98 protein-coding genes and 7 pseudogenes (1 of these 105 cut by a window edge) are annotated in these 115,343 nt (G+C 65.2%); 72 read left to right on the top strand and 33 right to left on the bottom strand.

What is annotated here, in order from left to right; genetic code table 11:
• On the bottom strand, positions 1-198 hold the 5' end (the start) of the coding sequence (locus EET10_RS32330; RefSeq protein WP_425461709.1) for a hypothetical protein. The gene continues 309 nt to the left of window position 1, outside the view; 198 of the gene's 507 nt are visible here — the first part of the coding sequence; it begins with the start codon at positions 196-198; the stop codon falls past the left edge of the window.
• Positions 199-997: 799 nt separating this feature from the next.
• Here EET10_RS32330 and EET10_RS15990 point away from each other — a divergent pair.
• The 16 genes from EET10_RS15990 (at position 998) to EET10_RS15920 (ending at position 15,287) form a co-directional block, all read left to right on the top strand.
• On the top strand, positions 998-2,572 hold the full coding sequence (locus EET10_RS15990; RefSeq protein WP_051490831.1) for a putative alpha/beta hydrolase: 1,575 nt from the start codon (positions 998-1,000) through the stop codon (positions 2,570-2,572).
• Between the two features lie 21 nt (positions 2,573-2,593).
• Positions 2,594-2,902: a hypothetical protein gene (locus EET10_RS15985; RefSeq protein ID WP_036407799.1), complete on the top strand. Its 309-nt coding sequence runs from the start codon at positions 2,594-2,596 to the stop codon at positions 2,900-2,902.
• Position 2,903: 1 nt separating this feature from the next.
• Positions 2,904-3,167, top strand: coding sequence for a hypothetical protein (locus EET10_RS15980; RefSeq protein WP_051490830.1), 264 nt, complete (start codon positions 2,904-2,906; stop codon positions 3,165-3,167).
• A gap of 170 nt (positions 3,168-3,337) precedes the next feature.
• Positions 3,338-3,925 (top strand): hypothetical protein, encoded by a 588-nt coding sequence (locus tag EET10_RS15975; protein WP_036407797.1) that lies wholly within the window; start codon positions 3,338-3,340, stop codon positions 3,923-3,925.
• Positions 3,925-4,761, top strand: coding sequence for a hypothetical protein (locus tag EET10_RS15970; protein WP_244601967.1), 837 nt, complete (start codon positions 3,925-3,927; stop codon positions 4,759-4,761). Before EET10_RS15975 ends, EET10_RS15970 begins: the two co-directional genes overlap by 1 nt.
• A complete protein-coding gene (locus EET10_RS30900; protein ID WP_244601966.1) occupies positions 4,734-5,669 on the top strand; it encodes a hypothetical protein in 936 nt (311 codons plus the stop codon). The genes EET10_RS15970 and EET10_RS30900 overlap by 28 nt, the downstream gene beginning before the upstream one ends.
• A 578-nt stretch (positions 5,670-6,247) precedes the next feature.
• Positions 6,248-8,674, top strand: a complete 2,427-nt coding sequence (locus EET10_RS15960) for a hypothetical protein (RefSeq protein WP_246013734.1) — start codon at positions 6,248-6,250, stop codon at positions 8,672-8,674.
• Between the two features lie 12 nt (positions 8,675-8,686).
• A complete protein-coding gene (locus tag EET10_RS15955; protein WP_036407791.1) occupies positions 8,687-8,950 on the top strand; it encodes a hypothetical protein in 264 nt (87 codons plus the stop codon).
• 193 nt (positions 8,951-9,143) lie between these two features.
• Complete coding sequence (locus tag EET10_RS15950) at positions 9,144-9,488, top strand: hypothetical protein (RefSeq protein WP_036407790.1); 345 nt, start codon at positions 9,144-9,146, stop codon at positions 9,486-9,488.
• Positions 9,472-10,071, top strand: coding sequence for a hypothetical protein (locus EET10_RS29215; RefSeq protein WP_136624739.1), 600 nt, complete (start codon positions 9,472-9,474; stop codon positions 10,069-10,071). Before EET10_RS15950 ends, EET10_RS29215 begins: the two co-directional genes overlap by 17 nt.
• A 358-nt stretch (positions 10,072-10,429) precedes the next feature.
• A complete protein-coding gene (locus EET10_RS31680; RefSeq protein ID WP_342774150.1) occupies positions 10,430-10,792 on the top strand; it encodes an Imm61 family immunity protein in 363 nt (120 codons plus the stop codon).
• Positions 10,680-11,036: an Imm61 family immunity protein gene (locus tag EET10_RS31675; RefSeq protein WP_281280110.1), complete on the top strand. Its 357-nt coding sequence runs from the start codon at positions 10,680-10,682 to the stop codon at positions 11,034-11,036. The genes EET10_RS31680 and EET10_RS31675 overlap by 113 nt, the downstream gene beginning before the upstream one ends.
• Before the next feature lie 565 nt (positions 11,037-11,601).
• Positions 11,602-11,967: a hypothetical protein gene (locus tag EET10_RS29210; protein WP_136624738.1), complete on the top strand. Its 366-nt coding sequence runs from the start codon at positions 11,602-11,604 to the stop codon at positions 11,965-11,967.
• 75 nt (positions 11,968-12,042) lie between these two features.
• The gene (locus EET10_RS15930) at positions 12,043-12,567 is read left to right on the top strand and encodes an Imm61 family immunity protein (protein WP_122502299.1); all 525 of its coding nucleotides are present in this window, start codon (positions 12,043-12,045) and stop codon (positions 12,565-12,567) included.
• Positions 12,568-13,002: 435 nt separating this feature from the next.
• Entirely contained in the window at positions 13,003-13,539 is a 537-nt protein-coding gene (locus EET10_RS15925) for a TNT antitoxin family protein (RefSeq protein WP_122502298.1), read from the top strand.
• A gap of 233 nt (positions 13,540-13,772) precedes the next feature.
• Positions 13,773-15,287, top strand: a complete 1,515-nt coding sequence (locus EET10_RS15920) for a phosphoinositide-specific phospholipase C-related protein (protein ID WP_122502297.1) — start codon at positions 13,773-13,775, stop codon at positions 15,285-15,287.
• Here EET10_RS15920 and EET10_RS15915 read toward each other — a convergent pair.
• Entirely contained in the window at positions 15,226-15,642 is a 417-nt protein-coding gene (locus EET10_RS15915; RefSeq protein ID WP_174719695.1) for a F420-dependent biliverdin reductase, read from the bottom strand. The two genes, EET10_RS15920 and EET10_RS15915, sit on opposite strands and share 62 nt — an antisense overlap.
• A gap of 29 nt (positions 15,643-15,671) precedes the next feature.
• Here EET10_RS15915 and dprE2 point away from each other — a divergent pair, with 29 nt between their 5' ends.
• From dprE2 to EET10_RS15895, 4 genes are read left to right on the top strand one after another with little or no spacing between them, the layout of a single operon-like run.
• Complete coding sequence (dprE2, locus tag EET10_RS15910; protein ID WP_122502296.1) at positions 15,672-16,421, top strand: decaprenylphospho-beta-D-erythro-pentofuranosid-2-ulose 2-reductase; 750 nt, start codon at positions 15,672-15,674, stop codon at positions 16,419-16,421.
• A complete protein-coding gene (gene cbiE, locus EET10_RS15905; RefSeq protein WP_122502809.1) occupies positions 16,418-17,617 on the top strand; it encodes a precorrin-6y C5,15-methyltransferase (decarboxylating) subunit CbiE in 1,200 nt (399 codons plus the stop codon). Before dprE2 ends, cbiE begins: the two co-directional genes overlap by 4 nt.
• Positions 17,614-18,363, top strand: a complete 750-nt coding sequence (gene cobM / locus EET10_RS15900; RefSeq protein ID WP_122502808.1) for a precorrin-4 C(11)-methyltransferase — start codon at positions 17,614-17,616, stop codon at positions 18,361-18,363. The genes cbiE and cobM overlap by 4 nt, the downstream gene beginning before the upstream one ends.
• On the top strand, positions 18,360-19,088 hold the full coding sequence (locus tag EET10_RS15895; protein ID WP_036405468.1) for a cobalt-precorrin-6A reductase: 729 nt from the start codon (positions 18,360-18,362) through the stop codon (positions 19,086-19,088). Before cobM ends, EET10_RS15895 begins: the two co-directional genes overlap by 4 nt.
• Here EET10_RS15895 and sigC read toward each other — a convergent pair.
• Complete coding sequence (sigC, locus tag EET10_RS30890) at positions 19,085-19,639, bottom strand: RNA polymerase sigma factor SigC (protein ID WP_244601965.1); 555 nt, start codon at positions 19,637-19,639, stop codon at positions 19,085-19,087. The genes EET10_RS15895 and sigC overlap by 4 nt on opposite strands.
• A gap of 150 nt (positions 19,640-19,789) precedes the next feature.
• Positions 19,790-20,422 (bottom strand): annotated as a pseudogene (locus EET10_RS30885) (DUF2275 domain-containing protein); the annotation flags it as partial.
• A gap of 107 nt (positions 20,423-20,529) precedes the next feature.
• Here EET10_RS30885 and bla point away from each other — a divergent pair.
• From bla to EET10_RS15875, 3 genes are all read left to right on the top strand, one after another.
• A complete protein-coding gene (gene bla, locus EET10_RS15885) occupies positions 20,530-21,456 on the top strand; it encodes a class A beta-lactamase (protein WP_051490661.1) in 927 nt (308 codons plus the stop codon).
• 295 nt (positions 21,457-21,751) lie between these two features.
• Complete coding sequence (locus EET10_RS15880; RefSeq protein WP_036405466.1) at positions 21,752-22,183, top strand: MmpS family transport accessory protein; 432 nt, start codon at positions 21,752-21,754, stop codon at positions 22,181-22,183.
• Positions 22,180-25,131, top strand: coding sequence for an MMPL/RND family transporter (locus EET10_RS15875; protein ID WP_122502295.1), 2,952 nt, complete (start codon positions 22,180-22,182; stop codon positions 25,129-25,131). The genes EET10_RS15880 and EET10_RS15875 overlap by 4 nt, the downstream gene beginning before the upstream one ends.
• 106 nt (positions 25,132-25,237) lie before the next feature.
• Here EET10_RS15875 and EET10_RS15870 read toward each other — a convergent pair whose 3' ends face one another.
• From EET10_RS15870 to cobG, 3 genes are read right to left on the bottom strand one after another with little or no spacing between them, the layout of a single operon-like run.
• Entirely contained in the window at positions 25,238-26,710 is a 1,473-nt protein-coding gene (locus EET10_RS15870; protein WP_122502294.1) for a precorrin-2 C(20)-methyltransferase, read from the bottom strand.
• Positions 26,707-27,333, bottom strand: a complete 627-nt coding sequence (locus EET10_RS15865; RefSeq protein WP_036405462.1) for a precorrin-8X methylmutase — start codon at positions 27,331-27,333, stop codon at positions 26,707-26,709. The genes EET10_RS15870 and EET10_RS15865 overlap by 4 nt, the downstream gene beginning before the upstream one ends.
• A 4-nt stretch (positions 27,334-27,337) precedes the next feature.
• The gene (cobG, locus tag EET10_RS15860) at positions 27,338-28,444 is read right to left on the bottom strand and encodes a precorrin-3B synthase (RefSeq protein ID WP_122502293.1); all 1,107 of its coding nucleotides are present in this window, start codon (positions 28,442-28,444) and stop codon (positions 27,338-27,340) included.
• Between the two features lie 146 nt (positions 28,445-28,590).
• Between cobG and EET10_RS15855 the strand changes: the two genes are divergently transcribed.
• Both EET10_RS15855 and EET10_RS15850 read left to right on the top strand, forming a co-directional pair.
• Positions 28,591-29,262, top strand: a complete 672-nt coding sequence (locus EET10_RS15855; RefSeq protein WP_122502292.1) for an alpha/beta hydrolase family protein — start codon at positions 28,591-28,593, stop codon at positions 29,260-29,262.
• Positions 29,263-29,411: 149 nt separating this feature from the next.
• Positions 29,412-30,869, top strand: coding sequence for a flavin-containing monooxygenase (locus tag EET10_RS15850; protein WP_036405534.1), 1,458 nt, complete (start codon positions 29,412-29,414; stop codon positions 30,867-30,869).
• Between the two features lie 75 nt (positions 30,870-30,944).
• Here the strand turns inward: EET10_RS15850 and EET10_RS31670 are convergent.
• Positions 30,945-31,494: pseudogene (locus tag EET10_RS31670) on the bottom strand (PE family protein); the annotation flags it as partial.
• A 632-nt stretch (positions 31,495-32,126) separates the two neighbouring features.
• On the opposite strand from EET10_RS31670, the gene cobN reads away from it, so the two are divergent.
• The 5 genes and pseudogenes from cobN to EET10_RS32320 all read left to right on the top strand — a co-directional run bounded on the left by cobN (position 32,127) and on the right by EET10_RS32320 (position 38,044).
• Positions 32,127-35,723, top strand: coding sequence for a cobaltochelatase subunit CobN (gene cobN / locus EET10_RS15835; RefSeq protein WP_122502807.1), 3,597 nt, complete (start codon positions 32,127-32,129; stop codon positions 35,721-35,723).
• 35 nt (positions 35,724-35,758) lie between these two features.
• Entirely contained in the window at positions 35,759-36,160 is a 402-nt protein-coding gene (locus EET10_RS15830) for a hypothetical protein (protein ID WP_063466448.1), read from the top strand.
• Between the two features lie 93 nt (positions 36,161-36,253).
• Entirely contained in the window at positions 36,254-36,652 is a 399-nt protein-coding gene (locus tag EET10_RS15825) for a PPOX class F420-dependent oxidoreductase (protein ID WP_063466449.1), read from the top strand.
• Positions 36,653-36,688: 36 nt separating this feature from the next.
• A pseudogene (locus EET10_RS32325) lies at positions 36,689-37,247 on the top strand (PPE family protein); the annotation flags it as partial.
• A 41-nt stretch (positions 37,248-37,288) separates the two neighbouring features.
• The gene (locus tag EET10_RS32320) at positions 37,289-38,044 is read left to right on the top strand and encodes a PPW family C-terminal domain-containing PPE protein (protein ID WP_136622956.1); all 756 of its coding nucleotides are present in this window, start codon (positions 37,289-37,291) and stop codon (positions 38,042-38,044) included.
• Between the two features lie 279 nt (positions 38,045-38,323).
• Here the strand turns inward: EET10_RS32320 and EET10_RS15810 are convergent, their stop codons facing one another.
• Positions 38,324-39,025 (bottom strand): dienelactone hydrolase family protein, encoded by a 702-nt coding sequence (locus EET10_RS15810; RefSeq protein ID WP_063466450.1) that lies wholly within the window; start codon positions 39,023-39,025, stop codon positions 38,324-38,326.
• A 72-nt stretch (positions 39,026-39,097) separates the two neighbouring features.
• Between EET10_RS15810 and EET10_RS15805 the strand changes: the two genes are divergently transcribed.
• From EET10_RS15805 to lnt, 3 genes and pseudogenes are all read left to right on the top strand, one after another.
• A complete protein-coding gene (locus EET10_RS15805) occupies positions 39,098-39,628 on the top strand; it encodes an FxsA family protein (protein ID WP_036405450.1) in 531 nt (176 codons plus the stop codon).
• A 51-nt stretch (positions 39,629-39,679) separates the two neighbouring features.
• Positions 39,680-41,284 carry an amidohydrolase gene (locus tag EET10_RS15800; RefSeq protein WP_036405449.1) on the top strand — a complete coding sequence of 535 codons (1,605 nt, stop codon included), beginning with the start codon at positions 39,680-39,682 and terminating at the stop codon, positions 41,282-41,284.
• 178 nt (positions 41,285-41,462) lie between these two features.
• Positions 41,463-44,123, top strand: a pseudogene (gene lnt, locus EET10_RS15795) (apolipoprotein N-acyltransferase).
• Here the strand turns inward: lnt and rbpA are convergent.
• Positions 44,080-44,415: an RNA polymerase-binding protein RbpA gene (rbpA, locus tag EET10_RS15785; protein ID WP_023364597.1), complete on the bottom strand. Its 336-nt coding sequence runs from the start codon at positions 44,413-44,415 to the stop codon at positions 44,080-44,082. The pseudogene lnt and the gene rbpA overlap by 44 nt on opposite strands.
• A 178-nt stretch (positions 44,416-44,593) precedes the next feature.
• Here rbpA and EET10_RS30250 point away from each other — a divergent pair, with 178 nt between their 5' ends.
• From EET10_RS30250 to EET10_RS15760, 5 genes and pseudogenes are all read left to right on the top strand, one after another.
• A complete protein-coding gene (locus EET10_RS30250; RefSeq protein WP_081260313.1) occupies positions 44,594-44,965 on the top strand; it encodes a hypothetical protein in 372 nt (123 codons plus the stop codon).
• 351 nt (positions 44,966-45,316) lie between these two features.
• Complete coding sequence (locus EET10_RS15775) at positions 45,317-57,763, top strand: type I polyketide synthase (RefSeq protein ID WP_122502290.1); 12,447 nt, start codon at positions 45,317-45,319, stop codon at positions 57,761-57,763.
• Between the two features lie 43 nt (positions 57,764-57,806).
• A complete protein-coding gene (locus tag EET10_RS15770) occupies positions 57,807-60,431 on the top strand; it encodes a sugar epimerase family protein (protein ID WP_122502289.1) in 2,625 nt (874 codons plus the stop codon).
• A gap of 74 nt (positions 60,432-60,505) precedes the next feature.
• Complete coding sequence (locus EET10_RS15765; RefSeq protein WP_063466455.1) at positions 60,506-61,861, top strand: HNH endonuclease signature motif containing protein; 1,356 nt, start codon at positions 60,506-60,508, stop codon at positions 61,859-61,861.
• A gap of 108 nt (positions 61,862-61,969) precedes the next feature.
• Positions 61,970-62,897: pseudogene (locus EET10_RS15760) on the top strand (IS5 family transposase).
• Here the strand turns inward: EET10_RS15760 and merB are convergent.
• The 4 genes from merB to EET10_RS15740 all read right to left on the bottom strand — a co-directional run bounded on the left by merB (position 62,894) and on the right by EET10_RS15740 (position 65,134).
• Positions 62,894-63,553 (bottom strand): alkylmercury lyase family protein, encoded by a 660-nt coding sequence (gene merB, locus EET10_RS15755; protein WP_063466456.1) that lies wholly within the window; start codon positions 63,551-63,553, stop codon positions 62,894-62,896. The pseudogene EET10_RS15760 and the gene merB sit on opposite strands and share 4 nt — an antisense overlap.
• On the bottom strand, positions 63,553-63,825 hold the full coding sequence (locus EET10_RS15750; RefSeq protein ID WP_036405531.1) for a hypothetical protein: 273 nt from the start codon (positions 63,823-63,825) through the stop codon (positions 63,553-63,555). The genes merB and EET10_RS15750 overlap by 1 nt, the downstream gene beginning before the upstream one ends.
• Before the next feature lie 6 nt (positions 63,826-63,831).
• Positions 63,832-64,251, bottom strand: a complete 420-nt coding sequence (locus EET10_RS15745; protein ID WP_036405443.1) for a MerR family transcriptional regulator — start codon at positions 64,249-64,251, stop codon at positions 63,832-63,834.
• 181 nt (positions 64,252-64,432) lie between these two features.
• Complete coding sequence (locus tag EET10_RS15740) at positions 64,433-65,134, bottom strand: hypothetical protein (RefSeq protein WP_063466457.1); 702 nt, start codon at positions 65,132-65,134, stop codon at positions 64,433-64,435.
• A gap of 78 nt (positions 65,135-65,212) precedes the next feature.
• On the opposite strand from EET10_RS15740, the gene EET10_RS15735 reads away from it, so the two are divergent.
• The 3 genes from EET10_RS15735 to EET10_RS15725 are packed head-to-tail and all read left to right on the top strand — an operon-like array spanning position 65,213 to position 69,233.
• Positions 65,213-66,718 carry a carboxylesterase/lipase family protein gene (locus tag EET10_RS15735; RefSeq protein WP_036405440.1) on the top strand — a complete coding sequence of 502 codons (1,506 nt, stop codon included), beginning with the start codon at positions 65,213-65,215 and terminating at the stop codon, positions 66,716-66,718.
• A gap of 5 nt (positions 66,719-66,723) precedes the next feature.
• A complete protein-coding gene (locus EET10_RS15730) occupies positions 66,724-68,709 on the top strand; it encodes a DUF7064 domain-containing protein (RefSeq protein ID WP_122502805.1) in 1,986 nt (661 codons plus the stop codon).
• Positions 68,710-68,726: 17 nt separating this feature from the next.
• Positions 68,727-69,233, top strand: coding sequence for a gluconokinase (locus EET10_RS15725; protein ID WP_122502806.1), 507 nt, complete (start codon positions 68,727-68,729; stop codon positions 69,231-69,233).
• Here EET10_RS15725 and EET10_RS15720 read toward each other — a convergent pair.
• Positions 69,202-70,050, bottom strand: a complete 849-nt coding sequence (locus EET10_RS15720) for a DoxX family protein (RefSeq protein ID WP_036405439.1) — start codon at positions 70,048-70,050, stop codon at positions 69,202-69,204. The genes EET10_RS15725 and EET10_RS15720 overlap by 32 nt on opposite strands.
• Before the next feature lie 92 nt (positions 70,051-70,142).
• Here EET10_RS15720 and pncA point away from each other — a divergent pair, with 92 nt between their 5' ends.
• Positions 70,143-70,703, top strand: coding sequence for a pyrazinamidase PncA (gene pncA / locus EET10_RS15715; RefSeq protein ID WP_063466482.1), 561 nt, complete (start codon positions 70,143-70,145; stop codon positions 70,701-70,703).
• A complete protein-coding gene (locus EET10_RS15710; protein WP_036405437.1) occupies positions 70,703-71,500 on the top strand; it encodes a ketosteroid isomerase family protein in 798 nt (265 codons plus the stop codon). Before pncA ends, EET10_RS15710 begins: the two co-directional genes overlap by 1 nt.
• 20 nt (positions 71,501-71,520) lie before the next feature.
• Here EET10_RS15710 and EET10_RS15705 read toward each other — a convergent pair whose 3' ends face one another.
• The gene (locus EET10_RS15705) at positions 71,521-72,150 is read right to left on the bottom strand and encodes a TetR/AcrR family transcriptional regulator (protein WP_168990981.1); all 630 of its coding nucleotides are present in this window, start codon (positions 72,148-72,150) and stop codon (positions 71,521-71,523) included.
• Positions 72,151-72,312: 162 nt separating this feature from the next.
• On the opposite strand from EET10_RS15705, the gene EET10_RS15700 reads away from it, so the two are divergent.
• From EET10_RS15700 to EET10_RS15670, 7 genes are all read left to right on the top strand, one after another.
• The gene (locus EET10_RS15700; protein WP_168990980.1) at positions 72,313-73,419 is read left to right on the top strand and encodes a ferredoxin--NADP reductase; all 1,107 of its coding nucleotides are present in this window, start codon (positions 72,313-72,315) and stop codon (positions 73,417-73,419) included.
• 16 nt (positions 73,420-73,435) lie between these two features.
• Positions 73,436-74,695: a ferritin-like domain-containing protein gene (locus tag EET10_RS15695; protein ID WP_036405434.1), complete on the top strand. Its 1,260-nt coding sequence runs from the start codon at positions 73,436-73,438 to the stop codon at positions 74,693-74,695.
• 151 nt (positions 74,696-74,846) lie between these two features.
• On the top strand, positions 74,847-76,163 hold the full coding sequence (locus EET10_RS15690; protein WP_036405433.1) for an ABC transporter substrate-binding protein: 1,317 nt from the start codon (positions 74,847-74,849) through the stop codon (positions 76,161-76,163).
• Positions 76,164-76,168: 5 nt separating this feature from the next.
• Positions 76,169-77,110, top strand: a complete 942-nt coding sequence (locus EET10_RS15685; RefSeq protein ID WP_244601964.1) for a carbohydrate ABC transporter permease — start codon at positions 76,169-76,171, stop codon at positions 77,108-77,110.
• On the top strand, positions 77,097-77,939 hold the full coding sequence (locus EET10_RS15680; protein WP_036405430.1) for a carbohydrate ABC transporter permease: 843 nt from the start codon (positions 77,097-77,099) through the stop codon (positions 77,937-77,939). Before EET10_RS15685 ends, EET10_RS15680 begins: the two co-directional genes overlap by 14 nt.
• A 4-nt stretch (positions 77,940-77,943) precedes the next feature.
• A complete protein-coding gene (locus EET10_RS15675) occupies positions 77,944-79,014 on the top strand; it encodes an ABC transporter ATP-binding protein (protein ID WP_036405428.1) in 1,071 nt (356 codons plus the stop codon).
• Between the two features lie 44 nt (positions 79,015-79,058).
• Entirely contained in the window at positions 79,059-80,033 is a 975-nt protein-coding gene (locus tag EET10_RS15670; RefSeq protein WP_099188413.1) for a patatin-like phospholipase family protein, read from the top strand.
• A 91-nt stretch (positions 80,034-80,124) separates the two neighbouring features.
• Here EET10_RS15670 and EET10_RS15665 read toward each other — a convergent pair.
• The 3 genes and pseudogenes from EET10_RS15665 to EET10_RS15655 form a co-directional block, all read right to left on the bottom strand.
• Positions 80,125-80,742 (bottom strand): annotated as a pseudogene (locus EET10_RS15665) (ISAzo13 family transposase); the annotation flags it as partial.
• Between the two features lie 60 nt (positions 80,743-80,802).
• Positions 80,803-81,195 (bottom strand): hypothetical protein, encoded by a 393-nt coding sequence (locus EET10_RS31980; RefSeq protein WP_081260319.1) that lies wholly within the window; start codon positions 81,193-81,195, stop codon positions 80,803-80,805.
• 225 nt (positions 81,196-81,420) lie between these two features.
• Positions 81,421-81,597: pseudogene (locus EET10_RS15655) on the bottom strand (ArsR/SmtB family transcription factor); the annotation flags it as partial.
• A 108-nt stretch (positions 81,598-81,705) separates the two neighbouring features.
• On the opposite strand from EET10_RS15655, the gene EET10_RS15650 reads away from it, so the two are divergent.
• The 8 genes from EET10_RS15650 (at position 81,706) to EET10_RS15615 (ending at position 87,159) form a co-directional block, all read left to right on the top strand.
• Positions 81,706-82,542, top strand: a complete 837-nt coding sequence (locus EET10_RS15650; RefSeq protein ID WP_036405425.1) for a DUF3097 domain-containing protein — start codon at positions 81,706-81,708, stop codon at positions 82,540-82,542.
• 173 nt (positions 82,543-82,715) lie between these two features.
• Positions 82,716-83,240: an OsmC family protein gene (locus tag EET10_RS15645; RefSeq protein ID WP_063466460.1), complete on the top strand. Its 525-nt coding sequence runs from the start codon at positions 82,716-82,718 to the stop codon at positions 83,238-83,240.
• A 10-nt stretch (positions 83,241-83,250) separates the two neighbouring features.
• Positions 83,251-83,727: a cyanase gene (gene cynS / locus EET10_RS15640; protein WP_036405424.1), complete on the top strand. Its 477-nt coding sequence runs from the start codon at positions 83,251-83,253 to the stop codon at positions 83,725-83,727.
• Positions 83,724-84,791 carry an acyl-CoA dehydrogenase family protein gene (locus EET10_RS15635; protein WP_063466461.1) on the top strand — a complete coding sequence of 356 codons (1,068 nt, stop codon included), beginning with the start codon at positions 83,724-83,726 and terminating at the stop codon, positions 84,789-84,791. Before cynS ends, EET10_RS15635 begins: the two co-directional genes overlap by 4 nt.
• Positions 84,792-84,810: 19 nt before the next feature.
• On the top strand, positions 84,811-85,425 hold the full coding sequence (locus EET10_RS15630; RefSeq protein ID WP_122502287.1) for an RNA polymerase sigma factor: 615 nt from the start codon (positions 84,811-84,813) through the stop codon (positions 85,423-85,425).
• A complete protein-coding gene (locus EET10_RS15625; RefSeq protein ID WP_036405419.1) occupies positions 85,422-85,688 on the top strand; it encodes a hypothetical protein in 267 nt (88 codons plus the stop codon). Before EET10_RS15630 ends, EET10_RS15625 begins: the two co-directional genes overlap by 4 nt.
• An 83-nt stretch (positions 85,689-85,771) precedes the next feature.
• A complete protein-coding gene (locus EET10_RS15620) occupies positions 85,772-86,245 on the top strand; it encodes a flavin reductase family protein (protein ID WP_063466483.1) in 474 nt (157 codons plus the stop codon).
• A gap of 38 nt (positions 86,246-86,283) precedes the next feature.
• Entirely contained in the window at positions 86,284-87,159 is an 876-nt protein-coding gene (locus tag EET10_RS15615; RefSeq protein ID WP_051490656.1) for a formate/nitrite transporter family protein, read from the top strand.
• Positions 87,160-87,170: 11 nt separating this feature from the next.
• On the opposite strand, the gene EET10_RS15610 is transcribed toward EET10_RS15615, so the two are convergent.
• Positions 87,171-87,428, bottom strand: a complete 258-nt coding sequence (locus EET10_RS15610) for a cold-shock protein (protein ID WP_174719694.1) — start codon at positions 87,426-87,428, stop codon at positions 87,171-87,173.
• A gap of 286 nt (positions 87,429-87,714) precedes the next feature.
• Here EET10_RS15610 and EET10_RS15605 point away from each other — a divergent pair, with 286 nt between their 5' ends.
• Together EET10_RS15605 and EET10_RS15600 are read left to right on the top strand one after the other, a co-directional pair.
• A complete protein-coding gene (locus EET10_RS15605) occupies positions 87,715-88,599 on the top strand; it encodes a universal stress protein (RefSeq protein WP_036405520.1) in 885 nt (294 codons plus the stop codon).
• A gap of 235 nt (positions 88,600-88,834) precedes the next feature.
• On the top strand, positions 88,835-89,722 hold the full coding sequence (locus EET10_RS15600; protein ID WP_063466462.1) for a universal stress protein: 888 nt from the start codon (positions 88,835-88,837) through the stop codon (positions 89,720-89,722).
• Here the strand turns inward: EET10_RS15600 and folE are convergent.
• On the bottom strand, positions 89,719-90,453 hold the full coding sequence (gene folE / locus EET10_RS15595; RefSeq protein WP_244601963.1) for a GTP cyclohydrolase I: 735 nt from the start codon (positions 90,451-90,453) through the stop codon (positions 89,719-89,721). The two genes, EET10_RS15600 and folE, sit on opposite strands and share 4 nt — an antisense overlap.
• 568 nt (positions 90,454-91,021) lie before the next feature.
• The gene (locus tag EET10_RS15590; RefSeq protein ID WP_036405518.1) at positions 91,022-91,471 is read right to left on the bottom strand and encodes an Hsp20/alpha crystallin family protein; all 450 of its coding nucleotides are present in this window, start codon (positions 91,469-91,471) and stop codon (positions 91,022-91,024) included.
• 146 nt (positions 91,472-91,617) lie between these two features.
• Here EET10_RS15590 and EET10_RS15585 point away from each other — a divergent pair, with 146 nt between their 5' ends.
• The 4 genes from EET10_RS15585 to EET10_RS15570 all read left to right on the top strand — a co-directional run bounded on the left by EET10_RS15585 (position 91,618) and on the right by EET10_RS15570 (position 94,089).
• Positions 91,618-92,004 (top strand): MerR family transcriptional regulator, encoded by a 387-nt coding sequence (locus EET10_RS15585; protein WP_036405415.1) that lies wholly within the window; start codon positions 91,618-91,620, stop codon positions 92,002-92,004.
• A 133-nt stretch (positions 92,005-92,137) separates the two neighbouring features.
• The gene (locus EET10_RS15580) at positions 92,138-92,806 is read left to right on the top strand and encodes a UdgX family uracil-DNA binding protein (RefSeq protein ID WP_036405414.1); all 669 of its coding nucleotides are present in this window, start codon (positions 92,138-92,140) and stop codon (positions 92,804-92,806) included.
• Positions 92,807-92,983: 177 nt separating this feature from the next.
• Complete coding sequence (locus EET10_RS15575; RefSeq protein WP_036405413.1) at positions 92,984-93,367, top strand: hypothetical protein; 384 nt, start codon at positions 92,984-92,986, stop codon at positions 93,365-93,367.
• Between the two features lie 8 nt (positions 93,368-93,375).
• Positions 93,376-94,089, top strand: a complete 714-nt coding sequence (locus EET10_RS15570; RefSeq protein WP_051490654.1) for an HAD family hydrolase — start codon at positions 93,376-93,378, stop codon at positions 94,087-94,089.
• A gap of 68 nt (positions 94,090-94,157) precedes the next feature.
• Here the strand turns inward: EET10_RS15570 and mbp1 are convergent, their stop codons facing one another.
• Both mbp1 and EET10_RS15560 read right to left on the bottom strand, forming a co-directional pair.
• The gene (mbp1, locus tag EET10_RS15565; protein ID WP_036405412.1) at positions 94,158-94,391 is read right to left on the bottom strand and encodes a microaggregate-binding protein 1; all 234 of its coding nucleotides are present in this window, start codon (positions 94,389-94,391) and stop codon (positions 94,158-94,160) included.
• Positions 94,392-94,795: 404 nt separating this feature from the next.
• Positions 94,796-96,598, bottom strand: coding sequence for a thiamine pyrophosphate-requiring protein (locus EET10_RS15560; RefSeq protein WP_063466465.1), 1,803 nt, complete (start codon positions 96,596-96,598; stop codon positions 94,796-94,798).
• A gap of 341 nt (positions 96,599-96,939) precedes the next feature.
• Here EET10_RS15560 and EET10_RS15555 point away from each other — a divergent pair, with 341 nt between their 5' ends.
• Positions 96,940-97,608 (top strand): TetR/AcrR family transcriptional regulator, encoded by a 669-nt coding sequence (locus EET10_RS15555; protein ID WP_122502286.1) that lies wholly within the window; start codon positions 96,940-96,942, stop codon positions 97,606-97,608.
• 478 nt (positions 97,609-98,086) lie between these two features.
• Here EET10_RS15555 and EET10_RS15545 read toward each other — a convergent pair whose 3' ends face one another.
• The 4 genes from EET10_RS15545 to EET10_RS15530 form a co-directional block, all read right to left on the bottom strand.
• Positions 98,087-98,998 carry a universal stress protein gene (locus EET10_RS15545; RefSeq protein WP_036405411.1) on the bottom strand — a complete coding sequence of 304 codons (912 nt, stop codon included), beginning with the start codon at positions 98,996-98,998 and terminating at the stop codon, positions 98,087-98,089.
• Between the two features lie 130 nt (positions 98,999-99,128).
• On the bottom strand, positions 99,129-100,457 hold the full coding sequence (locus EET10_RS15540) for an acyltransferase family protein (RefSeq protein ID WP_036405410.1): 1,329 nt from the start codon (positions 100,455-100,457) through the stop codon (positions 99,129-99,131).
• Between the two features lie 112 nt (positions 100,458-100,569).
• Positions 100,570-101,331 carry an acyl-[acyl-carrier-protein] thioesterase gene (locus EET10_RS15535; RefSeq protein ID WP_036405514.1) on the bottom strand — a complete coding sequence of 254 codons (762 nt, stop codon included), beginning with the start codon at positions 101,329-101,331 and terminating at the stop codon, positions 100,570-100,572.
• Positions 101,318-102,775: an NAD(P)-binding protein gene (locus tag EET10_RS15530; protein ID WP_063466467.1), complete on the bottom strand. Its 1,458-nt coding sequence runs from the start codon at positions 102,773-102,775 to the stop codon at positions 101,318-101,320. Before EET10_RS15530 ends, EET10_RS15535 begins: the two co-directional genes overlap by 14 nt.
• A gap of 349 nt (positions 102,776-103,124) precedes the next feature.
• Here EET10_RS15530 and EET10_RS15525 point away from each other — a divergent pair, with 349 nt between their 5' ends.
• Positions 103,125-103,994 carry an alpha/beta hydrolase fold domain-containing protein gene (locus tag EET10_RS15525; RefSeq protein ID WP_063466468.1) on the top strand — a complete coding sequence of 290 codons (870 nt, stop codon included), beginning with the start codon at positions 103,125-103,127 and terminating at the stop codon, positions 103,992-103,994.
• A gap of 122 nt (positions 103,995-104,116) precedes the next feature.
• On the opposite strand, the gene EET10_RS15520 is transcribed toward EET10_RS15525, so the two are convergent.
• Together EET10_RS15520 and EET10_RS15515 are read right to left on the bottom strand one after the other, a co-directional pair.
• Positions 104,117-104,728: a TetR/AcrR family transcriptional regulator gene (locus tag EET10_RS15520; RefSeq protein ID WP_063466469.1), complete on the bottom strand. Its 612-nt coding sequence runs from the start codon at positions 104,726-104,728 to the stop codon at positions 104,117-104,119.
• 309 nt (positions 104,729-105,037) lie between these two features.
• Complete coding sequence (locus EET10_RS15515) at positions 105,038-106,828, bottom strand: PPE family protein (protein WP_122502284.1); 1,791 nt, start codon at positions 106,826-106,828, stop codon at positions 105,038-105,040.
• A 461-nt stretch (positions 106,829-107,289) separates the two neighbouring features.
• Here EET10_RS15515 and EET10_RS15510 point away from each other — a divergent pair, with 461 nt between their 5' ends.
• From EET10_RS15510 to EET10_RS15485, 6 genes are all read left to right on the top strand, one after another.
• Positions 107,290-107,667, top strand: coding sequence for a nuclear transport factor 2 family protein (locus EET10_RS15510; protein WP_063466471.1), 378 nt, complete (start codon positions 107,290-107,292; stop codon positions 107,665-107,667).
• Between the two features lie 361 nt (positions 107,668-108,028).
• Complete coding sequence (locus tag EET10_RS15505) at positions 108,029-108,799, top strand: HAD family hydrolase (protein ID WP_244601961.1); 771 nt, start codon at positions 108,029-108,031, stop codon at positions 108,797-108,799.
• A gap of 172 nt (positions 108,800-108,971) precedes the next feature.
• A complete protein-coding gene (locus tag EET10_RS15500; protein WP_063466475.1) occupies positions 108,972-109,199 on the top strand; it encodes a ribbon-helix-helix protein, CopG family in 228 nt (75 codons plus the stop codon).
• Positions 109,196-109,498 carry a hypothetical protein gene (locus EET10_RS15495; protein WP_036405407.1) on the top strand — a complete coding sequence of 101 codons (303 nt, stop codon included), beginning with the start codon at positions 109,196-109,198 and terminating at the stop codon, positions 109,496-109,498. Before EET10_RS15500 ends, EET10_RS15495 begins: the two co-directional genes overlap by 4 nt.
• A gap of 451 nt (positions 109,499-109,949) precedes the next feature.
• Complete coding sequence (locus tag EET10_RS30245) at positions 109,950-110,267, top strand: hypothetical protein (protein WP_136622955.1); 318 nt, start codon at positions 109,950-109,952, stop codon at positions 110,265-110,267.
• A 58-nt stretch (positions 110,268-110,325) separates the two neighbouring features.
• Entirely contained in the window at positions 110,326-111,153 is an 828-nt protein-coding gene (locus EET10_RS15485; RefSeq protein WP_036405405.1) for an SDR family NAD(P)-dependent oxidoreductase, read from the top strand.
• 882 nt (positions 111,154-112,035) lie between these two features.
• Here the strand turns inward: EET10_RS15485 and EET10_RS15480 are convergent.
• The 3 genes from EET10_RS15480 to EET10_RS15470 form a co-directional block, all read right to left on the bottom strand.
• The gene (locus tag EET10_RS15480; protein ID WP_122502283.1) at positions 112,036-112,809 is read right to left on the bottom strand and encodes an ATP-binding protein; all 774 of its coding nucleotides are present in this window, start codon (positions 112,807-112,809) and stop codon (positions 112,036-112,038) included.
• Positions 112,806-114,323 (bottom strand): IS21 family transposase, encoded by a 1,518-nt coding sequence (istA, locus tag EET10_RS15475; RefSeq protein WP_122502282.1) that lies wholly within the window; start codon positions 114,321-114,323, stop codon positions 112,806-112,808. Before istA ends, EET10_RS15480 begins: the two co-directional genes overlap by 4 nt.
• 222 nt (positions 114,324-114,545) lie before the next feature.
• On the bottom strand, positions 114,546-114,974 hold the full coding sequence (locus EET10_RS15470) for a cellulose-binding domain-containing protein (RefSeq protein WP_036405404.1): 429 nt from the start codon (positions 114,972-114,974) through the stop codon (positions 114,546-114,548).
• Between the last annotated feature and the right edge of the window lie 369 nt (positions 114,975-115,343).

The raw sequence follows: 115,343 nt of genomic DNA, 5'->3' as shown, positions 1-115,343 counted from the left end.
ATGTGTATCTATCTGGACCGAACGCGCCGCCAGCTTGTACACCTCACACAACTTCTGGTGCGCGGCGGCGACTTCAGCGGCTGTGGAGGTCGGCGGGGCGGACGTTGCCGGGCGTGCCGTTGTTCCGCTCGTAGTAGGGCGAGTCAATGCCACGATCAAGGCCGCCGCGCCCAGCGTAATGGCGATGGCCAAGCCCACAGCGTGCCAAACGCGTGAGCCTGTCCCGGGCTGTCTGGGGTGGGTTTGCGTCCATTGGCCCGTCGTGGGCGGGAGGGTCGTCACCTGAGTGACGTTATTCCTGCTGCTGCCTGCGCGCACTCCAGCGCCTACCGGATCGCGGCGACATCGAGGACAGCCAGGGCCGCCAAAACATCGCCGGATGGGCGAGACGGACAAGCTCCCTACGTGGGTTCTCAGGCGTGAATGGCGACACCCCCTGCAGTAGGGCAGAATTCGCGCGTGGCTCCCTCGGCGGTTCATCTCGATGCGATGTTCACCGCCGGTAGCCCGGCAGCTGCTGAAGGAGTCGCTACCGTGGTCGGCGCCACACGGTAGAGCCACTAAGTTTGTCACCGAATTGGATAACCCGGCGACACCATGCTGTGGCGAAATAGTGAATTGACCCGCGATTCGGCTGCCGATACCTTGTCGTCCGACTCATACCGATCGCGACGACAACGCGCGAGCGCTGCGTCCGAAGGAGACTGTGGCGTTATCGATCTCGACGACGGCAAGGAGTGACGATGTGCACGACGGAAGCGCAGGAAGAGGCCTCAAGGCGGTGCCGATCAATCGTTGTGGAGCCCCTCGAGGCTGGGGATTTCTCGCCATACCGCTGGGCCATGACTTCGCTCCGCGCGGTCAGCTCGCCACAGGCGCAAAAGGTAAGCGGGTCGCGAGCCTCTCACGAGCCTTCTGTTCTCGGAACCCGGCGACTGTACGCCACAGGACTGACACGACGCAATGAGCACAGCGTAGCGAGACGTCAAGCGGTGCAATGCAACTGCGTCATATAAGCATCCCGCGGCTGATCGTCGAGGTCGGCGGCGATCCGTGGGCGATCAACCAGAGTCTGCAGGCTGGACGTCCGGCGCGGATATCTGAGCTGGCCCAGGCCTTCCACAATGCTGGCCGATGCACCGCCGAGGCCTGCGCTGCATTCGACGATGCTCTTCGCCGATTTGAGGCGTCCTGGAACCGGGAGAACGGTGATCATCCGATCAACGACTCTGTCGAAGTTCAGCGCGTGGCGAACTCCCTGGGACTTCAGGCCGCGCAACTGCCCAAGATCGGTTTGGACTTGGCGAACATCGCAGCCGCGCTGGCCGAGGCACAACGGTTGGCGGGGAAGCAGATTGCTGCCTTGGAGGCCCAGCTGCAAGAGATCGACAACGAACTGGGCGATGCGCTGGAAATCGAGAACAACGTCAGCCTTACAGCGGCCGACAAGTCCGCAGTCGATGCTCTCATTTCCACTCTCGAAGATGACGCCATCACAGACACCAAAGTCGCTCTACAAAAGCTGACATCCATCCGTTCTGGCTACTCAGATGACTTGCAAAGCTCGCTGAGCACTTTGAACAACGATGGCTGCGACCCGACGATGATCGAGGCTTTCGACGCGCCAGCAACGCCAACCAAGGGCGGACCAGAAGCCGACCGACGCCAGAACGAAATCGCCGCTTTTGCAAAGATTTTCGGTAGGCCACCGACCTCCGCGGCAGACTGGCAAACGGCGGCGGCGCTCGATCCGCATAGTTATGACCCGAAGAACGGCGGCGTGCCCCCGAACATCGTGGTTGGACGCATCAAGCCGGTGCCCGGACAAGGTGTGGTGCGGACTAACCTTTTCATTCCTGGTCGCGCTGTTTGGGCTCCGCAACTCGACTGGCAGCCGATTCACGACAATCTCGGCGACAACCGTGGCTTTTCATCTACCGCGGGGCCGGAGGCATCGCGGGTGTCAATCTATGTCGACTATGAGAACGGCATCATCGTCGCGCGCCAGAACCCGTCAGTTGACGCAAAAACGGGCCAGATCCGGGCGGGAACGCCGACAATCTCAGCCGTCCAGAAGAGCGACGGTGGTGTTTTGGTGAAATATAGTGCTGCCGACCCGTTTTCACCCGGCGGGGAAGGCTTAGCCAAGGCGACGTCGTTCGATGTGAATGGCACGATCGCCATCCAGCCGACGCCCGGTGGTCCCCATGTTGGTGGCACCGTGACGAACTTCCCGGCGATCGAGATCTACAACGATCGGTCGGGGTCGACGACGGCACCGCTCGTGCAGTCATGGCCCCTCGTAGTTGACAACGCATTGGGGCCTGCTGCTGGTCTCTGGTGGCACAGATCAATTGGTGACCAAGTGCTGGAACTGCGATTCAACGATCAGTACCCTGCCTTGACGGTCCCATCCCACCCGCAACCCGGACACGGGCCCGCGCCGGTGCCCATCGGTCCGCCGCTTGTTGCTACGCCCCCGGGCACATACCCTCTCGGGCCCGTCGACCATCCGCCGGAAATCGGCCTGCATGATCCGGTTGTTATGCTGCCACCACTATTGCCGAGATAGAAAAGGGTCCCGACAGTTTATATGAAAGAGCCGATCGACTGGATACGTGCCACATTTACCGGAGCAATCGCTGGCGGATTTCTGTGGGCTATCATGCTGAAAGCTATATCTATCGCGACGCACGAACATTTTGCTGCAGGAGATTTTTATAGATTTGTCTCTTGGGTGTCCCTCATCCTTATCGTTACGGGCGTGGCCCTGTACTTCGGCGCTAAGGGTGCCGCATGGCGCGGCACTGCAATCGGAATCATTCTCGCGCCGCTGACAGGGTGGTCGATCCTGCTCTTCGTCAACCTCCTCTTAGGCTTCCCCTCTTGGAGGATGCACTGATATGACCGCGTCCTCTGGCTATGAAAGCCCGTTCGACTATGCCCGAAATCGGCCCGTCCCCCTCCTTGCGGGCATGTTTGTTGGCATCTTGTCGACGCTGCTTACTTTCGGATTCTTCTGGTTTTTTGCACCCATATTTCCTCTTTTTCTTTGCGGACTCACGATGGCCTTCAAACGCACAAAGGCATTTTCGGTGGGCGCATTTGCGGCATTTTTCGGCGTCTTTACGTTTGTGGGTCTATTCGCGATCCTGTATTTTATTTAAAATTCGAATTGGGTACCTATCGAACGAATAATGGCGCGTCACGGCACATCGGGGCCAGGGTACAAATCTCCTTCGCAGTTAGTATTTCGGTCCAGCGTCACGCCAACGGATGCTGGCCTGAGCCAGAAGAGGAGCCGTCGTTCATGTACAGGAACCACCCTCACCGGAAGGTGACGCTGCGCCGCAGCAGGGTCAACGACATCCTTGGCCAAGTGAACCCGAACTTGGTCCGCGATACGGCCTATGGGCTGGGGTCGTACGTCAAAAACATCGCCGGGACATCGGAGGATTGCTGGGATTCAGCTGACCGCTTGACGACTTCGCCGAAAGCATGTGTGGCGCACCCCCGGTGCGGGGTCGGCCGCATCGCCGGCCCTACGATCGGCATCCTGGGCCACAACCTGGAAAACGCCATCCTTGGACCAACACCGACTGCGCCGACCGAAAATCCGATACAGCCCATGTCTTTGGGTATGGCCGACCAAGAGATCCTCAACGCCATGCTCGGAACAGGACACACAGTCGCCGGACTGCCGCCCGGTTACATCGTCTATGACCACGACCACCCCAATGGTCGAATCGCGACGCCGGAAGAACTGGGTGTTACGGCCGGTCAATACAACAGCGTGATTGGTCCCGCTTTGTCGCAGTCGCTGGAACCCAGGCCGCCCAGCGAGCGCTTCTCCCCGGATGTGGGGTTGGTCAGCCGCTACGACGATATTGTTGGTGTTCCGCACCCCGATCAGGGCAGGAAGTGATGCGAATCCGTCCCGAGTTGCGAACAATCGCAGCGTTGTTGACAGTTGGTGTGCTGTTGGTCGGCGGATGCGGTTCGGGTGGGCGCTCGGCTCAAGGTTCGACCAGTACGTCTGCGGCGCCGCCGGCGGGCTGGCCTGCGGCGCTGGACAATTTCACCATGGTGTGGACGGCTGAACCCGGTATCGACGTGACCGCGTGGCCTGCGGTGGTGGTGCGCGCCTACACCGAGTCGTTCACGCTGGCCTCCGCCATGCGCGATGACAAGTATCTGTATCCGGGATTTCGGCAGTCGGTTGATCCCAACAGGTCCATCGACGATCCGATCGGCACACAGTTTTTGTGGCCACAGACCGACGGTCGGCCGGACCCGCCGTGGTTGGGCACGCAGCAGGACCATATCTTGGCTGTGACAACCTCTGGTCGTGACGTCACAGTCATTGTCTGCGAATACATGTTCGGCGCTGCCGAACAATCTGACCAAGGATGGGTCCGCCCGCATGTTGCAAGGCCGTCCCCGTATACAGGTATCGCGGCGATGCGGATCACCATGACCGCTCCTGCCAAGCCGGGGCCGCCGCTGCCCGCCCAGCAGGGGCCGGCGCGCGCGCCGTCGGTCGATGTTTTCGTCGGTTGGCGGATCACCAGCCACCAGGGCGGGTATTTCGCCCGATCTGGAATCGGGTCGGAGTGGCCGGATGTTGTCGAAAACGAAGATACCTGTGTCGCGAAGGCACCCCCCCACCGCGACTTGGTACCCGGGCAGGAATATGTCCGGTCGTTCTTCCCGACCCTGCCGGCGTCTCCTGGTTGGCCCTCGCCAAGCGCGAACGCATGAGAAAGGCAAGCGCCGCAGCGTTATTGGTAGCGGCGTCGATCATCCTGACCGTGTGCTTGGCACCCGTCGGGTGTGGGTCGAATGTCGGCGAGAAGGCTTCGGGCACAACGTCGTCGAGTGCTAAGTCCTCTGCATCATTTGCCCCGCCCCCGCCGTCGATCAACGCGCCGACCTTGACGTCGGGACCGGTGACTGCGCTGCAACCGGGCTCGCCAATTATGGTTGGTGACGAAGCCGCCACCGTCGTGTGCAAAGCCGGTTTTTATATCGACTACCCCGACGCGAGCCATGGCGGGCAGCGGCTGCCCGGCTTCATTACTGCCGCGCAATGCGCGAAAGGTGCTGCGGATGGACCGGTGTCGGTGATGAAGGCAGGCGCCACTGGTCAAGCGCCGAGCCGAATCAAGGTCGGAAACATTACCTACGTCGCGCCCGGCGATGTACAACCAGCGGTTGCCGACGAGCCTTGGACGATCCCGACTTCGCCCCTCGCGGTGTTCAGTTCCGGTCAATCAGACTGGGCGATTCCTGTGGACGTCAAGATCAACGACCAGATGCCGACAGGCGCAACCGTTCAAGCGACACAGCCAGTTGAACAGCGCAAGGCGCCTGCGAAGTGGAGCAACGTCGACGGAGTCGTCGTAACGGGGCACGTACTCGACCCGGCTTCCACGCCCGAACTGAAGAACCTGCCCGCTGGCGTGGCTCGCGTCGTGGTGGCTGCAGACGACACCACCAAGCCCATCGAACAGTGGGTGCTCGGCTCTCCGGTCACAGTTGACCTCGGTGGCGCTGTCTACAACCTCGGCGTGATCACCGTTGTAGATGAGACAAGGCACTGGATCGTGGTCGACCTCATCAATCCGCTTCTCGTCCAACAAGATGCGCGCCTGATCACGACAATGTAAGCGCCTGATAGTTCCGGTTCTCCATCCACGGGTCAGTTCTTCGCTGACAACGCGGCCGCACCGTGAAAACGGTTATGGCTCTGTGTAATTCAGGGCATGTTGGCGCGTTGGTGGGTGTGCCGCTGTGGAGCAGCCTGCGCCAGCCCGACCGCGGAAGCCGTACACGCCCGCAGCAGCAATTTCGGCGGCGAACCGGTGAGTTGTCAGCAGCACCGCGTCGGACGCCGCACGGCACTCAGTTCACCGCCTTACGACTCACGGCGATCAAGACGTGACACTGTTGGGGCGGTGGTGAATTGACCGGCATGGCACCTTTCGATAATCCCGCGCGACGATGGTCGATGACTTTGCTACAGCCCAGGCCGCAGGCCAGGACGCGATCGGCCGCTACATGACGTCCGGTGGGCCAGTGCTGGTTCGCGCTGGGTGAACCACGCCGAAATCCCCCGGACGTCGAAGGCGGGTGAATGGCGACAACCCTTGCCATAGGGCAAAATCCCGGCGTGGCTCCGTTGGCGGTTGATCCCGAGGCGATGTTCGTCGCGGGCAGCTCGGTGGCCGCTGTGGGTGAGGCCCTCGTGGCCGCGTTGGGCGCGCTGACGGCAGGTTTCGGAGCCAACACTGGTCAGGATGCGGCCGGCGACATGTTCGGGTTGGCGTATCAGGAGGCGGCGAAGTCGCTGGTAAAGGCTGCCGCGGCGGCGATCAACGCGTGCCGTCATAACGGCGCCAGGATTCAACTGTCCGCGACGAATTATTCCAGGGCTGAAGCGGCGTCCACGTTGGGTGGTGGCCGTGGTGTGTTGCCGGCGCCGCACGATCCGGAGCAGTTTTCGGCTCCTGGTCCACCGGGCACATTGGGTGCAGGTCCACCTCCGCCGATGCTGTGGCGGGTCGTGGAGCTGTTTGTCGGTGATTTGTGGCCCAACGGGGATGTCGCGGGATTGCATGCGGCCGCGGGGTGTTGGCGGGGTTTTGCTGCGGCGCTCGGCGGTGCGGAGCAGGGGCTCAACGGTCCGAAGGCGGTGATCGCCGGACAAGAGATTCCAGAAGGTCCTCTGATCCAGCCGGTCTTGTCCGAGGTGGACGCCACAATGGCAAGCCTGGGCAAGCAGTGTGAACAGTTGGCCGCCACCCTCGACAATTTCGCCGACGAGGTGGCCCACGCGCAAAACGCCATTCGAGACCTCTTGCACCGGTTGGGGTCGGCGTCAGGGTTGTGGCATGAGGTGGTGTCGATTTTCGACGGCGATGGGCTGCAAGAGGTCAAAGAGATCGCCGAGGACATCAAGGCCGTGCTGCACAACCTTGGTCGTGAAGCGCAGGCCAAGGAGCAGGCGATGCAGCGCGGAATGGGGGTCGCTGACGGTTTGGTGCGCGGGATGGAGCGTTATGTGCGCGGTGAGCTCACGCATTTTCTGGGTACCGAAGTCGGCAATCCGCTGGCAACGGTGTTCGATTTCTTCACCAACGTCACCGAGGGTGTCTACAAGGCGGCATTCTCAACGGTCGTCGAGATGGACCAGCTCAGTCCACGACACTTTCTCACCGATCCCAAGGGTGCGGCGGCCGCTTGGGAGGGGCTGGATGTGACGGCGGTGCGTTCCCTTCCGGCATACGCACTGCTGGACCCGGACGGTGCCGCGCAGACCTGGAAAGGATTGCTGCGCCTCGAGGATTGGAGCAGGGACCGGCCGGGATTGGGGTTGGGAGAGAACCTCTTTGACCTTGGGACGTCTTTCCTCAAGGTTGGCGAGGCCCGGCGTTTCGGCATGGGCGAGCGTGCTGCGGAGGGAGGCGTCGCCGGGGAAGAAGGTGGCGGCGGTACGCGTGTCGGAGCGCCAGGTGGTGGCGGGCAGTTGGGTGAAATCACCCACTCCGGTGAGGCGCTGACTACCCAGCTGGAGGGTCTCGGCGGCGATCTGCCCAAGGCCGATCCGAAGACGAGCGGCGAACCCGCAGCTTTGCCGACAGGAGAGTCACCGCGGCCACCGGTTGAGGCTCCGCGTCCTGCGGATTCCGCGCCCAGCACGGCCCCGGCCGAGTCTCGCTCTGCCCCAACGGGATCGTCGACCTCGCAGCCGGCTCCGGGTCGGCCGGTCGGTCCTTCGGAGCCGATAGCCTCGCCGGGGCCGGGCCCGCATGCTGCGCCTGCTGTTCCGGAGGGGCAACTGACGTCGGGGGGAGCGCAGGTAGTTGATGTCATGTCGCCTCGGGTGCCGGTTTCACCCGGTGGATCTCCCGTAAAGCCGGCACCCTCCGCTGCACATTCCGTTGTCACGCCGACGCCCTCGCCCGCAGCGGAATTCACGGTCCCGGCCGGTCGTCCGGTTGATCTCACCGGGGCGCATGGTGGGGAAGGCGTCGCACCGGGTGGGCATCCGTCCGAACCGCCGCCGACGCATGGTGTTGCGCATGGCCACGGTCCGGCCACCAATGGGTACTCACCCGGGCCAGCACGCGACGACACGCCGCATGGTCCCGGCGCAACCCCGGGTTCAAATGGGGACGACGCGTCGTGGGGAGAATTGAGCGCCGAGCACCGCGATGAAATCACAGCGATGCCGAAGGGCACTCGACCTGACCCGTCGGAATACCTGTCGCCGGAATACATTGAGAGTCAGCTTGAGAAATTCGACGAGGGCGCCACTCGGTTCATGCCCAAAAGCAACCTCATCAAGTACGGAATTGCCCAGCGAGACGGCACGTCATTCGTAATGCCCAAGAACGAAGCTGATGCAATGATTGAAGCATCACGAGGTGACCTGCGCGCAATGGAGAATGAACTTGGCCTGCCGCAGGGCTTTCTCGATTCGAATACAATCGTCCGAATCGATATAGCGGATCCCAAGGCGTTCAATCTGCGGATTCCGTCTGGTAATGAAGCGGGCGCCAACGAGCAATGGATTCCCGGAGGGCGCCTGCCTAACGGTGCGGCTGAGGCGGTTGTAGACAGTGGCGACATACCGCCGGACGACTATACTGTGACAAACGTCTTTGAGTAGAAAAGAGATACGGTGAAATTCGACGACACCTATTTTTCGCGAGATGACAGGTATTCAATCGGTATCGAAACATCGTCGGGCCGTTACTATGCGTCGATACCGGTAAGTAACGGAATTGTCGACTATGAGGAATATTACGAGCTGACGCAGGACCAATATCGTGAGTTCTTGCGCGACAGGAGAGCGGCAATTGAATTCATCGAAGCTTGTCGTCGCCGTGAACACGACGACCTGCTCCTGCAGAAGCCGGGCACGAACCGAGGCACGCCCGTGTAGCCTAGCTATGGCGCATGATCCGCGCGTTGAATCGATCCGAGTCATGAAACTCGCAGCCCAGTAACCTCACGGATATTTGAATAATGCCAATATCGCGGGTCAAGAAGCGGACCCGCTTACCGGCTAGAGCGGTGTCGACTTACCAGCGACTTTGCGCACATAGCTCGGTAAAATTGACGGTAGCATCTTTCATATGCACGCGCATTCGATTCGTGAACTTTATGAGTTCGCGCCGGAGGAGACGCTGACTACATCTTCTAAGGCGGATCTGCTAATCAAGCAGGGTGCTCTAAATGAAGCGGAGTATATTGATATGGGCGATTTTCCCATCCCTAAGGGCGCGGGCTGGGTGGTACTTCACGGTCCCGCCAAATTCGCGTTTGGGCAATCGGGGGGAGGAGAGCGGTGGGTACTCATCGACCGAGATTCCGACGTCGTTGTGTCGATCGAAGACCGCGTTGATGCCCGAACGCTGAACCCAATTAGACAGGAATCAGCTACAATTATGTATAACGAAGCGCGTGAAACTGCACTATAGAGGAACGGCTGTGCTAAACATAAATGACAACTCGGGTGTCATCGAATTACTGGACCGATACGAGAAGTGGAGGCGTATTTTTAGCTATTCCGGAAAGGCGCCCCCAGACATTCCGGCCAGCGAAGGTGGGCGTCTTTACTTCCGTCGTAGCTACCCTCATCCTGATTGGTCGGCCTACATGCTTGAGAGGAACCCGGATGACGATTATTGCGTACTGCATGCGTCCACTGAAAGACGTCAAACTGCTATCGAATCTTCGGAAGGAAGATTTTCCCGCATCCAAGATGCGGGCAAATTTATCATCTATAAGACAGTGACTTCATTAATGATTTCATGCTGGACGGATCCGCTGAGTTGGAAATGGTACGGCGCGGGTCTTGATCCGCGGGTTGACGCCCAGATCGAAAGTGACCGGGTGGTCAAGTATGTCCTTCGGAGCGACCCGGATGCATATTGCATCATGTCGCTCGGCGATATGCCGTATAGCCACATCCTGCCCCTTTCCTACGATGACTTGGACGCTCTACTTCTTGAAGACTTTCCGGAGAGCGTCACATCGCAACTTGCGGCGGAATCCCGCTGAAGGATCCCTGTCGGTGGTTACGGCCGGAAGCAAGCTGCCGAGCCTGGCCTGCGCTGGGGCCTGACAAGAGCGCACTAAGGATGCCACTGGCTAATCTTTCTCCTAATGGCGGTGCCGCACCCGGAATAGGGGTGGCCTATACCGACCTGTCGTGTTACTTGAGAGATTATGGTTCCTAGACTCGACCGCATCCGCAATGATAACGGCACATACTCGGCTATCATAGTTGGAGTATCGAGGTCTCGGAGGTCGCGCCGGGAGTTGCTCTACCGGGTGGATTGATACAGATCCGAGTATTCGATGATGATGGCGTAGTACGACGTGCAACGGAACTGGCCAAAATAGGAGTATTGCGCGAATGATAAACGGTGTGGATCTGACGTCGGATTTACAGGCGTGGTGTCGACGGGCTCGCTTAGACATGGTCCAGGGGTCGCAAACCAAAGATGGCCGGACAGTAATTTGGGGCAATGCCGGCGAGGTGCGATACTATATCTACAATATCGAAGGTTGGTATGTGATTACGTGTTCAGATCGCATGGGTCCGGAGGCCTATGACTTCGCAGCAACGTCGATGCACGTTATAGAAAGGTACCTCTATGGAGTCTTTGGAGGATCAGTTAGGAATAGTGCGGGGCTTCCGTACATACGTGCACCATTCTCCCGCAAAGAATTGCGGCCGGGATATAGCATTGGAAAAACAGAATTTTTGTGGACGTAAACGGCATACCCTCATTAATGACACAGGAAAGGTCGTCGCAGTTGCGGCGGTGGACAGAGTGGTCGAATTATCGCACCATTTGGATGCAACTATGGAAGCCATTAAGCATTCTTATCTTGCCATTGACGGCAAGCCGCTCTTTACTCTAAGGCCCGAAACCATGAAGCAACTGACAACGGATACTATTAATCCGAATCAATATGATGCGGACTCAACTCAGTGGCGCCGTCGAGTTGCCTATTGATAGCCGCAGCCCCACAGGTTTGATACGAAAACATGAGTGCAGCACCACAATTGACTCGCAAACGGAAATTTAGGATATCTGTCAGGCGACGCCATCTGAGGCTGTCGTCATACACGGTTGAGGTACTCTGCTAGCAATGCGCGGGAGGCGCACATCGCGTGCTATTATTGCAGTTTGTCAAAACACGCCATGAGGACAGAAAATATTTCGCCATATTGGTGATTTGCGAACGGCCAGAGTTTGGAAGCGATAGCCGATCAAAGGTTGAACCGTAGCGGCGCCATTGTCTAGTAATAGGGAGTTACATGGAAGTTCCAGCTGATGGAGAAGGCTCTCCGGACACCGCCAGCCTACAGGAGCTGGCCAGTCGTTATGAACTGTGGCGGAGTCGTTGGGTTTCCGCAACCGGTCAGGAATCGTCAAGGGGTGCGGCCGAATTGTCGGATGGGACCCTATGGTTTCGGGATGGGTACCCATACCCTGACTGGTTCGCTCAAGCGATCGAACATTCTGATATTTGGCTATCTGGTCTTGAATGTGACCACAGAGCGAAGGAAATCTCCACATGGGACTTGTAAATGCGGTTTTCTCGTGCCTTGAAGACGCGGGAAAATATGTACTCGCATTCGTTGGTGACATGCTGCGCCTGGAACGTGGCCTTGAGCCGCTGTACCGTCGATGGCGGCAGTGCGGAATAGGCAGTGCTTTGGAAAGAAGCCATGCAGACCAGCGGGTAGTTGACTTCATTGCGGACCATAATGATGTTTCGCGCGATGTGATAAGAAAATTCACGCACAAGTATTCGGTTCAACGACACCCGAACCGCTGCGCGCACCTCTCTAGTTCAGACGAGCCGATGAGTCGAGTACTCACGATGTCATATGACGAGCTTGACAGCATGCTCATCTATGGTCTTTCCGGCATAAAATAATGCTGTGGTAGGCCGTTTCTGTCCGCATTTCGCCAGCTGTATCGATTACGATAGCTGTCAAGGAGTATTGAGGTAATGACAGCCCCGGTGGACCTCTCGCTCGACCTGTATAACTGGATTCGGTCAGCGGGTTTGGATATGACTCAGGGCTCACAGACGGACGATGGCCGTACGGTTATTTGGAATAAAGGTGGTGAAGTACGTTACTTTGTGAGCTATGCCGATGGCTATTCTACAATGACGTCATCTAATCGTATGGCGCCGGAGCGTTTTCATCTCAGTAGCTCGACGATGCCCATACTTGAAAAGTACCTATACGGTCGTTTCGGGAACTCGATCCGAAAGCAGAACGGTTTAGGCTGGGTCCGCAAGCCGTGTGCTATTGATGAACTCCAGCAAGCGTATACTATCGGTAAAGTAACTTTTTATGGTCGCGAACGTGATGCGTTAATTGATGAATCCGGAGCTGTGCTTGCAATCGGCGAGATAGATCGGTTGGTTGAATTGTCGCATTATCTAGACGCTCCGGTCTCCGCGATAAAGGATTCGTTCTTCAATCCGCTGGGCAAGCCACTATTTTCGCCATTGGGGGAGCGGTAGACGTCGTAGTTTAACGCTTTATTGCTGATCGAGATGAGGTCGCGGGGGGCCATGTGTGCCAGTGCTCAGCCCAGAAGCCGGGTACGGTGAGGGCTGTTTCCGACGCAGACGGAAGCCAAGTTTTACGGCAGGCAATTCGACCGGATTGGGAACGTTCCGACGCAGACGGAAGCCAAGTTTTACGGCAGGCAATTCGACCGGATTGGGAACGTGGACGGGCAGTATCTGACGATCATGGTAGACGGCGCGCCGGCATCCTGGGAGGCGCGAGCACTGCACGTCAATAACTTACGTGAGCCGTATAACGCATATGAATTCGATCATCTCCCTGCCGGCTGGCATGTCGAAGGGCTAGGAGTCGATACAGGTCCGGATATTCGACAGCGAAGGTAGGGCGCTCAGCGTGGAAGAACTACTTGACCTTGGTATATTGCGATGAACACGCACATAGAAATCCCGGCAAGGCTCGAGGAATGGGGAAATATTGCTGGATATACCCTGACTCCTGGATCCCGCAGTGAAGATGGACGCGCAATATTCTGGGCATCGTTGGGTGAAATTCGACTCTTTATTGGCTGGAATGACCGCGGCTGGTTTGTCGTCAAGGACTCTGACCGCATGGGTCCGGAACACTTCATCTTGGCTGCCCCGTCGATGGATACTATTGAAAAGTACTTTTTTGGCAGATTCTGTCAGGCTATTAGACGGAAGCGTGAATTGCCGCGTTTAAGAATTCCGGTCTTGAGGGAGCAGCTAGCCCCTAACTTCCATATCGATATCCGGGACTTTGAAGGGGTTGATCGGCTGACTTTGATCTCTTCCGATGGTGCCGCGGTCGCTGTTAGCAGTTCTGATTCAGTGACTGGTACGGCGGAACTTGTCAAATTGTCATTCTTTTTGAATGTGTCAATTGATGAGATCGTCGCATCCTGCTTGGATCAGAATGGAAAGCCGTTGTTTCGGGAACGATAGCCGAGCACTAGCTTGAGTTCTGCTGCCCCTGCGTGGTCATCGTGGTCTTGGACAGGGGCGAAATGAAATTAGGCAGGGTTGGTGCTTGTCGGCAGCACCGGGTATTTCCGTCAAGCAGGCGCATTACCCAGCAGGTGCTCGACTTGTTCACGAACCCCCACCCCCAAACCGCAATTACAACACCTCGACAACATCCCTAGAAATCCGCAGGCCGCCGTGCCAAAGTAGCCCGCATGCCCGGCACCCGATGGCTGCACAGAGCGGTCGTCGTTGGCGTCACCAGCCTGGCGGTCATCACGGCCGCGCCGGTAACCGCCGACCCCTCGGAGCAAATCTCGCCCACCGCACCCTGTGACGCCATCAGCCCCATCGCGATCCCGTGCGTGGCGCTCAACAAGTTCGCCGACGCCGTCGCCGCGGAATGTCGCCGCGTCGGCATCGCGGACACACACTGCGCACTCCCGCTGGCCCATAAAGTGACCCAGGCGGCGCGCGACGCCTATCTGCAGTCATGGGTGCACCGTACGGCGCAATTCCAGTACGCCCTGGCGGACCCATTGCCGATCAGTCAAGCTCAGTGGCTGGGCACCCACAATTCGTTCAACAGCCTCAGCGACTCGTTCACGCTCTCACACGCCGACTCGAATCAGCAGCTGTCGCTGGCCCAGCAGTTGGACATCGACGTCCGTGGCCTCGAACTCGACTTGCATTACCTCCCCAGGCTGGAGCTTCTGGGTAAGCGGGAAGTCACGGTCTGCCACGGGCTCGCACCCAACAACGGCAACCTGGGCTGCACCAACGAGCCGCCGTTGACCGCAGTGCTTCCACAGATCAAAAACTGGCTCAACACACCTGGGCACACCGACGAAGTCATCCTGCTCTACCTCGAAGACGAACTGCAGGACGCAACGGCATACTCATCGGCACTGGACACACTCGAAGACACCCTCCGCCGTCCGGACGGACAAAGCTTGATCTACCACCCCGACCCGGCCGGCCGCGCCACCAACGGCTGTGTCCCGCTGCCGCTGCAGACGTCACGCAATGACGTCCGCGCCGCGGGCGCGCAAGTCGTGCTCGTCAGTTCCTGCATACCGAACTGGTCGGCCGACGTCTTCACCTGGAAGGGCCCGGAGGTGGAGAGCGGCTCGACGTCGGGCTACCAGCCGTACCCCACCTGCGACGCCACCTATGGCAGCGAGGTGTACGCCACAAAGCTCGTCCGCTACTACGAGGACTCCACGTTGGTGTCGGCCCTGACCAAGCCAACCCGCCCACCCGCGGACCCGGCGGCGCTGACACCGTCGAAGGTGCAGGCGATGACCGACTGCGGTGTCAACCTGTTCGGCTTCGACCAGTTGCTCCCCGAAGATGGGCGCATCCAGGCCACGTTGTGGAGCTGGGCCCCCGACGAGCCGCGCACGACCGCCGGAAGCTGCACCCTCCAAGCGCCCACCGGCCGCTGGGTGGCCGCGCCGTGCGACGCCCCGCACCCCGCGGCCTGCCGCAACGCCGCGGGCACCTGGACGCTGACGCCAAATCGGGTGAGCTTCGACCAGGCGCCGTTAGCCTGTGCGGCCGTCAATGCCGACTTCGCCCTCCCGCGAACCGGAAACCAGAACGCCCAGGTGCATGCCGCAGCCGCGCCCGCCGGCGGCGCCTGGCTGCGCTACCCGCTCGCCGCGGCTACCCCACCCGGTCAAGCAAGGACGACGACCCCAGCACCCGCTCCACAAGAACTTCGATGACCACCCGCCGCGGATTGGCCCGCGGGGTCCGGTAGCGCTGGGCGTAGCGCAATTCGGCGTCTCGCACAGCGTCGATGTCCCGGTTGACCGAGGCCTTGCCTTCCAGCGACAGCCAGCGGGCGCCGTCCACCTGACTCAACACCGCGATGCCGCCGCGTTCGGCATTGACGGCCTTCTGAGAACCGCCGGTGGTGATCACGCGAGCAATATGCGTGGTGGGATCGAACGTGAAACCCACGGCCACCACGTGCGGCGAATTGTCGGCCCGCAGCGTGGTCAGCATGGCCAGATGGCGTTCGGTGAGAAACGCCATCGCGTCGTCGGTGAGCCGTGTCGTGGTCTTCGCCATCGCCACCCACGCTAGCGCAGGTGATAATCGCAGCCGTGAACGACACGGGCGCAGCTCCGGTGGTAATTTTCGGCGGCCGCAGCGAGATCGGCATCGAACTCGCGCGCCGCCTGGCTCCCGGCGCTCCGGTGATATTGGCCGCCAGAGACGCCGACCGGCTCACCGAGCACGTCGCCGCCATCAAGGCGGCCGGGGCAACAGCCGTCCACACCAGGGAATTCGACGCCGACGACCTGGCCACGCACGGCCCGCTGATCGCCGCGATCACCGACGAGCACGGACCCATCGGCGTCGCGGTGCTGGCCTTCGGCATCCTGGGGGAGCAGGCCCGGGCCGAAACCGACGCCGAGCATGCGATCGCCATTGTGCACACCGATTACGTCGCCCAGGTCAGCCTGCTCACCCAGCTGGCCGCCACGATGCGACCGGCCGGCAAGGGATCGCTGGTGGTGTTCTCCTCGGTGGCCGGGGTGCGAGTGCGTCGGGCCAACTATGTCTACGGGTCGGCCAAGGCGGGCTTGGACGGCTTTGCCAGCGGTTTGGCCGACGCGCTGCACGGCAGCGGCGTACGGTTGCTGATCGTGCGGCCGGGGTTCGTGATCGGACGCATGACGGCGGGCATGACGCCCGCGCCGCTGGCCAGCACCCCGGCGCAAGTGGCCGAGGCCACCGCACGTGCCCTGGCCAAGGGCCGGCGCATCGTCTGGGTCCCGTGGGCGTTGCGCCCGATGTTCTTCGCCATGAGGCTGCTGCCGCAGTTCGTGTGGCGCCGGATGCCGCGATGATCATCGTTGTCGGCATCGGCGCCGACGGCATGCCCGGCCTCTCGAACGCCGCAAGACAAGAATTGCAAAGGGCCACAATTATTTACGGTTCACAGCGGCAGCTCGACCTGCTCGACGGCACGGTCACCACTGCCAGACGCGAATGGCCGTCACCGATGCTGCCGGCCCTGCAGGGCCTGCCGGCCGATAGACCGGACATTCATGTCGTAGCCAGCGGCGACCCGCTGCTGCACGGCATCGGCGGCACCCTGATCCGGTTGTTCGGCACCGCCAGGGTCACCGTGTTGCCGCACGTGTCGGCGGTGACACTGGCATGCGCCCGAATGGGCTGGAACGTCCACGAAACCGAGGTGATCAGCCTGGTCACCGCACCGCCGCACACCGCGATACGCCGCGGCGGTCGGGCGATTGTCCTTTCGAAAGACCGAACCACCCCCAAGGCGCTGGCCATGCTGCTCAACGAAAACGGCCGTGGCGACTCGGAATTCAGCGTGCTCGAACAGCTCGACGGGCCACATGAACGCCGCCGCCACGGCTCCGCGCGACGGTGGGCCACCGAAACCGGAAGCGACACAGATGATCTCAACGTGATCGCCATCCGCTACCTTCCCGACGAGCGCGCCTCATCATTGCCCGACGACGCGTTCGCCCACGACGGTCAGATCACCAAACACGGCATCCGGGCGGTTACCCTGGCCGCACTCGCGCCCCGGCCGGGACAGCGGTTATGGGACGTCGGCGCGGGCTCGGGCAGCATCGCCGTCGAGTGGTGCCGCAGCGCGCCGGGCTGCACCGCGGTGGCGTTCGAACGCGACGAACGGCGCCGGCGCAACATCGAGCAGAACGCCACCGCCTTCGGCGTCGACATCGACGTGCGTGCCGAAGCGCCCGACCAGTTCGAGGGCGCGACGAAACCGGCGGCCATTTTCATCGGTGGCGGCCTGACCCAGCCCGGCGTCCTGGACGCCTGCCTGGCCAACCTGCCGGCCAACGGCCACCTGGTGGCCAACGCGGTCACCGTCGAGTCGGAATCCCTACTGGTGCAGGCATATTCGCAATACGGCGGCGAGCTCCGACGCTTCCAGCACTACCACGGCGAGCCGCTGGGCGGCTTTACCGGCTGGCACCCGCAGCGGCCGGTGACGCAATGGACGGTGACCAAGGTGACCAAGGTGACCAAGGTGACCAAGCCGTGACGGTCTACTTCATCGGAGCCGGACCGGGTGCCGCGGATCTGATCACCGTCCGCGGTCAGCGTCTCCTCGAACGCTGCCCGGTGTGTCTGTACGCGGGCTCCATCATGCCGAAAGACCTGCTCGCGCACTGCCCGCCGGACGCGAAGATTGTCGACACCGGGCCGCTGACGCTCGAACAGATCGTGGCCGAACTCGCCGCCGCCGACGCGGCCGGCCACGACGTGGCCCGGCTGCACTCGGGTGATCCGTCGCTGTACAGCGCGCTCGCCGAACAATGCCGCCGCCTGGACGCGCTGGGCATCGGCTACGAAATCGTGCCGGGGGTACCGGCTTTCGCGGCTGCCGCCGCCGCTCTGAAACGTGAGCTCACCGTCCCGGGAGTGGCCCAGACGGTGACGCTGAGCCGAATCGCGACCCTGTCCACACCGATGCCGCCCGGCGAAGACCTGGCCACCCTGGCCAAGTCCGGCGCCACCCTGGTCTTACACCTGGCCGCCGCGCAGATCGACGCCATCGTTCCGCAGCTGCTATCCGGCGGCTACCGCCCCGAAACGCCCACCGCCGTCGTCGCTTTCGCAAGCTGGTCACAGCAGTGTGTGCTGCGCGGCACGCTGGCCGGCATCGCCGCACAGATGCACGACGCGGGCATCACCAAAACCGCCGTCATCATCGTCGGCGACGTGCTGGCCGCTGACGGCTTCACCGACAGCTACCTGTACTCGACCGCACGCCGGGAGGCGCATTGACGCGACTGCTACTGCTCGGCGGCACCGCCGAGGGACGCGCGCTGGCCGCAAGCCTGCACCCGCACGTCGACATCGTCAGCTCGCTCGCCGGCCGGGTGCCCGACCCCGCGTTGCCGGTCGGCCCGGTGCGAATCGGCGGGTTCGGTGGCGTCGACGGCCTGCGGCGCTGGCTGGTTGACGAACACATCGACGCCGTGGTCGATGCCACCCACCCGTTCGCGGCGACCATCACCGCGCACGCCGCGCAGGTCTGCGGTGAACTCAACAAGCCCTATCTGATGCTGGCCCGGCCGCCGTGGGATCCGGGCGACGCGATCGTCGTAGCGTCGGATACCCAGGCTGCCGAAGCCGTTGAACACCAACACTTTCAGCGTGTCTTCCTGACCACGGGCCGCTCGGGTGTCAAGGCATTCGCCGAAAGTGCCGCGTGGTTTTTGATCCGCGCGGTCACCGCACCCGACGACACCGTGTTGCCGCGTCGTCACCAGGTGGTGCTGTCCCGCGGCCCATATCGTTACGACGCTGAAGTCCAGCTCCTTGGACAACATCACATCGACGCGCTGGTCACCAAGAACAGCGGCGGCGACATGACCAGGGCCAAGCTGGATGCCGCTGCGGCACTTGACATTCCGGTAGTGATGGTGGCGCGCCCACCGCTTCCCGCAGGCATCGCGACCGTCGGCACCGTGGCGGAAGCCGCCGCCTGGGTCGCCGGACTGAACTAACCGGTCAGTTCGTCGCGTTCGGTATCGGCCAGCAGCGCATCGCGCGCCCGAGCGACTCGGGACCGGATGGTGCCGACCGGGCAGCCGCACACCGCCGCGGCATCGGCATAGGACAACCCGAGCAACTGCGTGAGCAACAGCGCCTCTCGCTGGTCGGCGGTGAGTTGGGCGATCATCGTGGTCACTTCGACGAGCTCCTCGAAACCGCGAGCGTGAGCGTGGCCGTCGAGCAGACGCTCGGGATCGGCGCCGGGTGCGCTCCGGGGCCGTGACCGCAGATAGCGGATGTGATCGGCGACCACACGCCGTGCGATCGAAAGCAACCAGGTGCGGGCGCTGGAGCGCCCAGAGAACCGGTGAATGGCGCCGATCGCGCGCAGGAAGGTTTCCTGGGTCAGATCATCGGCGCTGCCCGCATCCGACAGGTAGGTCACGAACCGCCACACATCTTGCTGCGTGGCTTTGATGAACGCCTCAAGCGCGCGCGCGTTGCCGGTGGCAGCCGCCAAGGCCAGTTCGGTGACGGCCTCGTCGTCGGTTGCCGCGGTCATGGGCATCCACCTTAAACGGCATCGCTCGCCGTGCGTACGACCGGCTGTCGTAGAACGGTTCATCGGCCGCAGATGCCCGTGGCGCCGACCGTGAGCGACAGCCGGTGGCCTCACAGCTGGCGCAAACTCGGCCTCGGTCGGCTGTGACGTCCGGGCCCCGGTGCGGTCTCGCGCCACCAGCAACGCGAACACCGTACCCACAAGCACGGGCACGTGGCTGGCAATGCGTGCCGCCGTCACCTCACCGTGCCAGGCGTCCACCGCCACGTAACCCAACAGCGCCAACGAGTAGGCACCCGCAATGGCGGCCACACCCAGCGCGGCGCTACTCCACACGGCGGCCACGATCATGGCCAGTCCCAGCGCCAGCAACCAGGCGGTGGACTCGTGCAGCAAGTGCTCGCCGTGCATCATCGCGTCGGGCTGGTGGCGAGGCATGATGCCGAAATCGATGCCGCTGATCTGCGCAGCCGCGATCGCAATCTGGAACACGCCCACCGTCATCAGGCACCACTGCCAGTGACGCGGGCCTACACTATGCAGCCACCGGCGATAGCGCGGCGTGGGCGCAACGCCGGCGCTGACCAGGATTCGTCCGGCCAGGTCCGGTCCGCGGCGGGCGTCGACGGCGGCGAATCGGCGAGTCTGTGCCGCCGCACCGATGAGCCAGGCGCGGCAGCGGCGGCACGATTCCAGATGGGCATCGACCTGCTGGGCCAGCATCTGCGGACGCTCACCGTCCAGTCGCGCCGATAGCTCCTCACGGGCAACGTCACACCGCATGCCTGCATCGTTGCGCATGGCCGCTTCGGACGCAAAGACGCAAAACGAAGGCCCCGGTCGGCGTGACGCCCACGGCGCGCCGCACGCAACCGTGACAGACTTTCGCGATGCGCACAGCACGCCCGCTCTTGGCAGCGGTAACTCGTCGCGACCTGCTGTTGGCGATGGCCACGTTTGCTCCGCTCGCCGGATGTGCCCGCAGCGGCGGCGGTGCTCACCCGGCCTCGACCGCGACGTCACCGGCACCGGATCTGCAGAGTCGCTTCGCCGAACTCGAACACCGATATGCGGCCCGGCTGGGCGTATACGTGCCGGCAACCGGCACGACGGCGGCAATCGCCTACCGCGCCGACGAGCGGTTCGCCTTCTGCTCCACCTTCAAGGCGCTGCTCGTCGCGGCGGTGCTGCACCAGCACCCGCTCAGCCACTTGGACAAGGTGGTCACCTACACCAGCGCCGACATCCGGTCGATCTCGCCGATCACCCAGCAGCATGTCGCCACCGGGATGAGCATCGGCGAACTCTGCGACGCCGCAATCCGTTACAGCGACGGCACCGCCGCCAACCTGTTGCTGGCCGAGGTCGGCGGGACCTCGGGGTTCACCGGCTACCTGCGCGGCCTGGGCGACTCGGTGAGTCGCTTGGACCAGGAGGAACCGGAGCTTAACCGCGACCCTCCCGGCGACGAGCGAGACACCACCACCGCGCACGCGATCGCGCTGGACTATCAGCAGGTCGTTCTCGGGGAAGCGTTGCCACCCGACAAGCGCGCGATGCTGACCGACTGGATGGCACGCAACACCACGGGCGCCAACCGGATCAGGGCCGGCTTTCCCGCCGACTGGAAGGTCATCGACAAAACCGGTTCAGGTGACTACGGCCGGGCCAACGATGTGGCAGTGGTGTGGTCGCCCGCCGGCGTGTCTCACGTGGTGGCGATCCTGTCCGATCGCGCCCCCGGCGGGTATGACGCCGAATGGAGCGAGGCGCTGATCGCGGATGCGGCCAGGTGCGTCGCCCAGCTGCTCGCGTAATTGCCTGGCGAATATCGCTCGTCCGCACCGTTTCCGCGGATGGCATCACCACCGTGATGAGGGGGCTCGGAGTTTAATCACCGGAAACGAGGTAACCAGCGCCGACGGCGCGTTCGAAGCGCTGCCGCCAGGGCCCCAAAAATACCATAGGGGGTATGGTATAAAGGTGATCAGGCAACCGCAGTTCGTGTGCCCAACGACCACCGCCGCCCGGGTCCAACGGCCCTAGTCCACGCGGCGGCCAGGGCGTGGACTACGTACCGACCGGCATGGCGATGAGCGGAGGGGAACTTCAGTGCTCACCTTTCTCAAGCGAGGTTGGATACCGCTTGTTGTCGTCATCGCGCTTGCCGCCGGAGGCATAGCCGTGGACAGGCTCCGCGGCGTTTTCGGCTCCGACCCGATCTTTACCTGGACGGGCAGCAACTCTGGCGTGATCGAGTCGATCAACACCAAACACGTGACCTATGAGGTTTTCGGGCCCGCCGGCACTGCCGGAAGCGTGAGCTATCTGAACAAGGAGACCCAGCCCGAACAAGCGAACTTCACCAGCCTGCCCTGGACGTACACGATGACGACGACGCTACCGGCCGTGATCGCCAACGTTGTGGCGCAGGGCAATAGCGACAGCATCGGGTGCCGCATCACCGTCAACGGCGTCGTCAAGGACGAACAATCGTCCAGCGGACACCACGCCCAGACGTTCTGTTTGGTGAAGGCCGCATGAAAGCCCACGACGACACCCGCCCGAGATTCATGCGGGCGGTCCGCACGTTCGCCGTGCCGATCATTCTCGCCTGGCTCCTGCTGACCATCGCCGTGAACGTTCTGGTGCCGTGGATCGAATTCGTCGCGAGATCACACGCGGTGACCATGTCGCCGCAAGATGCACCGGCGATGATCGCCGCCAAACACATGGGCAAGACGTTCCAGGAATTCGATTCCGATAGCATCGTCATGCTTGTCCTGGAAAGCGATAAACCGCTCGGCAACGAAGCGCATCGCTATTACGACGGCCTGGTGAAAAAGCTGCAGGCCGACCACAAACACGTGCAGCATCTGCAGGACTTGTGGGGAGACCCCGTCACCGCCGCCGGTGCTCAGAGCAGCGATGGCAAAGCCGCATATGCGCAGATCAATACGGCCGGCGACCAGGGCAGCACGCTGGGCAACGAGTCCGTCGACGCCGTTCGCAAGATCGTCGACGAGTCGCACCCGCCCGCAGGAATCAAGGCCTACGTCACCGGTCCGGCAGCGCTCACCACCGACATGAACGAGGCCGCCGACAAAAGCATGTTCAAGATGATGGGCGTGACGGGCTTGGTCATCATGATCATGCTCGCGATTGTCTATCGCTCCGTCAGCACCGTGCTGCTGGTGCTCTTTATGGTCTTCCTCGAGATGCTGACGGCTAGGGGAGTCATTGCGATTCTCGGTTACAACGACCTGCTGGGTTTTTCGACGTTCGTGGTCGCCATGCTGTCGTCCCTGGCCATTGCGGCGGGAACGGATTACGCGATATTTCTCATCGGACGTTATCAGGAGGCGCGTCAGGCCGGTGAAGACCGGGAGACGGCCTATTACACGATGTTTCGCGGAACCTATCACGTCATTTTGGGCTCGGGGTTGACGATTGCCGGGGCGAGTTTCTGTCTGCATTTCGCGCGACTCGCTTATTTCAGGGCGCTGGGCATTCCGTCCGCGCTGGGACTGCTGATCGTGATCGCGGGAGCGCTGACGGTGGCGCCGGCCGTCGTCGCCGTGGCCAGCCGGTTCGGTCTGCTCGATCCCAAGCGGATGATCAAGACGCGGGGGTGGCGGCGGATCGGCACCGCAACCGTCCGCTGGCCGGGTCCGATCTTCGTGGCCTCGCTGCTCATCGCGTTGGTGGGCATGCTCGTGGTGCCGGGCATGAAGATCAGCTACAACGATCGCTACTACATACCTCCCCACCTGCCGTCGAACGTCGGATTCGCCGCGGCAGAGCGTCATTTCAGCCCTTCCAGAATGAATCCCGACATTCTCATGGTCGAGGCCGACCACGACATGCGGAATTCCAGCGACATGATCATCCTGGACCGTATCGCCAAGAACATCTTCCGTACGCCCGGTATCGAGCGAATACAAAGCATTACCAGGCCGCTGGGGAGTCCGATCGAGCACACGTCGATCCCTTTTCAAATCAGTATGCAGGCCATTCCGATCCAAGAGAATCTGCAATTCATGAGGGACCGGATGGCCGATATGCTCAAGATGAGCGACGACCTTGGCGTCATGGTCGGCTCGATGGAACGGATGTACGGCTTGCTCGGGCAGCTGAGCAACACGACTCATCGCATGGTCGGCGACATGAACGACATGAAGGCCACGCTGGACGAGATGCGAGACCACTTAGCGGACTTCGACGATTTCGCGCGGCCGCTGCGCGGTTATTTGTATTGGGAGCAGCACTGCTTCAACATTCCCGTGTGCTGGGCGGCGAAGTCGGTATTCGAGGCGATCGACGGCGTGGACAAGTTCAGCGAGAACATGCACACGCTGCTCAAGGACATGAACAATGTCGACGCGTTACTGCCCCGCATGCTCGCCGAGTTCCCGCCGATTATCGATGTCGCGCGATCCATGCAGGAAACGCTGCTGACCTTGCACAGCAGCTTCGAAGGCCTGGTCGGCCAAATGTCTCGGATGACCGACACCGCGAGCGCGATGGGCCAGGCCTTCGACTCCTCGAAGTCCGACGACTATTTCTATCTGCCGCCGGAAGCGTTCGACAATCCCGACTTCCAACGCGGTCTGAAGCTCTTCCTGTCCCCGGACGGTAAGGCCGCGCGGTTCATCATCACCCATGACGCGGACCCGGCAACTCCCAAAGGGATTGCCGGCGTCAAGCCGGAACTCAACGCTGCGCACGAAGCCGTGAAGGGCACACCGCTGACCAACGCCAAGTTCTATCTGACCGGCACGGCGGCGGTGTACAACGATATCCAGACCGGCTCGAAATACGACCTCATGATCGTCGGAATCGCTGCTCTGACACTGATATTCGTGGTCATGGTGATCATCACCCGGGCCTTGGTCGCCTCGCTGGTGATCGTCGGCACGGTCTTGCTCTCGCTGGGCGCGGCCTTCGGGCTGTCCGTACTGGTGTGGCAACACATCTTCGGCCTGGAGCTGAACTGGATCGCGCCGGTGTTCGGGTTGATCATCCTGTTGGCCGTCGGATCCGACTACAACCTGCTGCTCGTCTCGCGATTTCAGGAGGAAATCGGCGCCGGGCTGAGGACCGGCATCATCCGGTCGATGGGCGAAACGGGCGGGGTCGTCACCGCCGCGGGCCTGGTGTTCGCCTTCACCATGATGTCGATGGTCGCCAGTGACCTGCGCTCCATCGGCCAGGCCGGCAGCACCATCGGTCTGGGCCTGTTGTTCGACACCTTGGTCGTGCGCTCACTGATGACGCCATCGATCGCGGCCCTGCTCGGGCGCTGGTTCTGGTGGCCGCAACGGGTGCGCACGCGTCCGGCCAGCTACATGCTGCGGCCGTTCGGCCCGCGCCGTCTGGTTCGTTCCCTGCTGTTAGGCGAGCCCGCAGACGCGGCGACCCCTAAACCGCTCGTGGGCGCTGATCACGCCAACCCGCCAAGCGGGGCAGTAGGCGATCGGACCGCGCCGTAGTTGGTCATCGAGACCGCAGTCACTGCGCCCGCCATCGGCGTGTCGGGCACCTGACCGCAGTGTCGCGGGCCAGGGCGAGCCGACGGCGCCGCGCCCTTAACGGATTTCAGGTCGGGTAGCGCCGCGGCGTGAATACCCGGTCACCGGAATCGGATGAGTGCCACTGGGTTTGGGACGAGCCGATGATCAGCAGGCAGCGCATGTCGATATCGGCGGGGTTCAGGTCAGCCAGTCGTACCACCCGAACATCTTCCTCAGGGCCCGACACGTCGCGGCCGACCACCACCGGCGTGCCCGGCTCACGATGCTCGAGCAGCAAGTCCCGCATCGCGCCGACCTGCCAGATGCGCGTCTTAGAGGCGGGGTTGTAGATGGCCAGCACCAGATCGGCGGCGGCCGCGGCGGTAAGGCGGGCGGCGATCACCTCCCACGGCTTGAGCCGGTCGGACAGCGAGATCACCGCATAGTCGTGGCCCAGCGGAGCCCCGACCCGGCTGGCCACCGCCTGGGCGGCGGTCATCGCCGGAATCACCCGGATCTGCACATCGGGCCACTGCTTCGCCTCTTCCAGCACGGCGGTGGCCATGGCGAACACGCCCGGATCGCCCGACGACACCACCGCCACGGCGTGTCCCTGTTCGGCCAGCGAGCAGGCCAGCCGGGCGCGGGCGGGCTCGTCGGTATTGTCGCTAGGGTGGCACCGTTGCCCGTCACGCACCGGAACGCGGTTCAGGTAGCCGCGGTAGCCGATCAGGTCGGTCGCCATGGCCAGTTCGCGGCGGCTCTGCGGCGTCATCCAGTCGATGCCGCCGGGGCCCAGGCCCACCACCGACACCGAACCGACGACTGATGCGCGCCGCCGGCCTCCGGGCAGCATCGCCAGCGAGAAATACGGCACGCTGGCCTCATCGACGTCGGCGGCCGGCAGCACCCGTTGCCCCGCGGTGCTGGCCCGCTCCACGTAAAACGCGTCGTCAAGTTGGCCGGTCGCCGAAAGTGCTTCCCGCACAGTGTGATACGAACGGCCGAGCTTGAGCACGACGGCGGCGTCGGCGTCGGCGAGCCGGCGGGTCAATTCGGCAACCGGCAACGTCCCCGGCAGCACCGACAACACCTCGTCGCCGGCCACCAGTGGGGTCGCGATGGCCGCCGAGGCGGCGCTCACCGATGTCACCCCCGGAACGATCACGGCATTGAACCGCCGAGTCAGCCGGGTGTGCAAATGCATGTACGAGCTGTAGAACAGCGGGTCTCCCTCGGCGAGCAGCGCCACGTTGCGTCCGGCGTTGAGGTGGGCGGCGATGCGTGCGGTGGCCTGCACATAGAAGTCCTCCAGCGCGCCGGCATAACCGCCGGGATGCCCGGTGGTCTCGGTGGTCACCGGATACACCAGGTGCTCTTCGATCTGTCCCGCTCGCAGATACGGCTCGGCGATACCACGGGCGATGCTGCGGCCATGGCGGGCGCTGTGATACGCCACTACATCCGCCTCGCCGATCACCCGTGCGGCCTTGACCGTCACCAACTCCGGGTCGCCGGGCCCGAGCCCAACCCCCCACAACGTGCCGCGGCGCGTCATTCGCTCTCGGTGGCTATCGCGTTGACGGCCGCGGCGGCCATGGCGCTGCCGCCGCGGCGGCCTCGTACCACCAGATACGACATGCCGCGTGGTCGCTCGATGAGCTCCTGTTTGGACTGGGCCGAACCGACAAAGCCGACCGGCCCGCCCAGCACCGCCACCGGCGCCGCGACCCCGTCGTCGACCAATTCCAGCAACCGGAACAGAGCAGTGGGCGCGTTGCCGATTGCCATGACGGCGCCGGCCATCCGGTCGGCCCATAGCTCCACACCGGCCGCCGAGCGGGTGGTTTGCCGACGTGCGGCCAGCTCGGCCGCCCCCGGATCCGCAACCAGGGACACCACCTGGTTGTTAGCGGGCAGCCGCGCGGTGGTGATCCCGGCGGCCACCATCGAGGAATCGCACAGCACCGGCGCGCCATCCCGCAGGGCGGCACGGACCCGGGCCACCACGTCGCCGGTGTAGGCCACGTGTTCGGCGACGTCGACTTGCCCGCAGGTGTGGATCAACCGGACTACCACGCGCGCCACGTCGGAGGGGAATCGGTCCAGGTCGGCTTCGGCGTGGATGGTCGCGAACGACCGACGGTAGATCTCGGCCGCGTCGCGGATGTAGTCGAGCACTCGCTCACCCTAAGACGTCATGGTTTCGAAGCGCTCGGTATCCGTCCCCGGTGGCGACCAGCACCTCACCGGTCAGCGGGCTGCCGCAAGCCCGTTCGCAGCCGACGAAATGCCGGTGCACGACGGTGTCCGCGTCCAGGGCATCGGCCGCGTCGGCCCGGACGTCGGCGACCGAGCGCGCACAGCCGGGGCTGCCGGTGCACGCGCTGACCCGAAGCCACGGCGAGTTCTCGTCGAACACCAGGCCCAGCGGCGCCAGCACCCGCAGCACGGTGTCGGCAACGGCTTCGTCGAGATCGCAGAACAGCAAGGATCGCCACGGCGTGACCACCAGCGGGGCCTCGATCGCGGCCACGTACTCGGCGACCCGGGCGGGCAATACCCCCAGCGGGACGGCGGCGCCCACCGTGACGCGGCCGTCGTCCTGGGCTATCCAGCCCACCGGCGGGGTAGTGACGGGCGGGAAGGCTGCACCCGGTCGCGTGCCGGGCAGCAGGGCGTCGAGGTCAGCTAATTCCGTGATGCGCCAATATTTTCCGCGGATCTCGGTGAACCGCCGCGCCATTCGGACCAGCGTTGCGGTGACATCGCTGACCCGCATCCCGGTGTCCCGGCCGGCCAGCGTCAGGGCGCAGCCGTCGTCATAGACGTGGACACCGACGTCGGCAGCAAGACCCGAGACGTCGCCGCGGCCGTCGTCGAGACTGAACCAGAACCGGCCGCCCAGGCCGGCGAGCCGAGGCTCGGCGCAGATCGCGGCGTCCAGCTCGTCGACCCAGTCCCGGACGTCGGTGTTTCCACCCGCTCGCCCCGATAGTGGTGAGGCGACGATATTGCGGACCCGTTCATGCGTCGCCGACGGCAACAGGCCCGCCTCGGCGATCGCCGAGGCGACCGTTGCCACCTCGGTGATGCCGCGCAACTGCACATTGCCGCGCGATGTCAGCTCCAGCGTTCCCGAGCCGAAACGGGTTGATGCCTCGGCCAGCACGCCCAATTGCGCCGCGGCAATGCGGCCACCGGGCAGCCGAACTCGCACCAACGCACCGTCGGCGGCCTGGTGCACCTGCAGCGCGCCCGGGCACGCATCGGTGTCGCGGGCTCGGGCCATGGGCTCACGCTACGTGATCCGTGCCGGACCAATTTGGCGTGCTAGCGCAGGTGCTATCGCGTTGGGGATTCATGGATAGCCGCCCAGACAGCTGCCCATGTGACTGATGTGGTTTGAATCCGAACCATTCGGGCACACCCGGATCTGTGCGGACGGTGGAGTACGCCCCGGGGCGCCGGGCCGACGTTTTCGGCCATGCGGCCCACCCGACGATCCTGCTGTGGCACGGAATGCAGACCGATGCCCGTGCCGCCGTCCGGCCGCTCGCCGGATTGCTGGCCGGTCACGGTGCCGCCGTCGTGGCGCCGGACTGGAATTCCCATGCCGACGATGGCGGGCGCGCGGATCTGCTGGGCTCGCTGGAATACACCCGGAAACGTGTCGGTGGTGCTGACATTGTGCTCGTCGGGTGGTCGTTAGGGGGCGCGGCCGCGGCGGCCCTCACCCTCGATGCCGAGCACTTCAATGTTGTTCTGGCACATACTGTTTGCTTAGCCGGTTCCTTCACAGCCCCGGATCCGATTTCGGGCCGGCTCGTCGTCGGCCGGTTGTCCGCCGACCACGTCGGTACGCCATTCACGTTGTTGCACGGCCTGGCAGATGATGCGGTGCCGGTGGGCGTCAGCCGGGACTTCGCCGCCTCCCTCGAACGGATCGGCTGGCCGGTGGAGCTGGTGGAATTGGCGGCCGATCACGGCTCGATCGCCGGCGCCGGCTACGACCCGGTGGCCGATCGCTACCAGCCGGCAACGGGCGGCGCACCGCTATCGGTGGCCGCCGCGGTGGCGGCTCGGGTCGCCTCGATAGTGGCCCGCTGAGCCATCACGAGGTGGCGGCCGGCCCGCGACATGCATAGCGCGGGAAGGGGTTCCTCGACACCGCGAAATTCGAGTAGCCGCCTACTCTAGTGCCCCACTCGAACCCGATCGGCGTAGCGTGCAGGTCAGCGAAGGGTCGGGTGGTCGGCATGACTCAGCAACGTCCGGTGAAGGTGGCGATCATCGGTGCCGGAATGTCAGGCATGTGCATGGCGATCAAGCTGCAGGAAGCGGGCATCGACTCCTTCACCATCTTCGAAAAAGCCGACGACGTCGGTGGCACCTGGCGCGACAACACCTATCCCGGGCTGACGTGCGACGTGCCGTCGCGCTACTACTCCTATTCCTTCCGGCCCAACCCCAACTGGTCGCGCTGGCTGCCGCCGGGTGCGGAGATACAGGCGTATTTCCGCCAGGTCGCCGACGAACGGGCCATCCGCCCCCACATCCGGTTCGGCACCGACGTGACCAGTGCGCGATACGACGATGGGCAGTGGCGGGTCACCACCGCCACCGGTGTGGAAGCGTTCGACGTCCTGGTCACCGCGACCGGATTTTTGCGGGTGCCCCGATACCCGGATATCCCCGGCCGCGACACGTTCGCCGGGCCGTCGTTCCATTCGTCGCGCTGGGATCACTGCGTCTCGTTGCCGGACAAGCGGATCGGGCTGATAGGCACCGGCTCGACGGGTGCCCAGATCACCTCGGAGCTGGGCGGTAAGGTGCGCGGGCTGAAGGTCTTTCAGCGCACCGCACAGTGGATCGCCCCCGTGCCCAATCCTCGCTACTCGGCGTTGACCAAGGCAACGCTGCGCCGCTGGCCAAAGCTGAACGAATTGCCCTACCGCTTCTGGGGCTGGTACGTGAGCGGGTTCTTCGGTCGCGCGCCGATCCGCCCGGGCTTCGCCCGCGACCTGGCCACCCACCTGTGTCGATGGAACTTGCGGCTTTCGGTACCCGACCCGCAGTTGCGGGCCAAGCTCACTCCGACGTATCAGCCGATGTGCAAGCGGTTGGTTATCTCGGGCCGCTTCTACCGGTCCGTGCAGCAGCCCGGGGTCGAGGTGATCATCGACCCGATTGACCACATCGAGCCCCGCGGCGTCGTCACCGCCGAAGGCACGCTGCACGAGTTGGACCTATTGGTCTATGCCACCGGCTTTGACGCGCGGGCCTACGTGCGACCGATGGAAGTGATCGGTGCGGGCGGGCTCACCTTGGACGAGGCCTGGGCCGACGGCCCGATGGCCTACCGGTCGGTCGCGGTGCCCGGTTTCCCGAACATGTTCATGTTGATGGGCCCGCATTCGCCGATCGGAAATCAGTCACTGGTACCCGTCGCCGAGGACCAGGCCGACTACGCGATGTGGTGGATCGAGCAGCTTCGCGCCGGCCGCCTCAGCGCCGCCGCACCGACCGAAGCCGCCACCAAGCACTACAACGAAGACATGAAAGCCGCGATGCCGCAGACGGTTTGGGTTACCGGCTGCAGCAGTTGGTACTTGGGCAAGGACGGCCTGCCGGAGCTGTTCCCGTGGACACCGGAGACTCACCGCGAGCTGTTGCGGCAGCCGCGACTTGCCGATTTCGACGTGCGCACCGCCTGATCGGAAACACCGGGCCCGGGAGCTCTTGGTCGGACCTAGAACCACCCGCTGGCGCCGGCATTGCCGGCGTTGCCGGCCGTGCCGAAGACAGCCCTGGCCGCCGGCCCCCCTGGCCGCGCCGGCCCCACCGGTCCCGCCGCGGCCGCCGTTGCCGATCAGTCCTGCCGCACCGCCGGCGCCGCCGGGGGCGGTCGAGCTTGCCGGTTGGGAATAACCACCGCCGCCGTTGCCGAACAGCAAGCCACCGGCCCCGCCGTTGGGGTTGGTTGCGGTCCCGGTAGCGCCGTCACCGATCAACGGGCGCCCCAGTAATGCGTTGGTCGGTGCATTGATAACACCCAGAAGGTTTTGAACCACGGCTTCCAACGGCGACGCGTTGGCCGCTTCGGCGGTGGCATACGAGGCGCTCGCGGCACTCAACGCCTCGACAAACTGGGCGTGAAACGCGTTCGCTTGGCGGCTGAGCACCTGATAGGCCCGCGCGTGGTTGGCGAACAGCGCGGTGATGGCTGCTGATCTCATCGGCAGCGGCGGGCACCATGGTTGTGATGGGGGCCGCTGCCGCTGTGTTGGCTTCGGTCAGCGCCGAGCCGATGGCGGACAGATCCGTTGCCGCTGATGCCAGTAACTCGGAAAAACGCCGTCAGATATGACATCGCTATCCTCCTGCCACGTCGTAGACCCATCGGCGAATTGACGGAACGCGAATGACGAGTGTCCCGAGAGTACGCCGGTTGCGGCCCGCGTTCTGGCTGTTCCGGCATTTTCCTCCCGGCCCAGTCGAGCTGGGGGAGCCGCGTACCCCGGTCGTGCTCCACCGCCGTCGTATCGACCGAGCGCGGGCCCGAGCACGGGCTGGGTCAATGATCAAGATCCGGGTGCGACCCGACGGTCGTGACCAGCCGCGCGCGGACGACGCAGTCGGTAACAGCGCCGCTACCGGTAGCACGAACGGGATGCAACTGTTTAGCGGTAGGAGGCAGGTAATGCCTTGCGCCGCAACAACGTCAGCAGCACGGATCACGCCGCCCAGCGCCTCAGCGGCGGCCTTGCGGCGGAACCGGCGGTTCAGGCGGAAAACTGTTGGGCCAAGCCGGTTTACCTGGGGAAGGGCGGGACCGTTATCGAATAGCTCAATGACCGATATGGCGAGATCGGCCAGCGGCACCCACTGGTCTTCCGCCAACACCCAGACATCCAACCGGCTTAGCCGACCCACAACGGGACGGTCCCACGGCATTGCGGTACGAATGGTGGGTGGCCGAGCCGACCGTCCTGCTGTTGTCGACGTCCGACACCGACCTGATCAGCGCGCGCTCCAGCGGCAAGAACTATCGGTGGGCCAACCCGTCGCGGCTGTCGGACCACGAGCTGCCCGGGTTGCTGGCCGGTGTCTCGATCGTGGTGGTACGGATACTGGGTGGCTACCGCGCCTGGCAGAGCGGCATCGACGCGGTGATCGCCAGCGGTGCGCCGGCCGTGCTGGTCAGCGGTGAGCAGGCCGCCGACGCCGAGTTGACCGACCTGTCCACGGTTGCGGCCGGCACGGCAGTGCAGGCGCACATCTATCTGGCCCACGGCGGAGTGGACAACCTGCGGCAGCTGTACGCCTTTCTGTCGGACACGGTGCTGATGACGGGCTACGGGTTCACACCCCCCGTTGTCACCCCGACCTGGGGTGAATTGGCGCGCGCTGACGCCTCCAAGATCGACGGCCCGACGATCGCGGTGCTGTACTACCGCGCGCAACACCTGGCCGGAAACACCGGATATGTCGAGGCGCTGTGCCGGGCGATCGAAGACGCCGGTGGCCGGGCGCTGCCGGTCTTTTGCGCGTCGCTGCGCACCGCCGAGCAGGCGCTACTGGACAGGCTGAAAGACGCCGACGCCATGGTGGTCACCGTGCTGGCCGCCGGGGGAGTCAAGCCCGCCACCGCCTCAGCCGGCGGCGACGATGACAGCTGGAGCGTCGAACACCTTGCCGCACTGGATATCCCGATCCTGCAGGGGCTCTGCTTGACCAGCCCGCGGGACCAGTGGCGTGACAACAACGACGGGATGAGCCCCCTCGACGTCGCCAGCCAGGTGGCTGTGCCCGAGTTCGACGGCCGCATCATCACAGTCCCGTTCTCGTTCAAGGAGATTGACGACGACGGACTGATCTCCTACGTCGCAGATCCCGAGCGCTGCGCGCGAGTCGCCGGGCTGGCCGTCCGGCACGCGCGGCTGAGGTACGTGGCTCCCGCCGACAAGCGGGTGGCCCTGGTGTTCTCCGCCTACCCGACCAAACACGCCCGCATCGGTAACGCGGTCGGCCTGGACACCCCGGCCAGCGCGGTCACCTTGCTGCAGGCGATGCGCGAGCACGGTTATCAGGTGGGCGAGCTGCCGGGCGTCCCCGAAGATGGACCAGGCGACGGAGATGCCCTGATCCACGCGCTCATCGAGCGCGGCGGCCAAGACCCTGACTGGCTCACCGAGGGCCAGCTGGCCGGCAACCCGATTCGGTTGTCCGCCAAGGACTATCGGGATTGGTTCGCCACCCTGCCGGCCGAACTGGCCGACACCGTGACCCGGCATTGGGGGCCGCCGCCGGGGGAGTTGTTCGTCGACCGCGCCAATGATCCCGACGGCGAAATCGTCATTGCCGGTATACGATCCGGCAATCTCATGCTGATGGTGCAGCCGCCGCGCGGCTTCGGAGACAACCCCGTCGCGATCTACCACGACCCGGATTTGCCGCCCAGCCACCACTATCTGGCCGCCTACCGCTGGCTGGACTCAGGCTTTCCAGAAGGCTTCAACGCGCACGCCGTGGTACACCTGGGCAAACACGGAAACCTGGAGTGGCTTCCGGGAAAGACATCAGGTATGTCGGCGTCCTGCGGATCCGACGCCGCGCTGGGCAACCTGCCGCTGATCTACCCGTTCCTGGTCAACGATCCCGGCGAGGGCACCCAGGCGAAAAGGCGCGCGCACGCCGTTCTCGTCGACCACCTGATCCCACCCATGGCCCGCGCCGAAACGTACGGTGACATCGCGCGTTTGGAGCAACTGCTCGACGAGCATGCCACCGTGGCCGCACTGGATCCGGGCAAGCTGCCGGCCATTCGCCAGCAGATCTGGACGCTGATCCGGGCCGCCAAGATGGACCACGATCTTGGGCTGACCGTGCGGCCGCCGGAAGACTCGTTCGACGACATGCTGTTGCACGTCGACGGCTGGCTGTGTGAGATCAAGGACGTCCAGATCCGCGACGGCCTGCACATCCTTGGGCAACAGCCGGCAGGCGAACAGGAACTCGACCTGGTGCTGGCCATCCTGCGGGCTCGCCAGCTGTTCGGCGGCGCGCAGGCGATCCCCGGCCTGCGACAGGCGCTCGGGCTGGCCGACGACGGCACCGACGAACGCACCTCGGTCGACCGGGCCGAGGCCGCTGCCCGGAAGCTTGTGGCCGCGCTGCAAGCCACCGGCTGGGACCCGGCCGCCGCGAACCATCTCACGGACAACGCCGAGGTCGCGGCGGTACTACGGTTCGCCGCTACCGAAGTGGTGCCGCGCCTGGCCGGCACCGCTTCCGAAATCGAGCAGGTGTTGCGGGCATTGGACGGCCGCTTCATCCCGGCCGGCCCGTCGGGGTCACCGCTGCGCGGTCTGATCAACGTGTTGCCCACCGGTCGCAACTTCTACTCCGTCGATCCCAAGGCCGTGCCGTCCCGGCTGGCCTGGGAAGCCGGTGTGGCCCTAGCTGATTCGCTGCTGGCCCGTTACCGCGACGACCATGGCCGGTGGCCGCAATCGGTGGGCCTGTCGGTGTGGGGCACCTCGGCGATGCGCACCGCCGGCGACGACATCGCCGAAGTGCTCGCCCTGCTGGGTGTTCGGCCGGTCTGGGACGAAGCGTCGCGGCGCGTGGTGGATCTCACCGCTATTCCGCTGGCCGAGCTGGGACGGCCCCGCATCGACGTGACGGTACGCATCTCCGGGTTCTTCCGAGACGCCTTCCCGCACGTGGTGACGATGCTCGACGACGCGGTCCGGTTGGTCGCCGACCTCGACGAGCCCGTCGACGCCAACTTTGTGCGCGCCCACGCCCAGGCCGACCTCGCCCAGCACGGCGACCAACGTCGCTCCACCACAAGGATTTTCGGCTCCAAGCCGGGAACGTATGGTGCCGGGATGCTGCAGCTGATCGACAGCCGCAATTGGCGCGACGACGCGGACTTGGCCCAGGTGTACACCGCCTGGGGCGGCTTCGCCTATGGGCGCGACCTCGACGGCCGGGAAGCCGTCGACGACATGAACCGCCAGTACCGGCGGATCGCGGTGGCCGCCAAGAACACCGACACCCGCGAACACGACATCGCCGATTCCGACGACTATTTCCAATACCACGGCGGCATGGTGGCCACCGTGCGCGCGCTGACCGGCCAAGCGCCGGCCGCCTACATCGGTGACAACACCCGGCCGGACGCCATCCGCACCCGCACGCTGTCGGAGGAGACCGCCCGGGTGTTTCGGGCCAGGGTGGTCAACCCCCGGTGGATGGCCGCCATGCGCCGCCATGGCTACAAGGGCGCCTTCGAGATGGCGGCCACCGTGGACTACTTATTCGGCTACGACGCCACCGCCGGGGTGATGGCCGACTGGATGTACGAGGAACTCACCGAGCGCTACGTGCTCGATCCGGAGAACCGGAAGTTCATGGCGGAATCCAATCCGTGGGCGCTGCACGGCATGGCCGAACGCCTGCTGGAGGCGGCCGGACGTGGCATGTGGGCCCAGCCGCAACCGGATACTCTCGACGGGTTACGCCAGGTCTTGCTGGAAACCGAAGGCGATTTGGAGGGCTGAGCCATCCGATGACGACACGCCTTGTCTGCGTTACCATGGCTGCCGCCCTGGCCTTTGGTGTCCTTGGATCGAAGCCCGTACCGGCATGGGCCGTCCCGGCCGACGATCCCGTCTCGCCGTCGGTCCCGGCGACAGGTGCGCACTGGGAAATGGGCTGCCCGGAACCCCTGACCGAACTGGTAGACCGTACGTGTTTCGAGCCGTACCCGTGGGTGCTGGGCTCGGCGCAGATGAGCCTGGTCGGCGAGGGCACCCCGTCGCAGGGACTGCCCATGCGCAACATTCTGGCGGTCGTGACGGGTGCGAAAGTTGCTGTCGCGCTGACCGTCCGGGATTACAGCGGAGCGGATAGGTCGGTCCAGGTTCAGCCCGGCTCGACCCGGGGTTTCTCCGGTGACGTGATCGTCGACGTCAGACAGGATCGCGTGGTTCCGTGAACATGGGGCAAGAGCTCCGCCAGCAGACGCGGAATCGCATCCGAATGACCATTCGGGTGCGACACTGCGTCTGCTCAGCGCTAGGTTGACACCGTGACGCCCACCTTCGCCGACCTTGCCAAAGCGCGATACATCCTGCTCACCACCTTCACCAAGGACGGCCGGCCGAAGCCGACGCCGATCTGGGCCGCCTTGGACAAGGACCGCGGTGACCGGCTGCTGGTCATCACCGAGAAAAAGGCGTGGAAGGTCAAGCGGATCCGCAATACCCCGCGAGTAGAGCTGGCCATCTGCGACGTGCGTGGGCGTCCCAAGAGCGAGGCCGTCGAGGGCACCGCGGCCATCCTTGACGACTCGCAGACGGGCACCGTCTATGACGCGATCGGCAAGCGGTACGGCATTGTCGGCAAGGTCTTCAACTTCGTCAGCAAGCTACGCGGCGGCATGGAAAACAACGTCGGCCTGGAACTCAAGGTGAACTGTGGTTCCTGAGGTTTTGGCGGCGGTGTCGGATGGGTTTATGGGGGTGTGACTGCTGCGGTGTGGCTGGGTTCGCCGCCGGAGGTGCATTCGGCGTTGTTGTGTGCGGGTCCGGGGCCGGTGTCGTTGGTGGCGGCTGCTGCGGGATGGTCGTCGATGAGTGCGCAGTATGCGTCGGTGGCTGACGAGCTGAGCGTGGTGGTGGCGAGGATGGGGGTTGGGGCGTGGCAGGGGCCCAGCGCTGAGCTTTGTGGTGGGTGCTCATATGCCGTATGTGGCGTGGTTGATGCAGGCCAGTGCCGAGAGTGCCGCGGCGGCGGCCCATGACAGTGCCGCGGCGGCTTATGTCAGTGCGTTGGCGGCGATGCCGACGTTGGGTGAGTTGGCTGCCAATCATGCCGCCCATGCGGTGTTGGTGGCGACGAATTTCTTTGGGATCAATACCATCCCGATCGCGCTGAACGAGGCCGATTATGTGCGGATGTGGATTCAGGCGGCGACCACGATGGGCGTCTATGAGGCGGTCGCTGCGGCGGCGTTGGCCTCGGTTCCACACATTCCGCCGGCACCGCTGATTGTCAAACCCGGCGTCGGCGCGGCCATCGACCCGGCCGCCACCACCGCCCAAGCCCTCGCCTCAACCCGTGGGTGCAGATTCTATTCGAACTTGTATTGCTGGTGCCAAAAATGATATTAGAGTTCTTGTTGGCCCTATTGCTCGATATAGCTTTTATCCCAGTAGTTGTCGGCCTAATATTTCTTCAGCTCTTTATTATTGCGCTTCCGGTGGGCGCTATCGCATATCTGTTCTTAACCTTGGAATTTGGAACGACTTTCACTTTTGTATATTATTTGGCACTTCCTCAAGTTGCGATTGCGGTCGAGTTTCTTGCAATCGGGATTCTCCTCGCGCTCCCCGTCTTGTTGCCTGTCGGCGCGATCGTCGATGTGGTCACGCAGATTATTGGCAATTTGTTTGGACTTGCGGCGGGATCGTTGGCTGGGGCCGGAGCTTTGATCGGCGGTGCTGCCCCCGGTCTGGGCGCTACAGCTGGGGCTGCTGCCGCGCCGATCGCGGGTGTGGCGGGTGCGCCGGTGGCAGCGGTGGCGGTCGAGAGCGTGACGGCGTCGCCGTTGGGCGTTGCTGGCGTAGATCCGCGCGCGCAGCTGGTTTCGACGGTGACCGTTGACGGGGCTGCGGGGCAGTGGCCAATGCCGGCTTCCGAGCGGGGCGCCGGCACCATAGGGTTTGCCGGCGCTGCACACACGGAGGGCCTGGTCGAACCCGGCGGTTTGATGACTTTAGGCGATGAATTCGGCACCGGCATCCGGGTGCCGATGCCGCCCGCGAGCTGGCGCGTACCCGTGCTGGACGCGGCAACTGCCGGGACGGTGCTCTGCTGACGAGACGCCGGCCGGCAAAGGTGCGTTTCCGCGGCACCGGACGGAACAATCGATATCAGTTCCAACGATGTGACTGTGAAAGCTCCTGGGCGATATGTTCGGCGTTCTGCGGCCTTCGATTCATGCATTCTGGTGCGCGGGGTAGCGATTTATCGACGATCTCAGCCATAGCGACCGCCCCGCTCTGATCGCCGACGTTTACGTCGGGCCGATGTGTTTCCCGAACTTGGTGGCCGGGAAAGTGCGGACGCGACCGTTGCTAGACGGGCAGCCGGTGGCTTAAGTGCTGCGAGTCAGGTGCTCGCCGAAGAACGCGAACACCCGGCGCCACGCATCCTCGGTCGCGGCTTCGTTGTAGCCGAATCCCGCGATCCGAATCAGCTGCTGGCCGGGAAGTTTGTTGGCGAAGCTGTGCCCGGCGCCGGGGTAGACCTTGATGTCGGCGGTGATCCCCTTGTCCTGGGTCACGGTGCGCAGGCGGTTGGCCGCGCCCACACCGAGCGGGTCGCGGCCACCGAAACTCGCCACAATCGGGCACGCCCCGTCGAGAGTCTCGCTGAGATGGCGGGGCAGTGGTGTGCCGTAAAACGGCGCCGAGGCGCCAAAGCCCCTGGGCGACAAAACGAGCGCGAACCCGCCACCCATGCAGAAGCCCGCGATGCCCACCCGGCCGGAACATTCGGCCATGCCCAGCAGGTGATCACGGGCAGCCAAAATGTCGTCGAGGGCGCGGCCTCGTCTGGTCAGCAACTCGCGAAAGACTCGGGTGATGCAGCGGGCGCGGCCGCCCCGGGCGTACATATTCGGCGTCAGCGCCAGGTAGCCCGCCTCCGCGATCCGCCGGGAAGTCGCCTCATTATCGGGGGCGTAGCCGATCGCATCGTGCACCACCACCACGCCCGGCCATGGGCCCTCTCCGACGGGAAGGCTCAGCAGCGCGTCGATCGGACCGGCCGGGGTGTCGATGTCAATCGTGGTCATAGCGTCATCTAACTGCAGCCGTGACGCGACCGCGCGCGGAACTCGGGCGTGGCCCGCAGACGTTGGCTTCACATGCTAGGTCGGCTGCTTCTCATTTACGCCGTCGTCGAGCTCATGGCCTTCATCGGATTGGCGGCGGTCATCGGCTTCGGCTGGGCCCTGGTGGTGCTGTTGGCCACCTTCGTTCTGGGGTTGGTGCTTTGGGCTCCGATGGGCGGGTGGCAGCTCGGGCGGCACTTCATGCAGTGGCGGTCCGGCGTGCAGGAACCGCGCAGCGCGCTGAGCGACGGCGCGCTCGTCGCCCTGGCCACCGGTTTGGTCCTGGTTCCCGGGCTGGTCAGCACCGCTGTGGGGTTGTTGCTCCTGGCGCCGCCGATTCGGACGGCCGCCGGCCCGGGGCTGACCGCGATCGCACTGCGCGGGATCCTGCGGCGCGTGCCGTTGACGGCGACCGCGGCCGCGGGCATGGCCGGCGCGTTCACCCGCCGCGAGCAACCCGACCAGCGCGACTTCATTGATGGGGAGGTCATCGACGTCATCGACGGGGAACCACCGACCTTGCCGCAAGCCCGCATTCCCGATCAAGGCCCGATCCGGACCTAGGTCAGAGCTAGGTCAGACCAAGGTGTTGGACTTCCCACGTAATTTTGCGGTGTGACGCAGATTCCCTCCAAGCTCCTGGTCAACGGCCGGATCTATAGCCCGACCCACCCCGACGCCACCGCCATGGTGGTGCGCGGCGACACCGTGGCATGGCTGGGCAGCGACGATGTCGCGCACGACCAGTTCCCGGATGTCGAAGTGCAGGACCTCGACGGCGCATTCGTCGCGCCGGGATTCGTCGACAGCCACATCCACCTGAGCGCGACCGGTCTGACGCTCAGCGGACTGGACTTACGCTCCGCGACCTCACGCGCGCAATGCCTGCGTATGGTTGGCGACTACGCCGCGGCAAACCCCGGCCGGCTGATCTGGGGACACGGCTGGGACGAGTCGGCCTGGCCCGAAAAAGCCGCGCCCAGCACCGCGGACCTGGACGCCGTGCTCGACGGCCGGCCCGCTTACCTGGCCCGGGTCGACGTGCATTCGGCGCTGGCCTCGTCGGCGTTGCGGCGGCTGGTCCCCCAACTGCCGGCCGCCGCGGGTTTCGCCGCACAGCAGCCGTTGACCGGCGACGCGCACCACCTGGCCCGAGCCGCGGCCCGCGACTTGCTGACCGACGCGCAGCTGGCCGAAGCCCGGACCGCGGCGCTGCAGGCGCTGGCCGCCTCGGGAGTCGTTGCCGTGCACGAATGCGCCGGTCCCGAGATCGGCGGGCTGGACGACTGGCTGGCGCTGCGCGCTCTGCAGCACGGCGTCGAAGTGACCGGCTACTGGGGCGAGGCAGTGACCACACCGACTCAGGCGCGGGCACTGATGGAGCAGACCGGCGCCCGCGGGTTGGCCGGTGACCTGTTCATCGACGGCGCTCTCGGCTCGCGCACGGCCTGGCTGCACCACCCTTACGCGGACGCGCCCGGTTGCACCGGAACCTGCCACCTCGACCCCGACGCCGTCGAAGCGCACCTGCGGGCATGCACCGAGGCCGCGGTGACGGCCGGTTTCCACGTCATCGGTGATGCCGCGGTGTCGGCGGTTGTCGGCGCACTCGAACGGGTCGTGGACGAGCTCGGCGTGGTCGCGGTCGCTCGCTGCGGACACCGTCTGGAGCATGTGGAGATGGTCACCGCCGAGCAGGCCGCCAAGTTGGGGTCGTGGGGGGTCATTGCCAGCGTGCAGCCCAATTTCGACGCCCTCTGGGGCGGCGTCGACGGCATGTACGCCCAGCGCCTCGGCCCGGATCGAGGTGGCCGGCTCAACCCGCTTGCGCTGTTAGCATCCCAAGGCGTGCCCCTCGCCCTTGGTTCCGACGCGCCTGTAACCGGCTTCGACCCGTGGGCGAGTGTGCGGGCGGCGGTCAATCACCGCACGGCAGGCAGCGCCGTGTCGGCGCGGGCGGCGTTCGCTGCGGCAACCCGCGGAGGTTGGCGGGCCGGCGGTGTCCGCGACGGGCAGTCCGGCACCTTGGTGCCGGGCGCGCCGGCCTCGTACGCCGTGTGGGACGTCGACGTCCTGGACGTCAATGCGCCGCGCGACGCCGTTCAGCGTTGGTCTACCGACCCGCGGTCCCGGGTGCCGGCGCTGCCGCGGCTGGGTCCGCGGGATGTTTTGCCGCGCTGCCGTCAAACCGTGCATCGGGGTGCGGTCATCTATGGCTAGGGGATGGCCCGGCCGCAAGGCGCCGAACCTCGATCGCGGCGAGATCGATCCGGCGGTTGAGGTGCCTGACGCCGACATGCCCGCCAATCCCGCCGATGCGCCAGACTCCTCGCACGACGCCGGCGCTTCGACCGCGACCACTCGGCTCAGTGCCGCCGCCCGTCGGCGCATGTCGGTGATGGGCACCGAGGCGGCGACGCGGCTACCGCGGCTGTGGGCCGCAGTCCGGCCGCGTCTGCCGCGCCTGCTGGTCTGTGTCGGGGCCGGCTTGTTGCTGTATGCCAGCTTCCCGCCGATTAACTGGTGGTGGGCGGCCATCGTCGCGGTGGCGCTGCTGACCTGGGTGCTGACGCACCGGGCAACTACGCCGGTAGGCGGGCTGGGCTACGGCTTCCTGTTCGGTCTGGCGTTCTACGTGCCGTTGTTGCCATGGATCGGCTCGCTGGTGGGACCGATGCCCTGGCTGGTGTTGGCGACGCTGTCCGCGCTGTTCCCGGGTCTTTTCGGGTTATTGGCCGTCGTAGTACGGGGGCTGCCCGGCTGGCCGATCTGGTTTGCGGTGCTGTGGGCGGCGCAGGAGTGGCTGAAGTCGATCATGCCGTTCGGTGGCTTTCCCTGGGGATCGGTGGCTTTCGGTCAGGCCGAGGGTCCGCTGCTGCCGTTGGTTCAGCTGGGAGGTGTCGCGCTGCTGTCCGCAGGGATCGTGCTGGTGGGCTGCAGTTTGACCGCAATCGCGCTGGAAATCGAGAAGTGGTGGCGGACCGGCGGCAAGACCGGGTCGGCCGAAACGGCCGCGCCGCCGGCGGTGGTGTTGCCCGGCGCGTGCATCTGCCTGGTGTTGTTCGCCGCTGTCATCGTGTGGCCGCAGGTGCGCCACGCCGGCGCGGGAGCGGACGGCGAACCGGCAGTCACCGTCGCGGTTGTTCAGGGCAATGTGCCGCGTTTGGGTCTGGATTTCAATGCGCAGCGGCGAGCGGTCCTGGACAACCACGTGCAGGAGACCCTGCGACTGGCCGAGGATGTCCGTGCGGGCAGCGCCCCGCGACCGCAATTCGTCGTCTGGCCCGAGGATTCGTCGGACATCGATCCGTTCGTCAACCCCGACGCTGCCCAGCAGATATCCCAGGCGGCGGCGGCGATCGGCGCGCCGATCCTGGTCGGTACCGTGCTCGACGCGCCGGGCCGACTGCAAGGGGACCCGGCATTCACCAACACGGTGATCGTCTGGAACCCCGGCACCGGACCCGCCGACCGCCACGACAAGGAAATCGTGCAGCCATTCGGCGAGTACCTGCCCATGCCGTGGCTTTTCCGCCACCTTTCCGGATACGCCAGCCGCGCCGGTAATTTCGTGCCCGGCACCAGTTCCGGGGTGGTGCGCATCGCCGGTGTGCCGGTCGGGGTGTCCACCTGCTGGGAGGTGATCTTCGATCGGGCCCCGCGAAAGGCGGTGCTCGATGGCGCGCAGCTGCTGACGGTGCCCAGCAACAATGCCACCTTCAACCAGACGATGAGTGAGCAGCAGCTGGCATTCGGCAAGGTCCGGGCCGTCGAGCACGACCGCTACGTCGTGGTCGCCGGTACCACCGGCATCAGCGCGGTGATCGCCCCGGACGGCGCAGAACTGGTCCGTACCGACTTCTTCGAGCCCGCCTATCTGGACACCCAGGTGCGGCTGAAGACCAGGCTGACGCCGGCAACTCGCTGGGCTCCGCTAGTGCAGTGGATTCTGGTCGGGGCGGCGGGCACGATCATTCTGGTCGCGATACGGCACAATGGGTGGTTCCCGCGGCTAAGACGTCCCAGGCGTCGGTTGTCCGGGCACCCGCGTGGCGCTGGCGAGTCCGACGGACCCCCGGACGACGGCGACGACTCGGAAGCGGCGCTCCGGAACGAATCCGGGGGCGGCCCGCAGACCGCGCAAGACACTCCGCCCGACGCGGGCGGCCACCACGAGTTCGGGCGACCTGAAGGAGCTACATGACCAGCGGCCAACCTGCGGCCGAGGTGCCGGGCAATCGTCTCGGCCAGCGTGTCCTGGTGATCATTCCGACGTACAACGAGCGGGAGAACCTGCCGCTGATACATCGGCGGGTCAAGGAAGCCTGCCCCGACGTACACGTGCTGATCATCGACGACAACAGCCCTGACGGCACCGGTGAACTCGCCGACGAGCTGGCGCAGGCCGACCCGGGCTGTACCCATGTTTTGCACCGCACCGTCAAGAATGGTCTGGGGGCGGCCTACCTGGAAGGGTTCGCCTGGGGCCTCAGCCGGGAGTACGCGGTGCTTGTCGAAATGGACGCCGACGGCAGCCACGCGCCCGAACAGCTGCACCGACTGCTGGACGCCGTCGGCGCGGGGGCCGATCTGGCCATCGGTTCACGCTACGTGCCCGGGGGGACGGTGCGTAACTGGCCGTGGCGGCGCCTGGCGCTGTCCAAGACGGCCAACACCTATTCGCGGCTCGCATTGGGGGTCGGGGTCCATGACATCACCGCCGGCTATCGCGCTTACCGCCGCGAAGTGCTCGAGACGATCGATCTCGACAGCGTCGACTCCAAGGGCTATTGCTTCCAGATAGAAATGACCTGGCGCACCGTGAACAGCGGGTTCGTCGTCGTCGAAGTTCCGATCACCTTCACCGAACGCGAGATCGGCGTGTCAAAGATGAGCGGATCCAACATTCGCGAGGCGCTTTTCAAAGTCACCCGATGGGGTATTGAGGGCAGACGTGACCGCGGTCGAGCCGGCCGTGCACACGACCGCTCTCAACCGGCCGGATAGCGTCCGGATCAGCCGCGCCGACGCGACCGGATTATTTCGAGGCGTTCCTTGAGCAGCTCTTCGAGCTCTTCGACGGAGCGACGCTCCAGCAGCATGTCCCAGTGCGTGCGCGGGGGCTTGACCTTTTTCGGTTCGGGCAGGTCGCCCTCGATCAGGGTGCCTTCCATGCCGTTGCGGCACAGCCAGGTGCCGGGGATCTCGGCGTCGTCGGCGAACGGAACCTCGAACTCCTCGCCGTTCTCGGTGCGGTACCGCGCGATCTGCCGCGGCGCCAGGTCGTGATTGCGGTCGGTCTCGTAGCTCACGGCTCCCAGACGACTGCCTCTCAAGACACGATCAGCCATCGACGCTACTCCTCTGGACTCGTTGAGCTGGTTGGCTCCGGATGGTGATTCTCTCCGCTTTAGCGAACGTCGCCGACGGCTGCGTAGTTCCCGGGCTGGTGCTCAGCGCGCGACGCGACCATTCGCGAACATTGATGATACCGGGATCAGGGACCCGAGCGGACTAAAGTCGGCAGGCGTGAGCCCGGCCCGACGTCAACGTGCCCGTCCCCAGCCATGCCGCTGGTGTGGACGTGACGTGACTGATGCCGGAATGGGCCGCCGCCGCCAATACTGCCGGCAGTCGTGCCGGCAGCGGGCCTATGAGCAGCGAGCCATGATGACCCGGGGTGACGCCGGGGCCGCAGCGGCCCTGCCCGCCGACGCGGTGGTGTTGACGGCCGACGAAGCGGCCGACCTGTCGGATCGCATCTACCAGGTGCGGTGCGCAGCGGAGGATGTCGCCATCGCGCTCGACGAGGGTGCCGGCGCGGCCGAATTGCGTGAGCTGTGCGACGGGCTGCTCCGGGCGGCCAGGGCCGCCGACGGCTGGCGCAGGGTGGGTGTCTAGCCGTTAGGGCACCGGCGAACCGGGTAAAGTCGCGCCATGGACGGCGGGCTCGGTGTACCCAGGTATGCAAGCGGCCGCGGTTGCTCGCCCAGAATGGCTTCCAAGGCTTCCAGGGCACCCGGCCCGCCCGCGCATACCTGGGAGTATCGGACGTTTTGAAATCCTGCCGCAGTTGGCGATACTCACCAGCGACATTCTTCGGTCGGAACGCAGCACGACGCCGGTCGAAAAAGCGACGCTGGTCGGCGAAACGGCGAGGCCGATTCGTGCAACGACTTCCGTGATTCGGCGATAATGCCGCACCCGGTCGGCGACGACCAGGGGTGAGGCGAGGGTTAGGCGAGGTTAGTAATGGTTGATCAACTCCAGCATGCAACCGAAGCACTGCGGAAAGCGTTGGTCCAGGTTGAACGCCTGAAGCGGACCAACCGCGCGTTGCTGGAGCGGTCGAGCGAGCCGATCGCGATCGTCGGGATGTCGTGCCGCTTCCCCGGCGGGGTCGACACCCCGGAGGCCCTGTGGCAGATGGTCGCCGACGGCCGCGACGTGATGTCCGAGTTCCCCACGGACCGCGGCTGGGACCTGGCCGGCCTGTTCGACCCGGATCCCGACACACCCCATAAGTCGTATGCGAGCACCGGCGGCTTCGTCGACGGCGTCGCCGATTTCGATCCGGCGTTTTTCGGCATTGCCCCCAGCGAAGCGCTGGCGATGGACCCGCAGCACCGGATGCTGCTGGAGCTGTCGTGGGAGGCGCTGGAGCGAGCCGGGATCGATCCGACCCGGTTGCGCGGCAGTGCCACCGGCGTCTTCGCCGGGCTCATCGTCCAGGGCTACGGCATGTTCGCCGAGGAGATCGAGGGCTACCGGTTGACCGGCATGACCTCCAGCGTCGCCTCCGGCCGGGTGTCGTATGTGCTGGGGTTGGAGGGCCCGGCGGTGTCGGTGGATACGGCGTGTTCGTCGTCGTTGGTGGCGTTGCATATGGCGGTGCAGTCGCTGCGTTCGGGTGAGTGTGACCTGGCGCTGGCCGGCGGCGCCACCGTCAACGCCACCCCGACGGTCTTCGTGGAATTCAGCCGGCACCGGGGGCTGGCGCCGGACGGGCGCTGCAAGGCCTACGCGGGCGCGGCCGACGGCGTCGGCTGGTCCGAGGGCGGCGCCATCTTGGTGGTGGAGCGGCTCTCGGATGCGCGGCGGTTGGGGCATCCGGTGCTGGCGGTGGTGCGTGGTTGTGCGGTGAATCAGGATGGGGCGTCGAATGGGTTGACCGCGCCCAATGGTCCGTCGCAGCAGCGGGTGGTGCGGGCGGCGTTGGCTAATGCGGGGTTGTCTGCGGCGGATGTGGATGTGGTCGAGGGTCATGGGACCGGGACCACGTTGGGGGATCCGATTGAGGCGCAGGCGTTGTTGGCGACCTATGGGCAGGGGCGTGGTGAGCCGCTGTGGTTGGGGTCGATCAAGTCGAATATGGGTCACACGCAGGCCGCGGCGGGGGTTGCCGGGGTGATCAAGATGGTGTTGGCGATGCGCCATGAGGTGTTGCCGGCGACGTTGCATGTCGATGAGCCGTCTCCGCATGTGGATTGGTCGGCGGGGGCGGTGTCGTTGTTGACCGAGGCGCGGTCGTGGTCGGCTGATGGGCATGTCAGGCGGGCGGGGGTGTCGTCGTTCGGGATCAGTGGCACCAATGCGCATGTGATTATCGAGGCGGTGCCGGCTCAGCAGTCCCGGGAGGTCGGGCCGCGGCCGGTGGTGGTGCCGTGGGTGGTGTCGGCGAAGTCGGATGCGGCGTTGGGTGCGCAGGCGGCGCGGTTGGCCGGGTATCTGCGGGCCCATGACGGGCTGGATGTGGCCGATGTGGGGTGGACGTTGGCGGGGCGCTCGACGTTTGAGCATCGCGCGGTGGTGGTCGGCGGGGATCGGGACCGGTTGCTGGCCGGGCTGGACGAGCTGGCCGGCGGGGAGGCGGTGTCGGTGGTTCGGGGCACCGCGGTGCCGGCGGGCAAGACGGTGTTCGTCTTCCCCGGCCAAGGCTCCCAGTGGGTCGGCATGGGCATCGAATTGCTTGACACTGCACCGGTATTCGCACAGCAGATTGCGGAGTGCGACGAGGCGTTCGCCGAATTCGTCGACTGGTCGCTGACCGACGTGCTGCGCGGTGCTCCGGGCGCCCCCGGCCTCGACCGGGTGGACGTGGTGCAGCCGGTGCTGTTTGCGGTGATGGTGTCACTTGCTGAGTTGTGGAAGTCGATCGGCGTGCGTCCGGACGCCGTGATCGGTCATTCCCAGGGCGAAATCGCCGCCGCGTATGTTGCCGGCGCGTTGTCGCTGCGCGACGCCGCCAAGGTGGTCACACTGCGCAGCACGTTGCTGACCGGGCTCGCCGGTCCGGGCGGCATGGTGTTACTGGCGTGCGGCGTCGAACAGGCGCAGGAGTTGTTGGCGCCCTTCGGAACTCGAATCAGCATCGCAGCGGTCAACGGCCGCTCGGCTGTCGTGGTGTCGGGTGAGGTGGCTGCGCTGGAGGAGCTGATCGAGGTTTGCGCGGACCGTGAGCTGCGCACCCGTCGGATCGAGGTGGACTATGCCTCGCACTCGGCGGATGTCGAAGCCATCCGGGACCAGCTCACCGACGCCCTTGCGGGTCTCGAGCCGCGTTCCTCGCGGACCGTCTTCTTCTCGTCGGTGACCGGAAGCCGGGTGGACACAGCAGGTTTGGACGCCGACTACTGGTACCGCAATATCCGCCAGACCGTGCAGTTCGACCAGGCGGTGCGCAGCGCATGCGAACACGGGTACCGGACATTCATCGAGTCCAGCCCGCACCCTGCGCTGATCGCCGGTATCGAGGACACCGCCAACCACTGCATGGCTGACTCCGAACCCGTCGTCGTCCCCACCCTCGGCCGCGAGGACGGCGGGCTCGACAGGTTCCTGTTGTCGGCCGCCTCCGCCTTCGTCGCGGGTGTGCATGTGGATTGGCGTGGCGTACTTGACGGGGCCGGTTTCGTCGAGCTGCCGACGTATGCCTTTGAGAAGCGCCGGTTTTGGCTCTCGGGCGAGGGCATGGGGGCCGACGCATCCGGTTTGGGATTGACAGCGGGTCAACACGCATTGCTGGGCGCCGTGGTGGAACTGCCGGCATCTGGTGGTGTGGTTTTGACGGGCCGGTTGTCCGTCAGCTCCCAGGCCTGGTTGGCCGATCATGCCGTGTCGGGCGCCGTGGTGTTCCCCGGCACCGGTGTCGTCGAATTGGCGATCCGCGCCGGCGACGAAGTCGGTTGCCCCGTGGTCGACGAGCTCACCCTGCGGACGCCGTTGCTGCTTCCGGCTTCAGGATCGGTCGCTGTGCAGGTGGTGGTCGGCGCCGCAGCGGAGTCTTCCGAGCGCAGCGTCTCCGTCTATTCGCGCGCCGACGTCGACGCCGGTTCGGTGTGGGTGTGCCACGCCGAGGGGACGTTGCGTACTGGGACCGTCGAGCCCGCGGCCGACCTGTCGGTGTGGCCGCCCGCAGGTGCCGCCGCCGTGGATGTGTCCGACGGCTATCAGCGGCTGGCGGAATACGGCTACGGGTATGGTCCGGCGTTTCGCGGGTTGACCGCGATGTGGGCCCGCGGTGACGAGCTGTTCGCCGAGGTGAGGTTGCCGGAGGCGGCCGGCGGCGTGGCCGGGTTCGGGGTGCACCCCGCGCTACTGGACGCGGCGTTGCACACCGCGGTGATAGCGAATCCAGAGGCCGAGCTGGTTCTGCCGTTCTCCTGGCAAGGGGTTTCGTTGCACGCCACCGGGGCAGCGGCGGTGCGGGTACGGATCGCGCCGGCCGGACCGTCGGCGGTGTCGGTCGAGCTTGCCGACGACCTCGGCTTGCCGGTGCTGTCGGTCGCCGCGATGGTGGCCCGACCGGTCAGCGAGCAGCAACTGCGGGCCGTGTTGTCCGGCGCGGGTGCCGACCGACTATTCGAGGTCGTCTGGTCACCGGCGACCGCCGCGAGCGCCGATGCACCCGCGTGCTACGACGTCTTCGAATGTGTTGTCGCTGTTGACGATCCGGTGGCCGCGACCCACGAAAGCGCCGGCCGGGCGCTGGCAGCCGTGCAATCGTGGCTGGCCGATCATGACTCCGGAGTGCTGGTGGTCGCCACCCGGGGTGCCGTGGCGCTGCCGGGTGAGGACGTCACCGACCTGGCGGGGGCCGCGGTGTGGGGATTGGTGCGGTCGGCGCAAACCGAAAACCCCGGTCGGCTGGTCCTGGTGGATTCCGATGTGCCGCTTGGTGATTCGGCGGTAACAACAGCATTGGCGGTCGGCGAACCGCAGGTGCTGCTGCGCAACGGACAGGCCTACACCCCGCGGGTGCACGCCAGCCGCGACGTTGACGGCATCCTGGTGCCGCCGTCCGGCGGGCCGTGGCGGCTGGGTCTGAGCAGTGCGGGCACGTTCGAGAACCTGCGGCTGGAGCCGGTTCCCAACGCCGGCGCGCCGTTGGGCCCGGGCCAGGTTCGGGTGGCCCTGCGCGCCATCGCCGCCAACTTCCGCGACATCATGATCACCCTGGGCATGTTCACCCACGATGCCTTGATCGGCGGCGAGGGCGCCGGCGTCGTCGTCGAGGTCGGCCCGGGAGCGACCGAATTCGCCGTCGGCGACTCGGTGTACGGTTTCTTCCCCGACGGCAGCGGCACGCTGGTGGCCGGCGACGTGCGGCTATTGCTGCCGATGCCCGCCGACTGGTCATACGCCGAAGCCGCCGCCATCTCGGCCGTCTTCACCACCGCGTACTACGCCTTCGTCCACCTGGCCGACGTCCAACCGGGTCAGCGGGTGCTCGTGCACGCCGCCACCGGCGGGGTCGGCATGGCGGCCGTACAGCTGGCCCGGCATCTGGGTCTGGAGGTGTACGCCACCGCCAGCAAGGGCAAGTGGGACACCTTGCGCGCCATGGGCTTTGACGACGACCACATCTCCGACTCGCGCAGCCTGGAATTCGAGGACAAATTCCGCGCGGTCACCGGCGGCCGCGGCATGGATGTCGTATTGGACTCGCTGGCCGGTGAATTCGTCGACGCGTCGCTGCGCCTGCTGGGGCCCGGCGGGGTGTTCCTCGAGATGGGCAAGACCGACATCCGCGACCCCGGCGTGATCGCGCAGGAATATCCGGGCGTGCGCTACCGCGCCTTCGACCTCTTCGAGCCCGGCCGTCCCCGCATGCACCAGTACCTGCTCGAACTGGCCGCATTGTTCGACGCCGGGGTGCTGCGGCCGTTGCCGGTGACGACGTTCGATATCCGGCGGGCGCCGGCGGCCTTGCGGTACCTCAGTCAGGCGCGCCATACCGGCAAGGTCGTCATGACCATGCCGGACGCGTGGGCTGCCGGCACCGTCGTGATCACCGGCGGAACCGGCATGGCGGGCTCGGTCTTGGCGCGTCACATAGTGACTCGCCATGGGGTCCGTCATCTGGTGTTGCTCAGCCGGCGCGGTGCCGATGCCCCCGGGGCCGCGGAGTTGGTCACCGAGTTGGCTGCCGCCGGCGCGCAGGTGGAGGTGGTGGCACGTGATGCCGCCGATCGTGCCGCGCTGGCCGAGGTGATCGCCGACATCCCGGCGCAGCACCCGTTGTCCGCCGTGATCCATGCGGCCGGTGTGCTTGACGACGCGGTGATTACGTCGTTGACACCGGCGCGCCTCGATGCCGTACTGCGGGCCAAGGTCGATGCGGCGTGGAATTTACACGAGCTGACCCGCGACCTGGATGTGGCTGCGTTCGTGATGTTTTCGTCGATGGCCGGGCTGGTGGGGTCGTCGGGTCAGGCCAACTATGCGGCGGCCAACACCTTCCTGGACGGGTTGGCCGCGCACCGGCGGGCCCACGGCTTGCCGGCGATGTCGCTGGGGTGGGGCCTGTGGGAGCAGACCAGCGACATGACCGGCGGACTGGGCGCCGCTGACCGTGCCCGGCTGGGTCGCGAAGGTGTGCTGGCGCTGTCCTCGGATGAGGCGATGGAATTGTTCGACACCGCGCTGATCGTCGACCAGCCGTTACTGGCGCTCGCCCGTATCGACCTGAGCGCGCTGCGGGCCCACGCGGTGGCGGTGCCGCCGATGTTGAGCGATCTGGTCAACGCGCCGACCAGACGCCAGGTCGACGACGCGCTGGCTGCCGCCAAGTCGAAATCGGCGCTGGCGCATCGCCTGCACGGCCTGCCCGAAGCCGAACAGCACGCCGTGGTGCTGGATTTGGTGCGGTCCCACATCGCCACGGTCCTGGGCAACATCGCACCCGAGGCCGTCGATGCCGACAAGGCGTTCCAGGAATTGGGCTTCGACTCACTGACCGCGGTCGAAATGCGCAACCGGCTCAAATCTGCTACCGGCCTTACCCTTTCACCCACGCTCATCTTCGACTACCCGACCCCCAACGGCCTGGCCGGCTACATTCGCAGCGAACTTGCCGGTGTTCCGCAGGAGATCAAGCACGTATCGGCGGTGCGCGCAGCGGGTGACGACCCGATTGCCATCGTGGGCATGGCATGTCGTTACCCCGGTGGGATCGAGTCACCAGATGACCTGTGGGACATGCTGGTTCAGGGCCGTGACGTGCTGTCCGAATTCCCCGACGACCGGGGCTGGGACGTCGCAGGGCTGTTCAACCCGGATCCTGACACGCCCGGCGCCTGCTACACCCGCACCGGCGGTTTCGTGGAGCGGGTCGGCGACTTCGATCCGGCGTTTTTCGGCGTCGGCCCCAGTGAGGCCCTGGCGATGGACCCGCAGCAACGCATGTTCCTGGAGTTGTCCTGGGAAGCCTTGGAGCGAGCCGGAATCGAGCCCGGCAGCCTGCGCGGTAGCGCCACCGGCGTCTTCGCCGGAGTCATGACCCAGGGCTATGGCATGTTCGCGGCCGAACCGGTGGAAGGCTTCCGGCTGACCGGCCAGCTGTCGAGTGTGGCCTCCGGCCGGGTGGCCTATGTGCTGGGGTTGGAGGGCCCGGCGGTGTCGGTGGATACGGCGTGTTCGTCGTCGTTGGTGGCGTTGCATATGGCGGTGCAGTCGCTGCGTTCGGGTGAGTGTGACCTGGCGCTGGCCGGCGGGGTGACCATCAACGCCACGCCCGACATCTTCGTGGAATTCAGTCGCTGGCGCGGATTGTCACCGGACGGGCGCTGCAAAGCATTCGCCGGCGCGGCCGACGGCACCGGCTTCTCCGAGGGCGGGGGAATGTTGGTGGTGGAGCGGCTCTCGGATGCGCGGCGGTTGGGGCATCCGGTGCTGGCGGTGGTGCGTGGTTGTGCGGTGAATCAGGATGGGGCGTCGAATGGGTTGACCGCGCCCAATGGTCCGTCGCAGCAGCGGGTGGTGCGGGCGGCGTTGGCTAATGCGGGGTTGTCTGCGGCGGATGTGGATGTGGTCGAGGGTCATGGGACCGGGACCACGTTGGGGGATCCGATTGAGGCGCAGGCGTTGTTGGCGACCTATGGGCAGGGGCGTGGTGAGCCGCTGTGGTTGGGGTCGATCAAGTCGAATATGGGTCACACGCAGGCCGCGGCGGGGGTTGCCGGGGTGATCAAGATGGTGTTGGCGATGCGCCATGAGGTGTTGCCGGCGACGTTGCATGTCGATGAGCCGTCTCCGCATGTGGATTGGTCGGCGGGGGCGGTGTCGTTGTTGACCGAGGCGCGGTCGTGGTCGGCTGATGGGCATGTCAGGCGGGCGGGGGTGTCGTCGTTCGGGATCAGTGGCACCAATGCGCATGTGATTATCGAGGCGGTGCCGGCTCAGCAGTCCCGGGAGGTCGGGCCGCGGCCGGTGGTGGTGCCGTGGGTGGTGTCGGCGAAGTCGGATGCGGCGTTGGGTGCGCAGGCGGCGCGGTTGGCCGGGTATCTGCGGGCCCATGACGGGCTGGATGTGGCCGATGTGGGGTGGACGTTGGCGGGGCGCTCGACGTTTGAGCATCGCGCGGTGGTGGTCGGCGGGGATCGGGACCGGTTGCTGGCCGGGCTGGACGAGCTGGCCGGCGGGGAGGCGGTGTCGGTGGTTCGGGGCACCGCGGTGCCGGCGGGCAAGACGGTGTTCGTCTTCCCCGGCCAAGGCTCCCAATTACTGGGCATGGGAATGGGATTGCATGCCGGATATCCGGTGTTCGCCGAGGCGTTCAACACCGTCGTCGCCGAACTGGACCGTCACCTGCTGCGCCCGCTGCGCGAAGTCATCTGGGGCCACGACGAGAACCTCTTGAACACAACGGAGTTCGCGCAGCCGGCGCTGTTCGCGGTGGAAGTCGCGCTGTACCGGCTGCTGGAATCCTGGGAAATGCGCCCGGACTTCGTGATGGGCCACTCGGTCGGTGAAATCTCGGCGGCACACGTCGCCGGTGTCCTGTCGCTGGAAAACGCCGCGGTTCTGGTCGCCGCCCGCGGCCGGTTCATGCAGGCCCTGCCGCCCGGCGGAGCGATGGTCGCGGTGCAGGCCACCGAAGCAGAAGTTGCGCCGCTGCTGGGCGCTGACGTCAGCGTCGCCGCCGTCAACGGCCCTGCCTCCGTGGTGATTTCCGGCGCCGAAGATGCGGTACTCGCGGTCGCCGACCGGTTGCGCGCTGACGGCCGACGGGTACATCGCCTGGCCGTTTCGCACGCCTTCCACTCGCCGCTGATGGACCCGATGATCGACGAATTCGGCGCCGTGGCAAGCGGCCTGGCCATCGGACAACCTGCGATTCCGGTGATCTCCAATGTCACCGGTGCGCCGGCCGCCGACGACTTCGGCTCTCCGGCCTACTGGAAGCGTCACATTCGGGAAGCGGTCCGGTTCGCCGACAGCGTCCGATTCGCCCAATCGGCCGGTGCCACCCGCTTCTTCGAAGTCGGGCCGGGCAGCGGCCTCACCGCGTCGATCGAAGAATCGCTGCCCGGTACCGGGATCCTCACGATCTCCGCGCTGCGCAAGGATCGGCCCGAGCCGGCGACTTTGGTCAACGCCGTGGCTCAAGCGTTCGTCGCCGGTGTCAGCGTGGATTGGCGCACCGTGGTGGGGCAGGCGAACTTCGTCGAGTTGCCGACGTACGCGTTCCAGCGGCGGCGGTTCTGGCTGTCCGGTGACGGCGTTGCGGCCGACGCCACCGATCTGGGCCTAGAGGCCAGCGAGCATGCGCTGCTCGGCGCGGTGGTGGAGTTGCCGACCTCCGGCGGCGTCGTGCTGACCGGGCGGTTATCGCTGCGCGCGCAGGGCTGGTTGGCCGATCATGCCGTCGGCGGCGTGGTGATCTTCCCGGGAGCGGGCTTCGTCGAGTTGGCGATTCGTGCCGGCGACGAAGTGGGCTGCGGAGTGGTCGAGGAGTTGACCCTCGCCGCGCCATTGGTGTTGCCTGCCGGGACATCGGTTGCGGTTGAGGTGATTGTGGGCGGTGCGGACGAGTCCGGCGCTCGTGCGGTGTCGGTGTACTCCCGTGCGGAGGCCGGCGCCGGCTGGGTGTTGCATGCCGAGGGCATGCTGACGAACGGGTCCTTTGCTCCGACAACCGATTTGGCGACGTGGCCACCCGTGGGCGCGGTACCGGTGGAGGTCGCCGACGGGTACGAGCGGTTGGCCGAGCGCGGCTACGGCTACGGCCCGGCGTTCCGCGGGCTGACCGCGATGTGGCGACGCGGCGATGAAGTGTTCGCCGAGGTCGCCTTACCCGCCGACGCCGGGGTGTCGGTCGCGGGCTTCGGAGTTCATCCGGTGATGCTGGATGCGGCGTTGCACGCAGTAATTCTGGCCTCCGACGGCGCCGACGATTTCGGCGTTGCCGAGGGCTCGGTGCTCGTTCCGTTCTCCTGGCAAGGCGTGTCGCTGCATGCTGGCGGCGCGTCGGCGGTTCGGGCGCGCATCGCGCCGGTGGGGCCGTCCAGGGTGTCGATCGAGCTGGCCGACGGGCTCGGATTGCCGGTGCTGTCGGTCGCGTCGATGCTGGCGCGGCCCGTCACCGATCAGCAGCTACGAGCCGCGGTATCCGGGTCGGGTCCCGACCGGCTGTTCCAGGTGGACTGGTCGGCCCAGCCGTCGGCCGCCCTGCAACCGGTGCCCGTAGTGGCCTGGGGAACAACGGCGGACAGCGACTCGTCCACGGTGGTCTTCGAATCCGTGCCGGTGGCCGGTGACGCGGTGGCGGGTGTCTACACCGCCACGAATTCGGTGCTCGACGTGCTGCAGTCCTGGCTCGCCCGCGACGGCGCAGGGGTATTGGTGGTGACGACGCGCGGTGCTGTCGCGCTGCCCGGCGAAGACGTCACCGACCTGGCTGGCGCGGCGATCTGGGGCCTGGTGCGCTCGGCGCAGACGGAGCATCCCGGACGTATCGTGCTGGTCGATACCGATGCGGCCCTGGATGAATCGGCCCTTGCGGCGGTATTGGCCGCCGGCGAGCCGCAGGTGTTGTGGCGTGGTGGGCAGGTGTACATTGCCCGCGTCCACGGCAGCCGCACGGTCGGTGCTCTGTTGGTTCCCCCGGGCGACGGGCCGTGGCGGTTGGGCATGAGCGCGGCCGGCACGTTCGAAAACCTGCGGTTGGAGCCGATTCCCGACGCCGACGCTCCGCTGCAGTCCGGACACGTCCGGGTGCGGTTGTCGGCCATCGCAGCTAATTTCCGGGACGTCATGATCGCACTGGGGCTCTACCCCGACCCCGAGGCGGTGATGGGTGTCGAGGCGTCCGGTGTTGTCCTCGAAACCGGCTCAGACGATGGGGGTTTCACCGTCGGCGACCGAGTCATGGGCTTGTTCCCCGAAGGCACCGGGACGATCGCCACCACCGACCGCAGGCTGTTGGTCAAGGTCCCGGCGGGCTGGTCGCACACCGCGGCGGCCACCACGTCGGTGGTGTTCGCCACCGCCTATTACGCGCTGCGCGATTTGGCGTCCGTGCAGCCGGGGCAACGCATCCTGGTGCACGCCGCCACCGGCGGTGTCGGTATGGCGGCGGTACAGCTGGCCCGGCATTGGGGTCTCGAGGTATTCGCCACCGCCAGCAAGGGCAAGTGGGACACGTTGCGGGCCATGGGCTTTGACGACGACCACATCTCCGACTCGCGCAGCCTGGACTTCGAGGACAAGTTCCGCTCCGCTACCGGTGGGCGCGGCGTGGACGTGGTCTTGGACTCGCTGGCCGGTGATTTCGTGGATGCGTCGCTGCGTCTGGTGGCCCCGGGCGGAGCGTTTTTGGAGATGGGCAAGACCGACATCCGCGAACCCGAAGTGATCGCGCAGCGTTACCCGGGAGTGCGCTACCGAGCTTTCGACCTCTTCGAGGCCGGACCGGACCGCATTGCGCAGATTCTTGCCGAGCTGGCCGCGCTGTTCGACGACGAGGTGCTGCGGCCGTTGCCGGTCACGACGTTCGACGTGCGTCGCGCGCCGGCGGCGTTGCGGTACCTGAGCCAGGCACGCCACGTCGGCAAGGTGGTGATGACCATGCCGGACGCGTGGGCGGCCGGCACGGTGCTGATCACCGGCGGGACCGGCATGGCCGGCTCGGCGTTGGCACGCCACGTCGTGACTCGTCACGGGGTCCGTCAACTGGTCCTGGTCAGCCGGCGCGGCCCGGACGCACCCGGGGCCGAGGAATTGGTGGCCGAATTGGGTGCGGCCGGCGCACAGGTGCATGTGGTCGCTTGTGATGCCGCCGATCGGGCCGCGTTGGCAAAGGTGATTGCCGATATCCCGGTCCAGCACCCGCTGTCGGCCGTGATCCACACCGCCGGCGCGCTCGATGACGCCGTGGTGACCTCGCTGACACCGGAGCGGATGGAACCGGTGCTACGGGCCAAGGTCGACGCGGCGTGGAATCTGCACGAGCTGACCTGCGATCTGGATGTGTCGGCCTTCGTGATGTTTTCGTCGATGGCCGGGCTGGTGGGGTCGTCGGGTCAGGCCAACTACGCGGCCGCCAACTCGTTCCTGGACGGGCTGGCCGTCCACCGGCGGGCGCACGGACTGCCGGCAATCTCGCTGGGTTGGGGTCTGTGGAATCAGGCCAGTGTCATGACCGGCGGATTGGCGAGCGTCGACTTCAAGCGGTTCGCCCGCGACGGCATCGTGGCGATGTCCTCGGAGGAGGCACTGGGATTGCTCGACACCGCCATGATCGTCGACGAACCGTTCATGTTGCCCGCCCACATCGACTTTGCCGCGTTGCGGGTCAAGTTCGATAGCGGCACGCTGCCACCGATGTTCGTCGACCTGATCAACGCGCCGACGCGGCGCCAGGTCGACGACTCACTGGCCGCGGCCAAGTCGAAATCCGCGCTGCTGCAACGCCTGGATGGCTTGCCCGAAGACGAGCAGCACGCGGTCCTGCTGGACCTGGTGCGGTCTAACATCGCGACCGTGCTGGGTAATTCCAGCCCGGAAGCCATTGACCCGGACCGGGCGTTCCAGGAGTTGGGCTTCGATTCGCTGACCGCGGTCGAAATGCGCAACAGGCTCAAATCCGCGACCGGTCTGGCGCTTTCGCCCACGCTCATTTTCGATTACCCCAACTCCGCTGCGCTGGCCGGCTACATGCACCGCGAACTTCTGGGCTCGGCGCCGCAGCAGGCCCCGGTCACCGCCCCCGGTGAAGCCGAACTGCAGCGCGTGGTGGCGTCCATCCCGATCAAGCGCCTTCGACAGGCGGGAGTGCTGGACCTGCTGCTGGCCTTGGCCCAGGAAACCGAGGTGAACGGTCAGGCGGCAACGTCGGCAGCGACCACCGAAAAAGACATTGCCGACATGGACCTCGACGACCTGGTCAACGTCGCATTCATGGACGACGACGAATAGCCATGCGCGAACCGGCGACGATGCAGTGGGGGCGAACAGCTCGATGAAAGTCGCGATCACCGGGGCCGGCGGAGTACTCGGGCGGGGCCTTACCGCCAGATTGCTCAGCCAAGGCCACCAGGTTGTCGGTATCGCCCGCCATCGACCCGCGAGCTGGCCCAGCGCAGCCGATTTCGTTACAGCAGACATCCGGGATGCGGCCGCGGTCAGGCGCGCGATCACCGGCGCCGACGTCGTAGCGCACTGCGCATGGGCCAGGAGCCCCGGGCCCGACAGCCCCCTCAGCCACCAGGTCAATATCGACGGCACGCGCAACATCTTGGAAGCGATGAGCATGTCGGGAACCGCGCGCATCGTCTTCGCCAGCTCCGCCCACGTCTACCGGGCTGGGGAACCACCAGTCGCCGAGAACGCCGAAGTCGCACCGAGTTCCATGGAGGGCCGGCACAAAGCCTGGGTTGAGCAGATGCTGGCGGAGTCCGGAGCCCAATGGGTCGCCGTGCGTTCGGCACTGATAGTCGGCCGCAGCGTCGACAATTGGGTGCGGCGGGTGTGGGCCCTGCCGGCGTTCCCCGACTTGTCGGCCGATTCCGTCGTGCAGGTTGTCCACGTCGACGACGTGCTGCGCCTGCTGATCCGGGCCATCCTGGGTACCGACAGTGGTGCGGTGAACCTGGCCAATGCGGGTCAGCCGACTTTTCGCCAGATCGCCGCCGCACTGGGCCGCCCAGTTCTGCCGATTACCTCCGCAGTGCTGCAGCGTGTCCCATCCTTCGCCGAACTCGAACTGCTGCAAGGCGTTCCGACGATGGACACATCGCGGCTGCACGACGAGTGGGGATTCCGAGCGGCGTGGACGGCCGAGGAGGCCGTCCAAGATTTCGTCCTGGCGGTGCGGGGCCGGGTCTCCGTGGGCAGCCGGGTGTTCGCCCTGCCTTGGCGGCTGGCCACGATCCAGGACCTTCCGGCCCTCGACACCCCGGCCGAGGATGGAGTTGTTCCCAGACTGGCTGGGCCCGAAGGCGTTAACGGCGAGTTCGACACCCCGATCGATCCGCGGTTTCCGACGTTCCTGGCCACCAACTTATCCGAGGCGCTGCCCGGTCCGTTCTCGCCGTCGTCGGCGTCGGTCACCGTACGCGGACTGCGTGCCGGCGGGGTGGGCATTGCCGAACGGCTTCGGCCCGGTGGGGTGATCCAACGCGAAATCGCGATGCGCACGGTGGCGGTGTTCGCCCACAGACTGTACGGGGCCATCACCTCGGCATATTTCATGGCCGAGACCGTGCCGTTCGCCAAACCTGCGATGATCGTCAGCAACAGCGGATTCTTCGGTCCCAGCATGGCGGCGCTTCCCATCTTCGGGGAGGAGCGCCCGCCGTCGGAATCACGCCGCGGCCGCAGGCTGTTGCGCACCATCCGCAACATCGGGGTTTTCGGCGTCAACCTGGTCGGATTGAGCGCCGGCTCGCCGCGTGACACCAGCGACTATCTCGATGACGTCGACCGTCTGGAACATCTGACCCGCGACATTTCGCAGCTGGACGACCGCCGGCTGCTGAGCTTGATCTTGCTGGCACGGGACCACGTGGTTCACGGCTGGGTCTTGGCCTCGGGGTCATTCATGCTGTGTGCCGCCTTCAACGTGTTGTTGCGTGCTCTGTGCGGCCGAGACACCGCGCCGGCGGCCGGGCCGCAATTGGTCAGCGCGCGTCCGGTGGAAGCCGTGCAGCGGCTGGTGGCGGCGGCCGGGCGGGATCCCGCCGTGATGCGAGTGCTCGACGAGCCTGGGGAGCGCCTGGAAAAGCTGGCGGTGGCGGCGCCGCAGTTTCACGCCCTTGTGCGGCAAGAGCTTTCGCTGATCGGCCATCGCGGTCCTGCCGAGGTCGAAATGCTGTCAGCCAGCTACGCCGACAATCCGGAACTGCTGGTCCGGATGGTTGCCAAGGCATTGAGCGCCCCGCCCGCACCGGAGCCCCGGCATCCGGTAATCCCGTTGCGAGCCAAGGCCATTGCGCTGCTCGCGGCGCGTCAGCTACGGGATCGGGAAGTCCGCCGCGACAGGATGGTCCGCGCGATTTGGGTGCTGCGCGCTCTGCTGCGTGAGTATGGGCGCCGGCTGGTCGCGGCCGGTGTCGTGGAATCCCCCGACGACGTGTTCTATCTGCTGGTCGACGAGCTCGACGCGTTGCCCGATGATGTCACCGCGCTGGTGGCCCGGCGGCGGGCCGAACAACGCAGGCTGACCGCCGTCGTGCCGCCCACCGTGTTCAGCGGGAGCTGGGAACCATCGACCGGGTCGTCGGCCGCATTGGGAGCGGGGGACACGTTGCGTGGAGTCGGCGTTTGCGGTGGCCGGGTCCGCGGCCGGGTGCGGATCGTGCGTCCGGAAACCATCGACGACCTGCTGCCGGGCGAGATCCTGGTGGCCGAGGTCACCGATGTCGGCTATACCGCCGCCTTCTGTTACGCCGCGGCAGTGGTCACCGAACTCGGCGGCCCGATGTCCCACGCGGCCGTCGTGGCCCGTGAGTTCGGCTTCCCTTGTGTGGTCGACGTCCAGGGCGCGACGCGATTCCTGCAGCCCGGTGCGCTCATCGAGGTCGACGGCGCCACGGGGGAGATTCACGTGCTCGAGTTGGCTTCCGGGGGGTTGCCGAGCGACTGAAATCACCTGCGTCACAGTGGTTTCAGGCGTCCCAGTGCCGGAAGTTTGTCGGCGCCCTGAAGTAGCATTCGAACATGGGTTCGGATCGCGAGCCGGTGGTGGCGGTGCTCGACCGGCTCGACGATGCGATCGATGACTTGACTGAGTTGTCGTTTGAGGCGTTGACGACTCCGGAGCGGTTGCGCGTGCTCGAGAGGCTCGAACGGGCGGCGCGCCGGTTACCGGCAGCCCAGCATGCCCTGATCAACCAGATCGGTGAACAGGCCAGCGAGGAGGAGCTGGGCGGCAAACTGCCGGCGGCGTTGGCCGGCCGGTTGCGGATCACGCGGGCCGAGGCGGGCCGGCGGGTGGCGGAGGCTGCCGAGCTCGGTGCGCGCCGTGCATTGACCGGCGAGCCGTTGGCGCCGCAGCTCAGCGCCACCGCTGCCGCTCAGCGCGATGGCCATATCGGCGAGGGCCACGTCCGGGTGATCCGCGACTTCTTTCGTCACCTGCCCGCCGAGGTGGACTTCGCGACACGGGAGAAAGCCGAAGCTCATCTGGCCCGGCTGGCCACCCAGTTCGGACCCGAGCAACTGGCCAAGCTGGCTCAGCGGCTCATGGACTGCCTCAACCCGGACGGCAACTACACCGATGAGGACAGGGCGCGGCGGCGTGGGCTGACACTGGGCAGGCAAGGCCTTGACGGAATGTCGCGCCTTAGCGGCTGGTTGGCTCCGGAGGCGCGCGCGACGCTGGAGGCGGTGCTGGCCAAACTGGCCGCTCCGGGCATGTGCAATCCGCAGGACGAGAGTCCGGTGGTCGATGGCCCGCCTGCCGAAGAGGTGGCACGGCGCGACACCCGCAGCACCTCCCAGCGCAATCATGACGGTCTCAACGCTGCCTTGCGTGCGCTGTTGGCCAGCGGGAATCTGGGTCGGCACAACGGCTTACCGGCCAGCATCATCGTGTCCACCACGCTCAAAGACCTCGAATCGGCATCCGGTAAGGGACTGACCGGCGGTGGCAGCCTGTTGCCGATGTCAGATGTGATCCGTCTGGCCCGTCACGCGAATCATTACCTGGCGATCTTCGACGACGGCAAAGCCCTGGCGCTGTATCACAGTAAGCGCCTGGCGTCACCGGGACAGCGAATTGTCTTGTACGCGAAGGATCGTGGCTGCACGGCGCCGGGCTGTGACGTGCCCGGGTATCGCTGCGAGGTCCATCATGTGCGGGAGTGGGCCACCACCGGTCGCACCGACATCGACCAACTCACCCTGGCCTGCGGACCCGACCACAAACTTCTCGACAAGGGTTGGATCACGCGGAAACGTGCCAACGGCGACACCGAGTGGCTGCCGCCGCCGCATCTTGATTACGGGCAGCCACGAACCAGTAGTTTCCACCACCCAGAGAAGGTACTCACCGACGATGACGACGGGCTCTAGGGTGGGTTGCCTCGTTGGCCCCCGAAACCGGTCAGGCCGGTGGACTTGCCGCTGCCGGCTAGGGCGTGTCTCCCGAATTAATAGGTGTTGACCGGCGACGATTTGCTGATGACGCGGATGGGTGTGATTTCTGATGAGTTTTGGGTGGCTGTCGAATCGCTGATGCCATCGGATGAGGGCAAGCGGGGCGGCAGGTTCGGTGATCACCGGTTGATACTGGAAGGGATCGCATGGCGATTTCGCACTGGCAGCCCCTGGCGGGACCTGCTGGCCGATTTCGGGCCGTGGCAAACGGTGTGGAAGCGCCATCATCGATGGTCTTTGGACGGCACCTACGACGCGATGTTCGCTCAGGTTAGGGCGGTATTCGGGCTCGGCGCCGCGGTGGTCGCCGACGTCGAGAAGCTACTGTCGGTGGATTCGACAAACGTTCGGGCACATCAACATTGCGCGGGCGCACGGTCTGACACGCTGGCAAAAGGGGGCTCTGTCGAATTACAAGAAATCTGCCGATGAGCCCGACGATCATGCGATCGGCCGCTCGCGCGGCGGGCTCACTACGAAAATTCACGCTCTGACCGATCAGCGGCAAGCCCCGGTGGCGGTCCGCTTGACTGCCGGACAGGCCGGAGACAACCCTCAGTTGGTGCGGCTGCTCGACGACTACGCCGCAGCCGGCAAGGGAAAGGACGTGTCGGGCCGCAACTTCCGATTGCTCGCCGATAAGGCCTATTCACATCCGAGCACGCGTGCTGAATTGCGTTCCAGGAGAGTCAAACACACAATTCCTGAACGCAAAGACCAGATCGCTCGACGTAAGGCCAAAGGATCAGCAGGCGGTCGCCCGCCCGCATTCGACGCCGCCCTCTACGGGCTGCGCAACACCGTCGAGCGAGGCTTCAACCGGCTCAAGCAGTGGCGCGGCGTCGCAACCCGCTATGACAAATACGCCCTCACCTACCTCGGCGGCGTCCTACTGGCCTGCGCAGTCATCCATGCCCGCGTAGCGGCCACAGAATCGGGAGACACACCCTAGTCGGGCGAAGTGGTTTGGTCAGCTGCGAGCAGGGAGCCGAATACGCTGGCGGCGACGTCGATCGCGTCGGCCTGGCCGAGGATGGCACCACGAAGCTCGGGATGGCTGTCACGGTGTGCTTGCGCGTCCTGCGCGTTGGTGTGGAACGTAATCGACTCGCATGCAGTGTCGGCCAGGGTTCCGCAGCAATCGGTTCTGCTGATGACCACGACGGCGGACTCTGGTTGCCATATCCAGTCGCTACCGTGGCGTCGAATCTGTATCCGCGCTTGGCTGACGGGATCGGCGGAGTAGATGACGCCGTCGCTTCCGGTCATCAGCGGGATGCCCAGCGCGTCGATGGCGCACATCGCTGCGACCGGAGGGTGCCCGGTCAGGTGGACGGTATGCGTGGTGGGCCTACCCGAGAAGGGGTAGGCGACCTCGATGTGTCCGTCAGCCGCGGTGTGCACCAGGTCGTCGGATTCCAGTCGGTGCAACGCGTCGTCGAGCTCGACGCCCAGCGCATTGGCTGTCCTGCGTAAGTCGTCACGGTGACATCGGCCGTGATCGAGGAAGCAGCGCAGTACGGCTCGGTGTAGTTCCCGGATTGTCGGCGGGAGCTGCTGGGCGGCGGTGGCCGGCGACTCGGGTGCATTCGCGAACTGGTCGGGCATCAAGATTCCGTTGTCCTGGGCGCGTGGGCCCGCAGTGCGTCGAAAACCCGGGACGGCGTGGGCAAGTCGAGTCTGCACGAATTGCCGATAGGTGGTCCGGCCTCGGGACGCATCACGTCGACGCCGTCGACAAGCACCGTCGGCGAGGGATGGCTACCGACGCGGTCGATTATCGGCACGTCGATGCCCAACGAAGTCAGGCATTCGGTGATCGTCGCCTTGGCTGCGGCGGCATTGGGGCATCCCGGCGAGGTGAGCAGTTCAATCCGCATCATGGTTCAGTTCGCAGCGGATGACGTTGTGGTGGCCGCTATTTCGATATCTTGCAAGATCGGGCAATCACGCTTGGAACGGGGCCGATCGCAGGTATCCACTAGGCGGACCAGCGCATCACGCATGCCCTCGAGTTGTTCGATGCGCTGCTGCAGCTCGCCGATCCGACTGCGAGCCATCGCCCTCGCCTCGTCGCACGAGTCGGGACCACCCTTGGCCAGACGCAAGAGATCCTCGATGTCATCGAGAGTGAATCCAAGCTGCTGTGCACGCTTGACGAACCGCACGACCCGTACCGCCTCAGGCGTGTACGCCCGGTATCCCGAGCGGGTCCGCCGGGGTTCCGGGAGCAAACCGCGTCGCTCGTAGTAGCGCAGCGTTTGAACGTTGACCTGAGCCTGCGTGGCGACCTCGCTGGTTCTCACCGCTCAAGCATGAACCCTGTACCCAACTACCGAGTCAAGCCGACAACGACGCTCGCATGGCCATGGGCACCGGTCGCGCCGGCATCACCCGGCGACCGAGGGCGACTCGATCCGGATCCCTGAGTACCGCGGTCGTTGCGGTGTCGGCCCAGAACTGCTGCGAGCCACGGATATGCCGTAGTCAACAGCTGAAGGCCGTACCCACTCCATCCGGGGGCGGCACCGACCGCAGGCAACCAAACGGCTCGACGCCGCCGGCGCTGAGCCGCACCGCGGACTGGTGGGCGTAGTTCACGCAGAACAGCCCGGCTTGATCGGCACGACAGCGGTAATCGCCGAACGACAATGAGTCCCCGTTCGCCAACTCGGGTCCGTTGCCGTTGACGAACGGACCCGGATCGCCACGGGCAGCTCCGACCTGCGCTGTCGTCCCTTCGAAGTCGACCCAGCCGGGTTTCCATTCGCCGTAGGCGGTAGCCGGAGGGGGCGGAGGATTGGACAGGCTGACCAGACAGATCAGCGCGCTGCCAGTGTGCTTGGAGTCGGTCAGACACGACGCTTTGCCGGACTGGGCGGCAAACGCGATGTCGTCGCCCAGGTCGGTGGTGACACCGTCGCGGCTCACGCTGTGATAGTGCGCGGGGTCGGCGGGTCGGCCTGCTGCTATCCAGGCGACTACAGCCGAGATCGGGGCACCGGCCGCCGGTGCCGACGACGCGGCCGACGGTGGCGCCGTCCCGGCTGTCGGTGTGCTCGTCAGCGACGACGCCGACGACCCCGCCGGCGTCGGCGTGCTGGTCGGCGACTGCTCCGGGCGGCTGCCGATGTCGTGCGAGCACCCGGCAACCAGCAATGGCACTGCGACCAGCACGGCGATCCGCATCGATTCAGGCTAGCGGCCTCGGCGTGGCTAAAGGTGCTGCCCATCGGGTGTGCCCCGAGAATCCGCTAACGTCGGGTTATGCACGAGCGCACCGTCCGCGCACGAACAGCCACCGGCATCGTCGAAGGCTTCACCCGCGACGGCGTGCACCGCTGGCGATCCATCCCCTACGCCAGGCCGCCGGTGGGGCCGTTGCGATTCCGGGCGCCGCAGCCGGCGCAGCCCTGGTCCGGTGTACGGCACTGCCACGGGTTCACCAACTGCGCGCCCCAGCAACGTCGCTACACGATGCTCGGCGTGGGCAGGTATCAGCCGATGAGCGAGGACTGCCTGACCCTCAACGTCGTCACACCCGAAGCCCCCGTGTCCGAACCGCTACCCGTCATGGTGTTCATCCATGGCGGCGGCTACATCCTGGGCAGCTCGGCCACCCCGATATACGACGGCGCCGCGCTGGCCAGGCGCGGCTGCGTCTACGTGTCGGTCAACTACCGGTTGGGTGCGCTGGGCTGTCTGGACCTGTCGTCGCTGTCGACAGCCGACACCACCTTCGACGGCAACTTGTACCTGCGCGACTTGGTGCTGGCGTTGCAGTGGGTCCGCGACAACATCGCCCAATTCGGTGGTGACCCCGACAACGTCACCATTTTCGGGGAAAGCGCCGGCGCTCACATCACCGCTACATTGCTGGCCGTGCCGGCCGCGAAAGAACTTTTTGCACAGGCGATTTCGGAAAGTCCGGCGGCGGGAATGGTGCGTCCCCGCGAGACGGCCGCCGAGTTCGCGGCACGCTTTGCCGATCTGCTGGGCGCCCGCCCGCGCGATGCCGCCAGCGCGCTCATGCGGGCGACCCCGGCTCAACTGGTGCAAGCCCAGCACCGCCTGATCGAGCAAGGCATGCAGAACCGGTTGGGCGCCTTCCCCATTGGGCCCACCTTCGGCGACGACTGCCTGCCCTTCGAACCCGTCGAGGCGATGCGGTCCGGGCAATCCCACCAGGTGCCATTGATCGTGGGCACCAACGCCGAAGAGGGTCGGTTGTTCACCCGCTTCCTCAAGATGCTGCCGACCAACAAGGCGATGATCGACGAACTGCTGGCCGACACGGAACCGGCTACCCGGGAACGCATTACCGCGGCCTACCCGGATTACCCCAAGCCGTCGGCATGCATTCAACTCGGCGGGGATTTCGCGTTCAACGCGGCCGCCTGGCAGATCGCCGAGGCGCACGGCGCGCATGCCCCTACCTATCTCTACCGCTACGACTACGCCCCGCGGACCCTGCGCTGGTCCGGTTTCGGTGCCACGCACGCGACCGAACTGCTCGCCGTCTTCGACATCTACCGGACCACGTTCGGCGCACTGCTGACCGCTGCCGCCGACCGGAGACATGCGCTGCGGGTCAGCGACGAAGTCATAAGCCGCTGGCGGTCTTTCAGCCAGACCGGTGTGCCGGGCGACGACTGGCCGGCCTATACGCACACCGAGCGAGCCGTGCTGGTGATCGACCGCAAGTGTCGCGTCGAGTTCGATCCGCACCAGCACCGCCGGCTGGTCTGGGACGGCTTTTCGCTGGTGCGGTGAACGAGATGGATCCCGACAACGAGCGCGTCATCGAAAGACCGGACGATCTCACCGCGTCGTGGCTGACGGCGGCGATCGGTGCCGGCACCGTCACCGATTTCACCGTCGAGCGTATCGGTACCGGCCAGATGAGCGAGTGCTACCGCGTCGTGCCGACGTATGCAGCGGCTGCCGGCCCGCAGTCGGTGGTGCTGAAGGTCGCGGCCACCGATCCGATGAGCCGGCAAACCGGCCAGACGCTGGGCCTCTACCAGCGTGAGGTCCGGTTCTACCGCGACATCGCGCCACGCCTCGACGGGCCGGTCGCCCCCTGTTATCACGCGGCGGTCGACGCCTCGACCGGCGCGTTCGACCTGCTGCTCGGTGACGCCGGGCCCGCTGTCGTCGGCGACGAGATCGTTGGCGCCACAACGCAACAAGCTCGGCTGGCGGTCAGGGAGCTGGGACGGCTGCACGGGCCGCTGCTCGGTGACGCGGCGCTGGCCGAAGCGCCGTGGCTGCACCGTGACGCCCCATTGAACCAAGCGATGATCGCTTCGCTGTACGCCGCCTTCGTCGAGCGCTATGGCGACCAGATCACTGCCGACTGCCGTGCAGTCTGTGACCGGCTGGTGGCCGCGTTCGACGGCTACCAGGAGGCTGTCCGAGGCGGAATCCAGGGGCTCGTCCACGGCGACTACCGCTTGGACAACCTGCTTTTCGGGGCAGCCGGAGCCGACCGGGCGTTGACCGTGGTCGACTGGCAGACGGTCTCCTGGGGTCCGGCGATGACCGATCTGGCGTACTTCCTGGGCTGTGCGCTGCCGACGCAAGATCGCCGGACACACTACGACGACCTGCTGCGGACCTATCACCAGGCGCTGGGGTCCGAACCGCCGATCGGCCTGGCCGAGGTCGCCGAAGGTGTCCGCGGGCAAAGCTTTTTCGGCGTCATGATGGCGATCGTCTCGTCGATGCTGGTGGAGCGCACCGAGCGGGGCGACCGGCTGTTCATGACGATGCTGCAGCGCCATTGCGACCACGTGCTGGACACCGACGCCCTGGCGACACTGCCGGCCGCTGCGCGACCGGAGCCGCTGCGGCCGTCGGACGACGACGAACTGGCCCACGCACCGACCGACGAACCACTGTGGAGTGAGAGCTGGTACGCCGACTTCGTCGACGCGCCACAGGGATTGGGCGGCTGGTTCCGTCTGGGCCGGATAGCGAATCAGCAGACCGCGTGGGTGCACGCGCTGCTGTGCGGGCCCGGCGTACCGACCGTGGCCGTCGTCGATGTCGACGTTCCGCTGCCCGACGACCCGTGGGCGGTGCGCACCGAGGCCATCGAGCTGGGTCACGTCGTCAGCGCACCGCTGCAGACCTATCGTGTCGACCTGCGGGCGCGCGGGCACGCATACGCCGACCCCGCGGAGTTGTTGCGCGGTGAGCCCGGAGATCCGGTCGAGGTAACCATGCACCTCGTCTGGACCACCGACGGCAGCCCCTACCAATATCGCGTGACGTCACGCTACGAAATCCCTTGCACCGTTTCGGGTTCCGTTACCGTCGACGGGACCGACTACCGTTTCGACTCCGTTCCCGGACAACGCGACCACTCCTGGGGCGTGCGCGATTGGTGGAGCATGGACTGGATGTGGAGTGCCGTGCACCTCGATGACGGCACCCACCTGCATGGCGTCCGGATCCAAATCCCGGGCGCACCGGCCTTCAGTGTCGGCTACGTTCAAGATGCTGACGGGCAGCTCACCGAGCTGCAGACGGTGAGCATCCAGGATAGGTTCGGCCCCAACGGTTTACCGCTGCACGCGACCCTGACCTTCGATCCCGGTGAGCTCACCGCGGACGTCGAGGTACGCGCGCACGCGCCGGTGCGGCTGTTGGCCGTCGACGGGCGGGTCAGCCAATTCCCGCGCGCCTGGGTCGCCGGCAGTACCGCCGACGGCCGCAGCGGCGTCGGCTGGCTGGAATGGAATCGCAACCAGCCGTGACCACAGCGCGCGCACCGATGCGTTGTCCCATTGTGGTGATGGGTGTTTCGGGGTCCGGCAAGTCGACGGTGGGCGCTGCCTTCGCCCAGCGGCTGGGGGTGGCGTTCCTGGACGCCGACACGCTGCATCCACCGGCGAACATCGCCAAGATGGCCGCCGGCCAACCCCTCGACGACCAAGACCGCTACCCATGGCTGCGACGGGTGGGGGAGTGGCTGGCCGCCCACCGCGACGGTGGGGTGGCCAGCTGTTCGGCGCTCAAACGCAGCTACCGCGATCAACTGCGAGCCCATTGTCCCGAGCTGGAATTTCTGCATCTGAGCGGCTCCGCGGATGTGATCGCGCGCCGGTTGGCCAACCGGGCCGCGCATTTCATGCCGGTTGAGCTCCTGCGATCGCAACTGGACACGCTGGAACCGCTCGGCGGCGACGAGTCAGGCGTGGTCGTCGACGTGCACCAGGACGTCGATGCGATCGTCGACAACTTCCTGGCTAGCGCCGAACGCGCCGGCCCCGGCCCTTGACCTGCTCGCGTGCGGTGTCGGCCACGTGGCCGCCGCGGGCCGTCGCCGCGTCGGCGAGGTGCAAACCTTGATGACGCACGGTCTCGGCGAGTTCCAGGCCGCGCAACCGGGCTTTGCTGGCCAGCTTTTCACCCCGGGCGCGCGCCGCCTCGGCCAGTGGCCCGCCCTTTTCGGCCGCGGTGCCGGCCAGGTGGCGACCGCGCTCCAGCGCGGCCTCGGCGTAGGGTGCCCCGCGTTCGGCGGCTGTCTCGGCCAGCTCCTTGCCACGCTCGGCTCCGGCCTTGAGGCCGTGCACGATCTTGTCACCGAGCTCGGAGCCCAACAGCGTGTCGTCGGATCCCGGCAGCGTCGAGGACACCGCCTCCGAGATCCGGCTCGCCGCGCGCCGGCCGCGCCACGCCAACGACGGCTTGCCCGCGGTGTCCGCCGAGGCGATGATCAGCCCGCCCAGCAGGCTCAGGTCGGTCAGGAATTCGCGCCGCTTCTGCGCCTTGAGCGCCGGATCGGGTTCACTCCAAAACAGATGGGCGCCAAGGTTTCCCGGTATCACGGTCAGCGCCAGCGCCGCCGAGGCGAGGCGGGGCAGTCGGCCGGTGGCCAGCAGCACCCCACCCCCGATCTGGACGGCCGCGTTGATCTGAGCGAACGTCTCGGCGTTCGACGGAATGCTGCTGCCGACTGGATCTGGCAGTGTTCGCAATCCGCTCACGGTGGGCTGGGCGGCTTCGGCCGCGGGCTTGGGGTTGAGCAGCGACTCCACGCCTTGGCCGATGAACGCCGCTGACAACATGGGTCGGGCGATTCTGCGAATCAACATGGGCGGGGTATTCCCCGGTCTGCGCGCCGGCAAACCGGCCCGGTCGCCGGAGCCCGCGGCGGCCCGCAACCGTTGGGATTAGGGTGGACATCGTGCGAGCGCTGATCATCGTCGACCTGCAGAACGATTTCTGCGAAGGCGGCTCGGTGCCGGTGGCGGGCGCCGATCGACTGGCCCGGGTGATCAACGACTACCTGGCCGGCCGGCCCGGTTACCGCCACGTGGTGGCCACCGAGGATTTCCACATCGATCCCGGCGACCACTTCTCCGACCAGCCGGATTATTCCTCGTCGTGGCCTGCGCATTGCCGCGCCGGAAGCCGCGGCGCCGACTTCCATCCCGAACTCGACACCGGCCACCTCGAGGCAGTTTTCCGCAAGGGTGCCTACGGCGCCGCCTACAGCGGGGCCGAGGGCGTCGACGAGCACGGCACCATGCTGCCGGACTGGCTGCGGCAACGGGGGATCGACGAGGTCGACGTGGTCGGCGTCGCCACCGATCATTGCGTACGGCGCACCGCCGAGGACTTGGACCGCGCCGGCTTCTCGACCCGGGTGTTGGTCGACCTGACCGCAGGAGCGTCGGCCGAAACCACCAACGAGGCGTTGACACAGCTGCGCACCACCGGCATCGCGCTGGTCCGGAGCCGCTGATGGCGCTGCCGGATCGCGGCGATCTGCTGGCCGCAGTCGAGCGGTCGCCGCGGGCCGCCGCAGCTCACGACCGCGCCGGCTGGGTAGGCCTGTTCACCAGCGACGGCCGGGTCCAAGACCCGGTGGGCTCGCAGCCGCACGTGGGCCACGAGCAGATCGGCCGGTTCTTTGACACTTTCATCGGTCCGCGAGATATCAAGTTCCACCGCGACCTCGACATCGTCTCCGGCTCGGTCGTCCTGCGCGACGTCGAACTCGAGGTGGCAATGGCACCAGCGGTGACGATGTTCGTTCCCGCCTTTTTGCGCTACGATCTGCGAAAGGTCAACGGTGACTGGAAGATTGCCGTTCTCCGGGCGTACTGGGACTTGCCGGCGATGATGCTGCAGTTCCTGCGGAGCGGATCGTCGGCGATATCGCCGGCGCTGAAGCTGTCGCAGGGGCTGTTGGGTAATCAGGGCCTGCGAGGCACCGCCGGCTTCCTGACCGGATTTCGCCGGGCGGGCGCGCGTCGCAAGACGCTGGTGACGACATTTCTCGACGCGGTGGGGCGCGGCGACACCTATGACGCTGAACGTGCGCTGTCGCCCACTGCGGCAATGACTTTGGGCGATGACGATGTACTGGACCTGACCGAACTACGCCAACAGCTCCGTCGGGTCAACTGGACGAAGATCAACGGTGCCGGATCAACGGTGACGGTGTCGCTGGCATCCGATCATGGGCGCGGGATCATGTTCGCCGAATTGCCGTGGCGCGGCAACCTGATCAACCGGATCCGGTATTTCCCCGCCTGATTCGGTGGGCACGGTAGCGGTCACAGATCGCTGCGCACGGTGTGCGCCGCGGCGACCGACATCTGGGCGACCTCCTCGATGAGGTCGTCTCGGGACACGGTGAGCCTTCCGTCGAGCCAGCTGGTGACGGCCTTGGCGGTGCCGGCCACGATCACCAAGGTGGCGAGGCGCAGGCGATGGTACTGGCTCTGGTCGCTGCCGGTGCCGGCGAGCAGCAGCTGGGTGAGTAGCTCGGCGAGTTCGTGCTCGGCCCCCCCGACGGTGTCTTTGAGCAGCTCGCTGCCGATCAGCTCGGTGAACAACCGCGCCTTGCGGGGATCATCGGTCAGCACGGTGATCACCCGCCGGATGCCGATCCGCGCACGATCTATCAGCTCAGTGGCGGAATCTGTCATCGAATCGAGGACGCCGCTGCTGATTTCGGCGAGCAGACCCTGCGCCAGGGTCACGAAAAGCTCGTCGCGGGTCCGAAAGCTCTCATAGAAGTACCGCTTCGAAAGGCCGGCCTGCCGACTGACCGCCTCGATGGTCGTTGCCGCCATCCCAACGGTGCCGGCGACTTCCAGGCACCCCTCGAGCAACTGATTTCGGCGCAGGTCGCGTCGTTCCTCTGCGCTGACGCCGCGAAATGGCCTCACGACGCGGATCACGAAGTCATCTTGGCACAGCATCGTGCCGCCTATGCTTCTCGGGCGGATCCTTTTGGATTAGTGACTTTCGGCCCTACGGCCCATACATGACACCTGTCAATATTGTCGGAACCGTTCAGTTCCTACTTTGTGGCAGGGGACCCGATGCCGAGCCTTCCCACCATGCCGCGGGTTACCCTTTTCCGTCCGAGGAAGTCCAATCCGGTTGTCCTGCCGCGGCCCGACGGTCCGTCGCGGCGGTGGGGGCAATCCCAGACGACGTCGGTGCGACGCCCCGTTCGGGTTGTCGAGGTCATCCGCGAGACCGACGATGCGGTGACGCTGGTGCTGGAGGTCACCGACGGGCGCCCGGTCGAGTTCCGCGCCGGGCAGTACCTGACGCACTGCTTCGACGTCGACGGCGGGACCGTCAAGCGGGCATACTCGATCTGCGCCGCCGAGGGTGATCGGCTGGCCTGCACCGTCAAGGCGATCGACGGCGGCGTTGTGTCGGGCTTGGTGCACCGCAAGGTCGCTGCCGGATACGAATACACAGTGCTCGGACCATCGGGTGACTTCGTCCTTCCTGACAATGACGACGCTGACGCCGCGCCGCTGGCGTTCCTGGCCGCCGGCAGCGGCATCACGCCGGTGATCGGCATGATCGAAACCGCACTGCGACAGTCGCCCGAACGCGAGATCTCGCTGGTGTACGCGTCGCGTCGGCAAAGCGAGATCATCTTCGCGCGGCGACTGTCGGCATTGGCCGCCAGCTATCCGCGGCTGCGGGTGGTGCACGTGCTCTCACAACCGGCGTCGGCATGGCCGGGAGAGACCGGACGGCTCACCGGCGCGCGTGCTGCCGAGCTATTGGCGGCGGGCCCGGATACACAGGTATTTCTTTGCGGTCCAACGGAATTGATGGACGCAACCACCGCTGCGCTGACGAGCGGCGGCGTCGACGCCGATCGCATCCATCGAGAACGGTTCTATGCGGCGCCCCAACACACCCGCACGCTGCCGACCCAACCGCACGCTGTGGAGTTTCGCGCTACCGGCCGCACGGTCACCCAGCAGCCAGGCGAGACGATTCTGGAGGCAGGTCTGCGCACCGGATTGAAGCTCGACTTCAGCTGCACCGTCGGCGGCTGCGCCGCATGCAAACTCAAAGTGATCAGCGGCGCGGTGGCCGTCGACGAACCGAACTGTTTGAGCGACCAGGAACGATCCGATGGCTACATCCTCAGCTGCTCGGCGTACGCCCAAGAAAGCGTCGTCCTCGACGCGTGACCCCAGGAGGTTGGAGATGACTTCGACAGTGAAGACTTCGGTGGAATCGATGGTGCGCGGGCTGCCCATCAAGGCGCAGAACAAGATTCACAAGACCCTCGACAGTGTGGGGTTGATGCTTTCGGTGCAGAACCCGAAGGTCGCCGTATCCATGGCGCCTTCGGCGGTGCGGGGACTGGTGCTGGGCAAAGGCAAGCGTGGCGATCATGTGGATATGCCGGCCCACCACAGTGCGCATTTCCGGCTCAACTACCACAGCGACTTCACCGAGATGTACGAGCTGTACCGTCGCGCGGTATCCAAGCAATGGGACGGTGAGGCCGACCTGCCGTGGGAACTCGACGTCACCCCCGACAATCCCGACGCGCAAATCCTGCCGCGCAGCTTCGTGCCGTTCACCGAAATCGAGGGATTCGGCGTGCGGCTGACGGCGCTGGAGGAGCGCAAGCTGACCTGGGACATCGCGGCGTGGCTGCTCAGCCAGTTCATGCACGGTGAACAAGGCGCGCTGTTCGCTTCGGCTCAGGTGACCGAGTGTGTGCACTGGACTGACGCGAAGCTCTACGGAGCAACCCAGGTCATGGACGAGGGCCGGCACCTCGAGGTGTTCCTGCGCTATCTCGACACCAAGCTCGAGAAGATCTACACCATCAACGACAACCTGTTCGTCCTCATCGACGAGCTGATGACCGACGGCCGTTGGGATTTCAAATTCCTCGGCATGCAGATCATGATCGAGGGCCTGGCGCTGGGCGCCTTCACCACCATTTACCAGCAGACGCGCGAGCCGCTGCTCAAACAGTTGCTCAAGATGGTGATCCAGGACGAAGCCCGCCATGTGCACTACGGCGTGCTGGCCCTGCGCGACCACATCACCCAGAACATCTCGGAGAAGGAACGCCGCGAGCGCGAAGACTGGGTCTATGAGGTGGCGCTGCTGATGCGTAACCGGTTCCTGATGCACGAGGTGTACGAAGAGTGGTTCTCCCACAAGGTGCCGCTGAAGGTCTGGGACCAACAGATGCTGGACTCGCCCAGCATGGTCAAATTCCGCAGCATCATGTTCGAGCGGCTCATACCCAACCTCGAATACATCGGGCTGATGAGCGACCGGATCAAAACCCACTACGAAAAGTCCGGGCTCACCCAATATCTGGGCGGCAAGAACGCCACCCAGCTCACCGAGGACGACCTCACCGTCGACGCGGGTCACGGCTACGACCACGACGACATGCCCGCCGAATTGCAGGAGTTGGCCGCGGGAACCTCGGCCTGAAGCCTGGTGGCGCAGATCGCTGCCGTGATCCGGTGCTGACCCGCCGGACCGGAAATCCACCCACGCATCGTCATCCCGGGAAGACCGCAGAAGTATCGGTGCCCATGACATACAGTCGGCACCGGAGGCCAGGCCCAGAACCGGGAGCAGCATGTTCGACAAGCCGTTCGCACGGCGGCGCCTGTTGCGGACAGCGGGAGCACTCGCCGCGGCACCGCTGGCATCGTGGGCGGCCGGCTGCGCCTCCGACGACGACGCCCTGACCTTCTTCTTCGCCGCCAACCCCGATGAAGCCGACGCCCGGATGCGCATCATCGAGGAGTTCTGCCGCCGCCACCCCGACATCAGGGTGCGGGCGTTGCTGTCCGGGCCGGGACCCCTGCAGCAGATATCGACGTTTTGCGCGGGCGGGAAGTGTCCCGACGTGCTGATGGCGTGGGAGTTGAGCTACGCCGGGCTGGCCGACCGGGGTGTGCTCCTGGACCTGAACACCATGTTGGCCCGGGATCCCGGTTTTGCCGCCGAGCTGTCTTCAGACGGCATCGGGCCACTGTATGAGACGTTCACCTATAACGGCGGCCAATTCGCCTTTCCGGAGCAATGGTCGGGAAATTACCTGTACTACAACACGCGGCTTTTCGCCGAGGCCGGCATTCGGCCACCGCCCACGAGTTGGGAGCAGCCGTGGAGTTTTGCCGAATTCCTCGACGCGGCTCGCGCACTCACCAAGCACGATGCCGCGGGACGGGTCAAGCAGTGGGGGTTTGTCGACACCTTTGTCCCGACGATCTCCGCGGGACTGTTCGCCGTGAACAACGGCGTGCCGTGGTCCTCGCCGAGAATGAACCCGTCGCATCTCAACTTGGACAATGCCGCCTTCATCGAAGCCGTCCAGTTCTACGCCGACCTGACCAACAAGCACCAGGTGGCGCCCACCGCATCCGAGCTGCAGTCGACGGCCACGCCGGAGTTGTTCTCCCGGGGCAAGGCGGCGATGGCGCTGGGCGGCCACTGGCGCTACCAGACTTTCGACCGCGCCGACGGCTTGGATTTCAATGTGACCGCGCTGCCCCTGGGCCCACGGGGGCATGCGCCCTGCTCCAACATCGGAGCCACCGGATTGGCCGTCGCGGCCAGTTGTCAGCGCCGAGAGCAGGCGTGGGAGTTCGTCAAGTTCGCAACCGGACCCGTGGGTCAGGCGTTGATCGGCGAAACCAACCTTTTCGTGCCGGTCGTGTGGTCTGCGATCAACTCGGCCGGATTCGCCAAAGCACACAGTAGGGTTGACAATCTCGCCGTACTCACCGGAGGACCGAGCCATTCCCAGGGCCTGCCTATCACCCCGGCGTGGCCGAAGGTCTACGCCCTGATGGAACGGACCTTCGGACCGGTATTGCGCGGATCCCGCCCGGCGACATCGCTGACCGGGCTGTCGCGAGCCGTCGACGAGGTGCTGCGCAGTCCGTGACATCGATCGACACACCCGAGCCGGGCACCGCGAAGCGCCACAAGAGGCCGAGCCTCTGGCGCCGACGGCCGTGGGCCGGCCGCCTGTTCGTTGCACCGAACCTGGCTGCCGTCGTGGTGTTCATGCTGTTCCCGCTCGGGTTCTCGCTGTACATGAGCTTTCAGAGCTGGGACCTGTTCACTCCGCCAAAGTTTGTGGGCCTGCGGAATTTCCGCGACCTGGTCACCGTTGACCCGCTGTTTCTCATCGCGGTGCGCAACACGGCGATCTTCACTGTCGGGACGGTGGCCCCAACCGTTCTCATCAGCCTCGCCATCGCCGGCGTGCTGAACCGGAAAGTCAAGGGCATCGGTATCTTTCGGACGATCACGTTCTTACCGCTGGCTATTTCGTCGGTCGTGATGGCGGTGATCTGGCAATTCGTCTTCGATACCAACAACGGATTACTCAACATCATGTTGGGCTGGGTCGGCATCGGCCCGATCCCATGGCTGATCGAACCCAGGTGGGCCATGGCCTCGTTGTGCCTGGTCAGTGTGTGGCGAAGCGTGCCGTTTGCCACCGTCGTGCTGCTGGCCGCGATGCAGGGGGTTCCCGAAACCGTCTACGAAGCAGCCAAAATCGACGGTGCCGGCGAGATACGGCAGTTCGTATCGATCACGGTGCCGTTGATCCGCGGCGCGATGTCGTTCGTCGTGGTCATCTCGATCATCCACGCATTCCAGGCTTTCGATCTGGTCTACGTTCTCACCGGCGCGAACGGAGGACCGGAAACCGGAACCTACGTCTTGGGCATCATGCTCTTCCAAAACGCCTTTGGATTCCTGGAATTCGGTTACGCCTCGGCGCTGGCCTGGGTGATGTTCGCCGTCTTGCTGGTATTGACCGTACTTCAGCTGCGCCTCACACGGCGCCGCGCGTGGGAGGTTTCCCGTGGGCTCGGCTGATCGAGTGGTCATGCGCAACGTTGTTCGCTCCCTGGCCCTGTACACCGCGCTGATCGCGATCGCCTGGTGTGCCCTGTTCCCGATCATGTGGGCCCTGTCGGGGTCGTTGAAGAGGGAAGGCGAGGTGAGCCAACCGAAGTTGGTCCCCGACCATCCGCAGTGGTCCAACTACGGCGAAGTATTCGCGCTGATGCCGTTCTGGCGAATGTTCTTCAACACGGTGCTGTATGCCGGCTGCGTCACCGCCGGTCAGGTGTTCTTCTGCTCGCTCGCCGGATACGCCTTCGCGCGACTGCATTTTCGCGGCCGCGACACCTTGTTCGTGATGTACCTGGGCACTCTCATGGTGCCGCTGACGGTCACCGTGATCCCGCAGTTCATTCTCATGCGGACCGTGGGGTGGGTGGACACCCCGTGGGCGATGATCGTGCCGGGCTTGTTCGGTAGCGCCTTCGGCACCTACCTGATGCGGCAGTTCTTCCGCACTCTCCCGGCCGATCTCGAAGAGGCGGCGATTCTGGACGGCTGCTCTCCCTGGCAGATCTACTGGCGGATCCTGTTGCCGCATGCCAGGCCGGCGGTGATGGTGCTGGCGGTGCTCACCTGGGTCAACGTGTGGAACGATTTTCTCTGGCCGCTGCTGATGATCCAGCGCAACAGCCTGGCCACGCTGACGCTGGGCCTGGTGCGGCTACGCGGCGAATACGTGGCGCGCTGGCCGGTTTTCATGGCGACGTCGATGCTGATCCTGCTGCCGTTGGTGCTCGTCTACGCGGTGGCGCAGCGCTCGTTTATCCGCGGTATCGCCGCGACCGGGCTCGGCGGCTAGCCGTATGGCCACGGTGAGTTTCGAGGAGGCGACCCGGCGGTACCCCGGCGCAGACCGGCCCGCACTGGACCGTCTGGATCTCGTCGTCGGCGACGGTGAGTTCGTCGTACTGGTGGGACCGTCCGGATGCGGCAAGACCACCTCCCTGCGGCTGGTGGCCGGATTGGAGAAACTGGATTCGGGCCGGATCCTGATCGGCGACCGTGACGTCACCAACGTCGATCCCAAGCAACGCGATGTCGCGATGGTGTTCCAGAACTATGCCCTCTACCCGCACATGACCGTGGCGCAGAACATGGGATTCGCGTTGAAGGTCGCCAAGACGCCGAAGACCGAGATCCGCGAAAGAGTGCTGGCAGCTGCGAAAGTGCTTGGCTTGCAACCATACCTGGACCGCAAACCCAAGGACCTCTCCGGCGGACAGCGCCAGCGGGTGGCAATGGGGCGCGCCATTGTGCGCCGTCCGCAGGTGTTCCTGATGGACGAGCCGTTGTCCAACCTCGACGCCAAACTGCGGGTGCAAACCCGCAATCAGATCGCCGCATTACAACGTCAACTCGGTACCACGACGGTCTACGTCACCCATGATCAGGTGGAGGCCATGACGATGGGCGACCGGGTCGCGGTGCTGTGCGACGGGGTTTTGCAACAGTGCGCGGCGCCGCGGGAACTCTATCGCAACCCGGACAACGTATTCGTCGCCGGATTCATCGGGTCCCCGGCGATGAATTTGTTCACCCTGCCGATCGCCGATTCCGCAGTGACGCTGGGCGATTGGCCTATGGCTATACCACGCGAGATAGCCACCGCGGCAGCGGAGATTGTTGTCGGCATTCGTCCCGAACATTTCGTGGTGGGCAACGTGGGCGTCGAAATCGAGGTCGACGTGGTGGAGGAGCTCGGAGCCGACGCCTATCTGTACGGCCGGATCAGCGGGGCCGGTCAGCTCTCCGGTCAGGCGATCGTCGCCCGCACGGACGGCCGTCAGCCGCCCGAGCGTGGCAGCCGGGTGCGTCTGCACCCCCAACCCAGTCAACTGCACTTCTTCGGAGCCGACGGCCGTCGGATTGCCTGACATCGGTGTGCCGCATACCGGTAACCACCGATGATGCGGCTATGGTGACGCCGGTGAGCACCAAACATGTCGATCTGGTGTGCGAAGGCGGCGGGGTCCGGGGGATTGGACTGGTCGGTGCGGTGGACGCGCTGGACGCGGCCGGCTACAGGTTTCCCCGTGTCGCAGGGACCAGCGCCGGTGCGATCGTCGCGTCACTGGTCGCCGCGCTGCAGGTTGCCGGGGAACCGCTGACACGTCTTTCCGAGATCATGCGCAGCATCGACTACTCGAAGTTCCTCGACCGCAGTCTTATCGGACGTGTGCCGTTGATCGGCGGGGTGCTCTCGCTGCTGACGTCGGATGGCGTCTATCAGGGAACCCATCTGGAACAGCTGCTCACCGGTTTGCTGGCCGACCTGGGCGTGCGCACTTTCGCCGATGTGCGTACCGGCGACGAGCCGGAACAATTCGCCTGGTCGCTGGTGGTCACCGCCAGTGACCTGTCGCGGCGGCGGTTGGTTCGCATCCCATGGGATCTGGACTCCTACGGCATTGACCCGGACGACTTTTCGGTCGCGCGCGCGGTCCATGCCTCCTCGGCGATTCCGTTCGTGTTCGAGCCGGTTCGGGTTGCCGGCGCGACGTGGGTTGACGGAGCATTGCTGTCGAACTTTCCGGTGGGGCTGTTCGACCGGTCCGACGGTGGGCCGGAGTGGCCGACCTTCGGGATCCGGCTGTCGTCGCGTCCGGGCATTCCGCCCACGCATCCGGTTCACGGGCCGGTGTCGTTGGGAATCGCCGCCGTTGAGACGTTAGTCAGCAACCAGGACAACGCCTACATCGACGACCCGTGCACCGTTCGGCGCACGATCTTCGTCCCGGCCGATGAGATCAGCCCGATCGACTTCGATATCACCGCCGAACAACGCGAGGCCCTGTACCAACGCGGGTTACAAGCCGGTCAAGAGTTTCTGCAGACCTGGAACTACCACGACTACATCGCGGCGTGCGGCGGCCCCGCCACCCCATTGGTCTAAGCCTTCGGTCTATGCGCTCCGGGCCACCCGCCGGCCGAAAGGCGGCCTCGGCAGCGCCGGCCAGTTGCTTAGCTTAGGGATCGCGCAGTAATTAGGTAGGTGTTGTCGGGCGTGTCGCGGTGTGGTCGGCGATGAGCGTGTAGTTCCAGTCGCCGTGGAACTGGTGACGGTGCGGTTGGGTGGCTTCGAGGGCGGCGATTTGCTTGTCGGTAGTCTTGATGCCCGGGTCGTAGGTGGTGGTGTCGAGGACCGCGTTTACGGTCAGTCCGGTGGATGTGGTTGTTGCCCTGAGGGTTTCGATGACCACCTCGTGGGATTCCAGGGGGCGTCCGCGCCAGTTGCGGCTGATCGCGGAGAACAGCCGGTGTTCGATCTTGTTCCATTTGGAGGTGCCCGGCGGCAGGTGGCAGACGGTGATGTCGAGTCCGGCCTCGGTGGCCAAGGCGGCGAGTTCGGTTTTCCACAGCCGCAGCCTGGATCCGTTGGAGCCACCGGAGTCGGCGGTGATCAGCAGCTTGTCTGATCCGGGATAGCCGAGGGCACCCATCGTGGTCCACCAGCGGCGGATCGATTCCACAGCGAACCGGCCGGTGTCGGCGTCGGTGCCGACATTGACCCAGCCGGTGTTGGCGCCGATGTCGTAGACCCCGTAGGGAGCCACCTTGCCCAGCGCCTTGTCGGCGAAGTCGTTACCCTCACCGCGCCGCGGTGAGCAGGCGGAGATGGCAGGTAGCCAACAAACTGCAGACCCTCGCAACTCAGAGCCGGCTTACCCGACCGGAGGTATCAAGGGCGGACGGCATGCGTTAGAGATCGGATCCCACCACCAGCCGTTGTCGCATGCGAGCGGTTGCGGCCCAACGCCTAAGGGTCGGCATATGTTGGCCGTGGGATCCCACCATTGGCCCGCATCACACGCGAGTGGCTGCGGCCCAACCCCCAGGGGTCGGCATATGTTGGCCGTGGGATCCCACCATTGGCCCGCGTCACACGGCAGAGCTGCAGGCGCATCTGCCGGTCGGCACAGGTTCGCCTTTGTATCCCACCATTCGCCGTCGGCGCACTGTGCCGAACTCACCGCCGGTGAAACCGTCGTCCCGATCGCCATCGGCGCTAACATCATCGCGGCGACGGAGACCAGACGGCAAACGAGCATTCGCATGGCACACCCCCTGAGTGTCGTCACAGTTGTTCAGGTTCAGCTTAGACACGGTGGACTCCGCGTTCGATCAGTCGGGATCATGCCGTCGACCAACGCGATCATGCCGCCGGAACCGGCTGTCCGCCCGCGCGGTTGGAGGTGACTGCCGGTCAACTCAACCAGCTTCGGTGGGCTCCGCGCAGCGAATTGCTCGACGCTATCTCGTTGGCCCGCGCGAACCGACTCTTGGTAGACCCGACGCGTGCCCGCGGCACGATCGCAGACCAGCCCGGCTGCCTTGAGCACGTTGAGGTGTTGTGACACCGCCGGCCGGCTGACGGGCAGGTCGCGAGCTAGTTCACCCACGGCCGACGGACCATAAGCAAGACGTTCCATGATGGCCCACCGAGTCCCGTCGGCCAGAGCCTGCCAAGCTTGTGCGCATCAAAGCCACTCCGAGACAGGCATTTTCGCTGGACAGCCACGGCGCGCCGCAACCGCGTCCGGCGAGCGACCGCCTAGTATCGCCGCGTGGTGGATCGTTATGGCAGCGACGTCTTGTCCGGGGGACTGCGGCGCACGCCGCGATCGGTTGAGCATCCGGTCGAGATCGGCATGGTGGTCGAGGACGCCCAAACCGGCTATGTCGGCGCCGTGGTCCGAGTCGAATACGGCCGCGTCGACCTCGAAGACCGCCACGGTAAGACCCGCGGTTTCCCGCTCGGGCCGGGTTACCTCATCGACGGTCGACCGGTAATCCTCACTGCGCCGCGCCGCCCGGCGCCGGTCACGCCGAAGCGAACGGCATCCGGGTCGGTCGCGGTCCCCGGCGCCCGCGCTCGGGTTGCCCGTGCCAGCCGGATCTACGTCGAGGGCCGTCACGACGCCGAACTCATCGCACAGGTCTGGGGGGAGGACCTGCGCATCGAAGGCGTTGTGGTGGAGCACCTCGGCGGCGTCGACGACCTGGTGCGCATCGTCGCCGATTTCCGGCCCGGGCCGCGCTGTCGACTCGGCGTTCTTGTGGACCACCTAGTCCCCGGGTCGAAAGAGGCTCGCATTGCCGACGCGGTGCGTCAGGGGCCGGCTGGCTCGGACACCCTGGTCGTCGGTCACCCTTATGTCGACATCTGGCAGGCCGTCAAACCGCACCGGCTCGGCCTCAAGGTGTGGCCGAGCGTACCCCGGCACATCGAGTGGAAGCACGGAGTCTGTCAGGCACTGGGCTGGCCGCACGCCGACCAGGCGGACATTGCCACGGCGTGGCGGCGAATCCGTTCGACGGTCCGCGACTGGAATGATCTGGAGCCCGCGCTGATCAGCCGGGTCGAAGAACTCATCGACTTCGTTACCCAGCCTGCCGCCTAGCCGCCCGGGCGACCCGCTGGCCGCAGGAAAAGGGCGGGCCGCAATGTTTCGCCCAGGTGAGCTTTGTGTCGATCGTGTAAAAGACTGCCGATCGTCGTCACGTCGGCGCGTCTGCCGAGCACTAAAGCTTGACGCCGAAAACTATTCGCTTGGAAAGAAACGGAGGACTCGACATGACCGACGTGCTTGTGATCGATGCCGAAGGCCTGGACCGACTGTCGTGCAGCGCCAAGACCGACCCCAGCACCGGCAAGAAGACGCTGAAAGCCAAGACGGTGTGTGAAAGCGGCTTTCGCAACATGACCTACGTGCGCGACCTGGCGCCCATGCTGGTCGGCGAACCCCCCGCGCTGCTGGGTGACGACTCGGCGCCCAACCCCTCGGAGACGACTTTGGCGGCCCTGGGATCGTGCATCTCGGTGGGCCTGCTGGCCAACGCCACCCACCGTGGCGTGACCCTGACCAAGATCGAGGTCGAGATGGAAGGTGACATCGACATCTCCGCCGTGTGGGGCGTCGGCGACACCCCGGCAGGCAAGATCCTCGGCTTCACCGCGGTGCGCTGCCGCGTCACCCTGGCCGGAGATGCCGACGACGAGACGTTGCGGGAGATCCACGACAACGCGATCGCCTGGTCGCCCGTGGTGAACACGTTCCGCCGCCCGGCCACCGTCGACTCGACCCTGACCATCGACTAGGCATCGTGACGTGACGTACAACGCGACCAGGCTAAAGCTCGCCGAGGCCATCAAGCTGGCCCGGATGGCAAAGGGATTGAGCTGGACCAAGATCGCCGACGCGATCGGCAAGGACCGGGTGTGGACGGTAGCGGCGCTCCTCGGCCAGCACCCGCTGTCGGCTGACGATGCCGCGACAGTCGTAGCACTGCTCGACCTCGACGACGACGCGGTCGCCGCTCTGCAGTTGACGCCCTACCGGGGATCCGACGAATCGGCGTCGGCGGATCCGACGATCTACCGGTTCCGTGAGGCGCTGTCGCTCTATGGGCCCGCACTCAAGGAGCTGATTGCCGAGGAGTTCGGCGACGGGATTATGAGCGCCATCAACTTCCGGATGAGTGTGCAGCGTCGTCCGGATCCGCAAGGTGATCGGGTGATTGTGACCTTCGACGGCAAGTTTCTCGACTACACATGGAACAACACGGAACAGGAGGTCATGTCGTGACCGCGACCATTGACGCCGCGATCGACTTGCTCGATTCGGAGCTGCTGGCAGAGATCCGCGCGTACGCCGGGGTGCTGGACTGCGGAGACGACACCGCCCGCCGCAGCTTTCCGGGCCTGGGGACAGTCGGACTGCTCGGGCTCGGCGCTCCCGGCAATATCGACGGACGGCTGCCACAGATGGCCCAGGTGATCCGAATGATCTCCGGCGAGTGCATGAGCACCGGGTTCTGCGTGTGGGCCAACCGAATGGCGATCGAGTACTTACTCACCGCCGCAACGGAATACAGCATGGTCGCGGTCCAGCCGCTGCTGGCCGGCACCGCGCTGGGCATCACCGGAATGGCGGCAGCCTTCAAAGACGCGGCCGGCTGCGGCAGCCTCGAGCTCACCGCCGCAGCCGTCCCGGGCGGCTACCAGCTGAGCGGGTCGATCAGATGGGCCAGCAACCTGTACCACGACTCGGTCTTGGTGACCGCGGCGCGCACCGAACGTGGCGACAAATTGATCGTGGCGGTGCCGTTGAGCACACCGGGTATCACCATCGGTGACCACTTCGAACTCTTGGCGATGGGCAGCACGGCCTCGTCGTATCTGGAGTTGACCGATGTGTACGTCGGCGATGAGCAGGTGCTGTCCGCCGACTTCGACGGGTTTCTCGACGCGGTCCGCCCCGCCTTCCTGGTACTGCAGTCGGCAATGTGCCTCGGGCTGGCCAAGACCACACTGACGCAATGCAGGATCGGTCTCACCGGAGTGAATTCGGTGTTCGCCCCCGACGTCGACCTGATCGCCGGAAAGCTCGCGCTGGCCGAGACCACCTTGGCCAGCGTGGCCGCGTCGGTCGGCGGCGGGCAACCGCCGAGCAAGAAGGAGTTGCTCTCGCTACGCCTCAGCGCGGCCGAAATCGCCAGTGCCAGCGCCGCGCTCGAGATTCGTACGGCCGGCGGCAAGGGATATGCCAGCAGGACGCCGGCGAGCCGCCGATACCGGGAAGCCGCATTCCTGCCCGTGCAGTCGCCGTCGGAGGCGCAGCTGCGGTGGGAACTGGGGGGATGCCGTTGAGTGACCGCTCGGGTCGACGATGACCCCGGTCGCGGTCCCACCCGGATCCGCATCCGAGCACACGGTCGGCGGAGTTCCGCTGGCCGGCTTGGTGCGCGACTATCACCGCCAAATGGTGAGTTTTGCTTGCACAATGGTGAACTCGCCGACGGTGGCCGAAGAAGCGGTACAAGAAGCATGGGTTCAGGTGATGCAGTCGTCGGCCTCTTTCGAGGGCCGCTCGTTGGTGGCCACCTGGTTGTTCGGGATCGTCAAGAACACCGCGTCGCGGCACCGGCGCCGCGAGTCCCGGATCCGCGAACATGAGGTGCTGGCCACCGACGATGCCGACCCGCTGTCGGACCGGATGCACCCGGCCGGCCACCCCGACGCCGGGCACTGGAGCGTGCCGCCGTCGCGGCGGTTCCTCCCCGAGGACCGAACCGTTGCAAGGGAACTCGTCGAGCAGGTGCGCGCTGCGCTGGATACGCTGCCGCCGCGGCAGCGACAGCTGGTAATCCTGCGCGACCTGGTCGGTACCTCCGCCGAAGAGGCGTCCGAGATTCTCGAGCTGTCCGCCGAGGCGCAACGTGCCCTGCTCTACCGTGCCCGGGCAAACCTCCGAAATGAACTGGAAAAGCGGTACCAACGATGACCGTCTACGACAACACGGTCCCCGCCGTCGACTGCGTTGATTTCGTCCGACTCGTCGACGACCTGGTGGACTCGGACCCGCAGGACTGGGGAGCGATCGTGGCCAAACACATCGACGAGTGCCCGCCATGCCTGGTGTATCTGCAGCAAATGCTGGACCTCAAAGTTCTGCTCAATCATGTATTCGACGGGGAAAAGCTCAGCGACGAGCACATCGCGGGGGTTATCAAGACGATCAACACCCTCAGGAAAGGCCAAGAATGACGAACGCCAGTGCACACTCGTCGCAACCGGATCGCCGCCCGGACCAGGTTTGGACACTGGGGGGCCCGGTTGACGCCACATCGATGCGAAACGCTATGGGCGCCTTTCCCTCCGGCGTCACCGTTCTGACCACCCGACTGGGCGACCGATCGGTCGGCATGACCATCAGCTCGTTTGCCTCGGTGTCCCTGGACCCGCCGCTGTTGCTGCAGTGTGTGGCGCGCAGCGCGGGCAGCCTGCCGGCGTTCCGCATCGGCAGCTCCGTGGCCGTCAACGTGTTGGCGAACGACCAGGCGAGCCTGGCGCGCCGCTTCGCCAGCAAGGTCGACGACCGCTTCGAGGGAGTCGCATTCGACACCGATGACTGCGGTTGTCCAGTTCTTGTCGGCGCGGCCGCCTCGGTAAGCGGCTTCATCGACCGGATCTACGACGCGGGCGACCACGTCATCCTGCTCATCCGCGCCTGCGCCGTGCGCCGCGCCGGCGGGCTGCCGCTGCTCTACTACTCGGGACGGATGCACGATTGGGCAGACACCGTCCACCCGGTGGCTTCTTAAGCGACGCAACACTTTCCATACTTACCGATAGGCGCACCATGTCCCAGCTTGCCCTGGGCCCAGATCTCGTGGGCCCGTTGTCCGATGATCGCCGGGCCGGTGATCCGTTCGAACCACTCGGTGTCCCGGCCATGGTGACCCGAATAGCGGACATGGCACTCGAGAAATCCGCCCATCCATGGGCTTTCCTGATCCGCTCACTGGTCGGCGGGTCGATGGTGGGTTTCGGCGCGTTGTTGTCGTTGGTCGTCAGCACCGGGGTCGGCACGCCTGGTATCGCCAGCCTGCTGATGGGCCTGGCGTTCGGCATGTCTTTTGTTCTCATCCTCGTGTCAGGGGCATCACTGATCACCGCCGACATGGCAGCCGGCTTCTTCGCGGTGTTGCAGGGACGCATGCGCATCAGCTGCTATCTACAGCTGCTGCTTATCGGACTGAGCGGCAATATCGTTGGTGCACTGGTGTTCGTCGCCGTCTGCGCCGCGGCCGGGGGTCCGTATCTGGGTGCCTTCGCCACGCGTGCGGCAGTCGTCGGCGCCCAGAAAGCCGGCCAGCCCTTGTGGACCGCCTTCCTGCTGGCGGTGCTGTGCACCTGGTTCCTGCAAACCGCCATGTGCATGTATTACAAGGCGCGCAGCGACGTCGCGCGGATGGGCTTCGCGTTCTACGGGCCCTTCGCATTCGTGATCGGCAGCGATCAGCACGTCGTGGCCAATGTCGGGTTCCTGGGACTGCCGTTGCTGCTCAATGCGTTTCACCCGGATGCCCCACACTGCGGGATCAGCTGGGGTTGGGGGACTCACGGCTTGGTCACCAATATCTGCGTTACCAGCCTCGGCAATCTGGTCGGCGGCACGGTTTTTGTGGCGCTGCCGTTTTACGTCATCGCGCGGCTTCAGCCGCGGGAGCCGTAGCCGGCGCGCCTTTAGAGGATGTGTACGGCTTGCGCCAAGGGCCAGTGCCGTGTGCCCCCGGTTTGGTAGCTCACGTGCTGACCTTCATGAACGCCGCCGGCAGGCCAATCAACGATCTCGGAGGAGTCGATGAAGACGTCGCGATCACCGTCTGCGGGGTGGACGAATCCGAATCCGCGCTCGTCATCGAACCAGTGGATAACGCCATACGACACGGTCGCCATCGAATCCAGCATCGCTTCGACGTTGTAGCTATTGATGACGGGCATTGTGACAGCCTTCCCCTCGTTACTGTCGGTGGACTCCGACATGCCAGACCGTATCCATCGAGCGGGAATCGGCGTAGGGTCCTTCGACTCTGATTTCGTGAGCTGTTCGGCCCACCGGTGAGCTGATTGGGATCAACCGCGTCAAAGTGAGGTCCATGGTCTCTGCTGAACCGGGCGGGCGTCGTATACGGTCAGGTCGAGACTCGCGCCGCCAAGGTTGTGCTGACGTGAGGATCCGGTGCCGGCGCTGGCCGGGTACCCATGGGGCTGCCGCAAGGAGGGTGAAATGTCCAGGGACACAACGCAGTACGGAATTCTGGTGGGCGTTGACGGCTCGGCGCAGTCCGACGCGGCGGTGGCCTGGGCCGCCTGCGAGGCCAGCTCGCGCCAGATGCCCGTCACATTGATGCACGGTGTCGCCCCCGTCGTTGTCGGTTGGCCGGTGGGCCAGCTCTACACGGAAATGCCCGAGTGGCAGAAAGACGAAGCGCGAACCGTGATCGAGCGGGCGCGCCGGGCGCTGGACGAGAGCCTGGGAGAATCCCGCCCGCCGGACGTCCGCACCGAGGTGGTCTATTCCAACATCGTGCCGGCGCTGATCGAGGCCTCCAGGGACGCCTGGATGACCGTCGTCGGCAGTCAGGGAATGGGCGCGCTGGGCCGAGCATTGCTGGGATCGGTGAGTTCGGCGCTGTTGCACCATGCGCATTGCCCGGTAGCGGTCATTCATTCCGACGACGGTATGGCTCCGGACACCAGCGCGCCGGTGCTGGTGGGCATCGACGGATCACCGGCCTCGGAAGCCGCGACGGCCTTGGCATTCGACGAAGCCTCCCGTCGTGGCGTAGATCTGGTCGCGTTGCACGCGTGGAGTGACGTCGGCGTTTTCCCCATCCTCGGGATGGACTGGCGCGATCGCGAGAGTCAGGGAGAGGAAGTTCTCGCCGAGCGGCTCGCAGGTTGGCAAGAGCAGTACCCTGACGTCCACGTTCAGCGGTCCCTGGTCTGTGACAAGCCTGCGCACTGGCTGCTCGAGGGTGCCCAGCACGCGCAATTGGTAGTGGTCGGAAGCCGCGGCCGCGGGGGATTTCCCGGCATGCTCCTCGGCTCGGTCGGCTCTGCCGTGGCCCACTCGGCGAAAATCCCGGTCATCGTCGTGCGTCCCGCCTGATTGCCGGCCGCCGTGTACGAACCACACGAAACAGAGGTCTTTGGTCCCTGCTGGTCAGGCCGTTCGGAAGACGCCACAGCGGTATGTGTTTTGTAGCTTGGCGTTATGACTTGGGTGATCGGCCGGCACTGCGCCGGTGCGCCGGGCGGGGCCACCACGGTAGGCCGACTCGGCGTCGACACACCATTGGTCGCAGCTTTGCCGACACACGTCAGGTAATCGGAGGAGCAACGAAATGTCGATTTTGGAAAAGCGTCTCGGCGTTGTCGTCGGAGCCGACGGCTCACCCGCCTCGAATGCCGCGGTATGTTGGGCGGCCCGCGACGCGGCGATGCGCAACGTTCAGCTGACCATCGTCCATGTGGTGAGCACCGATGTGGCGACCTGGCCGCCGATGCCTTACCCGGATACCTGGGCGGTGTGGCAGGAAGACGAGGGGCGCAAGATTCTGGCCGCTGCGCACAAGATCGCCGACGAGTCGGTCACGGGGGAGCGAAAGCTCACCGTGAAGAGTGAGATCGTGTTTTCCACGCCGGTACCCACCATGGTCGAAATGTCGGCCGAGGCGGAGATGATCGTCGTCGGCAGCTCCGGCCGCGGCGCGTTGGCCCGGGTCTTGCTGGGTTCTGTCAGTTCGAGTCTGGTGAGACGTGCCCGGTGTCCGGTCGCGATCGTCCGTGACGAAGATCCTTTGATGCCGGATCCGTTGCACGCCCCGGTGTTGCTCGGGATCGACGGGTCACCGGCGTCGGAGGCCGCGGTGGCGGTGGCGTTCGACGAAGCATCCCGCCGCGGGGTTGAGCTGATCGCGCTGCATGCATGGAGCGATCTCGAGGTGGTCGAGCTGCCGGGACTGAACTGGACCGCGGTGGAAGCCGAAGCCCAGGTCCTGCTTGCCGAGAGGTTGGCGGGCTGGCAGGAGCGCTATCCCGATGTGACGGTGCGCCGGGTGGTCGTATGCGACCGCCCGGCACGGCAGCTCATCGAACGGTCGCAAACCGCTCAGCTCGTGGTGGTCGGAAGTCACGGCCGCGGTGGCGTCACCGGCGTCCTCCTGGGCTCGGTGAGCAACGCGGTGGTGCACGCCGTGCGGATGCCCCTGATCGTGGCGCGGTCGTCCTAGCAGGCGCCGGGACGACCGCCGGCATGTAGGCGATGGACCAGCGCAATTTCACGGTCCAGCCATCTGCCTTTGCGGGACTCGGTGGTTGCCTCGGCGGCCGGTTCGCGTACTCCGCGCAGCCTCATGCAGTCGTGTCGTGCGGTAATGACACTCATGGCCCCGGAAGGGTTGAGCTTGCGCATGATCCCGGCGGTCGCCTGGTGCCCGATGCGCTCCTGAACCTGCAGTCGCGCGGCGTAACCGTGGACCAGCCGGGCAAGCTTGGACAGGCCCACGATGCGCTGCCCGGGATGGGGGCGGTAGGCGATGGTGGCAGTCCCCGAGAACGGCAACAGATGGTGCGCGCAGGTGGAAGCGAACGAGATGCCGTGCAGGACAATCAGCCCGGGGTCGTCCGGAGCGGGAAAATCGGTGTCAAGGTGGTCCTCGGGCACCTCGTTGTATCCCCACAGCATCTCCCGCCAAGCGCGGGCGACCCGCGCAGGTGTCTCGGCGGTGTGCTCGCCCTCGTCCACGCCGAGGGCGGAAAGAAGCTGCCGTACGGCTCCCTCGACGGCCATGTCGGCGTTGTTGTCCCACCACGCCGGCGAATCCGTCGTCTGGTAACCGATGTCTGCGGGGTAGGCCGCGGCCCCGTGCGCCACCTCGTCGTTGGTCATCGCCCAGCCGCTCGAGCAGAACGGCGGCATCTGATAACGGGCCTGGCGCGGCGCCGAGGGGATAGCCGTCATGCCGCCCATCCGATAGCGGGCTCAGCGCTGACTGCGATGCTGGTCATTATCGATTCCCGTCTGGCGGCTGACCCGTGCCCAACCTTTACGGTGCGCCCTTGCTGCTCGCGGTGTGGAGCAGGAGCGGGTCCGACGCGGACACCGCTCCGCCAGTTACCATGCCCTCGCCTTGCGGCGATGTCTGTCGGCTGACCGGCCCCTGCTCGGATGAATCTCATGTCCCCCGATCGAGGGAGACGTCACGCTTCCTGGTCTGTCCCGCGGCGTGGCGATGCGCGGTCAGGAGTAATCGGTCCAGCTCTGCGGACGGCGAAAATGGTCGGTTGGCATCGCGGAAATCTCGACAGGTTTTGTTCCGCCGGTAGCCGCAGCTTGACGTTGGTCTCGTGCGACACCAATTTCAGCAGGTTGAAAGCCGTTTCCTGCGGGCTCGAGTGCACCCGGCTTACCCGGAACTTCGAATTGCCAGTCGCGTCGAGTCATCGGTTGTGGGACATGACGTCTGGTGGAGGCGCGACGAGTCCGGGCCGACGAGGCCGGCGGCGGTCGCCGCGCCATCCACCCCCGGTCAGGCTTCGATCCCCTCGGGTTGCGCGTCAGCCTCGTCGATGGCCTTGTGGCCATTGCCGCGGGCGACCGAGATCTTGCGCGGCTTGGCCCGTTCGGCCACCGGGATCACCAGTCTCAGGACGCCTTCCTGGTAGCACGCCTCGATCCGGTCCGTGTCGAGGTTTTCGCCGAGCACCAGCTGGCGGCTGAACACTCCGCGCGGCCGCTCGCTGGCCAGCATTTCCCGATTCGGATCGACGCTGGGCCGTTCTGCGCGCACGGTGACCACGTTGCGCTCGATATCGATGTCGAGGGAGTTGGCGTCGATGCCGGGAAGGTCGAACTCGACGACGAATTTTTCGCCGTCCCGCCACGCATCCATGGGCATCACCGCTGGCCGGGCGGCCGTGCCCAGCACCTGCTGGGCGAAGCGGTCCAGATCACGGAACGGGTCGGTGCGCATCAGCATGGTGGTCACCTCTCACTCCAATCTGCTGGTCCAATAGGGTTGCACATCTATGGCCATCACCATAGATTTTTTATACCAGTATCGACATTGCAATGCAAGTGTGATAGAGAGGTTTTCTATGCGAGTAGCAGTCGAGGAGATGAGCTATGGCTGACCGTCCCGGCGAAACCGGCGCGCCGGCGCCTGACCATGGCGTGTACGGCATCTCAGTGGCCGCCGAGCTCTCCGGCATCGCGGTGCAGTCGCTACGGCTGTACGAACGCTACGGATTGTTGACCCCCTCTCGTAGTGACGGTGGAACACGGCGCTACAGCGCCGACGACTTGGCCCGGCTGCAGCGGATCAGCGCTCTGGTTGACGCCGGAATCAATCTGGCCGGAATTGCGCGTATCCTCAGTCTCGAAGACGACAATGCGGCACTGGCTGCTGCGAACGACGACTTGCAGGCGACCAACCGCTCCCTGCGCAACGCCGCGAAAGCGACCCCACGATCGACCCGAGCCACCCGAGTTGCCGCCGGCGGAGAAGCCTGACGGCCGGTCTCGGGCCGGATTGCGTGCCCTCGAAGCGGGTATCCCGAGTGGGGACGCTCGTCGATGAAGGAATTCCGGTGTCAGAACGTACCGAGGTCGGCGCCGACGCCGTCGGCCGCAGCGGGTTTCGGCCATGACTGCAGCATCTGCCGCGGGGGCGGGGCGCTACTTACCCGACGAACGTGAATTGACCCTTTTGGAGGACGCCGCCAGCAGTTGTCGGGGTTGCGCGCTGTACGCCGACGCCACCCGCACCGTCTTCGGTCACGGCACGTGTGACGCGCCGCTGATGTTGGTCGGGGAACAGCCGGGCGATCGCGAGGACCAGGAGGGACTTCCGTTCGTCGGCCCGGCCGGCCGACTGTTGCAGCGGGCTCTCGACGATGCCGGCATCGACCCGGGATTGACCTACCAGACCAATGCCGTCAAGCACTTCAAGTTCCGCAGGCAGGGCAAGCGGCGCATACATCAGAAACCCTCTCGAACCGAAGTCGTGGCCTGCCGGCCCTGGCTGATCGCCGAAATCGAGGCAGTACAGCCACAATTGATCGTGTGCCTGGGTGCGACGGCCGCACAATCCTTGCTGGGTGGCGCGTTTCGCGTGACCGCACATCGTGGTGAACGGGTGCGCCTGTCCGCGACGTTGCGGGTCGCGGTCAACCCCGAACCACTGGTGACGGCAACCGTTCACCCGTCGGCGGTGCTGCGGGATCGCAGTGACCGCCGCGGCGAGGCCTACACACTGTTCGTCGAGGACCTCAAGAGGGCCCGAGCCGGCATGGACTTGCCCACCTGGCGCTGATCGGGCCGTCAACCGCCGGGGTGCCGACGCAGCCGGGCACTGCCGCGGGTTGCATGCGCTAGCCGCCATGTTTCGGCACAACCCACGCGGGTAGTCGGCCAGAAGGCGATCGGGGCGCGCCGCGACTCGCCGCGGCCGCCGCCAGTTTCCACCGGAACCCCATGAAGGGAGGCGCTGATGAGGCTGCAGAACCACGAACACCACGAGGTCATCACCGACGCGGGCATCGCAGCGCAGGCTGGCGATCACAACCGTGGCCGTCGCACCCTGGTGAACTGGGTGCTGGCGTTGCTGACGGTGCCCGCGGCAGCAGTCGTCATGGTATTCGCCATCGGCGCGGCGATGAGCATGGCTGCGTGCAGCGGCGATCAGTGCCCAGACCTGGGCCCGAACGGTCTGGTGTTCGGAGTGGTGCTGTATGGCGCTCCGGTTGTGGCTGCTTCAACGCTTGTCGCCTCCTTCTTCACGGCTTCCCGGCGGCGTGGCTTTGTCGTTCCGTTATGCGCGCTGGCCCTGCTGGTCGTCGACATCGCAGTCACGGCCATCCTGTTCAGCAGTTGAGTCGGTCGATGGCCTTGTCCGACAGCGAAATCCCTGGGGACGCTTCCGGTTCCGCGGCGCGGCCGGCGGTATTGTTCGACGTCGACGGTACCCTGGTGGACTCCAACTACCTGCATATCGACGCCTGGCTCCGTGCGTTCGCCACGGCGGGAATCGACGTCGAGACATGGCGCATCCACCGGTCCATCGGGATGGACGGCTCGACGCTGGTGAAATCGCTGTCGGGCAACGCGCCCAAGGACATTCAGCAACGCCTGAAGGATTTGCACTCGCGGTACTACAAAGAAGCGTCACACTTACTGCGACCCCTGCCGGGCGCACGCGCCCTGCTGCACCGCGTGGCAAGCCTCGGCCTTAACGTGGTGCTTGCCACCTCGGCCCCAGAAGACGAATTGGCGCTCCTGCGTAAGGTACTCGACAGTGACGACGTCGTTGCTGAAGTCACGTCGGCCGGGGACGTCGACACCGCAAAACCCAAGCCCGACATCATCCACGTGGCGCTGCGCCGAGCGGGCGTCGACAACACCCGGGCCGTCTTCGTCGGCGACGCGGTGTGGGATGCCGAAGCATGTGCCCGCGCCGATGTGCCGAGCATCGGGCTGCTCAGCGGCGGCGTGTCTGGCGGGGAACTCGAAAGTGCCGGGGCAGTGATGGTTTTCGAGAATGCCGCAGACTTACTTGACCATCTCGCGCAGACCCCGATCGCGCGTCTGGCGCGCTGACGGTCGGCAGTGTTACGGCAAGAGAGTGGGCCCGGTCCGAAATCGGACCGGGCCCACTCTCTTTCAAGCTACTGATTGGCTTCCTGACGCTTTTCAGAAGCCTCGGCGCTGCCGCGGGCAGCTTCGGCCTCGGCTTCTTTCTTGGCCGCGTCGCGCTGGGCGTCGGCCTTATCCTGCTGGGCCTGCCCCTCTCGCTTCATGTCGTCGCGTCCGGTCACGGCTCCAAAGACTTCCTTGGCCTTGCCTTTAGCACCCTCGACGACGCCCTCGACGCCCTCTTGGGGGCCACTCTTCTCCGCCATGAATTCCTCCCTATCGGTTACTATTCACATGGCGACCTCGCGCTCGCTCGATTGCGCTCAGCCAGCGCTCAGTCAAAATATCCCTGCACTGCAAGGGTTTCCGAATAGTCGCGGCCTCAAACATGTGGCCTGAGTCACCGGCGCGGTGCGCTCGCTGAGCCGAGAGGGCGGGAACCAACTGCGCGATACGACAGGCCGTTCGATGACTGCCCGAGCGGCAGAACCGTCACGTCTTCTGCTCGGCAACCGATCTGGCCGCGCACCAGCTAGCTCAGCTCCAAGCATGCCACGCACCGCCGCGCCCGGTCGCCGTGTCAGGTCAAGCGAACTCGTCAGCCGCCATGACGCCATCGCAATCCGGCCGGGACGGGCGCCGTCAGCCGCGACGGCAGCGACCTGCGCCCTTATCGCCTGCTGGTTTCCCGGTGCGGCAAGAACTCCTGCGCCTTGATCTTGACGCCTTCCTTGATGATGCCGAACGCATTTTCGTCACCGCGCAGCACGGCGCTGGCCGCGCTTTTCATCTGATCGAACGTGGCGTGTGGCGGCACCGGCGGGATGTCCGCGTCACAGTGCACATCCAGCACGGTCGGCCGGTCGGCCTGTAGCGCCTGATCCCAGGCCGACGCGATTTGATCGGGAGCGGTCAGCGTCGCCGAGCCCAAGCCCAGGCTGGCGGCAAACCCGGCATAGTCGACATCGGGAAGAGTTTGCGACTCAGCGAATTTCGGAGCCCCGGCCATGGCGCGCATTTCCCAGGTCACCTGGTTCAAGTCGTTGTTGTGCAACACCGCCACGACCAGCCGCGGGTCCGCCCACTGCTTCCAATAGTGCGCGATCGTGATCAACTCGGCCATACCGTTCATCTGCATCGCGCCGTCACCGGCGAAGACAATCACCGGACGGTCCGGATGGGCGAACTTCCCGCCGATGCCGTAGGGAACTCCGGGCCCCATGGTGGCGAGATTGCCCGACAGCGAGCCGCGGATGCCGTCGCGGAATTTCAGTTGGCGGGCATACCAATTCGCTGACGATCCCGAATCGGCGGTGATAATCGCATTGTCGGGCAGTTTGGGTGACAGGTCGGCGAACAGCCGCATGGGGTTGATCGGCTTGGCCGCCACCTGGGCCTCCATGGCCATGGTCTCCCACCAGCGTGCCACGTTCCGTTCGATCGTCTCCCGCCAGGATCGGTCGGATTTGCGTTGCAGCAGTGGCAATAACGCGCGCACTGTGGCAGCGGCATCGCCGACCAGGTTCACCTCGTTCGGGTATCGCATTCCGATCACCGTGGGGTCGATATCGATCTGCACGCCGCGAGCCCCACCGAACGGTGGCAGGAACTGCGTGTAGGGGAAGCTCGACCCGATGGTCAGCAAGGTGTCGCAGTCGCGCATCATCTCGTAGCTTGGCCGCGTACCCAACAAGCCGATAGCGCCGGTCACGAAGGGCAATTCGTCGGATAGCACATCTTTGCCCAGCAACGCCTTGGCGACTCCGGCGCCGAGCACGTCGGCGAGCGCGACGATCTCCCGGGCGGCGTTGCGTGCCCCGCATCCGATCAGCATCGCGACCCGTTCACCGGCGTTGAGCACGTCGGCGGCCCGTTGCAGACCGTCGCGTGCCGGCTCCACTCCTGGCCGTTGAAACCCGAGACTGGACGGAACCATCTTGAATTCGTGGGCGGGCGGGGAGTACTTGAGCTCTTGTACGTCGGACGGGATGATCAGCGCGGTCGGCGCCCGCCTGGTCAACGCGGTGCGGATGGCCCGGTCCAAGACGTTGGGCAGTTGTTCGGGCACGGTGACCATCTGGACGTAGTCGCTGGCAACGTCCTTATACAGACTCAACAGGTCAACTTCCTGCTGGTAGGAGCCCCCCATTGCGCTGCGGTTGGTTTGTCCGACGATCGCCACCACCGGCACCCGGTCGAGTTTGGCGTCGTAGAGACCGTTGAGCAGATGGATCGCGCCCGGGCCCGAGGTCGCCGCGCAGACCCCAAGCCGGTTACTGAACTTTGCGTAGCCCACGGCCTCGAAGGCGGCCATTTCCTCGTGTCGCGCCTGGACGAACATCGGCTTGTTGCCGGCCCGGCCCCACGCTGCAAGGAGCCCGTTGATTCCGTCGCCGGGATAAGCAAACACATGTTCCACGCCCCAGTCGCGGAGTCGCTCCAGCAGAAAGTCACTCACTTCGGTCGCCGCCATTGCACACCTCTCTCCGTTGCCACGCTTACCGGACAGGGGTTACCCATTCATGGGCCTGACTAGACGGCCTAATGGGCAGGTGACGGTCCATGCGCCCAGACGAGTGGCAGGAGCGCCCGCGCTACCTGCCATGCCATCGGTCGACTGGGTCCGCTCTCACGAGCCCCCGGGATCGCGGACATGGGCGACGATCGTCGGAGAACCGGGCCGCGCGGGTTCCCCGGCGGCGGCAAATCAGTCCTTGGTAAGGCCGCTGGTTGTTGATCCGGAGCGGGCCAGGCGGTTCGCCCCCGCCCGCATTTCTGACGATATCCTCATAATCGAGTCATACTGCCATAGTGATGACTTCTAGCGACGGCCACGCCGAACCGCCGAACCGTCTGGAGCGACGCAAACAGCGCACCAGGACAGCGCTGGTCAAGGCCGCGCAGCGGCTAATCGCCGAAGGAAAGTTCAACGCGCCGGTGCTTGAGATCACCCAGGCAGCCGACGTCGGCATGGGCTCGTTCTACAACCACTTCGACAGCAAGGAGCAGCTGTTCGCGGCGGCGGTAGCTGACGTGCTTGACACCCACGGGGCGTTGCTGGACCGGCTCACCGCATCGATCGACGACCCTGCCGAAACGTTTGCTGTCAGTTTCCGGCTGACCGGCAGGCTGTTTCGTCAGCGAGAACTGGAGACTGACATCCTGTTGGCCACCGGAACCGACCTGCTGTCATCCGATCACGGGCTGGCCCCCCGTGCCCTGCGCGACATCAAGGCCGCCGCCGACGCCGGACGGTTTCGGGTGGGGGACCCCGAACTGGCGTTAGCGACGGCCGGGGGTGCGTTGCTGGGGCTGGGCGCCTTGTTGCGCACGGATCCGCATCGTGACGATGCGTTGGCTGCCGACATGGTCACCGAGAGGTTGTTGCGTCTGTTCGGACTCGATGCCCAGGAGGCGCGCACCATTTGCCAACGCCCGCTTCCTGCCCTCGATGGCCGGGCGGAATCGGGTTCGGTTGCCTGACACTCGGGTGCCGGTTTGGGTGCCGGCAGGGGCGGGTAACCGGTGCCGTCGCCGCGTCAGCGATGACCAACCGCGTTGTCTCGCGGCCGGTTTCGCGTGTCAGTGGACCACAAAGTAGTGCATCCGGGGCACTGGAGGTGCAGTTCTGTGGCGCGGTTGCTCAGCAGGTACTGCCAGTGGGTTCCGCAGTTGCGGCTGCTGCGGCATTCGGAGCATGCGTTGCGGCCCCAGTTGCAATTCGGGCAGGGTAGCCAGGCGCGCCGGCAAGCGTCGGCGTGTGGATCGATGGGCAACATGGGCGCGGTCAGCCTTCCTCTGTCGAGCGATTAGTTAGGATAGGCTTCCCATGCCCGAATCCGTCAAACGAGAGAGTTCCGGCACGGTTTCCGCCAGCTTCTGCCCGACCGACCTCGCGAGAGGGTCTACCGCGACCGGCGGGACTCGCGAAGCTCGTGCTGAACCGGGCCGCCGAAGGGGTTCAGCGTCTTTTGGCGACCGTTTTGCGTGCGACTATGACCGGCACATGGCTCAGTAGCACCACGGCGGCGCTGACCGAACCGAACAACATCCCCGCGAATCCGCCGCTCCCGCGACTGCCGACCACTACGAGTTGGGCCGACTTGGACATACCCACAATTTCAGGCGCCGCATCGTTGCGTGCGATCGTTCGGCGAACAACGACATCGGGGTAGTGTTCGCCCCAACCGGCCAGGCGTTCGGCGACGATCTTGTCCTCATGCGTCCTCAGTTCCGGCCAGCCGGGACCCGGCAAACTGACGATGGGATCCAACACGCCCGGAGCTTTCCACGCGTGCACGGCCACCAGGTCCACTTTGCGACGAGAGGCAGCATCGAACGCGATGGCGATCGCCACTTCCGACTCCGGTGAACCGTCGATGCCCACCAGCACCGGGGCTCGCTGGGAATCGGCGGCCATTGGGACGTCGTCATGGATGACTGCCACCGGGCACCGCGCGTCATGGATGAGCCCCGAACTCACCGAACCCAAGTGCCGGCCCCGCAACGAGCCTGCGCCGCGGCAACCAGCCACCACCAAATGGGCATCTTCGGACAGCCTGGTCAACGTTGGAACGGTGGTCCCGCTGGCTATTTCGCGATAGATCTGGGTTAGTCCGCGTTCGCAGCTTTCCTCGGCGATCTTTAGCGCCTCGTCGAGCAGTTGCTGTCCGGCGTCAATCCGGCTGCGGGTCCGCCCTGCGGCTACCGACGAGGCCAGCCGCGTTCCGGCCGCGGCCGGGAGAACATGAGCCAAGGTCAGCGGAACATTGCGCAACTCGGCGTCGCGGGCGGCCCATCGGACCGCCGCTTGGGAGCCCGGCGAGCCGTCGACGCCGACGACGATTCCCCGATGGCTGTCGATCTTGGACATGCGTTTCCTCATTCCTTTGTGCTTGGACGCTATTGGTTCAGCGGCAATACGGAACGAGGCATTGGTCCCTTGTCGATGGGCCTTCAGACCTCTGATAACTCTGAACGCAGCGTCGAGGTTGGCGCCGAGCTCAATTGGGCCCCGCGGCGGTATCGACTGACCGCCGGGTGGCCTTTGCGGGCCGGCACGCCACGAGTGTCAGCCCGAGCGCGAAAACCAGCGCGGTCATCCACGGATATTTCCCCGACGGAGCAAATCCGGCCGCGGCGACCACCCACAGGAAGGCAGCTGCCATCATGACACCCACCAGCACCACCGGTTCGGCCCAACGCTGCGGCAGCGGTATCCGGATGGTCGGCAGCGGTGCCGCGAAGAATCGCCGGAGCCACCACAACAACGCCATCTGCACGGCTGTCACCAGGCTCAAGACAACCTCCCACTCCAGCCGGGCCAGCCACCACGCCGCCGTCCCCTGGGCCGGTTGCGGCAGCAGCCCGGCCGGGTAGGCGACGACCGCGACGATCACCACTGGCGCCATGTGCCACAGGTAGAGCGCCATCACATTGCTGTTGGCCGCCGACAACAGCCGCTGCAATCGGCGGGAACCAAGCACGCGGTTGAGCGCGGGTGCGACGGCCACCGCAATGCCGGCCTGTACGCAGGCGAACGCCAGCATCGCCGCCGAGGGCGGCATGCTGTTCTGTACCGCTTGGCCGGGAACCCCGATCATGCTGACCGGATAGGGGCCGACCCAGATGAGCAGGGCCAGCGCGACTGCCGATCCGCCGGCTAGCACCACCGGTCGATGGCCGCTCAATAGCCCTGCCTGCCAACAGATCCCCAGCTGGTAGAGCAGGCCCCAGCACAACAGGTAGTTCATGCCACCGAGAGAGGTCATATGACCGGCCAACGCAGCGGCGTCTACCGCTACCAGCGCAACTGCCAGTACCGCCGGCACCATGAGCCCCCACCGTCGATGTGCGGCTATCGCAACAGGCGTCAGCGATACCACCACCAAATACACCGCGAGGAACCACAGGTGCATCGCCACCGCCCAACCCGCATATTCCAGCACCGAGGCGGGCAGGCCGGAGACCTGCAGCGCCACCACGACTGCCGACATCAGCCCCACGTACACCGCGGTGGGTCCGAGTACTCGCGCCACCCGATGCCGAATCCAGTCCTGCCGCGACACACCGCCGTCACCGTAACGATGTGTCCATGACACGGCGCCGGCATAGCCGGCCACCAGGAAGAAAACCGGCACCGCCTGAAAAGGCCACGTCAGCCACTGCGTCCAGGGCTGGTCGACAAGCGGGTTCTGTCGGCCGAACTGTCCGTCGTGATACGTCACCGACCCGGCCAGCCAGTGGCCCAGGACGATGAGGACCACGCCCGACACCCGGTAATAGTCAACCGCCAGATCGCGGGCAGGCCGACCGGTGCCTGCGTGGTCCATCAGATCGGGGGAAGCTCAGCGACCTGCACTAGCGCGAGGGTACTCGGCGGCACCCTCACAATCGCGCGGACGCTGCTTCGAGGCTTCGGCGGCCGACACGATCCAGCACCGGTCAAAGCTTGCGGACCAAAGCCGCTGCGCGGACGTCGTCACCCACCACGAAGTGCATGCGGATACGGCCGTCGCGCTGGTTGGAACGAATGGTGACGGCTTCGCCGTACTTGATCGGGCTGCGGTACTCGAGCACGACGCGATGTGGAGCGGAGGTCAGCTCTGCGCCGGCCGGCAGCTGGCCGAGTACGTCGACTATGCCGTGCCAGTAGATGGTGTTGTTGACGTGCTCGAAAGGATCAATATCGGTGCGGCGCAGTGGAAATGGTGTATCGGTGCCGTCGGTTACCGGCTCGGTGAGCCAGGGGCGCCACCTGAGCCGGTGGTTGTCGGTGGTACTGCCGAAGCGGGCGATGCATTCATCGGTGAGCCGCGACGGCGTCAGGGTGTCCTTGTTCACACAAATCCAGAAACCCTCGGTTTCGATCCGTCCGCCGGCCGAGCCGTCAAGCCGGACGCGCATGGTGCACCATCGGGTGGAAAGCGCTGCGCACCAACGGCGGAAGGTGATGTCGCTGGGTAGCTCGATCGGCTCGACGACGTCGATGACCGTGCGTAACACGATCCAGTGCGGATGGACTTCGGCCAGCTGGGCATCGGCCAAATGCTCGGCGCCGGCTTCCTGGATATAGCGGGCTACTCCATCCAGACGCAACCGCTGGTGCTCGTCGATGTCGGTGGTGGCCAGGCGCCAGCTTGTCCGGTAGACGTATCCCGAGCCGGGGACCTCCACCAGCGGTGCGTCGACGTCAGTGTGCTGCAGCACGCCCACTCCTCAACGTTGCCGCGCCATCGCCGCCGTGGTCGCTCAGTAACTTTTCCAGTCGCTCGCTGGCAGCATTCAACCTCGACTGGAACATCGACACCACCCGCTCACGTACCCGCGGCTTGTGCGACAACGGCGGCAGCAACTCGGCGAGAAGATTCAACCGTGCCGAACCGAGCCAGTCGGTAAGCTCGGCGTCGGCGAGCCAGCGCTGAAAATTTCGCAGATCGGAATGCGTCAGCCGTAACCAGTCCAGGTCGGAGTCCGGATGTGGAATCGGCACGCAGAGTTCGTTTTTCACCGCGTCGTCGGGGTAGGCAAGTTCGACGTGCGCGGTGAACGCCGCGCTGAACACCTGTTGACAGCCCCGCACCGCCTGCAGGGTGAGGTGGTCGCCGTCGAAAACCGGTGTGGCCGGCCGCTGCGGGGCTCCGTCGGCGGTGCAGTCGATGTAGAGGGTCGAAGGACCAGAGGGGATTGAACCGCCGTCGAGCACCACTTCCGTGGCCTCGATGCGTTGGACATGGCCCATCCTGACGATGTCGTCGATGCGGCGCAATTGGTCGAATTCGGGTTGTGACACGGTCGCGCACCGATACATGGTCGGTCGCACCGCGGGGTCGAGCCGCAGCAACGTTCCGGCCGCCTCGAGCCGGTCGAACAGGTCCTGGATCGATGTCGCGTTGCCGATGGCCTCGAGCGTGGCGCCGTAGCTGTCCCGAAACTTCTTGATGAACGTCGGTCCCGGCTGCAGCGTTGCGCGGTCGATCAACCAGGCGTCGCGGGGCATGATCCAGGTCAGCTTCTCGGGGGTGACGCCGTTTCGCAGCAACCATAGACAGACGTCCATTCCCGTTTTGCCGGCACCGATGATCACGTATCGGTCGCGCGCGCGGAATCTCGGCAGGTCGTTGGGCGCAATGCAGTCGACGCCGGGTGCCACCGGGTACGGTGCCGGCCGCATCGACGGCACGAGGGCTTGCAGGTAGGTGGCGTCGACGATGCGCCGACGGACCCGCACCGGGTACTCCGCGCCGCCGAGCGTCCGGAATCGGCTGTCGCCGAGGTACTCGCTCATGGGAAAGTAGGTAACCCGCCCGCTGGGCAGGAATTGCTGTTGCATCACGGCGTCGAAGTAGGCGCAGATTTCGCCGACGGAGGCGAGTTCGTTGAGTCCCTGGTTCCAGCCGACGGCGTCAATCGTGTTGTTGCCCAAGGCTCTTGAGTTGACGCCGTAATACGCCGACGGTTGGTGCAGCCGCACGAATGGGTAGGCGGTGGTCCAATGTCCGCCCGGTTGATGGGCCCGGTCGACGATCACCACGGTCGCCTCGGACTCGGCGAGAAGCGTATCGGTGAACGCCATCCCCATTGCCCCGGCGCCCACCACCAGGTAGTCGGCGTCGATGGCCGTCGTTGGCCCTTGTGTTGGCCCGTTCATAGGCCCTCCTTCGACCTTTGGGAGCTGCACGACCAGTCGCCGGCGGGAAGCGAGCCAGTCGTCGCTGTGGCGGAGCGGTCTCTGTTGCTGCAACGGAGCCGAATGGAGTCTAAGCCCCGTACCGCGACCGATCGGCGATCGGCCGAAAGCGGTGTGAGCGCCGGCGGTGTCCCGTCGATGTCGGGCTGCCCCGTATCGGTTATCCGGGTATCGACGAAACATGCCGCGGTGTATGACGGTCTGGGATGTACTGGCGAAGAGGTGTCATCGTCCCGGAGTGGAAGCTGCTGTCTGAGATCAGCGAAAGGAACGAGCCGTGACACGTGGGCCCAGCTGGGCGAGCCGAACCATGCCCGCAATGCTTCGTGTCACGGGGCGGACCCGCCAGTACACCACCGCAGCCGATGCCCGCAAACACATCACGGCCCGCGCATTGCGTCCGTCGGCGTACGGACCGCCGGCGCGGCTGCGTTCCGATGTGACTGTGGAGGTCGCTCGTCGATCCGGCTGGCCCATTTATGCCGTGGTGCCCAAGAACGACGCGTACACGCACACCGTCGTCTACCTCCATGGCGGTGCGTGGGTCAACGAAATCAACTCACACCACTGGCGATTGGTGACCCACATCGCCGCCGGGGCGCGCGTGAAAGTTGTCGTACCGATCTATCCGTTGATTCCGTTTGGTACGGCGGCCGCTGTGGTGCCCGTGGTCGCTCAATTGGCGGCTGAGAAGATCTCGCCCGAGCACGGCGTGTGCTTGGCCGGCGACTCTGCGGGCGGTCAAATCGCCTTATCGGCGGCGTTGTTGCTGCGTGACGAGCATGGCGTGGTGCTGCCCCAGACGGTGTTGATCTCACCGGCCCTGGACATTTCGTTGAGCAACCCGATGATTGACTCGGTCGAGTTGACCGATCCTTGGCTGGCGCGCGAAGCGCTGTCGGTGTTCGGGGAGTGTTGGCGCGGCGACCTCGTCGCGTTCGATCCGCGCGTCAGTCCGCTTGCGGCGGATCTGACCGGTCTTGGCCCGCTGACTGTTTTCAGCGGAACGCGCGACATCCTCAACCCCGACGCGCGCGCGCTGGTCCAGAAGGCCACCGCGGCCGGCGTGGACGTTGACTATCACGAGCGACGTGGTTTGCTGCATGTCTACCCGCTGATGCCGATCCCGGAAGGCCGTGCCGCGCGGGAAGTTATCGTCGAGCGTCTGCGCGCGCACTGATGCGTTCCGCTTGATGTCTGCCACGCTCTGAGTCTCAGAAGCCTTGGGTCACAATCTTATTGGATATGCAGAGCCGCTTGGCGCCGCGTCTGCCTTCGGCACCGTTGCAACCGTCGTCTGGCTCAGCGACTCAGGACCACGTTGAGTAGTTGGGTGAGCCAGGCGCGCGCGGCGGTCTGGTCGCTGTCGAGCAGCAGCTGGATGCTGACGCCGTCGTATACCGCGACGATTGCCCGGGCCGTGTCGGCGACGGTGTTGAGGGACTGGTTGAATTCGATGCCGCTGGCAATCAACCGCTCTTCGATCACCTTGCGCAATTGCGCGCGGTGGCGCTCCCAGCGGTGGGCGAGATCGGGATAGCGGGCGGCGTGCAGCAGAAAATCGATCTTGATGAGCAGCCAGTCGCGTTCAAACAGCAGGGTGTCCACGATGCGTTCGACGACGCTGGGCAGGTCGGTGACGGGTTCGCTGCCTTCCATCGCGGCGCGAACCTGTTCGGCGGTGCGGGCTGCCCATTGGTCGTAGAGGAGGAAGAACAGTTCCTCGAGGCTGTCGAATTGGGAGTAGAACGCGCCTCGGGTGTATCCGGCGGCCTCGCACACGTCCTCGATGGTCACGTGTCCGTATCCCTTGTCGGCGAACACCCGGAATGCCGCCTCGATGAGGCGGCCGCGGGTCTCGGCGCGGCGTTTGGTGACCCGCACGGGCTTGTCGCTGGTGGTCGTTGACGGCATCGGTACTCGCCTCCGAATTGGTGGTGTAAACCGATACATTGCCACATCGGATATGTGACGAGCCATTTCGACGCGGTGGGCGCGCCAGCGTCACTCTGAAACCCGGAGCTGCACATGGGTAACTGTGCATCGGTCACCACCGAGGCCATGGGCGTGTACCGAGACACCCGACACGCCAACCGGTTCCGATCTTCCGGCGCCGTCTCCGCGGTTGCGGCATCGCATTCCGCGCACGGCGTCGTCGTTACGTCTCGTTCGGCGCGACCTTGCCATCAAGACGGATTGAGGCGGCCGCCCTCAGACCCGGAGCTACGTGTTGAGGTGCAGGGGGCCGATGCCGATGAGGTGGTCGCCGTTGAGGGCGATGCCGATGTTGTGGTTGCCGGTGTTGAACAGGCCTTGGTTGTAGGTGCCGTGGTTGGCGATGCCCAGGGTTTGCAGCAGGCTTAGGGGTAGGCCGCTGTTGGCGGTGCCGGTGTTGGCGATGCCGAGGTTGAGGGTGCCGGTGTTGGCCAGGCCGACGTTTTGTTGGCCAAAGTTGTAGGCGCCGAGGTTGTCGATGCCGGTGTTGGCCAGGCCGACGCCGCCGAAGGTGGTGATGGGGTCGGTGGGGGTGAAGTGGGGGCTGAGGTTGGCGATGCCGACGTTGAGGGTGCCGTCGTTGAAAAAGCCGATGTTGCCTTGGCCGGTGTTGCCGTAGCCGAAGTTGGGCAGGGTGGTCGCGGCGGCGGCGGGGAGGGCGGTGTCGCTGATGTGCAGGGGGCCGATGCCGATGAGGTGGTCGCCGTTGAGGGCGATGCCGATGTTGTGGTTGCCGGTGTTGAACAGGCCTTGGTTGTAGGTGCCGTGGTTGGCGATGCCCAGGGTTTGCAGCAGGCTTAGGGGTAGGCCGCTGTTGGCGGTGCCGGTGTTGGCGATGCCGAGGTTGAGGGTGCCGGTGTTGGCCAGGCCGACGTTTTGTTGGCCAAAGTTGTAGGCGCCGAGGTTGTCGATGCCGGTGTTGGCCAGGCCGACGCCGCCGAAGGTGGTGATGGGGTCGGTGGGGGTGAAGTGGGGGCTGAGGTTGGCGATGCCGACGTTGAGGGTGCCGTCGTTGAAAAAGCCGATGTTGCCTTGGCCGGTGTTGCCGTAGCCGAAGTTGGGCAGGGTGGTCGCGGCGGCGGCGGGGAGGGCGGTGTCGCTGATGTGCAGGGGGCCGATGCCGATGAGGTGGTCGCCGTTGAGGGCGATGCCGATGTTGTGGTTGCCGGTGTTGAACAGGCCTTGGTTGTAGGTGCCGTGGTTGGCGATGCCCAGGGTTTGCAGCAGGCTTAGGGGTAGGCCGCTGTTGGCGGTGCCGGTGTTGGCGATGCCGAGGTTGAGGGTGCCGGTGTTGGCCAGGCCGACGTTTTGTTGGCCAAAGTTGTAGGCGCCGAGGTTGTCGATGCCGGTGTTGGCCAGGCCGACGCCGCCGAAGGTGGTGATGGGGTCGGTGGGGGTGAAGTGGGGGCTGAGGTTGGCGATGCCGACGTTGAGGGTGCCGTCGTTGAAAAAGCCGATGTTGCCTTGGCCGGTGTTGCCGTAGCCGAAGTTGGGCAGATTCTGTAGCGCTTGCGCGGGTGAGACCAACTGTGCAACAGCCGCCGCCGCTCCCGCGTGATAGTCGACCATCGCGGTCACGTCCTGAGCCCACATCTCCTCGTAGATGCTCTCGGCCGCCGCGATTGCCGGCGCGTTCTGACCAAACAGATTTGACAGCACCAGGGACACGAAGTCAGAACGATTGGCCGCTACCGCCACCGGGTGGACCGTGGCTGCTAGCGCCGACTCAAACGCGCCCGCGACGGCTTGGGCCTGCGCGCCGGCCCCCACGGCTTGGGACGCCGCTGTTCTCAACCAGCCTGCATACGGCGCGGCAGCGGCCAGCATCGCCGTGGACGCCGGACCCTGCCATGCCTCGGTCGCCAGGCCTGACGTCATCGAGGAAAACGACTCTGCTGCCGAATCGAGCTCGGATGCCAACGTCTTCCAGGCGGCAGCAGCCTCCAACATTGGCGTCGAGCCGGCGCCCGAGAACATCCGCGCGGAATTGATCTCTGGTGGCAGCACTGAGAAGTTCATTGCCCACTTACCTTCCTCGCCCGATCTCAGCCCCCCGATGAGGCTGTGATCACCACGATACATTTCCACATCAGATCTGGGGCCATATTCGATACAATGTCAAATACGATGCACAGACATATACGATGTGCTAGCGTAGCGAGATTTTGGGACGCCTCCCGATGACCGCCACGTCGGCACCGCCGTGGCGCGGTCAAAGTCGTTCGGCCACACGGCCTGGCGAGCGAGAGCGGTTTCCTTCGGCGATCTTGCGAGCTGGGACGCGCACGTGCCCGCAGATCAGCGTCGAGTTGCCATTGCTTGTATCCGCACGAGCCTGCTACCGCCGGTGACTTCACACGGCAGCCACTCTGTGATGAAATTGCCCTGTGGCGCTTGGGTTTTGGGCGTCGTGCTTCCAGACATAGCGTCTTGTTGGCCGATTAGCCGGTGGGTGGAACGTGGGCAGTTAGCATCGACGGATGCCATCTGATCCAGTCGATTTTTGCCGACGGTGGGCTGCCGCGTGGAATGCCCGGGATCTCGATGCCGTTCTTGCGTTCTTCCACGAAGACATCACGTTCACCTCGCCATTCGCCGCGGAGTGGCTGCCCGAAAGCGGCGGTGTCATCCGCGGCAAGCACCTGTTGCGCGAATACTGGTCCATAGGGCTTGCGCGTCTGCCCGACCTGCGTTTCGAGGTGGAAGCCGTTTATGTAGGAGTCGAGACGATCGTCGTCAACTACCGAAACCAGCGCGGCCGGCTCGCCAACGAAGTGTTGATTTTCCGCGGGGACCTTGTCCTAGAAGGCCATGCGACCTACGTGTATCCGGAAAGCCAACGGCCACAGCGACGTTAGCCGAGGCGGAGTCGTGAGATGGAATCCGGGGCATATTCCGCCACGGTGACGTAATGTGCGCTCGCCAATAGGCGGCGTAGTGGAGCGGTTGCGGTTGCGGTTCGAAGATCTGTCGGAGGATGTCGACGAAAGTCGTGATAGCACAACCGAACAGGTGGGAAACCTACAGCGAAGATCCCTGCGACTATCAATACGACCGCGCTGGGACGACGACGCCGCCGCGCAGGGTTGGCGGTGCCCAAAGCCCCGACCTGTTCATCGAGCGCTGAGCGGCGTTAGCCATTGGAGGGTTCGGGCAAGCGTCGAGCCCATAGCTAGCATCAAACGAATCGCCCGGCGTCACAGGTATTCTGGCTGATTTGTGAGACTGCACGAACATCCGCAACGGATCAAGGGGGAAAGTGCAATGAGGTTGTCCGGCTTTCAGGCGTTGAGCTTCGACTGCTATGGAACGCTTATCGACTGGGAGAAGGGCATCTCCGCCGTGCTGGGGCCATGGGCGCGCAGCCATCGTAGAGACGTCGACGACGAACGATTGCTGACCATATACGGCCAGCACGAGACGCGGTTCGAGGTGCAGAATCCAACCGCCCCGTACCCCGACGTCGTGGCGCGAACCATGATGGCGGTCGGGCAAGATCTCGGCGTGCCGGTAAACCGGGCAGAGGCGGCGCAACTGGCGGCGTCGGTGCCCGACTGGCCGGCATTCCCCGACTCCCAGGTGGCGCTGGCATCGTTGGCCGAACACTACGAGTTGATCGTCTTATCCAACGTTGACCGCGTGTCCTTTGCGGGCAGCAATCAGCGCCTCGGTGTGTCGTTCACCGACATCATCACCGCAGAAGATGTCGGCTCATACAAACCGTCGGCGCGGAACTTCGAAGCGCTGCTCGCCTGCGCCGCTCGACGCGGCATCGGCAGCGACAAGGTGCTACACGTTGCGCAGAGCCTGTTCCATGACCATGTTCCGGCTAAAGCCGCCGGGCTGGCAACAGTCTGGATCAACCGCCGCCACGACCGGCCCGGTTGGGGCGCCACCCCCGCCCCCGACACCTCGGTCAGGCCGGACTGGGAGTTCCCGTCGATGCTGGCCTTTGCCGAAGCCTGTTTCCAAGATCGTGGTGCCCGCTGACGCAGCGGTCGAGCCACGCGCGACGTCAAAGACACCCGTCCAGGTCGTATAAGGCTAACTCCGACAATATATTTCAACACCGTGTGTAGGGGAGCGGCAAATTGGGGCTCTCGATAGATGATCTAAGTAGTCAGGCGGTGGCGGACGGTAGGATAATTGGTAGTATGACTATATGCCCAAAGAGAAGATCTCCGTCACTGTCGACGCGGCCGTGCTGGCGGACGCTGACGCTGACGCCAAGGCTGCCGGACTGAATCGATCAGAGATGATCGAGCGGGCGCTGCGCAACGAACATCTGCGTCGCGCACTGCACACATACACAACCCGTACAGCGCCGGCGTTGAATATCGACTCCTACGCCGAGCAGGTATATGGGGCAAACCGGGCTGCGGGCTTGTGATCGCGCCTGGCGACATCGCGCCGCGCCAAGACAGCAGCCGCGAACTCTACGTGGCGGTGCTCTCCAACGCGATCCACCTCGCCGCCAACACCGGCCGTGTCATCATCTGCCCCTTCATCCCCGGCCGAATCCCGGAGGGCGCGATGGCGATGGTTGTCCCCATCGATCAGCCCGAAGGCACCCTTCTTCCCGAACTCGTTCAATGGTTACCGAGTTCAGCGCTCGGTGAACCGATCGGCGCGGTAGGCGCAACCGCCCTCGGCGAGGCGGCATCGATTGTGGCTGCGCTGATCTCATAGTCCCGAACTTGCACGGCACGCTCGGCATACTGTGACGGATCGATTTGACGAGGGCGCGCCGCAGAACGTCGATTACCCTGCAGCGCAGCGCAATTCGTCACGGTGACATATTGCCCGTTACGGCAGGGCGTCGGATGCGCTCCAGGACGCAAGCGTAGTGGGCAACTCGCGCCACATCGATGGCACCGATCGGATAAGACGCGTCGCATCAATGCGCCCCTTTGTTCACAAGTGAATTCGTCACCGTGACGTATCGCGCGCCCTGGCGGGGAGGGGGCCGGAAGGGTTGGGCGACACATCCGACTGGCACAGCGCTGTGGGACTGGCCAGCGGCTTTGTGGGTCCTCAGCTTTGCGTGGACGGGCCACCGTCGTCCTGGATGATTGGAATTCGAACAGGTTGTTGAAGTGTGCAGTCGAAGATGTCACAGACGTGCGAGCACTCTCACTACATGGACTCACAGCTGCGATCTGCCGATAAGCGACATTATGTCAGGTTAAAGTCCTGCATATTGCAACCGCTATCGCCGCTGGCAAGCTCGCTGTGCTCGACGGCGATGATGACGCTGGAATGCAGGCAGCCGTGCGACGTCGCCGTCGAAGATGTCGTCGTGCGCAGCGTAGTCAGCGATGCTGATTCGCAACACCAGGACAAAGCGCAGCGCTTGGTCAATGGCCCGCATCTGGTCTGGCGGACCATTCCCTGGCGAGATGACAGCACCATGCGCAGCCGCGCATCAACACAACACGACGCATCTCGGCGAAGCTGAGGGTCATTTGAACAGCAATGTCGTCTTCTGGTGTCAAGCGCCGCGATATGCTCCCAGCGTGTCAGCAAGGACGATCGTCATTACCGGTGCCAGCGACGGCATTGGCGCTGCGGCGGCACGCCGGCTAAGTCACAACGACGAAAACGTCGTCGTTGTTGGCCGGAGCCGAAGCAAGACTACCGCGGTGGCCGCGGAATTAGGCGCGGACTATTTCGTGGCAGACTTCGCTGATCTTTGGCAGGTTCGAGCCCTGGCAGACAAAATTCGTTCGCAGTACCCGCGTATCGACGTACTGGTCAACAATGCGGGTGGAATGACCAACAAACCCTACCTGACGGCTGACGGCTACGAGATAACTTATCAGGTCAACTACTTGGCGCCATTTCTACTCACTACGCAGCTTTTGGATTTATTGGTCGAGTCCCGGGCCAGTGTAATCAATACGTCCAGCGGGGCGCATAAATGGGTTCGTAATATCGCCATTGCCGACTTCGAGAACACCCTGCGGCGCCGTCCCATCGTCGCCTATGCCATCTCGAAGCTGGCAAACATCTTGTTCACCAGGGAATTACATCGACGCTACCATCCTGACGGGCTCTCGGTTGCAGCGGTACACCCTGGTGTGGTCGCCACCAATTTCAGCCGGGCTTCGGGTTCACAGGTTTTTGCGCTCTTGGAAAAGCTGTCGCTTCCCCGACTGTTTGCGACCGCAGAGCAGGGAGCCGCGCCGCTGGCCTGGCTCGCGTCAAGTACACCCGGAATCGATTGGCAGCCAGGCGAATATTACGCGAAGAGCGAGATCGCGAAAGCCAGCCGCACGGCCTGTGACCGGCACCTTGCCAGCGACTTGTGGGATCGGACTCTGGCAACGATAGGCCACCTATAACAGTATTTCTCCATGTCCGCCGGCGCAGATTGCCGAAGACCTGTGCGATGTTCGCAGAACCCGATGTCACCGATTTGTGACCAGGTGGTGAATCTATCGGCGGTGTCGAATTCTTGACAATCCTGGATCAGCCATTCCGCCGCTGCCGTATATGCAGGTGTGCTCCCGACGGCCCACCTGCGACGGCATCAGATTTGGTTCCGGAGTCAGCCTGTTCAGCGTGCGCAGCACTGATTTCACCGCATAGGGTTATCTCGATGTCGGGACCAACCCGAGACTGGTGTCGTGCGCACACCGACTGTTGCGGCAATATGAAGGGCTCCGCGGCGAGCGGAATCCTGGCCGGGCTCCCCTCGCCCCGGCAGGCGTCGCTGCCAAGGGAATTCAACAGATCTCGACACCGCCGATATCCAACGAAACACTGCGTATTGCGTCAGGCGCGTCACCGCCTTCGGGGTGGCGGCAGGACACGCAGATAACCACGTCGGTTATCGGAGGTATGCCCTTTTGGCGCCGCTCTGGTCTGGCGAGCTAACGGCACATGAAGCTGATCGGCGGGCATACCCTTCTGCACAGGTACCCGGGCGCTACCGAACCCGAGTTTGGGTGCTCAGTCGAGTCCGAAATTCTCGGTCTCCGGGAGATTTGCGCTGTTCAGGGCAACACTCGGCGGCAGTGGGATCGGCACATCTGTTCACTGAGCCTATGCGGCATGGCCGCACTGTCGGAGCCGTCGAGCCTCAGTGCTCCGCCGCCTTGTCAATGGACAGCTGAAACTGCCCATGGGCGGACATGAGAACTGCTCGTAGGTGGCCAATAAGAACTGCCCAGTGGCGGACACGAATCTGCCCATGACGGTGGGTCCGCCACCGGTAGCGTGTGTCAGGTCAGGGGTTTGACTCCTTTCCCGTGCAGGGCTTGGGCCAGGCGCACGGAGTCTCCGCTGGTTTGGCACAGGTGCGCATGGTGCAGGAGTCGGTCGACGGTCGCGGTGGCCAATGTTTTGGGCATCAGCTCGTCGAAGCCGCTCGGGTGCAGATTGGACGAGATCGCCACCGACCTGCGCTCATAGGCTGCTTCGACAATGCGGTAAAGCCCTTCTGCGGCATCCGCGCCGACCGGGAGTAGCCCGACGTCATCAATGACGACGAGCTCAGCGCGCACGATCTTGGCCACGGCCTTTCCGAGGGAATCGTCAGCGCGGTGCGCCCGCACGAGCACCCCGATCTGCTCGAGGGTGAACCACGCCACCGGCATACCGGCCTCAATGACTTTCTGCCCCAGGGCTTCGAGGAAGAACGTCTTACCGGTGCCGGCGGGCCCGCAGACCACCAGATTTTCACGACGACCCACCCATTCCAGGGTCTGTAGCGCGTGTTGGGTAGGCAGCGGGATCGAGGATGCGGCCGGGTCCCACGCGTCGAAGGTCTTCCCAGTGGGGAAGCCGGCGGCTTTGCGGCGGGAGGCCAGCATGGAGCGGGCGCGGCCGGCGGATTCTTCGGCCAACAGTGCTTTGATGACTTCGGTGGGATCCCAGCGTTGCGCGCGGGCGGTGGCCAGCACGTCGGCGGCGATCGCCCGGGCGTGCGGCAACCGCAGCCCACGCATCAAGGTTTCGACGTCGGCGGGCAGCGCCGCGGTGGTGGTGGTGTTCATGCGATACCTGCCTCAGGGGCATCGATGATGTTGGCGCCGAACAGGTTCCACCCGCTGGTGCCTTGCGCCAGTGAGGTGTCCTCACCGGCGCCGCGACGGGTCAGGTCTAGGCCCTTGGCGGCAAGGATGGAATCCAAGTCGCCGGTGGCGAAGCGGCCATGCACGGCCGCATGACCCAAGGCCCAGTCGACATCCGCGCGACCGGCCAACGCGGAGAGTTCGACGGCGTGGGCCATTTTCTGCAGGATGCGTTCGGTGCCGACGGCGGCCGCTTCTTTGAGCCACACCGCCGCACCGGGACCCAGCGCCAAGAATGTCTGCTCGGAGACGGTGCGGGCCCGGACGCGGTAATCGCCGGGAATCCTGTCGCGGTGCCCGGGGAAGTGACTGTCGTTGATGGCGGGGCTGCCCGGGGTGGCGCGGTGGTGTCGCGCCACCTCCACCGGGCCTGCGTCATCGAGAGCACAGATGACGACCTCGCCGGTGTGGTCGTGGTGTCGGATCCACACGGTGTGCCCCAATAGTGTTGCCGGTAGCGAGTATTGGCAGTGTTCGAAGGTGACCATGGGGGTGTTGTCGGGGACTCGGCGGGTCACTCCGAGAGCGGCGGTGTGGGGTAGGTCGGGTACCGCGTGCAGGGCGGGGCGTTCCTGGCTGAGCATCTCGACTGGTCGACGGCCGGTGGTGCGGTGCACGCGGGCATTGATGTCGGTGACGAACTGCGCGCATGCTGTTTCGACGTCGGCGAAACTGTCGTACTCGGGTAGCAGGTTGGTATCGGTGGGCACGATGTCGGCTTTGGCGAGTTTCACCGCGTTCTCCACGCCACCTTTGGACGCCGGGTCGGCGGGTTCACAAGTCAATACCGAGATGCCGTAGTAGCGCCCGAAGGTCACCGCCAGGCGGTTGCGGACCGGGACCCCAGCGATGTGTCCGGTGGTGACGGTTTTCTCGTTGTCGGTCAGCAGGTAGGTCGGCGCACCGCCCACGATCCGAAAGATTCGGTCCAGTCCGGCGAAGACACTGGGCGCGGTGCGGTCCCGCAACGCGATCACCACCCGGTATCGGCTCCACGCCAACCACGCCACCAACAGCACGATCCGCCGGCCGGCCACCATCGGGCCGTCGGCAAAGTCGTACTGCAGCCACAGTCCGGGCTCGGTGATCCAGGGCCGGTGCACCCGCGTATTGCCCAGTCGCCATTGCGATTTGACTTCAGCCAACGCACGTCGGGTCGTGCGGTCAGTGCCGGTATATCCCAACGCCACCAACTTTTCGTGGGCTTTGTCGCCGCGGATCTTTCCCTTCGAATCACAGACCCAGCCCTCCAGGACGTCGCGCCAATCATCGATCATCCGGGCTCGCCGAACCGCCGGCGGCAGACCAGCGTCGCGGTCGTCGACCGCTTTCTTCACGGTGTGGTGCGAGCACCCGCACAGCTCTGCAGCGGCGCGGTAGGAGCCGGTCAGGTCGTAGGCATTGAGTATTTCCATGAGTTCTCCGTCAGACTTCAAGTAGGTCTCTCCTGCGGGTTTCGATTCGACTAGGCATCGACATCGAAACCACAGGAGAGGCCGCCACGGCGCTGACGCGCCGGGCGGGATCAGGTAGGTCTGGGCAGATTCATGGCCGCCTGCGGGCACTTTCGTGTCCGCCGGTGGGCAGTTCTTATTGGCCGCGAACGGGCATTTCCATGTCCGCCAGTGGGCATTTTTTCATGTCCGCCGACACCGCCTCTAGCTGCATGGATATTGCCCGTTGAGCAGGCAATTCGACGGTGGCGAGTAGGAACCGCTCAGCACGCCTCTGAGACCACCTGTGGCTGAACCACCGGGCGCTATGACGCGATTCCAGTTCGCGGGGGTGAGAACATAGTGCGTGCCAGATTGGGTGACGGTGCTGTTCCACGTGTGCAAGACGGATTGTCCCACCGGCATGTCGAATTCAAGCTTCCAATCGGCAAGCGGCACCATGCTCGAGTTGGTGATGGTGAAGCGAGCGATGAAACCGGTCTGCCATGTATGTTCGACCGACAACGTCGCCGTCGCCGCAGCCGCATGAGCTACGGGGGTGATGGCGAGTCCGAGGATGGCAACTATCAGTGCCGACATGGATACGTGAAGCGCTGTGCGCCAGCGCTTCACGTAATTCTTCAGTCCGGCCATAGAAGCCAACATTAAAACCAAACAGGCGATATCGCCCTCGTATCGAGAGCAAGCTGCAGTAACTTTGCCCAACCGAAACCGTCATGAAATTTTCGTCTCGATCCACCTGAAACATGTATCGGCCCGGCCGAACGCGAACGTGCGGACGGGAAAGCCAGAACGTCAGCCGCATCGAGGGAGCGGAGTCGTTCAGTCGCCGGCAAACGAGCGGTCTCCCCCACCATCCCTAGGGCGGGTCGGCCGGTATCGCAGTATCGACCTCGCACGCCGTAGCGCCGCTCACGGTTCCACGGTGACCTCATGAGCGGGAATACGACGGAATCGAAGATGGCGGGTTACCAGGACTGCCCGGAGCGCCGGTCGAACACG

The organism is Mycobacterium pseudokansasii, assembly GCF_900566075.1.
Classification (GTDB): domain Bacteria; phylum Actinomycetota; class Actinomycetes; order Mycobacteriales; family Mycobacteriaceae; genus Mycobacterium; species Mycobacterium pseudokansasii.
The sequence above is the reverse complement of the archived record's forward strand: the minus strand, read 5'-3'. Positions and strand labels throughout refer to the sequence as shown.

Excerpts from the sequence above, each read along its gene's own strand:
- EET10_RS30245 (WP_136622955.1), top strand. The coding sequence starts at position 109,950 with ATGGACTCACAGCTGCGATCTGCCGATAAGCGACATTATGTCAGGTTA.
- sigC (WP_244601965.1), bottom strand. The coding sequence starts at position 19,639 with ATGACCGCGGCAACCGACGACGAGGCCGTCACCGAACTGGCCTTGGCG.
- EET10_RS15725 (WP_122502806.1), top strand. The coding sequence starts at position 68,727 with ATGCGTTGTCCCATTGTGGTGATGGGTGTTTCGGGGTCCGGCAAGTCG.
- EET10_RS15830 (WP_063466448.1), top strand. The coding sequence starts at position 35,759 with ATGGCTGCCGCCCTGGCCTTTGGTGTCCTTGGATCGAAGCCCGTACCG.
- EET10_RS15770 (WP_122502289.1), top strand. The coding sequence starts at position 57,807 with ATGAAAGTCGCGATCACCGGGGCCGGCGGAGTACTCGGGCGGGGCCTT.
- EET10_RS15875 (WP_122502295.1), top strand. The coding sequence starts at position 22,180 with ATGAAAGCCCACGACGACACCCGCCCGAGATTCATGCGGGCGGTCCGC.
- EET10_RS15645 (WP_063466460.1), top strand. The coding sequence starts at position 82,716 with ATGACCGACGTGCTTGTGATCGATGCCGAAGGCCTGGACCGACTGTCG.
- cobG (WP_122502293.1), bottom strand. The coding sequence starts at position 28,444 with ATGGCCCGAGCCCGCGACACCGATGCGTGCCCGGGCGCGCTGCAGGTG.
- EET10_RS15695 (WP_036405434.1), top strand. The coding sequence starts at position 73,436 with ATGACTTCGACAGTGAAGACTTCGGTGGAATCGATGGTGCGCGGGCTG.
- EET10_RS15540 (WP_036405410.1), bottom strand. The coding sequence starts at position 100,457 with ATGGACCACGCAGGCACCGGTCGGCCTGCCCGCGATCTGGCGGTTGAC.
- EET10_RS15950 (WP_036407790.1), top strand. The coding sequence starts at position 9,144 with ATGCACGCGCATTCGATTCGTGAACTTTATGAGTTCGCGCCGGAGGAG.
- EET10_RS15990 (WP_051490831.1), top strand. The coding sequence starts at position 998 with ATGCAACTGCGTCATATAAGCATCCCGCGGCTGATCGTCGAGGTCGGC.
- EET10_RS15710 (WP_036405437.1), top strand. The coding sequence starts at position 70,703 with ATGGCGCTGCCGGATCGCGGCGATCTGCTGGCCGCAGTCGAGCGGTCG.
- EET10_RS15675 (WP_036405428.1), top strand. The coding sequence starts at position 77,944 with ATGGCCACGGTGAGTTTCGAGGAGGCGACCCGGCGGTACCCCGGCGCA.
- mbp1 (WP_036405412.1), bottom strand. The coding sequence starts at position 94,391 with ATGGCGGAGAAGAGTGGCCCCCAAGAGGGCGTCGAGGGCGTCGTCGAG.
- EET10_RS15620 (WP_063466483.1), top strand. The coding sequence starts at position 85,772 with ATGCGAAACGCTATGGGCGCCTTTCCCTCCGGCGTCACCGTTCTGACC.
- EET10_RS15750 (WP_036405531.1), bottom strand. The coding sequence starts at position 63,825 with ATGCGGATTGAACTGCTCACCTCGCCGGGATGCCCCAATGCCGCCGCA.
- EET10_RS15580 (WP_036405414.1), top strand. The coding sequence starts at position 92,138 with ATGACTGCAGCATCTGCCGCGGGGGCGGGGCGCTACTTACCCGACGAA.
- cbiE (WP_122502809.1), top strand. The coding sequence starts at position 16,418 with ATGATCATCGTTGTCGGCATCGGCGCCGACGGCATGCCCGGCCTCTCG.
- EET10_RS15625 (WP_036405419.1), top strand. The coding sequence starts at position 85,422 with ATGACCGTCTACGACAACACGGTCCCCGCCGTCGACTGCGTTGATTTC.
- EET10_RS15980 (WP_051490830.1), top strand. The coding sequence starts at position 2,904 with ATGACCGCGTCCTCTGGCTATGAAAGCCCGTTCGACTATGCCCGAAAT.
- EET10_RS15545 (WP_036405411.1), bottom strand. The coding sequence starts at position 98,998 with ATGTCCAAGATCGACAGCCATCGGGGAATCGTCGTCGGCGTCGACGGC.
- EET10_RS15970 (WP_244601967.1), top strand. The coding sequence starts at position 3,925 with ATGCGAATCCGTCCCGAGTTGCGAACAATCGCAGCGTTGTTGACAGTT.
- EET10_RS15560 (WP_063466465.1), bottom strand. The coding sequence starts at position 96,598 with ATGGCGGCGACCGAAGTGAGTGACTTTCTGCTGGAGCGACTCCGCGAC.
- EET10_RS15810 (WP_063466450.1), bottom strand. The coding sequence starts at position 39,025 with ATGACCACGATTGACATCGACACCCCGGCCGGTCCGATCGACGCGCTG.
- EET10_RS15870 (WP_122502294.1), bottom strand. The coding sequence starts at position 26,710 with ATGACGCGCCGCGGCACGTTGTGGGGGGTTGGGCTCGGGCCCGGCGAC.
- EET10_RS15570 (WP_051490654.1), top strand. The coding sequence starts at position 93,376 with ATGGCCTTGTCCGACAGCGAAATCCCTGGGGACGCTTCCGGTTCCGCG.
- EET10_RS15775 (WP_122502290.1), top strand. The coding sequence starts at position 45,317 with ATGGTTGATCAACTCCAGCATGCAACCGAAGCACTGCGGAAAGCGTTG.
- EET10_RS15925 (WP_122502298.1), top strand. The coding sequence starts at position 13,003 with ATGAACACGCACATAGAAATCCCGGCAAGGCTCGAGGAATGGGGAAAT.
- EET10_RS15690 (WP_036405433.1), top strand. The coding sequence starts at position 74,847 with ATGTTCGACAAGCCGTTCGCACGGCGGCGCCTGTTGCGGACAGCGGGA.
- merB (WP_063466456.1), bottom strand. The coding sequence starts at position 63,553 with ATGCCCGACCAGTTCGCGAATGCACCCGAGTCGCCGGCCACCGCCGCC.
- EET10_RS15930 (WP_122502299.1), top strand. The coding sequence starts at position 12,043 with ATGACAGCCCCGGTGGACCTCTCGCTCGACCTGTATAACTGGATTCGG.
- EET10_RS15600 (WP_063466462.1), top strand. The coding sequence starts at position 88,835 with ATGTCGATTTTGGAAAAGCGTCTCGGCGTTGTCGTCGGAGCCGACGGC.
- EET10_RS15610 (WP_174719694.1), bottom strand. The coding sequence starts at position 87,428 with ATGCCCGTCATCAATAGCTACAACGTCGAAGCGATGCTGGATTCGATG.
- folE (WP_244601963.1), bottom strand. The coding sequence starts at position 90,453 with ATGACGGCTATCCCCTCGGCGCCGCGCCAGGCCCGTTATCAGATGCCG.
- EET10_RS15480 (WP_122502283.1), bottom strand. The coding sequence starts at position 112,809 with ATGAACACCACCACCACCGCGGCGCTGCCCGCCGACGTCGAAACCTTG.
- EET10_RS15765 (WP_063466455.1), top strand. The coding sequence starts at position 60,506 with ATGGGTTCGGATCGCGAGCCGGTGGTGGCGGTGCTCGACCGGCTCGAC.
- EET10_RS15850 (WP_036405534.1), top strand. The coding sequence starts at position 29,412 with ATGACTCAGCAACGTCCGGTGAAGGTGGCGATCATCGGTGCCGGAATG.
- EET10_RS15720 (WP_036405439.1), bottom strand. The coding sequence starts at position 70,050 with ATGTTGATTCGCAGAATCGCCCGACCCATGTTGTCAGCGGCGTTCATC.
- EET10_RS15920 (WP_122502297.1), top strand. The coding sequence starts at position 13,773 with ATGCCCGGCACCCGATGGCTGCACAGAGCGGTCGTCGTTGGCGTCACC.
- EET10_RS31980 (WP_081260319.1), bottom strand. The coding sequence starts at position 81,195 with ATGCGAATGCTCGTTTGCCGTCTGGTCTCCGTCGCCGCGATGATGTTA.
- EET10_RS15470 (WP_036405404.1), bottom strand. The coding sequence starts at position 114,974 with ATGGCCGGACTGAAGAATTACGTGAAGCGCTGGCGCACAGCGCTTCAC.
- EET10_RS15575 (WP_036405413.1), top strand. The coding sequence starts at position 92,984 with ATGAGGCTGCAGAACCACGAACACCACGAGGTCATCACCGACGCGGGC.
- EET10_RS15730 (WP_122502805.1), top strand. The coding sequence starts at position 66,724 with ATGGATCCCGACAACGAGCGCGTCATCGAAAGACCGGACGATCTCACC.
- EET10_RS15585 (WP_036405415.1), top strand. The coding sequence starts at position 91,618 with ATGGCTGACCGTCCCGGCGAAACCGGCGCGCCGGCGCCTGACCATGGC.
- EET10_RS15525 (WP_063466468.1), top strand. The coding sequence starts at position 103,125 with ATGCCCGCAATGCTTCGTGTCACGGGGCGGACCCGCCAGTACACCACC.
- EET10_RS15985 (WP_036407799.1), top strand. The coding sequence starts at position 2,594 with ATGAAAGAGCCGATCGACTGGATACGTGCCACATTTACCGGAGCAATC.
- bla (WP_051490661.1), top strand. The coding sequence starts at position 20,530 with ATGCGCACAGCACGCCCGCTCTTGGCAGCGGTAACTCGTCGCGACCTG.
- EET10_RS15530 (WP_063466467.1), bottom strand. The coding sequence starts at position 102,775 with ATGAACGGGCCAACACAAGGGCCAACGACGGCCATCGACGCCGACTAC.
- EET10_RS15520 (WP_063466469.1), bottom strand. The coding sequence starts at position 104,728 with ATGCCGTCAACGACCACCAGCGACAAGCCCGTGCGGGTCACCAAACGC.
- EET10_RS29210 (WP_136624738.1), top strand. The coding sequence starts at position 11,602 with ATGGGACTTGTAAATGCGGTTTTCTCGTGCCTTGAAGACGCGGGAAAA.
- EET10_RS15615 (WP_051490656.1), top strand. The coding sequence starts at position 86,284 with ATGTCCCAGCTTGCCCTGGGCCCAGATCTCGTGGGCCCGTTGTCCGAT.
- EET10_RS15510 (WP_063466471.1), top strand. The coding sequence starts at position 107,290 with ATGCCATCTGATCCAGTCGATTTTTGCCGACGGTGGGCTGCCGCGTGG.
- EET10_RS15805 (WP_036405450.1), top strand. The coding sequence starts at position 39,098 with ATGCTAGGTCGGCTGCTTCTCATTTACGCCGTCGTCGAGCTCATGGCC.
- EET10_RS15500 (WP_063466475.1), top strand. The coding sequence starts at position 108,972 with ATGCCCAAAGAGAAGATCTCCGTCACTGTCGACGCGGCCGTGCTGGCG.
- EET10_RS15555 (WP_122502286.1), top strand. The coding sequence starts at position 96,940 with ATGACTTCTAGCGACGGCCACGCCGAACCGCCGAACCGTCTGGAGCGA.
- EET10_RS15735 (WP_036405440.1), top strand. The coding sequence starts at position 65,213 with ATGCACGAGCGCACCGTCCGCGCACGAACAGCCACCGGCATCGTCGAA.
- rbpA (WP_023364597.1), bottom strand. The coding sequence starts at position 44,415 with ATGGCTGATCGTGTCTTGAGAGGCAGTCGTCTGGGAGCCGTGAGCTAC.
- EET10_RS15700 (WP_168990980.1), top strand. The coding sequence starts at position 72,313 with ATGCCGCGGGTTACCCTTTTCCGTCCGAGGAAGTCCAATCCGGTTGTC.
- EET10_RS15630 (WP_122502287.1), top strand. The coding sequence starts at position 84,811 with ATGACCCCGGTCGCGGTCCCACCCGGATCCGCATCCGAGCACACGGTC.
- EET10_RS31680 (WP_342774150.1), top strand. The coding sequence starts at position 10,430 with ATGATAAACGGTGTGGATCTGACGTCGGATTTACAGGCGTGGTGTCGA.
- EET10_RS15515 (WP_122502284.1), bottom strand. The coding sequence starts at position 106,828 with ATGAACTTCTCAGTGCTGCCACCAGAGATCAATTCCGCGCGGATGTTC.
- EET10_RS15590 (WP_036405518.1), bottom strand. The coding sequence starts at position 91,471 with ATGCTGATGCGCACCGACCCGTTCCGTGATCTGGACCGCTTCGCCCAG.
- EET10_RS15740 (WP_063466457.1), bottom strand. The coding sequence starts at position 65,134 with ATGCGGATCGCCGTGCTGGTCGCAGTGCCATTGCTGGTTGCCGGGTGC.
- EET10_RS15605 (WP_036405520.1), top strand. The coding sequence starts at position 87,715 with ATGTCCAGGGACACAACGCAGTACGGAATTCTGGTGGGCGTTGACGGC.